Genomic DNA, 114,068 nt, shown 5'->3' with positions numbered 1-114,068 from the left:
CACCCGTTCTCGGTCTTGCGGGCGGCGGAGTTGAAGCGCTGGGTCGACGGCGGCGAGTACGCGCGGGTCCTGCGCGGCGAGTACCCGCATCGCTCGACCGACGACGACGCCAGCATCCGAGACGAGTTCCGCAACGCGGCAAAGACTTACAAGGACAATTTCGACCAGTCGGACGACCCGCTGATCCGCACGCTACGGGACGTCGGAAGCGGGCTCGGCGACGCCGTCGGCGCTGTCGGCCAGGGTGTGGGCGATGTCGCGGCCGACATCAAGGACCGTTTCACCCACTGGCGGAGAAGCTCCCGCAACTGACCCACCGCAGGCTCAGTCCGCGCCGACAGCTCCCCGAGCGATCTCGAGGTAGCGCTCCACCAACTCGTCGGGCGTCAGCGGGCCGTCGGGGCGGTACCAACTCGCCACCGCGACACACATGGTCGTGACGGCCCGGCTCGCGTCGTCGGGATACGGCGTACGGAAGGAGCCGTCGTCCACCCCGGCCTCCACGATCGTGTCGAGGATCCGCTGCTGATCGTCGCGCATGCCGACGTACTCCGTGCGGACCTCCGGTTCCATGCTGCGCATCTCGGTCGACGCGACGAACGCCTGCTCGCGCCGGAACATGTGGAACCGCAGCAACGATTCGACGACGGCGTCGAACTGCTCACTCGGCGAGGGACCGGCCTCGGCGAGCGCGCGCCGGGTGCGGTCGAGCAGGTCGGACATGACGACGCGCATGAGACCCGCCAGCAGGGCCTGCTTCGACGGGTAGTGGTGGTACAGCCCGGGTACCGACAATCCCGCGCGCGCCGCGACCTCGCGGATCGACGCCCCTTCGTACCCACGTTCGGCGAACATCTCCAGCGCCGCGACCAACGGCCCGGGCAGTGTCGTCGCCTCGTAGTGCCGCCAGGAGCCAGGTACCGAGTCCGAAGTCATACCCACACCGTATTCACGAGGCCACCCGCGCCCAACGACCGGTAGCGACGACCGGCGAGGGGGCCACGCTCACCGCTCGACGGGCTTCGCCATTTCCCGCATCAGCAGGTCGGTCATCTTGAGCGCCCGGTCGCCGCCGTCGGCGTCGGCGACGAACACCGCGAAGGCGAGGTCGCCGCGGGAACCGAAGAACCAGCGATCGGTGTCGTTGCCCGACGCGATCCCGATCAGGTCAGGGTACTGCTTGAGGAACGACGCCGGACCCTTCTGCACGTTGTCGCGCATGGCGGTTCGCAGCTGCTCGGTCACGTTGGCGGGCAGTGCGTCCTCGACGTTCTTCGCGGTGGCCTGCTGCCCCTCGACGATCATCGGCATCGGGGCGCTGCCACGCGCGACGGACGCCGCCACCATCGCGAGCCCGAACGGGCTGACCTGCGGCTCGGTTCCGTTCTTCGACTGCATGACCTGGTCGACGCCCGACTGCGACGCCGTCAGCACCGCGGTCTCGGGGTCGAGTCCCGGCATGTCGTAGTGCAGTCCGATGCCGAGCTGTCGTCCGGCGCGCTCGAGGTCGTCGTCGCTCACCTTCCCCGGTTCGACCCCGGCCTGCGCGGCCGCCGCCTGCCGCACCAGGTCCAGGGAGTTGCCGGCCGGGTACAGCCCGGTGAAGGCCACGGGGCCCTGGTCGATCGCCTGATTGTTCTGCGCAGCAACCACAACCGCTCCGGTCGACGGGCGGATCGCGACGATCGCGGCCGGGGTGCCGGCGCTCACGACCGCGTTCTCGGCGGCCAGCTGCAACCCCGAGTCGAGGGTGGCCTTGATGTCCGGCCCGGGCGGCCCCTGGTAGCCCACCTGCTGCTCCACCGCGCCGTCCGGTTCGACGACGTTGACGGCCCAGCCGGCGGTGGCATCGCGGTTCATCTGCCACACCGTGCGCAGCGGATCGAGCAGTGGCGTGACGATCCGGCGGTCGGTGGTGATGAGCTTGGGCTGCTTGTCGATCACGACACCCGGGATGCCGGCGAGATCCTTCTCCAAGTATTGGTAGTCCTGGTCGCGCAACAGGACTGCGACCACCTTCTCCCCCGGCTTCGCGGCGAGCTCCTGGCGCATCGAGTCCCCGGTCACGAGCGGGGCGACGGGCTCGAGGGCCTTCGCGACACGGTCGGTGCTGGCGACCGGGTCCGGCATCGACGCCGGATCGAGGGTGACCGCGTTGATCGTCTGCTCCGCCATCAACGGCTGACCGGCGCCGTCGAACACGCGCGGCGGCGCCGCATCGGTACGGTTGTACCGAACCGTTCTGCCGTGTCCGAGCGCCGGTGCGAGGAGCGTGGGATCCCACGACACACGCCAGCCGACCGACAGCTTCTTGACGCCGCCGTCGACGTAGTAGCTCCAGTCCTTCCCCTCGCCGAAGTTCCACGCGGCGTCGGCGGTGAAGAACCCGGAATCGCCGTTGAGTTCCATGAACTGGGCGAGGGTCCACTGGGAATCCTTGGCGTCGAGCCCGTCGAACATCTGCTGGATGGATTCCTCGGCCGCGTTGGGATACGACGTGAGCGCGGCGGCGGCCTCGGCGTCCCGGTTGTTGAGGGCCTCGACGAATCCGGAGACCACCGACTGCGCACTCGCATCGGACTTCTGACCGACACAGGACACGAGAGCGGCGGCCAGCACCGCCACCAGGCCGAGCGGCAGGGCAATCGCACAGCTGCGCCGGACGCGGGGCGACGCTCTGAAACCCATGGCCACAATCCTCCCGTTTGTCACTTGCGTAACAAGCACGGATCGCCTACGAAGAAGTCACGATTGCGCCACCGGCGCGACTTTCCGATACCTCCCCGTTACCCCGCGAGCAGCGACGTGGACCGCGCGGACCTACCGCAGGAATCGACCGGCAGCATCCAACGCAGGTCCCGAACTATCCGCTCCCGCAACGAAAACCGCGAAAGCCAGATCTCCGTCGATGCCCACGAACCATCCGTGTGAGTCTTTGCCATCACCGTACTCCGCGGTGCCCGTCTTGCCCGCGAGGTTGGGCAGATCGGCGAGAATCCTCGCGGTCCCGTCCGTTACCGTCTCGCGCATCATCGCGCGCAGTTCGTCGTCGACGTCGGCGGGTGCCGGGGCGACGGTCCGGTCGGCCGTCCCGGGCCGGCCGACGACCATCGTCGGGGCCGGCGTCGACCCGTGGGCGATGGACGCCGCGACGAGCGCCATCCCGAACGGCGACGCCGTCACCTCCCCCTGACCGATCGCCGACTCCACGCGCGCGGCGGGTGTCTCTGCGGGTGGGACGGTTCCGGTGACCGTCGTCAGCCCCGGAGTCACGTAGTCGACGCCCAGACCGAACTGCTCGGCGGCCCGCGGCAGCGCGTCGGCGGGCAGCGAGACGGCGAGCCGGGCCATCGTCGTGTTGCACGAGTGCGCGAAGGCGGTGTGCAGCGGGACCGAGCCGAGGTCGAAGTTGTCGTCGTTGGGGATCTGTCGCCCCTCCACGTTCTCTGTGCCGGGGCACGGCAGCACGGTGTCGGGCGTGACCTTCCCGGCCTGCAGCGCCGCCGACGTCGTGACCGTCTTGAAGGTGGACCCGGGCGGGTACAGGCCGGTGAGGGCGATCGGCCCCTGCGCGTCGGCGGGCGCGTTCTGCGCGACGGCGAGGACCGCGCCGGTCGACGGCCGCAGTGCCACGATCGCGGCCGGCTGCGCGATGCCCGCGAGTGCGTTCTCGGCGGCAGTCTGCAGGTTCAGGTCCAGCGTGGTGTCGATGTTGGGGGCGGGGGTGCCGTCCTGCCCGGCGAGTCGGTGCGTGCTTCCGTTCGACTGCACCATCTGCACCGCCCACCCGGCCGACGCGTCCTGCCCCTCCTGCCAGAGGTTGGCGAGGTCGGCGAACACTGGCGACGCCAGCGCCTTGTCGACGGTGAGCAGGCGAGCCTGGTCCACCAGCTCCACGCCCGGGATCGCCGCCAGCCGCGCCCGGATGGGCGCGATGTCTGATTCGCGCAACGTGACAGCCGTGACGGGCTTGCCGTCCGCCTTCGCGAGGTCGCCGCGCAGCGACTCGGCGGTGATCGTCGGGACGATCGGGGCGAGCAAAGGTGCCACCACGGCGGGATCCGCGGACGGCTGCAGGTTCACGAGCGTGACCACCTGCTGTGTCATGATCGGCCGACCGTCGCTCGCCCGCACCTGCGGCGGCTTTCCCGTCGTCGGGGTGAACTGCACCGTCGAGTCGGCGTCGAGGCCGGGCACCAGCAATGCTGGATCCCACGAAAGCCGTTGCTCACCCGAGACGGTTACCACCTTGCCTTCGGTGGAGTAGCGCCATTCCTTCCCGTCGCCGAGGTCCCAGTCCGCGTCGAGGGTGAACGAATCACCGCCCTGCGAGACCGTGAAGCTGTGCCCCTGCGCGGCGAGACCGTCGAACATCGCGGTGATCGCGGACGACGCCGCGGCCGGGTCCGTCGTGAGATCGGCGGCCGTCCGGACGTCGCCGCTCGCGAGCGCGGCGGCGAACCGCTGCTCCGGGGACGGGTCGCTGCCTCCGCATCCGGCCAGCACCAGAGCGGACGCGGTGGCCAGGACGATCAGGTTCGTGCGGGACCGAAGACACTGAGCAGCCATGCCCTCGATGATGCCCGACACGGCGGGCGCGGCGCCGCCGGCGCCGCGCCCGGTGGCTCAGCTGATGGCCGGTAGCCGGACGACCTGTCCGGCATAGGCCAATCCGGCACCGAAGCCGAGCAACAGCGCGGTGTCGCCGGGCTTCGCACCGCCTGACCTGAGGAGTTGTTCCATCGCCATCGGGATCGACGCCGCGCTGGTGTTGCCCGTCTCGACGATGTCGCGGGCCACCGCGACGGTGTCCGGCAGCCCGAGCGTCCGGATCAGGGCGTCGGTGATGCGGCTGTTGGCCTGGTGCGGCACGAAGGCGTCCAGGTCGTCGGCCGTGATTCCGGACTTCTCCAGAGCATCACGGCACGCCTTCTCCAGGAAGGTCACCGCCCAGCGGAACACGGCCTGACCGTTCATCCGGATGTACGGCCGTTCCGCGTCCGCACCCTTCTCCTGAACCTCGGCGAAGTACTGCTGGAAGTCCTTGTCCTGCTTGATCGCCGTGGTCTGGCTGCCGTCCGAGCCCCACGCGACGGGCCCGATGCCCTCTGCGTCGGCGGGGCCCACCACGACCGCACCGGCACCGTCGGCGAAGATGAACGCGCAGGTCCGGTCGGTCTGATCGAGGAGATCGGACAGGCGCTCCACGCCGATAACCAGGACGTGCCGCGCCTGCCCGGCGCGGACGAGGCTCGCGGCGTTGCCGAGCGCGTAGCAGAAGCCCGCGCAGCCGGCGGAGATGTCGTAGGCGGCGGTGTCGTGCATGCCGAGTTCGCTGGCCACCACCGCCCCTGCCGACGGCCCCAGCACCATCTGCGAGGACGTGGCCAGGACGACGGCGTCGATCTGCTCTGCCGCGAGACCCGCGGCGGCGAGCGCGTCACGCGCGGCCGCGACGCTCATAGCGACGATGGACTCGTCCGGGTCGGCCCAGCGACGGGCGGTGATTCCGGAACGCGTCCGGATCCACTCGTCGGACGAGTCGATCCGGTCGACGATCTCCGCGTTGGGCACGACGCGTCGGGGCCGATACACCCCGAGACCCAGAAGGGCTGCGTGAGCGACGGGACTGGCTGTGGCGATGGGGGCGGGCACGGCATCCTCTCCATATGAACCGATCGGTTCACATGACCTCGATCTAACCTGAACCAATCGGTTCATACAAGCCCGGAAGGAACCCACATGACCGCCCCACGCCCGCGAGCTCGACTACTCACGAGCACGATCGCCGTGGTGCAGGAGTACGGGGTGCACGCCGCCGGGCTGACCGAGTTGCTCAAACGCAGCAACGCGTCGCGCAACTCGCTGTATCAGCACTTCCCGGAAGGCAAGGGCCAACTCGTCGAAACGGCGGCCCGGATCGTGTCGCGAGTGGTGTATTCGCACGTCGCCGTGATGGCGGACAAGCTCGCGAGCACGCCATCGGTGGCGCAGTGGCTGGACGAGCTTTTCGCATTCTGGCTCGAACCACTCGAGTCCAGCGAGTATCGCCTGGGTTCGTTCATGATGGCGGCCGCGCTGGACGAACTGGACCCCGCGGTCCAGTCCGCCGCCGGCCAGGCGTTCGACGACTGGACCAACCGGCTCACGGACGGGATGGTGGCGGCCGGAATCGAAGGACCCACCGCGCGCTCCACGGCAGGGGTTCTCCTGTCCGTGATCGAAGGCGCCATCGTGCAGAGCCGCGCGCTCGAGTCGAGCCGGCCATTCGCCGACGCGCACGCCCAGCTCCGTCTCCTGCTGGAACTTCACCTCGCGAAAACAGACCTGCAGGCCGGTGGCACTCCTCCTCGAACGGAGTAATCATGTAATCAGTGCAAGCAGATCGACCCGAGGAGGACGATCATGAGAAGAGCACACGGCCATGGATACGGCCATGGATTCGGTCGACCCGGCGGATGGATGCAGGCCGACGTGCCGGATGCCTCGGACGCCGCGGACTGGTTCGCGGGCAGACTCCCCGACGACTGGTTCACCGGGCCCGTCACCGTCGAGGTGGACCGCGACGAGATCGTGGTGACCGGCGAACTGGCCCCGGTCGAAGCCGGCGAGACCGAGGATTCGGAGGCCGCCGCCGCCGGACGCGTCTCCCGGTTCCGGGAGACGACCAGGCCCCAGCGCATGCAGATCGCCGACGAGGCCGAGGCCCGCTACGGGCGGAAGGTCGCCTGGAGCGTGACGATCGGCGACCGGCGAATCCTGTTCACGCACCTCGCCGTTCCCGTGATGACACGACTGCGCCAGCCCGAGCGCAAGGTCCTCGACACCCTCGTCGACGCCGGCGTCGCGCGGTCCCGGGCCGACGCGCTGAAATGGACGGTCAAGCTCGCCGGGAAACACAGCGAGGAGTGGCTCGCCGAACTACGCGAGGCGATGAGCAAGGTCGACGACCTGCGCTCGGAGGGGCCACAGATCTAGGCCCACGAGGCGACAGCGGTCACTCGAGGGTGACCTCGGTCAGCCGGCCGGTCGCGACGTCGAACACGAAGCCGCGCAACGATTCCGTGAGCGTGACGAACGGGCTCGCGGCGACCCGGCGCAGCGACTGCCGGACGTCTTCCTCGACGTCGGGGAACGACTCGGCGGACCACGCCGGCTTGATACCGGTCTCGTCTTGGAGGTCACGCTTGAACTCGTCGTCGGTGAACGTCAGCATGCCGCAGTCGGTGTGGTGGATGAGGATGATCTCGCGCGTGCCGAGCAGGCGCTGACTGATTGCGAGGGAACGGATCTCGTCCTCAGTGACGACGCCGCCCGCGTTGCGGATCACGTGCGCCTCGCCCGCCCCGAGTCCGAGGATCCGGTAGACGTCGAGTCGCGCGTCCATGCACGCGACGACGGCGACGTGCTTGCTCGGCGGCAACGGCAGTGGACCCGAGAAGCTCTCGGCGTAGCGCTTGTTGTTCTCGAGGTATTCGTCGGTGACCGTCATCGGCGTCTCCCGGTTCGGAGGGGTCGAGTACCCGCATGCACATTCCATGATCGCCGGACGAGCAGGCACGCGGAACCGTTCCGCTCAACCGTGCGCGGAATAATCCGGTTGCGCCCGGGTTGAACCCGTCATACCGTGTTCGTCGTTGTTGTTTCCGTCAGATCGGAGAGGCCCTTGCTCCTGTAGAGGTGATTCCGCGCCAGTGCGCGACGTGTGCTGTTCGCATGCGTCTGCGCGACGCAACCTACCTCCAGGAGCTTTCACATGGCCCACCCCTCCACGTCCATCGCCCTGTCCGACCTCACCTTCTCGTGGCCCGACGGGACGCCGGTCGTCGACGGCCTCGACGCCGTGATCGGCTCGGGCCGCACCGGTCTGGTCGGCCTCAACGGCTCGGGCAAGTCCACGCTGCTGAAGCTGATCGCCCGTCGGCTGCAACCCACCCGCGGCTCGGTCACGACCCACGGCACCGTCGCGTACCTCCCGCAGGATCTGACGCTCGATCCGTGTGTGCGCGTCGACACGGTCCTCGGGATCGTCGACATCCGACAGTCGTTGGCGCGCATCGAATCCGGCTCCGGGACGGATGCGGACTTCGAGACCGTCGGTTCCGCATGGGACATCGAGGAACGCGCGGTGTCGACGCTGCACCGGCTGGGACTGCAGCACATCGTCGCCGACGTCACCGATCTCGACCGCACGGTGGGCGAACTGTCCGGCGGCGAGACGACTCTGCTCGGTCTCACCGCACAGCTGCTGCGGGAGCCGGACATCCTGCTGCTCGACGAGCCGACCAACAACCTGGACGGTGCGAGTCGCGATCTTCTCGCCGCGGCCGTCCGGCAGTTCCCCGGCACCGTGCTCGTCGTCAGCCACGACCGGGGCCTACTCGAGGCGATGGAGTCCATCGCCGAACTGCGCGACGGGCGAATTCGCACGTTCGGCGGCAACTTCACCGACTACCTGGAGGCCGTCGAGGCCGAGCAGGAGGCCGCACGGGCCGCGGTCCGCGACGCCCGCAGCGACGTCCGCAAGCAGGGCCGCGAACTCGTCGAGACGCAGATCAAGCTCGATCGCCGCGCGCGGTACGGCCGAAAGATGTTCGAGAACAAGAGGGAACCGAAGATCGTGATGGGTCTGCGCAAGCGCGCCGCCCAGGAGTCGGCCGGCAAGCTCCGCGGAAACCACATGGAGAAACTCGACGACGCCAAGCGCGCTCTGGCCGAGGCACAGGACCGAGTGCGCGACGACCGCGAGATCCGCATCGACCTGCCTGACACCGCGGTGTTCCCCGGACAGCAGGTGGTCGGGTTGGAGGAGGCGCGCCTGCGCAGCGGGCAGACTCTCGATCTCGCCGTCACCGGTCCCGAACGGATCGCCCTGATCGGACGCAACGGCGCCGGGAAGACCACCCTGCTCCACGAGATCGCCGAGCACGGCACGAAGGTCCCATTCGCCCTTCTCCCCCAGCGTCTCGACATCTTCGACGACACCGAGTCGGTGGCGGCGAACGTCGCCGCCGCCGCGCCGCACGCCACCGCCGAGCAGATCCGTGGCAGCCTGGCCCGGTTCCTGTTCCGCGGCACCGAGGCCGACGCCCCGGTGGCGACGCTGTCCGGTGGCGAACGGCTACGGGCGGCACTGGCGATGCTCCTCGCGGCCGACCCGCCGCCGCGGCTGCTGATGCTCGACGAGCCGACGAACAACCTCGACCTGCCGAGCCTCGCCCACCTGGTGCAGGCGCTCAACGAGTACCGCGGCGCACTGATCGTGGTCAGCCACGACCGCCAGTTCCTGCGCGACATCGGCATCACCCGGCGACTCGCGATCGACGAGTCGGGACTGACCGAGCCCGGAGACGAGCCCTCGGGCGACCTCCGGGCGGTATGAGATCCGTCTCTTTCGACGCGCCGATTCGCCGCTGTTGCGCACAAGATCCCCGTCCCGATCCAGGGCAGAAGGTCCCGGATCGGTCCCGGATCGGAGTCACACGAACCCCACGGGACACATCGCGACCCCGTCGTCAGCCTTTCGAGTTTCGGAAGCGAATGCGGTTGCACCGGACGGGCTTGCACGCATGGTTACGGTGATTTCCGAGAGAAACGAAGCAGAAGCTCTGACAACCCGACGATCGAAAGTCGCGCCGAATGGACACGAAGACGTACGACCGCCCCACAATCCAGGAGGATGCCCCGCCCGTACCGACCGGGGTTTCGAGCGAACGCGCCAAGCGCGCCGTCCTGATCCTGTGCGCCGTGCTCGCGACGATCAGTCCCGCGGCCCTCGCCCTTGTCATCGGAGTCTCGCTCCGTGACACCGCGCGCGTGCTGGCGCTGACCCTGGCCGCGGTGTTGTCCGCCTTCCTCCTCTTGCGCCCCAGGTAGTGCCCGGCGTGCGGGGCAGCGACCGACGAACCGGACCATTCCGGAAAGACTGTTCAGCTGTTCACATGTCCCGATAGACTTGGCCGCGACGATTCCCCAGCCCTCGGGAGGGCAGTGTGGCTATCGAACCGGCTGTCGAAACCGATGTCGTCGCAATGCACATGAGCGACGGGATCATCAACGCCCCCACCTCTGCGCTGTTCTGGGCCGTCGCGGTCGTGGGCGTCGGCGTCGCGATCTGGCGCGCCAGAACCGAACTCGACGAGCGGACCGCGCCGATGGCGGGCCTGGTGGCCGCCTTCATCTTCGCCGTCCAGATGATCAACTTCCCGATCCTCCCCGGCGTGAGCGGGCACCTCCTCGGCGGCGCGCTGGCCGCGATCCTGGTCGGGCCGTACACGGGCGCGCTGTGCATCTCGATCGTGCTCACCGTCCAGTCCCTGTTGTTCGCCGACGGCGGTCTCACCGCGCTCGGCGCCAACATCACCAACATGGCGCTGGTCGGGACCGCGGTCGGCTACGCCGTCGCCGTGGCCCTGCGCCCGCTTCTGGCCCGCCGGGGCGACGGCGGGATCGGCGCACTCGCGTTCGTGTCAGCTTGGTGCGCAACGGTTCTCGCGTCCTCGATGTTCGTGGTCGAGTATGCGATCGGCGGGTCGGCGGTCACGTCGCTGCACACGGTCGCCGCGTACATGCTCGGCACCCATGCGCTCATCGGGGTCGGCGAGGGCATCATCACGGCGTTCACGGTGGTCGCGGTCGCGCGGGCGCGACCGGACCTCGTGTATCTCCTGCGGGCGCAACCCGCACGAACCGAGGAGGTGCCGTCGACGTGAGCACCATCGCGCGAAGGAAGTCGTGGTTCCTGGTGGGGTTCGCCGTCGCCGCCCTGCTGATCGCGGGAATCCTGTCGTACTTCGCCAGCTCGAGCCCCGACGGGCTGGACTCGGCGACACTGCGAGGCTGCGAGGTGGTCGAGACCGACGGTGGCGAGCAACTGGAGGGCAGTTGCATCGCCCAGAACGCCACCGATCATCACCTGTCGTCGTCGCCCTTCGCCGGCTACTCGATCCACGGCAACGCAGCGCTCACCGGGGTCGCGGGCGCGCTCGGAGTGGTTGCGGTATTCGTCGTGGCGGGGCTGCTGTTCCGGGCGATCGCTCGCCGCCGGGGACCCTGACGTGTCCGGGTCGCACACCCACCCGCTGTACCTCGAAGGCGCGTCACCGGTGCACGCGCTGCCCACCGAGGTGAAGATCCTGGCGGCGTTCGTCGGGGTGTTCGCCGTCGTGGCGACGCCGCGGGAGGCCTTCTGGGCGTTCGGGCTGTATCTCCTCATCCTGCTCGTGGTGTGGCGGATCGCCGGCATCACGCTGCGCTGGATCGCGCCACGCATGCTCATCGAGTTGCCGTTCGTGGTGCTCGCGGTGCTGCTGCCGTTCGCGGAATCCGGCGACCGCGTGACGGTCCTGGGCCTGTCCCTGTCGGTGCCCGGCCTGCTCGCGGCGTGGAACATCCTGGTCAAGGGCACCCTGGGCGTGCTGGTCTCGTTGACGCTCGCGGCCACCACTCCGATGCGCTCCCTGCCTGCGGGACTGTCCCGGCTGCATCTGCCCGGCGTCGTCGTCACGGTGGCCACGCTCATGCTCCGCTACGTGAATCTCCTTGCGGGAGAGATCGACCGGATGCGCATCGCCCGCGTCTCACGCGGCGACGACCCCCGCACCCTGCACCAGGTCGGTGCCGCCGCGCGGGGCGTGGGCGGAACGTTCCTGCGCGCCTACGAACGTGGCGAACGCGTGCACCTCGCGATGCTCTCGCGCGGGTTCACCGGGACGGTCCCGCTGTCCGCGACGCCGGCCGGGCGCCGCGACTGGTGCACCGCGCTCGCGCCCGCCGCCTGCGCGGTGGCGATCGCGACTACGGCGTGGATGGTGTGAGATGCCCACTCCCGCAATCCAGACCGCCGGACTCGTCTTCGACTATCCGGACGGTCGACGAGCGCTCGACGGCATCGACCTCGCGGTCGCGGACGGCGAGCGGGTTGCGGTCCTCGGCCCCAACGGCGCCGGCAAGACCACCCTGATCCTCCAACTCAACGCGGTGCTCTCCGCAACCGCGGGCTCGGTGCGGATCGGCGGCCTCGCCGTGGACCGGAAGAACCTGCGCGAGATTCGCCGCCGCGTGGGGGTGGTGTTCCAGGATCCCGACGACCAACTGTTCATGCCGACGGTGGCCGAGGACGTCGCCTTCGGGCCCGCCAATTTCGGGGTCCGCGGAGTTCAACTCGAACGGCGTGTGGCCGACGCGCTCGCACAGGTCGACATGGCCGAGCACGCGCACCGCAGCGCCGGTCACCTCTCCGGCGGCCAGCGGCGACGGGTCGCGCTCGCGACGGTCCTGGCGTGCCGACCCGACGTGCTCGTGCTCGACGAGCCGTCGAGCAACCTCGATCCCGTCGCGCGCCGCGAACTCGCGGAGGTGCTCGGGCGCCTCGAGACCACCCTGGTCCTGGTCACGCACGATCTGCCGTACGCCGCGCAGCTGTGCCGGCGCGCGGTGATCCTCGACGAGGGCCGACTGGTGGCGGACGACCGCATCGACCGTGTCCTCGGGGATCCGGACCTGCTGGCCGCGCACCGCCTCGAGCTGCCGTGGGGGTTCACGCTTCCCGCGACGGAGTCACTGCGGGATCGGATGCGGGACGCGTGAACTCGGCGGCCAGGCGCGGATTGGTCTGCGTCAGTTGCCAGTCCGTCCAGTGCTCGAGGCTGCCCGCCTGATCGGCGTCGAGCCGGTCGCACACCAGGTCCCAGTGGACGGCCACGCGATCGCCCACCCGCAGATCCGGCACGAACGGACCGGCGGCCGTGCGCCGACGGGCGGGTCGGTCCTCGAGCGGCCCCAGCATCAGCCTCACGCCGTCGAACTGGAGCCCTCGTGACCGCACCACCGCGGTGTCGGGCCGCAGTTCGACGACGACGCCGTTGCGGATGCGGCACGAGTCGAGGACGTGCAGCGGCTGGGGCATACCGGTGCCGAGTAGTCGCGTCCACGGATACACACCGAACACGTGGAAGGCGTGGGTGGGTGCGACCTCGGGCAGCAGGTCGTCGGTGAGGTACTTCCAGTAGTGTCCGGCGCGCGCGCCGAGGCGGTCGAGCAGTGCCCGGCCGAACCGTTCCCGGTCCACCGCCGCGGTCAGCTCGTTGCCGGTCCAGTAGCCGCGCACCACGGCCTCGTCGAGGGCGTCGTCCACCCCGGACTGTTCGGCGAGCAGTTCCTGATACGGCCACGCGCCGCTGAACTGTCGTGCCGCCGCGTCCACGCCGCCGACGTCGGCTCCCACGCCCCCGCACGCGACCGTCTCGAGCACCGATCCGGCGGGACCGCAGTACCCGAGCGCGTTGGGCGCGTACGCGTACCGCGCGAACAGGGTCCGGCCGGCCCGGCCGCTCACTCGGGTCTCCGCCCCACCAGCAGCGCCGTCTCCCGGTGCAGCCGACCGAAGTTGTAGTACGCGGCGCACGCACCCTCGGGCGAGACCATGCAGGTCCCGATCGGGGTCTCGGGTGTGCAGGCGGTGCCGAACACCTTGCACTCCCACGGCTTGATGACGCCCTTGAGGACCTCGCCGCACTGGCACGCCTTGGGATCGGCCACCCGGACGCCCGGCATCGAGAAGCGCTCCTCGGCGTCGAACTCGACGTAGTCGGGGTGGATCCTCAGCGCGCTCTGCGAAATGAACCCGAGTCCCCGCCATTCGAAATGCGGACGCAGCGCGAAGGTTTCGCTCATCAGCTTCAGTGCCTGCGTGTTGCCCTCGGGTCGCACGACGCGGATGTACTGGTTCTCCACCTCGCAGCGCCCCTCACGGATCTGCTGCAACAGCATGTGCACCGACGCGAGGATGTCGAGCGGTTCGAACCCCGCCACCACCATCGGCTTCCCGTACACCTCGGGGACGAACCGGTACGGCCGCAGTCCCACCACCGTCGAGACGTGTCCGGGTCCGAGGAAGCCGTCGAGTCGCAGGTCCGGGGACTCGAGGATCGCCTTGATCGGCGGCACGATCGTCACGTGGTTGCAGAAGATGCTGAAGTTCGTCACGCCCATCTGCCGGGCCCGCACCAGTGTCACCGCGGTGGACGGCGCGGTGGTCTCGAAGCCCACCGCGAAGAACACCACCTGCTTGTCGGGGTTGTCGACGGCGATCTTGAGGGCGTCGAGGGGCGAGTACACGAAGCGCACGTCCGCGCCCCGGGCCTTCGCCTCGATGAGGTTGCCGCGCGATCCGGGCACCCGCATCATGTCGCCGAACGTCGTGAAGATGACGTCGGGCTGTTCGGCGAGGTACATCGCGTCGTCGACGCGGCCCATCGGGATCACGCACACCGGGCACCCCGGACCGTGCACGAGTTCCACCGACGGCGGCAGCAGGTGTTCGATGCCGTGCCGATAGATGGTGTGGGTGTGGCCGCCGCACACCTCCATGAACTTGAACTCGTCGTCGCCGGCGAGTTCGGTGATCGAGCGAACCAGGGCGCGGGCCGCCGCCGGGTCGCGGAATTCGTCCACGAATTTCATGCTGCAACCTCCTTGTGCCCCGGCGTCAGTTGATGCGCGAGGAATGGAACGCGTCGATCTCGTTCTCGTAGTCGGCGCCCATCTTCTGGACCTGGTCGAGGGTGAGTGCGGCCTCGGCCTCGTCGATCTTCGCCATCGCGAAGCCCACGTGGACCAGGACCCAGTCGCCCACCACGAGGCCGTCGTCCGCCAGCAGGCGCACGCTGATGGTCCGCTGGACCCCGTTGACGTCCACCTTCGCCAGGTGCTGCTCGGTGTCGACCATCCGCACCACCTGGCCGGGAATGCCCAGACACATGTCGTTTCCTCCTCTCGCTCAACAGATTCGCGGCAGCGGGTCCCCCACCAGCATGTCCACGATCCGGCTGCCGCCGAACGCGGTGCGCAACGCGACGATGCCTTCCGGTTCGGCCAGCACCTCCCCGACCACGGCGGCCTGCTCGCCGCCCGGGCACGCCCGCAGCGCCGCGAGCGCCGCGTCGGCCTCCTCGGCGGCGACGACCGCGACGAACTTGCCCTCGTTGGCGACGTACAGCGGATCGATACCCAGCAGGTCGCACGCCCCCGACACCTGCGGCAGCACCGGCAGTGACTCCTCGTCGAGCACCACCGCCAGCCCGGTGGACTGGGCCAGCTCGTTGCAGACCGTGCCGACACCACCGCGGGTCGCGTCGCGCATCCAGCGCGTCGACGGTGCCGCCTCGAGCAGCGCGTGGACGAGCCCGTTGACCGGCGCGGTGTCGGAGCGGATGTCGGCCTCGATCGCGAGTTCGCCGCGCGCGAGCATCACGGCCATGCCGTGTTCGCCGATCGTGCCCGACAGCAGTACCCGGTCGCCGGGTCGGACGTACTCGGGTCCCAGCCGGAGGGTGACCGGCAGGGCACCGACACCGGCGGTGCAGATGTAGACGCCGTCGGCCGCGCCCTTGCCGACGACCTTGGTGTCGCCGGTGACCACGTGCACCCCGGCCTGTGCGGCGGAATCCGCGATGTCCCGGACGATCTCGCGCAGCAACGCGATCTCGAAGCCCTCCTCGATGACGAACGCGGCCGACAGCCACAACGGCCGCGCGCCGGCCACGGCGAGGTCGTTGACGGTGCCGTGCACCGCGAGGTTCCCGATCGACCCGCCCGGGAACTGCAGGGGCTGCACCACGAACGAGTCGGTCGAGAACGCGATCCGTTCCCCCGCCGGCAGCGTCAGCACAGCCGCGTCCCCGAGCTGCTCGAGCTGCGGATTGCGCAACGCCTCGACGAACACCGAATCGACCAGCGCCGCCGACGATTTCCCGCCCGCGCCGTGGGCGAGCGTCACGACGTCCTCGAGAAGCCTGGGCCGGCGCTTGCGGAACGACGCGATGCGGTCGAGGACCCGGTCCTCGCGTTCGGCGGCCGTCGTAGGTTCCATCCGTCAATCCTCCTGGCTGTCGGTGGCGGGTCCGTCCGGTCTGTTCATGTGTTCCTGTGCGGCGCTCCAGAGCCGGTAGCCGACGAGCGCGTGACTCTCCTGGATGCGGTGGATGCTCTGCGATCGGATCGTGAAGCAGTAGTCGAGGTCGTCGCTCACCGCCATCCGGCCGCCGTCGTGTCCCGCGAATCCGATCGTGAGCAGACCGCGCCGCCGGGCCTCCGTCAGTGCGATCATCAGGTCGTCGGAGTTCCCCGACGTCGACAGGGCGATCGCGATGTCGTGCGGGCCCGCGTGCGCGATGATCTGCCGGGAGAAGATCAGGTCGAAGCCGACGTCGTTGCCGAGCGCCGTCACCACGGCCTGGTCGGCGGCGAGCGACCACGCCGCGACGGGCCGGCCCCGCGCCGGACGGCTGAACAGCGACGCGAGGGTGGCCGCGTCGGTGGAACTGCCGCCGTTGCCGAACGTGTAGAGCCGGCCGCCCTGGGCGAAGCGCTCCGCCATCCGGCGTCCGGCCTCCGCGATGCCGGCGCCCCACTCGGTGGTCGAGTCCCGCTGCAGCCGAGCACTTTCGGCGGCCTTGCTGCGCGCGGAGGCGGCGAGGTCGTCGAGCAGGGCCCCGGCGCCCTCCTCGTGGGCGTCGATGAACGGGTACAGGAAATCCGTTCCCTCGGGGACGGGGGTCGCACCGGTCATCGCGGTACCTCCTCGCTCGGGTCGAGACGGGTGATCGCGGCACCGCCGTGCACCAGCAGCAGGTCGTGGGCCCCGACGTCGCCGACGATGGTCGTGTCGATCCACTCCTCGCCGCTCGCGGTCCGAACCAGCACGCCGCCCTGCGGATTCGACGGCGCGGACACGACTTCCGCGAGCCGGCCCTCGTCACTGCACGTGACGCACACGTCGTCGACGCAGTCGGCGTCCGCGTCGGCGGGTGTCTGCAGCAGCCCGGGATGCTCGAAGCACACGTGCGTCAGCTCCCACAGCAGGTGGTACATCAGCACGAACCGTCCGGTCGCGGGCACCATGGGATCGTCGGAGTCCACCCACAGGACGTGGGTGGCGGCGCCGGGGCCGGGCCGCGGACCCGAGCCGATCCAGATCGTGTCCGCGCCCCACGCCGGCGCCCGCCGCATGATGTCCCGCACCTGGGGCTGGTCGGCGGACGCCACCGCGAGGATCACGTCGCCGGGCCGGGTCGCGACGCGGCACTGCGCCACCGGGTCGGGTTCGACGAGCGAGACGGACGGCAGGGCCCGTTTCCCCATGATCACCGGGTGGACGAACTCGACCGCCACGTGGTGTGCGTGCGGTTCCCACTGCGGCGAGACCACCCACAGCGTGGCGCCCGCCTGGAATCGACGCGCCAGGGCCAGCGCCGCGGCCGCCAGGTCAGCGGACAGCTCCCGACCGATCAGTTCGACCGTCGTGTCACTCGTCGTCATCGCCCCACCTCGTGGATCGGATCGTTCCGTGCGCGACGCGCGAGCGTCGCCAGTCCCAGCGCGGCCTGCCCCAGCGACAGTCCGCCGTCGTTCGCGGGCACCGTCCGGTGCGTGAGGACGCGCAGCCCCGCGGACTCCAGGCGGACCCGGACCAGCGCGGTCAGCAACCGGTTCTGGAACACCCCACCGGTCAGGCCCACCGTCGCCACTCCCGCCCGCCGCGCGACATCGGCGGCGAGGCTCGCGGTGGCCGCGGCCAGCGCACAGTGGAAGCCGAAGGCCAACTCCGGCACCGGGATCCCCGCACACAGTCCCGCCACGAGTCCACCCACCAGCTCCGCGAGCTTCAGCTCGCCGTCCTCGATCCGCATCTCGATCGCCGCGGGGACGCCGGCGGTACGGGCGAGGGCCTCGAGTTCCACCGCGGCCTGCGCCTCGTAGCTGACCCGGTGCCGCACTCCCAGCATCGACGCGACGCCGTCGAAGAGCCGGCCGACGCTCGTCGTCCGGACGCAACCCAATCCGGAGTCGAGTTGCGCTGCAACCAGCCCGCGTTCGTTCGACGCCATCGCGCGCAGGGACGGCAGTTCCGATGCGGCCGCGGTGTCCAGGCCCACCTCGTGCAGCAGTGCCAATGCGACGCGGGCCGGGTTGCGTACCGCGACGTCGCCGCCGGGCAGCGAGAACGGCTGCAGGTGTCCGACGCGCTCGGCGTCGAGGAGATCCTCCCCGATCAGCAGCATCTCCCCGCCCCACACGGTGCGGTCGCACCCGTAGCCGGTGCCGTCGTAGGCGACCCCCAGCAGCGGCGTCCCCGCCATCCGGTGTTCCGTGACCAGCGAAGCAACGTGCGCGTGGTGGTGCTGGACCGTGCGCAGGTCGACGCCTTCGCGTTCGCTGAACTCCTCGGCCCAGTTCCGCGTCGAGTACCCCGGATGCTCGTCGGCCACGACCAGGTCGGGGCGGACGCCGTGCAGCGCCGACAGTTGCGCGACGGAGTCGTCGAATACGTGTCGGCTCTCCAGGCTCCCCATGTCGCCGAGATGTCCGGAGCAGAAGGCGAAGTCCTGCCGGGTGAGGCAGAAGGTGTTCTTCACCTCGGCACCCACCGCGAGCACGGTCGGGCCGGGACGGTCCAGCAGCACGGGCAGCGGCGCGTACCCGCGGGAGCGCCGGATCGGGGACGCGGTGCCGTCGACGACCGTGAGCACGGAGTCCTCGCACGGCACGGCGATGTCGCGGTCGTGCATCAGGAACACGTCCGCGATCCCGGACAGTCGCTCGCGCGCGTCGGCGTTGTCGAAGCACAGCGGCTCGCCCCCGAGATTGCCCGACGTCATCACCAGCAGCCGCGGCGGCCGGACGTCGCTGCCCGGGACCGGGGTGAACAACAGGTGGTGGAGCGGCGCATAGGGCAGCAGGATCCCGATCTCGTCGAGTCCCGGCGCGACCTCGGCCACCACCTCGGAGCGGGCCTTGCTGCGCAGCAGCACGATCGGTCGGGCAGCGCTGCCCAGCACGTCGGCCTCCGCGGCACCGACGTGACACACGCGGCGCGCGGCCTCCACGTCCGCCGCCATCACCGCGAACGGCTTGGCCGGACGCTGCTTCCGCTCCCGCAGTCGCCGCACGGCGTCGGGATCGGTTGCGTCGCAAGCCAGATGGAATCCCCCGATGCCCTTGATCGCGACGATGCCGCCCGCCGCGATCTCCCGCTGTACCCGCTCGAGGACGGCGTCGTCGCCGTCGATGCGGCCGCCGTCGGTCTCGGCGTGGATCCGCGGTCCGCAGTCGGGGCAGCAGATCGGCTGCGCGTGGTACCGGCGATCGGCGGGGTCGGCGTACTCCCGCGCGCACCGCGGGCACATCGGGAACCGCGCCATCGTGGTCGCCGGCCGGTCGTACGGCAGGTCCGTGACGACCGTGAACCGGGGCCCGCAGTTGGTGCAGTTCACGAACGGGTGCCGGTACCGCCGGTCGGCGGGGTCGGCCAGTTCCCGCGCGCAGTCGGCGCAGATCCCGACGTCGGGCGGGACGAGGGTCCGGGCCCCCGGGGTGTGCAGGCTCGGCACGATCCGGAACCCGTCGTCCCCGCGAGGTACCGACGGTTCGACGGTCACGTCCACCACCACCGCGAGCGGGGGTGCATCGCGACGCAGCCCGATCGCGAACTCCGCCAGCGCATCCGGCGGACCCTCGACCTCGATGAAGACGCACACCTCGTCGTTGCCGCAGTGCCCGGCGAGGCCCAGCCGCTGGGCCAGCCGCGCGACAAATGGCCGGAAACCGACGCCCTGCACCACCCCACGGACGGTCACCCGGTGCCGCTGCTTCGTGGCCCGGTCGGTGAACGCCTCGGCCGTCACGGTGCCCCGTCTCCGTCGACCCGCGGCTCCCGCGGACGGCCCATCAGTTCCAGACCCGCCATGGCCCGTTCCGCGCCTTCCCGGTCGACGCGCTCCACCGCGAATCCCATGTGGATCACGATCCAGTCGCCGGGTGCGAGCACGATGTCCTCGAGCATCCCGATGTTGACCTTGCGCTCCTTCCCCTCGACGTCGACCAGCGCGAGCTGGCCGCCGTAGCCGTCGAGGATTCGGACCACCCGACCAGGGATTCCCAGGCACATCGCTCAGCCCTCCGCCTCGTCGACCGGACCACCGACCGCCGCCGCAGCGAACCCGGACACGACCGCCAGCACCTCGTCGGCGGCGCCGTCCACCGCCGCGGCGACCGGCGCGGACAGCCCCATCCCCTCGTCGACGCACGCCGCCTGACAGCCGACGACGACCGTGCGCGGAAGCCGTCCGCCGAGCGCGGCGAGGCTCGCGAACACCGCCCCCGGATCCATGCCGTGCGCGTCGAGGCGTGGGGCCGCGCCGGGGTCGTCCGGATCGACCTCGAACACCCGGATCTCGCCCGGCCGGCCGCGGTCGGGAACCGCGTCGACGAGGACCAGCGCGTCCCAGCCGTCGAGCAGGTCGTAGGCCAGGTGCATCCCGCGGATGCCGTAGTCGACCGCGCGGACACCGTCGGGCAGCGGGGCGGACGCCACCGCGCGCAGCACTTCCGGGCCGAAACCGTCGTCGCCGAGGAAGATGTTGCCGATTCCGGCGACCAGAATCCTCGGCGGCGACTGCGCGCGCGACGCGGGCGTCATCGCGTCACATCCGGCGCATGCGTAGGTAGCGCTGCAGATCGGGGATCGACCGCACCGTGATCCACACGCCGGCCGCGGCGGCCGCCGCGAACAGCACGGTGGACAGCTTTCCGATTGTCCTCATGACCGATTCTCCTCTCGCTCGTTCGCCGGATCGGACTGCGAATCGAGTGGTTCCACTTCGTCGGGCGCGAAGTACAGGTAGCGGCCGTACCAGTCGTGCAACTCGGCGGCGGGATCGTCGACGAGGACGACTCCCACGTGCGTGCCACCGTCGACGTCCGCGTGCACGGTCGCGACCCGTGCCACCTGCCCGCTGAAGAACAGGTCCTGCGCGTCCGCGCGCCGCGACGGCCGCAGCCGCACCAGGCTGCCCTTCGCGATCCGCACCCCGCCGACGAGGACACCGTCGGTCTCGGGCCGAACGCTGGTGTCGGCGCCCGGATCCCACCAGGGCACATCGTCCGGCACCTCGGGGACGAGCCCGCCGGGAGTGACGAACGTCGGGGGCTCCGAGAGTCCGGTGTCGATGGCGCGCGGGTCGCGCAGCGCACCGTGCAACCGTTGCATGTCCGACGGTGACATGTCGTCGCAGCGGTCGATGATCTGTGCCGCCAGCGGATCGGTCGCGCGGGCCTGCGCCTTCTCCTCGTCGGTCAGCGTCATCACGCGGAGGGTGAGGATCTCGTCGATCTCGGTGGCGTCGAACAGGTCTCCGCCGCTCTCCTCGGCGACCCGAGGGTGGTCGTACAGGATGATCGGCGACGCCAGGACGACGTCGCTCGTACCGGGGGCGCCGCGGTCCCCGGCCAGGACGGGGTAGCAGCGATGCTGCCGGCACCCGGCCGCGGCGGCCGCGAAGCGATCGGGTGGCTCGAGCAGCGACACGTACCGGGCGCCGCGTGCCGCGAGGAGCAGGTGGGCACCGACGAGCGAGTGGCGGATTGCCGTGTCCTTCGCGGGAACGTCCGGAACGGCGACGTCGTCGAGGACGGTCTCGTTGCGCACGTCGACGCTCAGCCGCACCGCGTCGCCGATGCGCGACGCTGTCAGCTCGACCCGGCCGCGCACCGGGAATCGTGTCCGCACCAGACGGCCGGACGGCCCCAGATCCTCGACGTCCGTGCCGCCGGGCACCCGGACGTCCCGGCTGATACCGCCCTGCAGGTCGGCCACCCCGACTGCCCCGAGCGCGATCTCCACCTCCACGGCCTCGTCCCAGCTCACCCACGTCCGGCCGTCGACGACGAGCTCGGGAACCGCGTCGAACCCACCCCCGCGGGCCGCCTCGACGGTCCGCACCTGCAACTGCAGGAACCGCAGCACCGGTTCGACGACGCCGTCGTCGCGGTCGAGCACGCACTCGACGCGCATCGACGCGTCCTCCCCCACCCCGCGGTCGGCGGCGTCGGCCGGCCCGAGTACACCGAACTGCCAGCGCGATTGGTTCTTCCGCGACGTCGAACGGTACGGGTACAGCAGGTAGCCCTCGTACAGGACGGCGTCGGCCACCGCTCGGAGCCGGGCCAGGTCGTCGAGTCCGGTCACGTCGCCACCTCCCCCGCCGCGTCGAGCAGCTCGGTCACGGCCTGGTCGATCCCCGGCAGCCCGCGGGCCGCCTTGAAGCGCATCAGCGCGGCGATGGTGTCGTGGTCCAGGCGCAGCCAGCCGGTCGACGGGAAGTTCTGCCGCATGGTCTCGCGCCACACGTCCACGGGCAGGTCGTACTGCGCCTCGCGGTCCCACGGGACCTGTTCGACGCCGAATCCCTTGGTCCCCTTCGTGAACACCGTGCCGCTGAACAGGAAGCTCAGCGGCACCGTGCCGCCGTCACCGCTCTCCAACGCGTGCAGGTACTTCGACGCCGTGACCTCGAAGTCGTACGTGCACGGCATCACCAGTTCGGTCACGCACTCGCCGGTGAACCCCGGCACCGTGGCCGTCGCATGCAGCCACGGGAAGGTCGAGAGGGTCGACGCCCACCGCTCGCGGGGCCCGAACAGGTCCAGCAGTCCCGGCTCCTCGGTGTCCGAGTAGCGGCGCCGGCCCGGTTCGATCCGGATCTGGCACCGCAGGGCGAGGGCGTGCACGGTGGACCCGGTCGACTCGGCTATCCGAACTCGGGCAATCAGGTTGGGAGTCACCGCGAACGGCTCGGGGCCGACGGAGAGCACGGAGAAATCGAGTGCAGTCACGACGCACCTCCGGTCTGTTCGTGCACCGGCGCGCTGCGCCGCTCGATACGTTCGAAGAAGCTGTCGAGTTCGCGGTGCGCATCCTGCCCGCCGTCGAACCCGCGCCAGCACCGCCGCAGCCGCCCCACCAGTTCGTAGCAGGCGTCGATCGGCAGGAGGTGGCACTCGGCACCGCCCGGACCGGTCTTCGGCACCCGGATCAGCAGCGCCTCGACGTCGGGGACGACGGTCCCGAGTGCCGGGTTGGCCTCCCGCACCGAATCCCACGCCTCGATGGACAGTTCCGACTCGGTCGCGCCGGCGGGTCCGGGATAGAACGCGACCGTGCGACCCTGCGCGGAGTTCCGGAACAGGAACGCGAGCCCCACCGGGATCTCGAGCCCGTCCCACTGCCCCGGTCCCAACCTGAAGTCCGGGAACGACAGGTACCGGTCGGGTACCGCGCGGTACCTCAGCTCGGCGCCGGGCTCGGTGAACAGCAGATAGCACGGGCGGCACACGCACATCAGCTGCCGCCCCGCCATATTCACCACGTGGCTGTGCTCGTCGGCGATCGGCGCCGCACACATCTCGCACCGTTCCCCGGCGATCGGCTGCGGCCGGGTCGATGCGATACGCCGAAGCACCCCCAGCGCCGGACCGGTGGGGGTGCCGTGGTTCGACGGCGCGCTCACCCCGTCACCGCCGTCGGCACGGCCACCGAGAGGACGCCGTCGCGCACCAGCACCGGGAGCGGGTCCAGGTGATCGCCCGATGGCTCGACCGCGGCCCCCGCCCGGCGGACGTCGTAGTGGGCGCGGCAGACGGGACAGCGCAGGACCGCGTCGCCCACCGGACCGCCGGCCCGGCGCTGCATCACGGCCCCGGCCATGGCGTTCCCACACGCGGGACACCGGTCGCGGTACGCGAACAGCTCGTCGCCGATACGGCAGACCAGCATCGCGATACCGCCCACGGTGAAGCCGCCCACCTCACCTGGTTCCAGCTCCCCGAATTCCGGTGTGGAAACCCAGGTTCCGGGATGCTGTCCGGTGTCGCGCACGTGCGACATCAGCGAGTCGACGCTGAACACCCCCGGCGTCGTCGCGTTGGGCTCGGAAGCGTCGGTCTCCACCTCGATCGCGGTGGTCTCGGGGGCCGCGGCCTGCACCGCACCCTCCACGGCGAGCTGCAGTGTCACCGCCGACGACGGGCACCCGTGACAGCTGCCGAGCAGCCGCAGCCGCACGACACCGTCGTCGGAGACCTCGACCAGTTCCACGTCGCCGCCGTGCGAGCCGAGATAGGGGCGGACGTTGTCGAGCGCGGTCCGCACCCGGGTCTCGACGTCGTGCGGGTGCAGCCCGCTCACGAGCAGCATGCTCGACACCAACTCGTCGCGGGTCAGTTCGTCGACCAGCCCGGGCGTGCGCGCCGCGACGGCCAGGATCCGGCCCAGCGCCTCACCGTAGAGGTCGACCACCTCGCGGACGAGTTGCTCGGCCCGCTCCCGGGCCACCGGGCCTCCGGCCGAGGCGGCGTCGAGCAGCGCCTCGATCCGATCGCCGGCTCCCCGCCAGCGATCGGATTCGTGCGTCTCGCTCAGTGCCTCGTCGCGTACCGATGCCATCCGTCACCTCACTCCCCGGTCATGGACTGTGTGGGCGAATGAAGCTTCTCGAGCGTCCGGCCGTCGCCGAGGTACATGTGGACGCCACACGGCAGGCAGGGATCGAAGCTGCGGACCGTGCGCATGATGTCGATGCCCTTGAAGTTGTCGCGATCGTTCTCCTCGTAGATGTGCAGGTCCGTCACCGCGTCCTCGTACGGACCCGGAACTCCCTCGGCGTCACGGGGACTCGCATTCCACGGCGTCGGCGGGTACGGGTGGTAGTTCGCGATCTTGCCGTCGCGGATCACCATGTGGTGCGAGAGCACCCCGCGCACGGCCTCGGTGAACCCGCACCCGATGCCCTCGTCGGGGACCTCGAACTCCTCCCACGTCTTGGTCCGGCCGGCGCGGATCTCGGTGAGCGCCTTCTGCGCGAAGTGCAGCGCCATCGCGGCCGCGTACGCCTGGAAGTAGGTCCGGGCCCGGTTGCGCTCGATCGTGTTGCTCCACTGCGGGATCTTCCATTCGAGACTGACGGGCCCCTTCAGCGCGGTCTTCGGGAAGTCGATCTTGACGCTGTGGCCGGTCGCTTTCACCTCGTCGGTCTCGACCAGGCCGGCGAGCGCGGTGGACCACAGACGGGCCAGGGGCCCGCCTCCGGTGTCCAGGGCCAGATTGTTCTTGCCGTCGAACCACCGCGGCGACATCACCCAGCTGTACTTGTCCTCGAGGTCGCGCTTCTGCGGCTTCGGGTTGGTGTGCTGGTTCCACGGGTGCCGCCGGTCCACCGGGTTGCCCAGCGGATCGGTGGTCACGAACATCTCCTGGTCGGACCAGTCGTCGTAGTACGACGAGCCGAGCATGATCCGGATGCCGAGGTTGATGTCCACCAGGTCCGTGGTCACCAGCTTGTTGTCGACGACCACGCCCGGCGTCACGAACATCTTCCGACCCCAGTCGGTCATGTCCTTGTACGCGAAGTTGCACACCGCCGGGTCCTGGAAGGCGCCCCAGCACCCCAGCATGATCCGACGTTCGCCGACGTGCTCGTACCCGGGCAGCGCCGCGTAGAAGAAGTCGAACAGGTCGTCGTGCATGGGCACGACCTTCTTCATGAACTCGATGTAGCGCATCAGCCGTGTCATGTAGTCGGTGATGAGCTGCACCGTCGCGACGGTCCCGACGCCGCCGGGATACAGCGTCGACGGGTGGACGTGCCGGCCCTCCATGAGGCAGAACATCTCTCGCGTAAGCCGGCTGACCTGCAACGCCTCGCGGTAGAAGTCGCCGGTGAACGGGTTGAGCGCGCGCATGATGTCGGCGACGGTCTTGTACCCGTGCGCGTCGGCGTGCGGCGCCGCGGTCTTCTCGGCCTGCGCGAGGACGCCCGGATTGGTCTCCGAGACCATCTTCTCGCAGTAGTCGACCGCCACCAGGTTCTCCTGGAAGATGTTGTGGTCGAACATGTATTCGGCGGCCTCGCCGAGGTTCGCGATCCACTCGCCCAGGTGCGGCGGCTGGACCCCGTACGCCATGTTCTGCGTGTAGCACGAACAGGTCGCGTGGTTGTCGCCGCAGATCCCGCAGATGCGACTGGTGATGAAGTGCGCGTCTCGCGGATCCTTGCCCTTCATGAAGAGGGAGTAGCCGCGGAAGATCGACGACGTGCTGTGGCATTCCGCGACGGTCTTGTTCTTGAAGTCGACCTTGGTGTAGATCCCCAGGCTGCCGACGATGCGGGTGATCGGATCCCAGGACATCTCGACGAGACCCTTCTCGTCGGGCGCTCCCCGGGTCGGCTCGGGCACTGTGGAAGTCATCGAGAAGCCTCTCTACTATCGGCGATCGCCTGTCGTCGTTCTCGCACTACCAGGTGCGCACCGCGCCTGTCCTCAGTAGGCGCCCGGGTACACGCCAGCTGGGTTCCTTGTCCAGCGTCCGGCCGGTGACACCCCGCAGCGTCCGGATCACCGATCCGTAGACCTCCGACACCGAACTGGAGAGGATGCCGCCCGGGGGCTCGTCCATGAAAGGCATGAACTTGTCCGGGAATCCGGGCATGGTGCATCCGATGCAGATGCCGCCGACATTCGGACAACCGCCGAGGCCGTTCATCCAACCGCGTTTGGGCACATTGCATTTCACGACCGGACCCCAACACCCCAGCTTCACGATGCACTTCGGTGAACCGTACTCGGTCGCGAAGTCGCCCTGCTCGTAGTAGCCCGCGCGGTCGCATCCCTCGTGCACGGTCTGTCCGAATAGCCACTGCGGCCGGAGCATTTCGTCGAGCGGGATCATCGGCGCCTGGTCCGTCACCTGATACAGCAGATAGGTCAGGGTCTCGGAGAGGTTGTCCGGTTGGATCGGACAACCGGGCACGCACACGATCGGCAGGCCGGCCTTGGACTTCCAGTCCCACCCGAGATAGTCGGGCACACCCATCGCACCGGTCGGGTTGCCCGCCATCGCGTGGATCCCACCGTATGTCGCACACGTACCGGCGGCTACGACCGCTGTTGCCTTGGGCGCCAAGCGATCCAGCCACTCGCTGGTCGTGACGGGCTGCCCGGTCTCCGGATTGCTGCCGAACCCGCACCAGTAGCCCTCGTCGTGCAGCTTCTCGTTCGGGATCGATCCCTCGACCACCAGGACGAACGGTTCGAGCTCGCCGCGATCAGCTTTCCAGAACCATTCGAGGAAGTCGTCGGCGCCGCCTGCGGGACCACACTCGAAGTCGATCAGCGGCCAGTGCACGGCAACCTTCGGCAGTCCCGGGAGAGCGCCGAGCGCGATCTCCTCCACACTCGGCTGAGTTGCCGCGGTCAACGAAACCGAGTCGCCGTCGCAGCTGAGTCCCGCGTTGATCCACAGGACGTGAATGACACCTTCGTCCGTGTCGTCAGATTTGGCGTGTTCCGGCTTCTTCGCAGCTTTCGTCGGTGTCGACATAACAGCCACTCCCCGGGGCTCCACCGCCCCTGCGTCACCGGAGTCGACCCTCGGCCCACTTGCGTGACGCCCACCACAATTAAGGCGCGGCAGCGGTGGATCTGTCAACGCCGGATGATCATCCCGCGCGACGTTCGGCGACCCACCGATACCACTCCTCGATCCCCTCCCCGCTGGTCGCGGACAGATTGATCACTCGCACATCAGGATTCACCGACCGCGCGTTGCGCTCACACGCTTCGGTATCGAATTCGACATAAGGGAGGAGGTCGGTCTTGTTGACGATCACCAGATCGGCCACCGCGAAGATGTGCGGGTACTTGAGCGGCTTGTCGTCCCCCTCGGTCACGGAGATGAGGACAACCTTGCCTTGCTCGCCGAGGTCGAACAGCGCAGGGCACACGAGGTTTCCGACATTCTCCACGAACACCAGCGAGTCGTTCGCGGGAGTCAACGCATCGAGCGCACCCCGCATCATCTCGGCGTCGAGATGACACCCGGACCCCGTATTGACCTGCACCACATCGCATCCCGTCGATCGGATCCGATCGGCGTCGAGCAGCGTCTCCTGGTCCCCCTCGATCACCGATATCGGACTCGATGCCTGCAGATCCCGCACGGTGCGCTCGAGCAGCGTCGTCTTGCCCGATCCGGGCGAGCTCATCAGGTTGATCGCCCGCACCCCCCGTTCGGTGAGCCACGAGCGGTTCGCCGCCGCCAACCGATCGTTCTTGTCCAAGATCTTCTGCTCGAGTGTGACGGTCTCCGTCGCGGCGGGCACGTGACTGTGCGGGCCCCCGTGTTCATGGCCGTGCCCGTGGCCGTGACCATGGCCGTGTGTGTGTTCGTGCTGGTGTTCGTGCTGAGAGGCGCCGTCCGCCGGAATCGTGATCCGAGTCCCGGCCGGCTCGTCGACCTTGCCGCATCCACACGTCGCGCACATCGCTCAACCCACTTCCATCGACATGATCCGTAGTTCACGACCCGAGAGGATCTCGACGTCGGCGCTGCCGCACGGACACAGCAACACCAGGTCGTGCAGGGGAAAGTCCGCACCGCAGTCGCGGCAGTGCGCGCGGCCGGGCGGCTCCTCGATGTCGAGCCGGGCGCCCTCCGCGACGGTGCCCTCCGTGACGAGTTCGAAGCAGAACTGCATCGCATCGGGGACCACCGCGCACAGCCGACCCACCTGCAGTCGGATGCTGTGGACGCTGCGCCCGGCGGCGCGTTCACACACCGCGTCGACAACACTCTGAGTGATCGCCATTTCGTGCATCACGTGAGTCCGTTCGGACGGAAGGCTGTCGGATCACACGATAGGACGCCCCGGCAACGGGGAACAGGGGATTCGGCGAAGTGCCGTCAGCTCGCGTCGTGCTCGTGGAAGTGGGTCGCGCCGATCGTGTGCAACAGGTCGTGCACGGTGTCGTCGACCAGGCGGTAGCGCACGGTACGGCCCGACCGCTCGGCCTCCACCCATCCCTGCTGCCGCAGCAGCCGCAGCGCGTGCGACACCGCGGTCCCGGTCATCCCGAGCGCCGCCGCCAGGTCGGTGACGCAGATGCCGGGCGCGTGATGCAGGCACAGCAGCAACCGCAGGCGATTGGGGTCCGACAGCAACTCGAAGCGGCCCGCCCACGCCCTGATGTCGGGCGCCACGAGCGCCTGCGCGGCTCGGCGCACGTGGTCCGGGTCGATCGCCGGATTCGGGGGCACGGCACCAGTTTAGGTCCAGGTCCGGTTCCGAACCCGCCGAATCGGGCCCCGCCGCCGTGCGTCCTACCGTGTAGGGGTGGTCATGCAGCAGGCAATCAATCCCGTCGACGGCGTCGGCATCGCGTATCGGGTGATCGGCGACGGCCCGCCGCTGGTCCTCGCGCACGGGACCGCGCTGTCGAGTGCGATCTGGCGGGCGTTCGGCTACGTCAAGGCGCTGCGCGACGAGTTCCAGCTGATCCTGCCCGACATGCGCGGTCACGGCCGCAGCGACACCCCGCACGACCCGGCGTCCTACGCGATGGACCTCGTCGTCGGCGACATCCTCGCGATGCTCGACGACCTGGGTCACGAGCGCGCCCACTACCTGGGCTACTCGTTCGGGGGCCGCGTCGGGCTCTCGCTCGCGGTCGCGGCCCCGGAGCGCCTGCGCACCCTCACCGTCGGTGGCGGCAGCAGCCGCCCGCAGGCCGGTTCCTTCGACAAGCTGTTCTTCCCGGGCTGCATCGACGTCCTCGACCACGAGGGCATGACGGCGTTCCTCGACCAGTGGAACGCGCACCGCTCGTGGCCACTGGACCCGGCGACGCGGGCGGCGTTCGACGCCAACGACACGCGCGCTCTCGTCGCCTACCTGCGCCGGTCCGAAGAGGAGCCCGGCGTGCCCGACGCAGCCCTCACCGCCCTGGACGTCCCGGCGATGCTGTTCGTCGGGTCCGAGGACCGGCCCAGGTTCTCGGACACTCAGAAACTGGCATCCCTGATTCCGGGTTCGCGACTCGCCGTCATCCCCGGTTTCGACCACGCCACGACCGTCGCGGCATCACCCGAAGTGCTCGCGGTGGTGAGGCCGTTCCTCGAGGAGCACTGAGCGGACTCAGCGATTGAACGCACCCTCGAGGCGGTTGCGGGATCCCGGGTGGATCAGGCGCGCCGCACTCACCAACCCGTGCTCGGACCAGGTCCGGCGTCGGATCAGAAGGCACGGTTCGCCGCGGTCGATCCGGAGCAGGCGGCATTCCTCCGCGCTGGCGAGGACGGCCTCGACGACGTGCTCACCGCGCACGAGGGGCGCGACGCGACTGAGGTAGTCGTTCGGTGTGATCTTGGTGAAGTCCTGGTCGAGGTAGTCGGGCGCCTCGGACGGATTCACCAGACGATCCTCCACCTGAATCGGCGTGTCGTCCTCGTAGTGCACGAGCACCGAGTGAAACACCCTGGCACCGAGCGCATCCCGGAGGAACACCTGCGAGTGGTCGGTCTCCTCCTCCCGGACGAAGACGACCTCGGTGCGGTGCCGGTGACCACGCTCCTGGATCTCGTCGGCGATGTTCTTGACCTCGAACAGCGGAGACGGGGTCTTGGTGCTGGCGACGAACGTGCCGATACCCATCATCCGCACGATCAGGCCGTCACTCGTCAGCTCACGCAGCGCGCGGTTGATCGTCATCCGGGACAGGCCCAGCGCGTTTACGAACTGGTTCTCGGACGGCAACTGATCACCCTCGGACCAACGGCCCGAACGGATCTGCTCCGCGACCAGCTTCTTGACCCGTTCGTACGCGGGCACGGACTCGCCGCCGGCCTCGCCGAACAGCGCGGCGAGTTCCGCGTCGACGTCAACCACTGCCATCCGCTGCCCCTGTTCCTCGAAATCCTGCCGCTCCGATGGTCGACTCGGCCCACGAAGTCTACCGACCGGTGACCTCGGCCCCGACGGCGAGCGGTCGCTGATCAGGATCGAGGAGGACGTGTCGGTGAACGAACGCCCCGACAAGCCGAATGTACTTGCTGCACAACATTCCGTCATCGAGGACGTGGCCGCTCATGTCACCGATGCCGACCGGCCGCACCACCTGACGACCTGCCCCCGCGAATCAGCCGGTGCGTCGAGGCATTCCAGGCCATAAGCACAAATGATGACCTCCATTACCAATGCGAGCTTGCTGCGGGTGACGCGCACCACTCAGCATGGATTGCGCATGATCCGTACGAAAGGCAGATGAATGACTTCAGAGCTGGCGGCGGTCGCCGTCGATGCGACCGCAATTGCAGAGATTATCGACCTGGATCGGTATCCGATCCATCGCCTGGATTCCGAGGAAGGTCGCCGACTGGTCGAGCGCTGTCGAAAAGATTTGCGGACTCGTGGCGCATGCCAGCTTCACGGATTCATTCGACCGAAGGCTGTCGAAATCCTGGTCGCCGAGTCGCTGGAAAAGGCCGTGCACGCCTACCGGACCGACGACACACACAATGTGTACTTCGAGGAGATCCCCGAGGACGCAGCGGCGGACGACCCGCGAGGAATGCTCCAGCACTCCGCGAAACTCACGATCGCGTGGGACGAGATCGCCGAGGAATCCGCCCTGCGAACGGTCTACAACTGGGATCCGCTGACCGATTTCATCGGACAGGCGTTGGAAATGCCCAGCTTCTACCGCTACGACGATGCGCTGGGTGCGTGCTCTGTGGCCCTGTTCGAGCAGGGCGACGAACTGGGCTGGCATTTCGACCGATCCCACTTCGCGGTGACCCTGATGCTCCAGCCCACCGACGAGGGCGGGGAGTACGAGTACTTCCACATGCTCCGATCCCCCGGGTCGGAGAACCACGAGGAGGTGGCGGCGCGGCTGAACGGGTCTCGATCCGGCGTGATCACCTTGCAGAACGAACCGGGCACCCTCAGCTTCTTCCGCGGTCGGTACTCCATGCACCGCGTCACCCCGGTGGCCGGCGAGAAGACCCGCGTCAATGCCGTCCTCGCCTACTCCGAAAAGCCCGACGACAAGATGAACAGCATCACCCAGAAGCTCTTCTACGGACGCACGACGTAGCTGCACGACGGCGCCGGGGCCGGAGGCATTCCGGCGCCGTCGACCCGAACATATTGCGGGTCAACGACATTCCCCCAGTCACTTCGCGCAGGAGGCGCCCCAAACCCGGCACCACACCGACGAGGGAGGACTCCGACTCCGCGCCGTCGAGGAACATGTTCTCGAGCAAGATCGTGGGCTAACTCGATCGGCTGCCGACGCACTCTGCTCCGCCGTCGCCAGACGGGCTGCAGGCGATGAGCAGGCGGTCGGCTGTATCGTTCACAGCGACCGCGGATCGCAATCGTTCCCGCAGGTTCGTCCAAGCGTCGGGTAGACAGGCACGGTCGGATCGCCGGGGCGGGTAGGCGCCCGCGGTGACAACGCCGCCATGGAATCGTTCTTCGCACTCGTGCCGGAAGAACGTTCTCGACCGCCGCCCCTGGACCACCCGCGACCCGCTTCGGATCGCGATCGTCACCTGGGCCGAACGGGCCTACCAGCGACGCCCCACCAGGCCCGGCACGTTGACCCCGTCGAATACGAGACCAGCATGACCACACCAGCCACTCGGGCTGCGCGACCGAACCGGCCACCCCATCGTGCAGCCGTCCCGGTCGACTCCGTGCCGCCACCGGATACCGACCGGTACCCCGCTCGAAGCCGGGTCCACCCGGGAAGCGGGCCTAGCTGCGCCGAAGGCCGGTCGGGAGCCGCGCTCCTTGACGCCAGCTTGTATAGACCGGAATATACAAGCCGCACTCATGGAACGTGAGCCAACGCGCAACAGCTACGGACACCGGAAGCGGACGACAACGAAGTCGCTCGACAGCCGCGTACCGCAGCAGCGCCCTCACCGCCCGATCACTAGGAGCACCCGATGGACATCACCTCACCCGGCAGCGAGGCCCGCCCGATCAGCGCCCCCGCGTCGCCGAGCGTGCTCCGATCCCGGAATCGGGGAGCCACGAGGTGGTGGCGGAGCGATTGAACGGGTCTCGAACCGGCGCGATCACCCCGCAGAACGAACCGGCCCCCTCGGCTTCTTCCATGATCGGGACCCCGAGCATCACGTCACTCCGGTGGCAGGCGAGAAGGCGCAAGCCAATACAGTTCTCGCCTGTTCCGAAAAGCCGGACGACAAGCTGAACGACATCAACCAAAAGCTTTTCTACGGACGCACAACGTAATTGCGCGACAGCGCAATGGCCCGGAGCATGCCGGCGAGTCGGGCAACCATGGCTCCGGCCCCTTCATTTCTCGTCGACATGATCGCGCCGAAGTCTGCAGTACTTCTGAATTGATCAAGTCGGCATGACGAACACAGACGACAAAGGGAATTTCCAGTGCACGACACCAATGCAGGCCAAAACTTGACCGGAAAAGATCTGACAGCTCTCGCGGCGAATTCCATGAGCCCGTTCGAGTTGGATGCGGCCTCCCTGGATCTCATGGAACGGTCGTGGAAGACGGCGACGAGTGCAGCCGGACGTCGGCAGGTCTACGGCCGGACGACCGGAGTCGGAGCCAACCGAGAGGTGCAGATCGATCAAGCCCTCGAACAGGATCTCCGGCTGCTGCGCAGTCACGCGACCGGTGCCGGGCCTTATCTCTCCCATGACACCGTCCGCGCTGCGATGATCGTGCGGCTGAACCAGTTGCTGGCCGGCGGCTCGGGCATGCACCCGGACATCGTCGAGGCGATCTCGAAGTCGCTCAGCCACGACGACCTGCCGCGGGTACACGCTTCAAGCGCCATCGGAACCGCGGATCTCAGTCAGTTCGCCGAGATCGCGCTGGGCCTCATGGGCGAGGCCGACCTCGAGAGCGGTCGACGGGACCCGCTCTGGCGCCCCCACCCCGGCGATGCGCTGGCGCTCATCTCGACAAATGCCATGGGCGTCGCCCGCGGTATCGCCGCCTGCCAGGCGATGGAGCGCTACATCGCGCACTACGAGGCTGTCGCCGCGTTGTCGCTGATCGCGACTCGCGGCTCGACCGAGGCGTTCGACGAGTTCGTCCATGCGTCGCGCCCGCAACCACACCAGGCGTCGACGGCGGCAAGGATCCGGTCTCTCGTCAGGGACCACCAGTGGACCCCACGGCGGGTGCAGGATTCGTACGGGTTCCGGGCTCTACCGCAGGTTCTCGGCCCCGCACAACACGCCCTCGAATCCTATTCGGCTGCACTGGATATCGAGTTGAACTCGGCAGCCGAGAACCCGGTGGTCAGTGTCGATCGAGACGATGTCTTCCACAACGCGAACTTCCATGCGCAGGCCCTCGCCCTCGCATGCGACCACACCAAACTCGCCCTCTTCGGCGTCGCGAATCTGTCGATTCGGCGACTGGCGAACCTCACCGAGCCCTCGTTCACGGGCCTGGATCCGTTCCTGGCGGTCGGGCCGGCCGGTAGCAGCGGGGTCATGTTGCTCGAGTACATCGCGGCGGCATCCCTGGCGAGGTCTCGGAACTCGGCGGCCCCGGCGACCCTCGGGACCGTCACCATCTCACGCGGAACCGAGGATCACGCGAGCTTCCACTCGCAAGCTGTCGAGCAAATGCAGGACTGCATTCAGTCTGCAAACGAGATGCTCGGGTGCGAACTCGTCGCCGCGGTGCGGGCACTTCGAATCCTCGATGTTTCGCTCGACCCGGAAACTCCGCTCGGTGCTTACCTCCAGAGAGTTTCGAGCGTTCTCGATCCGAACAGCCTCGACCGTCCACTCACCCAGGACCTCGAGAGCGCGGTCGACTTCCTGACCCAGTCTCATGGACTGAAAGGCATTTGATATGTCCGAAAACTCAGTGATCACCGAGCCCAGCGACACGCCCGCCCAACCAACCGCGCTCGACCAAATTCCGTTCAGCCGATTTCACGCCAAGATCACCGCGATGACACTCGGCGCCAATTTCTCCGACGGCTACACGCTCGGAATCATCGGCGCGATCCTGCCCACCATCAGCACGCAAATGGGACTCTCCTCCTTCTGGGAAGGGATGATCGCCAGCTCCGCCCTGATCGGCCTGTTCCTCGGAAGCATGATCCTGGGAAGAGTCGGAGACATCATCGGGCGGCAACGCCTCTACGTGCTCAACTTCGTGCTGATCGCAGCGGTGTCGCTGATGCAGCTGTGGACTCCCAACGTGCTGGTGCTGTTCGTCCTGCGCGTTCTCATCGGCTTCGGACTGGGCGCCGACTATGCAGTCGGGCCCACCCTGATGTCGGAGTTCGCGCCGCGCAAGCAGCGCGGGGCCATGCTCGCGTCGCTCACCGTCGCTTGGACCGTCGGCTACGTCGCCGCCAATGTGATCGCCACCTACCTCAACACCGGCGACGACTCGTGGCGCTGGCTCCTGGCCAGCGGCGCGATCCCCGCAGTGATCGTGCTGGTCGTCCGCATCGGCACACCCGAATCGCCCGGATGGCTGATCAGCAAGGGACGGGTCGACGAAGCACGCGCGATCGTCCGCCGCTGCTTCGGAGTGGAACTGGATACCACCACAGTCGCGCAGCAAGAGGAATTCACCGCGTACAAGGAACTCTTCAGCCCGACCTACCGGAAGCGCACCTGGTTCGCCGTTCTCTTCTACAGCGCACTGGTGCTCCCCTACTTCGCGATCTACACGTTCGTTCCCACGATCCTGTCGGGGCTCAATGTCGCGGACGCCGATCTCCAGTACCTGATCCTCAACATCTTCCTCCTCATCGGAGGCATCGCCGGAATCTGGTTCGTCGCCAAGATGCCGCGGCGCTCGTTCACCATTTGGTCCTTCGGTGTCCTCGCCGTCTCGCTCGTGGCACTGGGTGCGCTGAGCGAGATGTCGGTCATCGCGATGATGATTCCGTTCGTCATCTACACATTCGTGATGTCGGCCGCGTCGAACATCACGCAGGTGTATCCCGCCGAGCTGTTCCCCACGAGCCTCAGGGCCTCCGGCGTCGGATTGGCCAACGGGCTCAGCCGAATCGCCTCGGCCGCCGGCACCTTCCTCCTCCCTGTCAGCCTGACGAGCTGGGGAATCTCCGCCACGATGTACTGGCTCGCCGGGGTACTGCTGCTCGGCATGCTGATCTCCATCCGATGGGCACCCGAGACCAAATCACAGCACCTGGTTTGACCGCTGGGAAATGAGATTACTGTTGCCGCACTCCGCGATCCGCGCGGAGTGCGGCAACTGTCATTGACGGAAAGTCAGTCCAGTGCAGAAATTCGCGTCGAAGGGAATCGATTCATGAACAGGCCGCCGTGGACGTCGATCGAATTTCGACACTTCCTCGCGTTGGCCGAAGTGAATCGGACGGGTTCGTTCACGGCCGCCGCCAACGCCCTCGGGTACACCCAATCCGCGATCAGTCAGCAGATAAAGAAGCTCGAGTCCGTGGTGGGGCGGCGTCTGGTCGATCGTCCCACGACCACCCTCCATTCGGTCACGTTGACCGACGAGGGAAAGATCCTGTTGGAACACGCGAAAGCGATCCAGGCGCGGCTCGACACGGCGTGGGCCGATCTCAACGCGTCGGCCGAGGGCGCCGTCGGAACGCTGCGAGTCGGTAGTTACGAGAGCGTCGGCACCAAAATCCTTCCGCACACTCTGAAGCTGTTCAAGAAGGACTGGCCCCGGATAGACGTCGTGCTCGAGGAGCACGACGACGACGAGATCCTCCTCCAGCGGGTCGAGGGCGGCGAGTTGGATCTGACCTTCATGGTCTTTCCCCTGACGCCGGGTCCATTCGAATCCGCTGAGCTGCTTGTCGATCCGTACGTTCTCGTGATGCCCGAGGACTCGTCGGTCGTGACCGGGGACGTCCCGATGCAACTCGACCGGGTATCCGACCTTCCCCTGATCGCGTATGGAAAGCTGCGCGGGATCCATGACATCGCCGCGCGGCTCGGACGCCCCAGTCTGGACGATCAAGTCGTCTTCCGCAGCAACGACAACGGCACGATCATGGGCATGGTCGCGGAGGGCTTGGGCGCGGCAGTCATGCCGCGACTGTCAGTGGACGCCAACCACTCCGGATTCCGGATGGTCGACTTGGACCGGGTGAGTCCCAGGATCATCGGGATCGCCTGGCATCGAGGTCGGCGGATCACCGCCGCCATGCAGTCGTTCATCTCGGCGGCACAGAGCAGCGCGGGTCTGCTCGCAACGTAGGGTTCCCGGCCCGATTTCATGCACTCCGCTCGGCGAATCGATCTGCCGGTGAATGCAATGCGTGGCCGAGCGCGAAACGGTCACCGTGCCCGGGGTGGACACGCGTGTCGTACGGAAGGCTCCGGAGGGCTTCGTGAACCAGGGTGGGGACTCGACGCTGCCCTCGCCCGTCGGCCGGCCGGCGCCTCTCCAGAGCATCACCGGAGAGCAGGGCGCCCAGACGGGCAACGTACAGGGACACCGCCCCGGCCGTAGGGGAAGGGGTGTGCACCACCTGGATCTCTTCGCCGGCCACCGCAATACGCTGTCCGTCGTCGAGTCGCCAGTAGCGGTGGTCGCCGTGGAACCCCTGCCACAGAACGTCGTCGGCCGGATGCAACAGAACCGGGGCGTACAAGCCGCACGCCACATCGACCGCCGCGGCGAAGTGGGAACTGCTCCCGTGCGTGCAGATCACCGCGACCACCGATCGGTCACCCACGGCAGCAGCGATCTCCTCGGGACCACCGGCCGCATCGACGACGACGACGTCCGTATCATCGCCCACCAGCCAACAATTCGTTGCGGCCGACTTCGCGGGAGTGATTCGGCACCGCTCCGACAACCCGGTGACGACAACCTGCTCGACCCGAAATGTACCGCTCATCGAACCTCATGCGTAGTGTCCGCCAACTCGTCTCGAGGACGAACGTTCACGTGCGCCTCTCACTACGAGGCTAGTCAGGCGCGGACAATGCGGGGACTGGTCGAGCGGAGAGGCGGACCTGGCCGAACGGGCAGGCGGGCAGGAGAGGACGCGGATACGCGTTCGTCCCCGTTCCGGGTCTGGAACGGGGACGAACACGGTTGTGCGCCTTGTTATCGGCTCACTACACCCCGGCCCCTTCGAGGATGTCGATGCGGTACTTCCGGGCGCGGTCGAGGATCGCCTCGGCCGCGCGCAGACGGGGAAGATAGCTTCCGTCGATGCTGTCGGTGCGGTTGGCGAGGAGTTCCCTGGCGCGCTGCACTTCTTCCGTGCTGGGCGCAAACTCGGTGTTGATCATCCGAATGTGGTCCGGCTTCACACAGAGCATGCCGCCCATCCCATTTGCCACGGACCGGCGGCAGTAGCTACGAAGCCCGTCCGTGTCCGATGCGAGGGACGGCCCGTCGATCGGCGCGGGGAGTCCGGCCGATCGACTGGCCAGAACGAGGTGCGACCGCGCCCCCATGACCGTGGCGGAGTCGTCCGTCGCCGCCGTGTCGTGGCGGAAGTCGCCGCTGCCGAACGCCAAGCGGGTCAACGCGTTCGCACGCGCGATCGATACCGCGTTCAGAACCCCTGTCGCGGACTCGATCAGGGCGATCACACCTCCGGCGAAGTCGCCGAGCCCGGCCGCGGTCGCGTCGATCTCGGCCGGGTCCTCGGCCTTCGCCAGTACGACCCCGAGAATCCCCGGGCAGTGGGCCGCGAAGTCGAGGTCGAGTTGCCAATCCGCGGTGGCAGCCGGATTCACCCGGATCCAGGCCTTCCCACCATTTGATGCCCAGTTGTGGATCTCGTCGCGAGCACGTGGCCTGTCCTCGGGAACGACACCGTCCTCGAGATCGAAGACGAGAGCATCAGGGCCATCCCCTGGAACCCTCGCTTCGAGTTCGTGCGTGCGCGTTCCTGGCACCAGCAGCCACGAACGCGCGTCGCGTGGAGCAACCACTCCGGCGGACCCGATGGTATTGCGGGAATTCACAGTAGTGATGACCTTTCCATTGTGGATAAGGGGCATGTCAGCCCGACCTGGGTGTCGATTTCATCGGTGGACGAACCGACGGGGAGATGTGGCAGCAGTCGATCAGCTCAACCGACCATCCGCCGCAGTTGGCGGGACGCGACAGACAGCGCCGCCAGGTCCCGTCGGCCGGACGCGGCGATCTCCGCGAGCGCCTCGCGAGCCCTGCGGAGACGGGACTCGTTGCGCTCCTGCCAATCCGTGATCATCCGTTCGGCGTCGTCACCGGGCAGCGCCTGCGCGAGGACGTCCAGGGTGAGGGCGCGCACGCTGTCGTACAGCTCGTCGCGCAGAGCCAGGCGCGCGAGCGCATCCCAGCGACCCTCCTTGGGCAGCTCGGAGACCCCGTTGAGCAGCGGGACGAGTCCCACCCGCTCGCACAGGTGGAAGTAGAGCTCACCGGCGACGGCCGTGTCGCACTCGGCCAACTCCGCGATCTCGACGACGTCGAGCAGACCGAACCGATCGAGCGCCAGTTCGACGTCCTGAACCAGGTCCTCGGGTGCGCCCCGCTCCGCGACCGCGCGCGTGCGGTCCCGGAGGTTGGTGCGGTCGGCGCCCACCAGCCACTCCTCGAGGTGCGCGGACGCGTCCTCGATCCGGTCCCGGAACCGCGCGATCTCCGCTCCCACCGCGAGCGGCTGCGGCCGACGGTGCAGCATCCAACGCGACGCCCGGTCGAGCAACCGCCGCGTCACCGAGACCAGTTCGTCGGCGACCGCGCTCGGAACATCGGCTGCCGCGATCTTCGACCACAGGTCGGGGAGCCCGAACACCTCGCTGACCACACTGAACGCCCGGACGGCGTCATCAGGAGTGGCGCCCGCCTCCTCTGCAAGGCGGAAGACGTAGCTGATGCTGCCACGGTCGACGACTCCGTTGGTCAACGCCGTCGCGACGATCTCGCGACGCAACGGATGCCGGTCGATGGCGTCGACGTGATCGCGCCGCAGGGGCTGCGGGAAGTACTCGCGCAGGATCGGCAGGAACACGTCGTGGTCGACGAGCTCGCCGGCCAGCAGAGCGCCCTTGAGCTCGAGCTTCACGTGCGCCATCAGCGTCGCCAGTTCCGGCGCCGACAGCCCCGCCCCGGACCGGCCCAGCGCCGCGATCGCCTTGCGATCGGGCAGCACCTCGAGCCGTCGGTCCAACGCTCCGGCCGCCTCGAGCGCTGCGATCTGGCGTCCGTGTACCTCCAGCATCGAGGGTGCGGCGGCGATCGCCGTGCCGATCAACTCGTTCTGGGAGACGTTGTTCGCCAACACCAGTGCGGAGACCTCGTCGGTCATCTCGGCCAGCAGGTGCGACCGCACCTCGGCATCGACGCTGCCGGCGCCGACCAGATCGTCGAGCAGGATCTTGATGTTGACCTCGTGGTCGGAGCAGTCCACACCGGCCGAGTTGTCGAGCGCGTCGGTGCCCACTCGGCCTCCCGTGCGGGCGAACTCGATCCGTGCCGCCTGCGTGAAGCCGAGGTTGCCGCCCTCGCCGACGACCCGCGCGCGCAGGTCGCATCCGTCCACGCGCACACCGTCGTTCGCCTTGTCCCCGGCGTCGGCGTGCGACTCGGTCGAGGACTTGACGTAGGTGCCGATGCCGCCGTTCCACAGCAGATCCACCGGTGCGCCGAGGATCGCCCGGATCAGTTCGGGCGGTGTCATTTCCGTGACGTCCGCGTCGAGACCGAGGACGCGGCGGACCGCATCGCTGATCGGGACGGACTTCGCGCCGCGTTCCCACACGCCGCCGCCGGGTCCGATGAGCGACCGGTCGTAGTCGGCCCACGAGGATCGCGGCAGCGCGAACAGCCGCTCCCGCTCCGCGTAGGACCGTTCGGGATCGGGCTCCGGATCGAGGAAGACGTGCCGGTGGTCGAAGGCCGCGACCAGTCGAATGTGCTTGCTGCACAGCATTCCGTTGCCGAAGACGTCGCCGCTCATGTCGCCGATGCCGACCGCCGTGAAGTCCTCTCGCTGGCAGTCGACCCCCAGCTCGCGGAAGCGCCGCTTCACGCTCTCCCACGCGCCGCGCGCAGTGATGCCCATCGCCTTGTGGTCGTACCCCACCGAACCGCCGGACGCGAAGGCGTCGCCCAGCCAGAAGTCGTACTCGGCCGCGACCGCGTTCGCGATGTCGGAGAACGAGGCGGTGCCCTTGTCGGCGGCCACCACGAGGTAGGTGTCGTCGCCGTCGTGGCGGACGATGCCCGGCGCCGGGACGACCGCGCCGGTGCGCCGGTCGATGTTGTCCGTGAGGTCGAGCAGTCCGCTGATGAACGTGCGGTAGCCGGCGACACCCGCGTCCCGCAGGGCCGCGCGGTCGGACTCGGCATTTCCGGTCGGCGCGGGCGGACGGCGCAGCACGAAGCCGCCCTTGGCACCGACCGGCACGATCACCGCGTTCTTGACCGCCTGGGCCTTGACCAGGCCCAGCACCTCGGTGCGGAAGTCCTCCCGGCGATCCGACCAGCGCAGCCCGCCACGGGCCACCGAGCCGAACCGCATGTGCACACCCGCGACGGTCGGCGAGTACACGAAGATCTCGTGCCGCGGGCGGGGCTCGGGCAGCTCGCCGATGCTGCGCGAATCGAGTTTCAGCGCAAGGGAATCGCGTGCGGGGGTGACGAAGTGGTTCGTGCGCACGGTGTTGCGGACGGCGCTGAGGAGGGCACGGAAGATCCGGTCCTCGTCGAGTCCGGACACCTGCTCGATCGACGCCGACACCCTCGTGGCCGCCGTCTCGCCGCCGTCGCCCGGCGCCACGGACGGATCGAATCGCGCCGTGAAGCACTCGACGAGGCCGGCCGCGATCAGCGGGTAGCGGCACATCACATCGGCGACATACGCACTGCTGTAGGGCAATCCACCCTGCCGCAGGAACTCGGCGTACGCGCGCAACACTGTGACGTCGCGCCACTGCAGCCCCGCCCGGGCCACCAGCTCGCCCAGTCGGTCCGCCTCGGCGGCACCCACCCACAGCGCCTCGACCGCCGCGCCGAAGCGGCGCGCGAAGTCGTCGAACCCGTCCTCCGGGGCGATCGGGTACCGGACGGTGAACTCGTACACCCAGCACGGCAGGTCCGCCGGGGAGACCAACGCGTAGGGACGTTCGTCGAGGACCTCGACTCCCAGGCTCTGCAGCAGCGGCATGAGATCCCCGAGCGACGCGGGTCGCCCGCCCACGTACAGGGACAGACGGTGGGTGCCGCGGGCCGTCACGTCGGGGACGATCCGGACGCCGACGCCCCCGTCGACGAGCCCCGTCAGGATGTCGAGGTCGATGCGGGCACGCTCGGGGGTGATGTCCTGCTTGTACCCGGCGGGGAGGCCGGAGACGAATCGTGCGAGACGCTCACGCGTCGCGGGGTCCGCATCGGCGAGCACGCGCTCGTCCCAACTGCGGAAGACTCGGGCGAGAGCGTCGTCGATCTCGCTGGGGTTCGGCATCGGATCGGTCTGGGTGGAGACGGTGTTCATCTGGGAACCTTCCGCCGGGTGCCACGCTGCACCCGACTGGTCGTCGTGTCCGTATCAACTGGTCGGTTTTCTCGTGACGAGGGGCCGTACCGCGGCACGTCCCTTGACACGAACTTGTATAGACAGGAATATACAAGTCATAGTTGCAGAACGTGAGCCAGCGCACAACACCTACGACAGACCGGATGCGGACGACAACGGAGTCGCTCGACAGCCGCAAATCGCAGCAGTGCCCTCACCGCCCGATCGCTAGGAGTTACCCGATGGACATCACCTCACCCGGCCACGAGGCCCGCCCGGTCAGCGCCCCGCGCGGCTCCGAGCTGAACACCCTCGGGTGGCAGCAGGAGGGCGCGCTGCGCATGCTCATGAACAACCTCGATCCCGAGGTTGCCGAGCACCCGGACAACCTGGTGGTCTACGGCGGCACCGGCCGCGCCGCCCGCAGCTGGGCCGCGTTCGACGCCATGGTCGCCACCCTCAAGACGCTGAAGAACGACGAGACCATGCTGGTGCAGTCCGGCAAGCCGGTCGGCGTCTTCCGCACCAACGAGTGGGCGCCGCGCGTGCTCCTCGCCAACTCCAACCTCGTCGGCGACTGGGCCAACTGGGAGCAGTTCCGCAAGCTCGAGGCCGAGGGCCTGATGATGTACGGCCAGATGACCGCCGGGTCCTGGATCTACATCGGCACCCAGGGCATCCTCCAGGGCACCTACGAGACCTTCGGCGCGATCGCCCGCAAGCGCTTCGACGGCACCCTGGCCGGCACCATCACCCTCACCGCCGGCATGGGCGGCATGGGCGGCGCGCAGCCCCTCGCGGTCACCATGAACGACGGCGTCGCGATCTGCGTCGACTGCGACGTCACCCGCATCGACCGCCGCATCGCCCACAAGTACCTCGACACCAAGGCCGACAGCATCGAGCACGCGCTGCAGCTGGCGACCGAGGCCCGCGACGCCCGCAAGCCGCTGTCGATCGGCCTGGTCGGCAACGCCGCCGAGATCTTCCCGGCCCTGCTGGAGATGGACGCCCCGATCGACATCGTCACCGACCAGACGTCGGCGCACGACCCGCTGTCCTACCTGCCGCTCGGCGTCGACTTCGCCGACATGAAGGCGATGGCCGAGAAGGACCCGGCCCAGTTCACCGAGGACTCCCGCAAGTCGATGGCCGCGCACGTCGAGGCGATGGTCGGCTTCATGGACAAGGGCGCCGAGGTCTTCGACTACGGCAACTCCATCCGCGACGAGGCCCGCAAGGCCGGCTACGACCGCGCGTTCGCGTTCCCCGGCTTCGTCCCGGCCTACATCCGTCCGCTGTTCGAGGAGGGCCTCGGCCCGTTCCGCTGGGCCGCGCTCTCGGGCGACCCGAAGGACATCGCCGCGACCGACAAGGCGATCCTCGAGCTGTTCCCGGAGAACGAGCACCTCAAGCGCTGGATCGAGATGGCCGGCGAGAAGGTCGCCTTCGAGGGCCTGCCCGCCCGCATCTGCTGGCTCGGCTACGGCGAGCGCCACAAGGCCGGCCTGAAGTTCAACGAGATGGTCGCCAACGGCGAGCTGTCCGCCCCGATCGCGATCGGCCGTGACCACCTCGACTCCGGCTCCGTCGCCTCGCCGTACCGCGAGACCGAGTCCATGAAGGACGGCTCGGACGCGATCGCCGACTGGCCGCTGCTCAACGCCCTCGTCAACACCGCGTCCGGCGCCTCCTGGGTGTCGATCCACCACGGCGGCGGCGTCGGCATGGGCCGCTCGATCCACGCCGGTCAGGTGTGCATCGCCGACGGCACCGAGCTGGCCGCGAAGAAGATCGAAGCCGTGCTCACCAACGACCCGGGCATGGGCGTCATCCGCCACGCGGACGCCGGCTACGAGCACGCCATCGACACCGCCCGCGAGCGCGGCGTGCGCATCCCGATGTCCGAGAACAACTGACGCGCGAGCGGCCAAGCTGCTTCCCCCTCTGCCGGGCCGACCGTGACCGGTCGGCCCGGTGCCCGGTTCACGGCAAGCCACGAGCCGCGCTGCTTCTTCAGCCCGCCTGGGTAGCGAATCAAAGTCTGGGCAACGAGCGCGTTCACCCGATCAGAACCCGTCGTCGAGCATGACCGCCATCCCGGCGGGCTGAAGGTCCGGCTGTCACAGACGATTCCGCAGCCTGCCATCGAGAGCCCACCCTCGTCCGAGCACCTGCTCTGACACCAGGCCATCCCCTCTAAGTCGATCGCCGCCACTCATCCACCGCATCGGCACTACTCAGGCTCCCCCGGGAACTTCCCGGCTCGGCGTGTGGTCACCGCCGAGCCGGGAATCCACCAGTCGCCCCGAAAACTCTTATCCGGGTACGTTCTCCGCCCGATGCTCGCGATCACGCCAAAAACCTCATCCATGCAGTCGAAAGCGAGACCATGACAGCACCTGGGATCTGACCATGAAATTCTCCATTCTCGTCCACGGCCACATCGATCACTTCCCGGCAGGACACACAGCATCCGTCGACGCCGCCGGAAACCTCAGTGTGTATGACGTCGACCGAAACGTCGTACATGCCTGCACCGCAGGAAGCTGGATCATCCTGCCCGACAGAACTGTTATGGCGAGAGCCTCCGTTACCACCAGATACCGATGACCTGGCTACCTCACACCGGAGCTAGAACGGTTTACACAGAATGCCCCGCCAACCTCCAATCACCCACCGCCACTTCCTCGATGCCTCCTACGCTCGATCATGGCTGCTCGTACCTGCTGATAAACCTGAGCGCTTCACCGAAGCCTTCGAGTCCGCTGCCGACGCCGTGATCCTGGATCTCGAAGACGCCGTCATCGCCTCCAAGAAGGACATAGCTCGTGCAGAACTGACACGGTGGACACGGTCCGGCGGCCGAGCATGGGTCCGCATCAACGACGCGACCACAGAGCACTGGCACAACGACCTCACAGCTATAGCAGCACTCGACAACATCGAAGGTGTGATGCTGGCGAAGACCGAAACAGCGGAACAAGTCGACGCAACCGCGCAGCGACTCAATCCCGGAACACGAATCATCGCACTGGTAGAGACCGCGGCCGGCATGGTCGCGGCCACCTCGATTGCTCAGTCCACAGCGATTTTCCGACTAGCATTCGGAAGTGGGGACTACCGCCGCGACACAGGCATGGGTGAATCACCGCTCGCCATGGCGTACCCGCGATCGCATCTGACGGCTGCCAGCCGCGCAGCAGGACTTCCCGGACCGATCGACGGGCCAACCGTTTCATTCATGCAGTCCGTTCTTGAAGACGAGACCCTGACTGCTGCTTCACTCGGAGCGACAGGCCGGATATGTATGCGGCCCGAGCAGGCTTCGGCGGTGAACAAGATCCTCTCGCCCACCGACCACGATGCGTGCTGGGCTCGCAAGGTCATCGACACGCTCGGCGAGGACGGTGCACGCGTCAGCGACGGCAGTGACCTGCCGCGTCTAGCTCGCACCCGGCGTATTACTCATCTGGACAAGCTTTTCTCCGCGCATGGTCTTCCCTCGATCCCGAAATCGACACCTTGAATCATGACGGCCGACACGAACGCGCGCCCTCGAATCTCCCGTGGCAGTGGTGACTTCAACATGCACGATCACAACTACAACTACATGGTTACGTTCGCCAAGAAGCGGCGCCATTGGGGCGGCGGCTCCGGCAAAGACATTCTGACGGAATTCGGTCTCTCACAGTCCGAGTACTTTCGCCAACTGCAGAGCCTGCTCGATCAGCGTATCGGCGCCGCCGCCGATCTTCCCGAGGGCCTCCGTGAAGAACTCACAGCTATCTGTCAACAGCGGCTGGGTCGTCTGTCAGTTCCGACAGCAAACCGGCCATCTCCCACGCAAGCAACGTAGCACCGAATCTGATTGCGGAAGGACAACAATGCCGACCTCCACCGAAAGTGATTACCCCCCAATTGGGTTCACCAAATGTGAGGGCGAGCAGAAGGCGATGTCAGATCAGCGCCCCGCATCCTTGTCGATGACCGTCCTCATGACCCCCGACATGAGCAATTTCGCCGGCAACGTCCACGGTGGCAGCATTCTCAAGCTGCTCGACCAAGTCGCCTATGCGTGCGCCAGCCGGTACGCGGGTACCTACGTGGTCACCATCTCCGTCGACCGGGTCTTGTTCCACCAACCCATTCATGTCGGAGAACTGGTGACTTTCTTTGCCTCGGTGAACTACACCGGACACACCTCGATGGAGATTGGCATCCGAGTCGAAACCGAGAACGTCCGCGATGGAGAACGCCGCCACACCAACAGTTCCTACATCACCATGGTCGCCGTCGACGACACTGGAAAGTCCTGCGCTGTACCACCTCTCGAACCATCGGACGCGGTCGCACGCGCAAGATTCGACGCTGCACGCCGCCGACGGCGCGCGTTCCGGGAAGCGGCGGAAGCCACGACACACTGATCGGTCCCACGATCAGTTCCGGAACACCAACCGCGATGCGGCGTGCGAATGTTGTCACCTGTCCGCGAGTTCTGCTGTCTGTACATCCGGTACGGCGACTCGCTAACCTGCCGCCATGAATGTGGAGGCAGGACTGCGCCAGCGGGTCCGGCAACTGGTCGACCGCTCACCGGGAACGCAGGCGGACTTCGCTGCTGCCGTCGGGCTGGACCAAGTCAAGCTGTCCAAGTCACTCAACGGAAGTCGCCAGTTCCGTCCCGTGGAGGTGATGCGCATCGCCACCTGGTGCGACGTCTCGGTGGCTTGGCTTGTCTACGGAACCGACGACCCGGTACCCGGTACCGCCGAGGACGAAGCACGGGTCACCGGGACGGTGCGTGATCGGATCATGGACGCGGCATGGGATGTGCTCATCCGGCACGGCTACGTCAACGCCCGGGTCGTCGACGTGGCCGAACGCGCACGCGTCAGCATAGGCACCGTCGAATCTCACTTCCTGACTCGCGACGAGCTGCTCCATCTGGCCATGCACCGCAAGTTCAGCGAGAACTTCGCCGAACAACGGGCGACACTGCTCCGGATCAGCTCGCCGCGCGACCGGCTGCTGCGACTGGTGGACCTACAGCTGCCCGACACCGCTTCCCCGACCGATGACTGGGGCGGCTGGTTGCAGATGTGGAGCTGGGGCCACAGCCATCGACGGTTCAACAAGCTCCACTGCGACCTGGTCGCCCGGTGGAATGCCTTCATCGAGGAGCTACTGCGCGAGGGGCAGGCGCGCGGTGACTTCCGGAAGCTCGACGCCGGTGACGTCACCGCCCAGTTGACCGCAATGATCGACGGGCTGGGGCTGCAGGTCCTGATCGGAGTGCCTGGCGCGACGAACGAGTCCATGCGCCGCCAACTGCACCTCTTCGCCGAACAGACGGTCTTCTCGCCGCGGCGTCCCGCCGGGGAGTTGCCGTAATCGCAACCAGATTCCGGGAGCTGGGAGCAGGCAACGAAGGTGAACACGGTCGGCGGGAGGACGGCCGTTTCCGAAATCGCCACAGCCATGGGCATGTGATCGACGTCGCCGTACGTTTCGAGGCGCTTCGTCGTACCTGACGGATCCCGTGCGCCGGAGCCCCGGCCACTACGTGTGACTTCCTGGAGTGACCATGACTTCCGAACCCCCCGGCGCGGGCTCGTCCGCCGCCTCGACCCGCAGTCTGGTCGAGCAACGGACCATCGAGTACATCCCTGCGGACGAACGCCACGGCAAGCCCTGGCACGTGGCGCCGGTCTGGTTTACCTCGACCTCGAACCTGGCGTCGCTGTCGATCGGCACCATCGGAGTGCTGAGCGGACTCGGCCTGGGCTGGTCGCTGCTCGCGATCGTGCTGGGCTCCGCGTTCGGCACCACCTTCTCAGCTTTCCACGCCTCACAGGGCCCACAGTTGGGCATGCCGCAGCTGATCCAGTCCCGACCCCAGTACGGCTATCGCGGCGCGGTGCTCATCTATGTGCTGTCGGTCTTCACCTACGTCGGGTTCAGTGTCTTCGGTCTGGTCCTGATGGGACAGGCCCTCCACATCCTGGTCGGCACACCGGTGACCGTCGGCATGATCATCTCGTTCGCGGTGGCCGTCACGGTGGCCGCGATCGGGTACGACTTCGTACACGCGATGGCCCGCTGGGTCGCCTGGGCCTTCCTGGTCTGTTTCCTGGTGATCACGGTCTTCGGGCCGACCTCGCTGCCCGGTGTGAGCGTCGGTGGCCACTTCGAGTGGGTGCTCTTCCTGGCCCAGGCCGCTGCCTGTGCGTCGGCGAACCTGGCCTGGGCGCCGTACGTCTCGGACTACACCCGCTACCTGCCGCACATGAGCCTGAAGTCCTCGTTCTTCTCGACCTATGTCGGGATGGCCGTCGCCGCGATTTGGATCGAGTCCGTCGCCGCCGTCATCGTCTCGGCGTTCCCTGGCCTCGACATCGTCGATTCGATGGTCGAGGGCGGGGACGCGATCTTCCCCGGGTTCGGCACGGTCATGCTGGTTCTCGGCCTGATCGGCACGCTCTACCTGGTCGCGATGAACTCCTACGGCGGGTCCCTGGCCGTGCTCACCATCGTGGACAGCTTCCGGCCGACCCGGAGCAGTGGCGCGGTCAGGGCCGGGCTGGGAGTGCTGATCGGAGCGGTGGCACTGCTGATCGCCGTCGCGGCCTCCAACCGGGTGGTCGACGCCTACAGCACCTTCCTCACCGTGTTGCTGTACCTTCTGGCGCCGTGGACGGCCACCAACCTGGTGGACTTCTTCTGGGTCCGCCGCGGCCACTATTCGATCCGCGAGATCTTCAACCCGCGTGGCATGTACGGCTCCTGGAACTGGCGTGGGTACGCCGCCTACGGAGTCTCCCTACTGTGCATGCTGCCCTTCGTGGACACCCAGTGGTTCACCGGTCCGGTGGCGGAGGCCTGGGGCTTCGACGTCGCTCCGTACGTGGGCATCGTGGCTGCCGGGGCGGCCTACCTGATCTTCTCTCGCAGCATGGACCTGGCCGAGGAACGCCGACGCATCGACGTCGTCGATTCCGGCCTGTCGAAGGTGGTGCAGTGATGCAGACCCACTCGGGTGTCGAGATCGGCACGCTGACCACGACCGTCTCCGAGGCCGGCCAGGGTCCGGACCTGCTCTGGATCGCCGGCGGTGGGTACTTCGGTTCGGCCTGGCACGAACACTTCGTTCCGCATTTCGCCGACCGCTTTCACAATCTCACTTTCGATACCCGCGGCACCGAGGGCACAGCGTGCACCGACACCCTGCCGTGGTCGATCGCGGACATGGCCCGTGACGCCGCCGCGCTATTGGAGACGTTCGCAACAGGCCCGGCGACAGTGGTCGGGCATTCGATGGGTGGCGCGATCGGCCTGCAGCTGGCTCTAGACCGGCCGGACCTGATCTCCCGCGTCGTGGTGCTCGCCAGCGGCGCCGACACCGCGACGGGTTGGGCGGGTGACTTCATGCGCGCGGAGATCGCGCTGCGCCGCGCCGGCGTGCGGCTCTCGACAGAGTTCTCGACCGTGCACTACGCCCCGCTGCTCTACCCCGCCGAAGCGCTCGGCGACCCGACCCTCTGGGCGCGGATCAAAGCGTCGCTGTCGGACCCGTCGTTTCACGAGAACAACGAGGACACCATCGAGTCGCAATGGCAGGCCTGCGCCGAGTTCGACGTGAGCGCACGGATGGCGCAGTTGGCGGTCCACGTCGACTTCGTCGCCTTCGGAGAGGATGTCAGCGCACCCCCGGAGTTGGGCAGGAGTTCGGCCGACCTCTCACCGCTAGCTCGCTACCACGAGATCCCCGGGCTGGGGCACTGTTCCCTTTTCGGGCACCGCCCCGAGGCTGTGAGCACCGCGCTGGACCGCATCCTCTCCACGGAGCCCGAGCAGCAGAAGGACGAGCGATGAGCGCACCCGAGAAGGTCGGCGCTTGCTGTCCGACCGAGGGACGATGCGACGCTCTCAGCCTGACCGGAGGGCGGCTGTGTGTCGACGACGTCGTCGCCGTCGCTGCCGGGACCCACGGCGTCGTCGTTCCCGACACCGCATGGGAACGAGTGGCCGAAGGGCACCTGAGTATGACGGCCGCCCGGGAGAGGGGTGCCGTCTACGGAGCCAACACCGGGGTGGGTGCCAACAAGCGTGACGTCGTCGAGGACTCCGGCGCGCTGGCCCTACGTTTGTGGCGCAGCCACTGCGCCGGGGTGGGCAAAGTGTTGGACCCCGAGGTGACCCGGGCTGCGATGACGATCCGGCTCAACCAACTCCTGATGGGCCGCTCCGGCGTCGGGATTCCGCTGGTCCGTGGCCTGGCCGACGCCGTGGCCCGCGGATCCCTACCTGCGCTTCACGAGCTGGGCGGGTTGGGCACCGGCGACATCGCACAACTCGCCGAACTGGCGCTCACCCTCGTCGGTGAGCGGCCTTGGCTCGACAGCGGAGACCATTGGGGCACACCGGTCCAGGCGGCCGAGACCGACGGTCTGCCGTTCATGAGTTCGAACGCCGTCACGCTGGCCGGTGCAGCATTGGCCGTGCACGAGGCCGAGGCGCTGCTGCGGGCGGTCGAGCAGGTCGCCGGCGTCTCCTGCCTGGGACTGGCAGGTTTCACCGACGCCTGGGACGAGCGGGTCCACGCGAGCCGTCCCGAATCGGCCCAGTCCCGGGTGGCGATGCGGCTGCACGACGCGGTGATCGATCGGCCGCGGCCGGGCGGCCGAGTGCAGGACGGATTCGGGCTGCGGGTCCTCTCGGCGGTGTTGGGCTCGGCGTGGGAGGCGGTGACCCGGCTGCGGGAGGCGGTGGAGTCGGAGTGCTCCACGCCCTCGGAGAACCCGCTGGTCCTCGACGACGGGGTTCGCCACCACGGGCTCTTCCACTTGGCGTCCGTCTCGGGCCTCCTCGACCACGTCCGGCTCGAGTTGACCCAAGTGATGGCGCTTGCCGCGGCGCGGGTCACGATGCTCGCCGACCCGAACACCAACGGGCAGTACGCATTCTGCTCGGACGGTGTGCCCGGCAGTTCGGGTCTGATGATCGGTGAGTACGTCGTCACCGACGCGCTGGCCTCGATGCGCGCCCTCTCGGCTTCGGCCGCCGCCCCGGTGTCGATCTCGATGGGGGTGGAGAACCATGCCAGCTTCGCCACCCAAGGCGTACGGAAGTTACGTCAACTATTGGAGATGGCGTGGTGGGTCGTCGCGGTAGAAGCGCTGTCTGCTGTGCGGTGCCTGCGCCCCGACGCGGTGCACGTGGCCCAATGTCCGGCGCTGGAAGTGTTCGCCGAACTCGACGCGGTCGTCGACCGCGATCACTCCGACCACCCGCTCGACCTCGACCTCAATGCGGTGCTGGGGGTATTGCGCCGCCAGCAGTGAAAGACCGGAGCGCCTGCGCGAGCACGTCCAGGGTGAGGGCGCGCACGCTGTCGCAGCTCGTCGCGCAGAGCCAGGCGCGCGAGCGCATCCCAGCGCCCCTCCTTGGGCAGCTCGGAGACCCCGTTGAGCAGCGGGACGAGTCCCACCCGCTCGCACAGGTGGAAGTAGAGCTCACCGGCGACGGCCGTGTCGCACTCGGCCAACTCCGCGATCTCGACGACGTCGAGCAGGCCGAACCGGTCGAGCGCCAGTTCGACGTCCTGGACCAGGTCCTCGGGTGCGCCCCGCTCCGCGACCGCGCGCGTGTGGTCCCGGAGGTTGGTGCGGTCGGCGCCCACCAGCCACTCTTCGAGGTGCGCGGGCGCGTCCTCGATCCGGTCCTCGTCGAGTCCGGACACCTGCTCGATCGACGCCGACACCGCCGTGGCCGCCGTCTCGCCGCCGTCGCCCGGCGCCACGGACGGATCGAATCGCGCCGTGAAGCACTCGACGAGGCCGGCTGCGATCACCGGGTAGCGGAACCTTCCGCCGGGTGCCACGCTGCACCCGACTGGTCGTCGTGTCCGTTCGTTGGTCGAACATCACTCGAAGTCAGGGGCACAACTGCTGAGCGCCCCTTGACATCAGCTTGTATAGACAGGAATATACAAGTCATAGTTGCAGAACGTGAGCCAGCGCACAACACCTACGACAGACCGGATGCGGACGACAACGGAGTCGCTCGACAGCCGCAAATCGCAGCAGTGCCCTCACCGCCCGATCGCTAGGAGTTACCCGATGGACATCACCTCACCCGGCCACGAGGCCCGCCCGGTCAGCGCCCCGCGCGGCTCCGAGCTGAACACCCTCGGGTGGCAGCAGGAGGGCGCGCTGCGCATGCTCATGAACAACCTCGATCCCGAGGTTGCCGAGCACCCGGACAACCTGGTGGTCTACGGCGGCACCGGCCGCGCCGCCCGCAGCTGGGCCGCGTTCGACGCCATGGTCGCCACCCTCAAGACGCTGAAGAACGACGAGACCATGCTGGTGCAGTCCGGCAAGCCGGTCGGCGTCTTCCGCACCAACGAGTGGGCGCCGCGCGTGCTCCTCGCCAACTCCAACCTCGTCGGCGACTGGGCCAACTGGGAGCAGTTCCGCAAGCTCGAGGCCGAGGGCCTGATGATGTACGGCCAGATGACCGCCGGGTCCTGGATCTACATCGGCACCCAGGGCATCCTCCAGGGCACCTACGAGACCTTCGGCGCGATCGCCCGCAAGCGCTTCGACGGCACCCTGGCCGGCACCATCACCCTCACCGCCGGCATGGGCGGCATGGGCGGCGCGCAGCCCCTCGCGGTCACCATGAACGACGGCGTCGCGATCTGCGTCGACTGCGACGTCACCCGCATCGACCGCCGCATCGCCCACAAGTACCTCGACACCAAGGCCGACAGCATCGAGCACGCGCTGCAGCTGGCGACCGAGGCCCGCGACGCCCGCAAGCCGCTGTCGATCGGCCTGGTCGGCAACGCCGCCGAGATCTTCCCGGCCCTGCTGGAGATGGACGCCCCGATCGACATCGTCACCGACCAGACGTCGGCGCACGACCCGCTGTCCTACCTGCCGCTCGGCGTCGACTTCGCCGACATGAAGGCGATGGCCGAGAAGGACCCGGCCCAGTTCACCGAGGACTCCCGCAAGTCGATGGCCGCGCACGTCGAGGCGATGGTCGGCTTCATGGACAAGGGCGCCGAGGTCTTCGACTACGGCAACTCCATCCGCGACGAGGCCCGCAAGGCCGGCTACGACCGCGCGTTCGCGTTCCCCGGCTTCGTCCCGGCCTACATCCGTCCGCTGTTCGAGGAGGGCCTCGGCCCGTTCCGCTGGGCCGCGCTCTCGGGCGACCCGAAGGACATCGCCGCGACCGACAAGGCGATCCTCGAGCTGTTCCCGGAGAACGAGCACCTCAAGCGCTGGATCGAGATGGCCGGCGAGAAGGTCGCCTTCGAGGGCCTGCCCGCCCGCATCTGCTGGCTCGGCTACGGCGAGCGCCACAAGGCCGGCCTGAAGTTCAACGAGATGGTCGCCAACGGCGAGCTGTCCGCCCCGATCGCGATCGGCCGTGACCACCTCGACTCCGGCTCCGTCGCCTCGCCGTACCGCGAGACCGAGTCCATGAAGGACGGCTCGGACGCGATCGCCGACTGGCCGCTGCTCAACGCCCTCGTCAACACCGCGTCCGGCGCCTCCTGGGTGTCGATCCACCACGGCGGCGGCGTCGGCATGGGCCGCTCGATCCACGCCGGTCAGGTGTGCATCGCCGACGGCACCGAGCTGGCCGCGAAGAAGATCGAAGCCGTGCTCACCAACGACCCGGGCATGGGCGTCATCCGCCACGCGGACGCCGGCTACGAGCACGCCATCGACACCGCCCGCGAGCGCGGCGTGCGCATCCCGATGTCCGAGAACAACTGATCCTCACACCTGAACAAGGGCTCACGACGACCAGCGTGAGCCCGAACCGGCGGCACTGACGTCGGCTCCGCGGCGAGCGGCAACGCGCAGGACGATCCCCCCTGCGCGTTGCCGCTCGTCGTCGTTTCCGGGGTCGAGGAACGACAGTCGACTCCCCCTGGACAAATGACGCGACCGGATGCGATAGTCATCGCATGCCACTAGGTGGCAATTGACTTCCACTAGATGAAATCTAGCGATTCCCCCTCTCGTTCCCCCAGGAGTTCCCGTGACCGCTCAGACACTCGACGACGCCCTCGACCTGACCGAATTCCGCAGCACCGTGCGCGCTTTCGCGAACGCGGAGATCCTTCCCGGCGCCGCCGAGCGCGACGAGTCCAAGGAGTTCCCCGCCCAGCTGATGCGGCGCCTCGCCGAGCAGGACCTGATGGGCATCTCCGTCCCGGAGGAGTTCGGCGGACTCGGCCTGTCCACGCGCGCCCAGCTCGTCGCCATCGAGGAGGTCGCCCGCGCCGACGCCGCGCTCGCGTCGATCTACACCGCCCACTACCTGGGCCTCGAGCCGATCCTCGTCGGCGGCACCGAGGAGCAGAAGAAGCGCTGGCTGCCCGGACTGGCCTCCGGCGAGGTCCTCGCCGGCTTCGCGCTCACCGAGCCCGACGCGGGCTCGGACATCGCCTCGATGCGCACCGTCGCGCGCCGCGAGGACGACGGCTGGCACCTGTCCGGTTCCAAGACCTTCATCTCCAACGCCCGCGAGGCCGACCTGGTCGTGCTGTTCGCCAAGACCGACCCCTCCGCCGGGTTCCGGGGCATCACCGCCTTCGCGGTCCCGAAGGGCACGCCCGGCATCAGCTACTCCGAGCCGCAGGACAAGATGGGCATCCGCTCGGCGCCCACCTACACCGTGTACCTCGACGACGTGGTGCTCCCGCACGACGCCGTGATCGGCACCGAGGGACGCGGCGGCAACATCGCGCTCACCGCACTCAATCGCGCCCGCATCGACGTCGCCGCGATGGCCAACGGAATCGCGCTCCGCGCTTGGGAACTCGGACGCGAGTACGCCTCCGAGCGCAAGCAGTTCGGCCACCCGATCGCCGAGTTCCAGGCCATCCAGCTGCTGCTGGGCGAATGCGACGCCAAGCTGGTGTCGTCGCGCGTGACCGCCGACTGGGCCTCCGACGTCAAGGACGCCGGACAGGACCTGCGTCGCGCCGCATCGATCTCGAAGTACGTCGCGACCGAGGCCTGCTTCTCGATCGTCGACAACGTCGTCCAGATCCACGGCGGCGCCGGCTTCATGCGCGAGTCGGAGATCGAGCGGCTGTACCGCGACTGCCGGATCCTGCGGATCTTCGAGGGCACCTCGCAGATCCAGCTCCTCACCATCGCGGGCAACGCCCCGTCGATCCGTTCCACCGAGTACTGAGAGACGAGGCGGCCATGACCACCCCCGCACTCCCCCCGCTCGACGGCATCCGCGTCGTCGACCTCTCCCGTGTTCTCGCGGGACCGTTCTGCACCGCCCTGCTCGCCGACGCCGGCGCCGACGTCGTGAAGATCGAGTCGAAGGCCGGCGAGGATTCTCGGCACCTCGGCCCGTTCCGGGACGGCGAGAGCATCTACTTCAACGTCCTCAACCGCGGCAAGCGCTCGATCGCGCTCGACCTCAAGGACCCCGAGGACCGAGAGTCGTTGCTGCAGTTGATCGCCGACGCCGACGTCGTCGTCGAGAACTTCCGCCCCGGTGTCACCACCCGGCTGGGCATCGACTACGAGGCCGCGCGGGCCCGCAACCCGCGGATCGTCTACGCGTCGATCTCCGGCTTCGGCCAGAAGGGTCCGATGGCGGGCGCCGCGGCCTACGACCTGGTGGTCCAGGCCCTGTCCGGCGTCATGAGCATCACCGGCACCGAGGAGTCCGGTCCCACGCGTCTGGGCGAATCGTTCGGCGACACCATCACCGGCGTCTTCGCCGCGTGGGGCATCAGCACCGCGCTGCTGGCCGCCCGCACCACCGGTGAGGGTCAGCACCTCGACGTCGCGATGTTCGACAGCATGCTCGCGATGCTGCCCACCGCGCACAGCCAGCTGCAGGCGTCCGGCGTCACGCCCAAGCGCGTCGGGAACCGGCACCCGGTCTCGACCCCGTTCGACACCTACCGCGCCGACGACGGCCTCTTCGTGCTCGCGATCGCGAGCGAGAAGGGCTTCCAGACGCTGGCCCGAACCATGGGCCGCGAGGAACTGATCACCGATCCCCGGTTCATGGAGGACGCGCTGCGCACCGAGAACGAGCCCGCTCTGCGCAAGGAGATCGAGGCGTGGGCCGCGGGCCGGACGGTCGCCCAGGTCCTCGAGCTGCTGGATGCGGCCGGGCTGGCCGGTTCGGAGGTGTGGAACGTCGAGCAGGCACTCGGGTCGGAGCAGGCCCGGTACCGCGGCGTCGTCGAGTCGTTCGAGCACCCGGCAGCAGGTACGGTGTCCTACGTCCGGCAGCCGGTCGTGTTCGGCGAGAGCACGCGTCCGGCAGTGCGGCGCAGCCCGCTGCTCGACGAGCACCACGACGAGATTCTCGGCGAGGCGCGGGCGCGATAGATTCACGCACGGTCGACCGTGCGGTCGACGCCCTCGGCATGGGAGACAACATGGCCCCCGGTGACGTGACACGCAGTGTCAGTCGCACCTTCGAACTGCTCGGCGCGATCATCGAGCACGGCGGGCTGACCCTCGCCGACGCGGCGAAGACGACCGATCTGGCGACCAGCACGGCGCTGCGCCTGATCCGCAGCCTCGAGCAGACCGAGTTCGTCCTCCGCGGCGAGGACAACGTCTACCGAGTCGGTCCGCGGCTGCTGCAGATCGGCGCGAAGGCCATCGCGGACAACCAGCTACTCGTCCGCGCGCAGCCGGCCATGGCCGAGATCGCCGAGATCACCCGGGAGTCGACATACCTGTCGGCTCCCGGGCCTCGGGGCACGGCGTTGTACATGGGACAGATCGAGGGCACCCACGCCATCCGGCACATGGGATGGGTGGGGCAGACGGTGCCGCTGCGGGGAACCGCGGTCGGCGCGGCGCTGCTCGGCGAGGTGGGTGCGCACGGCTACGCCATCGCCCACGACACGATCGAGGACCACTCGACCGGTGTTGCCGCCCCGATCTACGACGCCATCGGCCGGATCGTGGGGGCGCTGAGCGTCGTCGGGCCCACGTTCCGCCTCGACGACGACCTCTGCGCCCAGCACGGACAGGTGCTCGTCGAGCGCTGCGCGCGACTGTCCGCCGAACTGGGCCGCACCACCCCGTCACCCACCGGAGACAGCCCGAACTGAGAAGTTTGGTGCCGCGGTCTCGTATCCGAGACAATGACGCGGCACGCCGGCCGATCGGGCCGGGATCAGAAGGGGACGTTCGATGTCGACGAGCCGGGTCAAGTCCGCGGAGCGAGTGCTCGACGTGCTCGACCTGCTCGCCCGCCGCGGCGTGCCGATGGCCGCGACCGAGATCTCGAGCGCACTGGATCTCCCCAAGAGCACCACGCACCACCTGCTCAACGTGATGCGGGACCGGCGCTTCGTCGCGTACTGGCCCGATCAGCGGGCGTGGACGCTCGGCGTCTCCGCGTTCGAGGTGGGGGCGTCGTACATGCGCTCCGGTCCGCTGCATCGTGAGGGGCAACGCCACATGGTCGCCCTCACGCAGGCCGCGGACGAGACCTCGCACCTGGCGGTTCTGCAGGGCACCGACGTGATCTACCTGGACAAGCGCGAGCCGCTCAAGCCCGGCGTGCGCCTCGTGACGGAGGTGGGCACGCGACTGCCGGCGCATCTGACGGCCGTCGGACGGTCGATCCTCGCCCGTCTCGACCCCGAGCAGCTCAGCGCGCTGTACGCGGGCTACAGCTGGCCCACGCGCACCGGTGAGGGCCCCACGTCGCTCGACGACCTGCGGGCGCTGCTGCGCACGGATCGTGAGCTGGGCTACGCGGTGGAGCGCGACTCCACCACCAACGGCGTGACCTGTATCGCGAGTCCCGTCGTCACGCGGGACGGGCGGCCGGTCGCCGCGCTGGGCCTCGCCTATCTGACCGGCTCGCGCACCGAGGAATCGACCACCGACCTGGCCCGACTGGTCACCGACGCCGCCGCCCACTTCTCGGACAGCCTCAGCGATCGAATGCTCGAAGAGTCGATGGAGGCCTGAGCCCGCTCGGCCACCACGCCCCTTCCGGCAGTTGGCGCCCCCGCTTGTCTTACATACGAGACTATGGTCTCGTATACGAGACACACTCATTCGCGGCCCGCTCATACCCGACCGCCGGGCCGTTCCCGCCTCCCGGAGCCTCCATGACCCTCACCGCCCAGTCCACCGTCGCCGTCGGCCTCGGACCCGTCTCCATCCAGGACGTCGTCGACGTCGCACGCCGCGGCCACGGCGTGCGCATCACCGACGACGCCCTCGCCGAGATCGCACGTTCCCGCCGCCGCATCGAGGACCTCGCGGCCGACCCCCGCCCGGTGTACGGCGTCTCGACGGGCTTCGGCGCCCTGGCCACCCGCCACATTCCGCAGGAGCTGCGGACCCAGCTGCAGCGCAGCCTGGTTCGCTCGCACGCGGCAGGCTCCGGCCCCGAGGTGGAACGCGAGGTCGTCCGCGCGCTGATGCTGCTGCGGCTGTCCACGCTCGCCACCGGCCGCACCGGCGTGCGCCCCGAGGTGGCGCAGGCCTACGCCGACCTGCTCACCGCGGGGATCACCCCGGTGGTCCACGAGTTCGGCAGCCTCGGCTGCTCGGGCGACCTCGCGCCGCTCGCGCACGTCGCCCTCGCGGTGACCGGGGAGGGCACGGTCCGCACCGCGGACGGTCGGCTCGTGGACGCGGCCGCCGCGCTCGCCGAGCACGGCCTCACCCCCGTCGTCCTCGCCGAGAAGGAGGGCCTCGCGCTCATCAACGGCACCGACGGGATGCTGGGCCAGCTCGCGCTCGCCGTCACCGATCTCGACCACCTGCTCAAGCTGGCCGACATCGCGGCCGCGATGAGCGTCGAGGGGTTGCTGGGCACCGACCGGGTGTTCGCCGCCGACCTGCAGGCGCTGCGCCCGCATCCCGGTCAGGCCGCGGCGGCCGCCAACATGTCCCGGCTCCTCGCCGACTCCCCGATCGTCGCGAGCCACGCCGGACCCGAGGACACCCGCGTGCAGGACGCCTACTCGCTGCGCTGCGCGCCGCAGGTGGCCGGCGGCGCGCGTGACACCGTCGAGCACGCCCGCACGGTGGCGAACCGCGAACTCGCGTCCGCGGTCGACAACCCCGTCGTCACGCTCGACGGCCGGGTGGAGTCGAACGGCAACTTCCACGGCGCCCCCGTGGCCTACGTCCTCGACTTCCTCGCGATCGTGGCGGCGGACGTCGCGAGCATCAGCGAGCGCCGCACCGACCGGTTCCTCGACGTCTCCCGCAACCACGGTCTGCCGCCCTTCCTCGCCGACGACCCCGGCGTGGACAGCGGACTCATGATCGCCCAGTACACCCAGGCCGCGGTGGTCTCCGAGCTCAAGCGCGCGGCCGCACCGGCCAGTGTCGACTCGATCCCGTCCTCCGCGATGCAGGAGGACCACGTCTCGATGGGCTGGTCCGGCGCCCGGAAGCTGCGCCGCGCCCTGGACGGTCTCACCCGCGTGCTTGCCATCGAAATCCTCACCGCAGCACGGGGAATCGATCTGCGATCCCCGCTGCTGCCGGCACCCGGAACGGGTGCGGTGGTCCGTACGCTCCGCGAGCGCGTCCCCGGTCCGGGCACCGACCGGTTCCTCGCGCCGGAGATCGAACACGCGGTCGCGCTCGCGGCGTCGGGCGCGCTGGTCGCCGCCGTCGAGCGCGAGATCGGAACCCTGCAGTGACCCGCCCGATCGCCCTGCCCCGCGCGCGTCCCGAGATCGAGGCGCTGCCCGCGTATTCGAGGGCCTCGGGTGCGGCGACGGTCCGCTGGCGCGCGTCGAGCAACGAGTCCACCGTCGCCCCCTCCCCGGCCGTCGTCGAGGCGATCGCCCGCACGGGCGCGCACGGACACCTGTACCCGACGCTGTTCGCCGACGACCTGGTGGCGGCCCTGGCCGAGCGGCTGTCCGTGCCCGCCGACGCGGTGCTGACGGGCGCCGGTTCGCTGTCGCTGCTGCAGCAGGTCCTCACGGCGTTCACGGGACCCGGCACCGAGGTGGTCCACGCGTGGCGCAGCTACGAGGCGTACCCCATCCTCATCGGGATCGCCGGTGCCACAGCGGTTCCGGTGCCTCTCGACGCGCAGCACCGCCACGACGTCGATGCGATGGTAGCGGCGGTGACACCCCGCACCCGCGCCGTCCTGGTGTGCAACCCGAACAATCCGACGGGCACCGAACTCACCGAGACCGAGCTGCGACGACTCCTGGACAGCGTGCCGTCCGATGTCCTGGTGATCCTCGACGAGGCCTACCGGGAGTTCGCCGTCGAGCAGGTCGACGGCGTGGCACTGCTCCGGGAGTACCCGAACGTGGTGGTGCTGCGGACCTTCTCGAAGGCCTACGGGCTCGCGGGCCTGCGCGTGGGATACGCGATCGCCGACTCCGCCGTGGCCGCCCCGCTGCACGCCGCCGCGCCGCCGTTCGGGCTGAGCTCGGTCGCCGAGGCCGCGGCGTGCGCCGCGCTCGCCGACTCCGGGCACACCGCGCGGATCGTGGAGTCGGTACACTCGGGACGCCGACACCTCCGATCGGAGCTCGCCGCCCTGGGAATCGAAACTCCTTCCAGCGGAGGCAACTTCGTCTGGATTCCGGTGGGCGACGGGGCCACGGCACTCGACGAGGCCTGCGTGGCGCACGGGGTCTCCGTCCGCACCTTCGCCGGCGAGGGCGTGCGGGTGACCGTCGGCGAACGCGACGCCGAGGACGCGGTGCTCGCCGCCGTCGACGAACTGCGCGGACGCGCAACCGATCACTGACCGCCGAGACAAGGAACACCGATGTCCCTCACCGCGCTCGCCGATGCCCTCGGCTCGAGTCGACTCGTCACCGATCCCGACGTCATGGACGCCTACACACGGGACGAGGCGCACCTCGCGATACCGGGCCGACCCCTCGCCGTGCTGATCGCGGACTCCACCGACGATGTCGCCGTGGCGATGAAATGGGCTACTGCCCATCGTGTTCCGGTGGTCCCCCGCGGTGCGGGAAGCGGTCTGGCCGGCGGCGCCACCGCGATCGACGACTGTCTCGTGGTGTCGACCGCCGCCATGCGGACCATCGTCGAGCTGAACGCCGCGGATCAGCTCGCGGTGGTGCAGGCCGGCGTGGTGAACGCCGACCTCGATCGCGCGGCGGCCGAGCACGGGCTGATGTACGCCCCCGATCCCAGCAGCTACCAGATCTCCACGATCGGCGGAAACATCGCCACGAACGCCGGCGGGCTGCGCTGCGTCAAGTACGGCGTCACCCGGGACTCGGTGCTCGGACTCGAGGTGGTGCTGGCCGACGGCCGGATCCTGCGGACCGGACACCGCACCGTCAAGGGCGTCGCCGGCTACGACCTCACGGGCCTGATGGTCGGCTCCGAGGGCACCCTGGGGATCGTCACCAGCGCGACCGTTCGCCTGCGTCCGCGCCCGCCCCGGGAACCGGCGACGATCGTCGGCAGCTTCGGGTCGCTGCGCGCGGCCGCGGACGCCGTCGCCGCCGTGGTGCGGGCGGGGATCGGGCCGAGCCTGCTCGAGCTGATCGACCGGGCCACGCTGGTGGCCATCGACGAATGGAAACGCATCGGGCTCGAGTCCGGCACCGAGGCGATGCTCATCGCGCAGGCGGACGGGCCCGACGCCGACGAGGCGGCCGCGGCGATCGAGCGGCACTTCTCCGACGCCGGGGCCGACTTCGTCGCGCTGTCCCGGGACCCTGCGGAGTCGGCCCAGTTGCTCGAGATTCGCCGGCTGGCCTATCCGGCGGCCGAGCGACTCGGGCAGTGCCTGGTCGAGGACGTCGGCGTGCCGCGCTCGCGGCTGCCCGAGATGGTGGAGTCGATCGAGGAGATCTCGCGGCGTCACGGGGTGACGGTCATGACGGTCGCGCACGCCGGCGACGGCAATCTGCACCCGACGTTCGTGTTCGATCGACTCGCGGACGGCTCGGTCCCGGACGCCGTGTGGGCGGCCGCCGACGAGGTGTTTCGACGCGCCCTCGACCTGGGTGGCACGCTGACAGGTGAGCACGGTGTCGGGGTGCTGAAGCGCCGCTGGATGGCGCTGGAAGTGGGAGAGGCGGGTTTGGACATCCATCGCGCGGTGAAGTCCGCGTTCGATCCGCTCGGTCTGATGAATCCGGGGAAGGGCTTCTGACCGGCGACCAGGCGAAACAATCCGAATACAAACCGAATGTTGACAGACCTGTATATACAGGCCTATACATTTTGCACTGACATTGGCGTGATCCAGCGCACAAGCACGAAGAAGGTGGGCATCACCCCCGGATGTCGACCCCGCCGCACGGTGGGATCAACGCAGAAAGAACAGGCCTCATGACACACGACGGCAGCACGTCCGAGGTGCTCCTCACCCCCGAGCGACGCACCATCGACGTCGTCCCCGACAACGAGCGCCACGGCACTCCGCGCAGCCAGTTCACGCTGTGGTTCGGCGCGAACATGCAGATCACGGCCGTCGTCGACGGCGCCCTGGCCGTCGTGTTCGGCGCCGACGCGCTGTGGGCCATCCTGGGCCTGCTGATCGGCAACGTCTTCGGCGGCGCCGTGATGGCGCTCCACTCGGCGCAGGGCCCCCGGATGGGCCTGCCGCAGATGATCTCGAGCCGCGCCCAGTTCGGCGTCAAGGGCGCGGTCATCCCGCTCCTGCTCGTGATCCTGATGTACCTCGGGTTCGCCGCCACCGGCACCGTCCTGGCCGGTCAGGCCGTGAACAAGGTGCTCGGCATCGACAACGCCAAGGTCGGCATCGTGATCTTCGGGTTGCTCACCGCGTTCGTCGCGGTCACCGGATACAAGCTGATCCACATCGTCGGCCGCATCGCCACCGTCGTCGGCGTCATCGGCTTCACCTACCTGGCCGTCCGCCTGTTCCTCGAGTACGACGTCGCGAACTACGTCGGGACCGTCGACTTCGACATCGTGACCTTCCTGCTGGCGATCTCCCTCGGCGCCGGATGGCAGCTCACGTTCGGCCCCTACGTGGCCGACTACTCCCGCTACCTGCCCCGCGAGACCAGCGAGCGCACCACGTTCTGGTCGACGTTCCTCGGCAGCGTCATCGGATCGCAGTGGTCGATGACCTTCGGTGCGCTCGTCGCCGCCGTCGCTGGAAAGGCGTTCCTCGGCAACCAGGTCGGCTTCATGGGCGACCTCGCCGGCCCGGCGATCATCGCCTTCCTGATCTACCTGGTGATCGTGGTCGGCAAGCTGACCGTCAACGTCCTCAACGCGTACGGCGGATTCATGTCGATCCTCACCACCGTCACCGCGTTCGACGGCCGGTCGCAGATCTCCACCAAGGCCCGCACGCTCTACATCCTCGGTTTCACCGTCGCCTCGATGTTCATCGCGATCGCGGCGAGCGCGGACTTCCTGGACAACTTCAAGAACTTCGTCCTGGTGCTGCTCATGGTGTTCACGCCGTGGAGCGCGATCAACCTGATCGACTACTACCTGATCTCGAAGGAGCGCATCGACATCCCGGCGCTCTACGACCCGAAGGGGCGCTACGGAGCCTGGAACGTCCCGGCCCTGCTCTGCTACGGCGTCGGCGTGATCGCCCAGATCCCGTTCCTCGCGCAGAAGATGTACACCGGCCCGATCACCGACATGCTCGGGGGCGCGGACATCTCGTGGATCGTCGGCATCGTGTTCACCGCCGCGATCTACTACCCGGTCGCCAAGCGGACGAACAACCCGCCCAGCGAAATGATCTACCCCGCCCACACCGCGATGGTCGACAGCCGGGTCTGAGCCCGGCCACCGTCCACCGCATTCCCTCCCGACCTAGGAGCCTCACGTGACCACGACCGGTCCCCGGACCACCGCACTGACGAACATCGGAACCCTCGTCACCAACGACCCCGCACTGGGTGAGGGGGCGCTGGGTGTCCGACATGACGCAGCGGTCGTCTTCGAGGACGGCGTGGTCGCGTGGGTCGGTGACTCCGCGGACGCCCCGGCGGCCGACGCCGGCCACGACCTCGGCGGCCGGGCCGTGCTGCCCGGCTTCGTCGAGAGTCACTCGCACCTGGTGTTCGCGGGCGAGCGGGCCGAGGAGTTCGCCGCACGCATGTCGGGCGAGAAGTACGCGGCGGGCGGCATCCGCACCACGATCGAGGCGACGCGGGCCGCGAGCGACGAGCAGCTCGCCGCGAACGTGCAGCGACTGCTCGACGAGTCGCTGCGCTCGGGCAGCACCACCGTCGAGATCAAGACCGGCTACGGCCAGAGCGCCCGGGACGAGCTGCGCAGCGCGCAGGTCGCGAGCCGGTTCACCGACGAGGTCACCCTGCTGGCCGCGCACGTGCCGCCGCCCGAGTACGCGGGCCGCGCCGACGAGTACGTGACGATGGCCATCGACGAAATGATCCCGGCGTGCGCTCCGTACGCGAAGTGGATCGACGTGTTCTGCGAGCGCGGCGCGTTCAACCTCGAGCAGTCGCGCGCCGTCCTCACCGCCGGCGTCGCGCACGGCCTGATCCCCCGTGTGCACGGCAACCAGCTCGGCGAGGGCCCGGGCGTGCAGCTGGCCGTCGAGATGGGCGCGGCCTCGGTCGACCACGTCACCTACGTCACCGACGCCGACATCGACGCGCTCGCCGGCAGCAACACCGTCGCGACCTTGCTCCCCGGCGCGGACTTCTCCACCCGCAACCAGTACCCCGGCGCCCGCGCGCTGCTCGACGCCGGTGTCACCGTGGCGCTGGGTGCGGACTGCAACCCCGGCACCTGCTACACCACCAGCCTGCCGTTCTGCATCGCCATCGCCGTCCGCGACATGCACATGACGCCCGCCGAGGCCGTGTGGGCCGCGACCGCCGGTGGTGCCCGCGCGCTGCAGCGCGAGGACATCGGCAGCCTGTGCATCGGCGCCCGGGCCGACGCGATCGCGCTCGACGCGCCGTCGTACCTGCACCTCGCCTACCGCCCCGGTGTGCCGCTGATCCGCGAGGTGTTCAAGGGCGGCGTCCTCGCGACGTCCACGAACTGATCGACCGAACAGGGATCTGAGATGACCAACCACATCACCGTCGACATCGCTCCCCGCCCGTGGTCCGGCCGAACGGACGGCACGGGTCCGGAGCACCTGCGCTGGCACCAGGCCGTCACCCCGTACCGACCGGGCGCCGGTTCGGGCACGGTCCTGATCGGATTCGCGAGCGACGAGGGCGTGCGCCGCAACAAGGGACGTCAGGGCGCCGCCGCCGGTCCCGACGCGCTCCGCAGCGCGCTGTCCTCGATGGCACTGGAGAACGAGACGGCGCTGTCCGACGCGGGAACCGTCGCCGTGACAGGCGACCAGCTCGAAGCGGGCCAGGAGTCGCTCGGCCGGGCCGTGCAGGTCGCCCTCGACTCCGGGCGTCTGCCGATCGTGCTCGGCGGCGGTCACGAGGTGGCCTACGGCACCTACCTGGGCGTGGCGGACGCGCAACTGCGCACGCAGCACCCGCGGCTCGGGATCCTGAACCTCGATGCCCACTTCGATCTGCGCTCCGACGTGGTGCCGAGCTCGGGTACGCCGTTCCGGCAGATCGCCGAGGCCGAGGCGGCCGCGGGGACGAGCCACCGCTACGACGTGATCGGCATCAGCCAGCCGAGCAACACCAACACGTTGTTCGAGACCGCGCACCGCCTCGGCGTGCGGTACCTCCTCGACGAGCACTGCGGCGTCGCCGATCGGGCGCGGGTCGACGAGTTCCTCACCGACTTCCTCGACGACGTCGACATCGTCTACCTGACGATCGACCTCGACGTCCTGCCCGCCGCCGTCGCGCCCGGTGTCAGCGCACCTGCGGCCTACGGTGTGCCGCTCGAGATCATCCAGCGCGTGTGCGATCGGGTGACCACCAGCGGGAAGCTCGCGGTGGTCGACGTGGCCGAACTCAACCCGACCATCGACGTGGACAACCGGACCGCGCGCACCGCGGCGCGGCTCATCCACCGCATCGTCACGGGGCACGTTCCGCCGACGGCCTGACCCAGGCCGTCACCACTCGAGCCGATATTCCCCCTCCCCTGTAGCCGGCACCCCTTCCGGGGTGTCGGCTACAGCGGTTTCGGGAGTCGTGCGGTTGTCGGCTGTGCCGATGTCGGCCGTGCCGTGGTCGCGGGCGAGGCCGTCCACTCGAAACTCACCTGCGCACCCGCGTCACCGCGTGCTAACCTCCGCCCCTGGAATCGTGGCCCGTAGACAGGAGGTGAGACCCGTGAACGCAGTATCCGCGTTGGGCGCTCCCCCGCAGTCCACGATCGCGCGACTGACCTAGTCGCCACTGGGAGCGCCGAACAAGGCCATTCGCGAAAGGCGACTCCCATGAATACAACTCCTTCCTCAATCCCTCAACGTGCCGCGGGCGAGCGAGCGCTGGTCCTCGGTGGCGGCGGATCGACGGGCAACGCGTGGCTGATCGGCGTCGTCGCCGGCCTGTACGAGGCGGGGCTGGACGTCACCACCGCCGACCTGACCGTCGGGACCTCGGCCGGCTCGACAGCCGCCGCCCAGCTGGCCGGCGCAACGCCGACCGAACTACACGCCGCCATCCTGACCTCTGCTCCGCCGCACCGCACCGGTCCGGCTGGACCCGATCGAGGACGCGTTCCGGCCAGGCCGGCGTCGGACCACATGGAGAGAACGAGCAGGATCATCGCTTCCGCCACGGATCCGGCTGACATGCGCCGCAGAATCGGCGCGGCCGCACTCGACATGCCTGCGGCGTCGGATGGTTCACTGCAAGCGCAGTGGCGCGCGACCGTTGCCGCGCGACTGCCCGATGAGCGCTGGCCTCGGCGGCCGTTGCTCATCACGGCGGTCGATGCCGAGACCGGCGAACCGGCGGTGTTCGACCGCCTCAGCGGGGTGGATCTGGTGGATGCCGTCGCCGCCAGCTGTTCCAGTGGCTTCGCCTACAGGATCGGGGACCGTCGATACATCGACGGCGGCTACCGTTCCAACGCCGAGAACGCTGATCTGGCAGGCGGATACAAGCGGGTGCTGGTGCTCTCGCCCTTCGGCGGCCGGACACGGACGCCGTCGGAGTGGGGCCTGGACCTGGCGATACAGGTCGACGAACTACGTGCACACGGCAGCAGAGTCGAAACGATCTTCCCGGGCAGCGACTCCGAGTGCATGTTCGGCGCCAACGCCATGGATCTGTCGCTGCGTCCGCCCGCCGCGCGAGCTGGTTACGACCAAGGCAGAGCCTTGGCCGAGCAGCTCACCGCGTTCTGGAGCTGAACGCTCGCAGAACCGGCCCCGCCGATCGCGCAATCATCCTCCCGCGCGATCGGCGGCCCGTTCGTCGGGCGTCCTAGAGCCAGCGCGGCGGCAGTCGATCGGCTCCGGCCGTGAGCCCGACCGCCCCGCGACCCGACGCCCAGCGGACGACGGACGCGAGCGGTCCGGTGACCGTGGCGGTCACCGGCGCGTCCTCCTGCACGACGACCAACCGTCGTCCGCCGACCTCGAGGACCAGCCCCACACCCTCGCCCTTGCGCCGCCACGTCCCGACGATGTCGTCAAGCAGCGAGTCGAGCACCACGTCGGGGATGTCCTCGAAACGCCCGCCGTTGCCGAGGTCGACGGTGTGGATCCACACCTCACGGCTGCGCATCCACGCGGTCTCCGACGCCGGCACCATCCGACCCTGAGCGGTTCGCACCTCCGCGTTCCACGCATCCCCGGGAAGGTTCCGCCACTTCGCGTCGAGCTGGGCTGCCGTCTGGGCGAACAGGTTTCGCAACGACCCGCTGCTGAGAGTGGCGCCCTCGTCGATCTCCCGGGCCCGCACCTCCCTCGACTCGTACATCGGTGTCTCGACGCCGGTCGCCGCCCAGTCCAGCAGTCGGCACAGCGCGGCGGCGTTGTAGCCGACGTGCGCCACCACGTGCCGCCGGGACCACCCGTCGAGCAGGCTCGCACCGTCGAACTCCGCGTCCGCCAGCGCGGCGAGCCGCTGCGCGAAGTACGCGGTTCCCTCCCGCGCGATGTCCAGCCGCTCGGCCAGGTCCAGATCGTTGAAGGCCACTGACGCTCCTACTCGACGACGGTCTCGTTGTGCACCGAGCCGAGTCCCTCGATGCTCACCTCGACCGTATCCCCGTCGGCGACGTGGCGTGCGGGCTTGCAACCCCGGGCCGTCAATCGTTCCAGGCGAGTGCTCGACGAGATCCCTGCGGCTTTCGTGTTCCTCAGCGTCTGCCCGACCGACTGTCAGGGCCGGCGCATCACGGTCTCGATGAGGTCGTAGCCCAGTTCGGGGTGGATCGCGCCGGTGCTGTCGAGTCCACCTTCGAACCACGACTGATCCGCTTCGGGGTGCGGGCCGACGACGCCCACCCGCCCCGACCCGTACGGCGCGACGAGTGCGGCCGGCTGCCCGCCCCCGTAGGTGGCGAGAAGGTCCACGGAAGCTCCGGGCTGGAGCCAGAAGGCCGGGCCGTCCTGGAAGTACACCGTCTTCGTTTCACCCCGCCATCGCACGTCGACGCGAGCGGGCGCGGTCGTCTTGACGGTCGCGTTGGAGGCGGTGATGTACTGCCATGTGTCGCCGGGCAACAGGCCGAACCCCGGTGTTGCTCCGGCCAGATAGCCACCAAGGCAGAATCCGAGGTAGTTCCCGCCGCCGGCAACCCACTGTCGAATGATGTCGGCGTACGGGCTCATCGCCGTCCACCCCTTCGAGAGGCTCGGTCCTCCCGGCTGCGCGTAGACCGCGGCCTCGGCGAGTGTGGCCGCCGTGATCTTCTTCTTCTCCTTGGGGCCGACGAACGCGGTCCGGAAGCCGCGCGGCGAATTCCGCAGCAGCGTCGCGACCGCCTCCGGACAGCCCGGAAGGGACGCCGGCCCGCGGTAGACGAGCGCCAAGGGAGCCGGCTCCGACGCCGATGCCGTGGTCGGGACCGCCGCCAGTGCGATGGCTGCGCCCGCACTCATCAGGAATCCTCGTCGATTCAGCATCCTCAGCACCCTCTCGCCCTCGCCCATCACGGACGCGTCCTAGTCGTTGGCAGCCGACGATCGGTGACTGCCATCACGATTTGACCAGATAAGGGGATGAATCGTCGGGTGAATCGAACGTCACCTCGTGGACATATCAGATACCCGCAGCGGCCACGCAGTATTGCCGTCGGCACACGCACAAATCGCATATCGGCGCCGTCGCAGGGGCGTCGATATGCGCCTGACCGGGCCGAACAATCGTTTGCTTCCCCAAACAAGCTGTCGTGCAGTGATTCTCGACACACGCCAACCGTGGGCGAAATGCGTGTTCTTCGTGCCGAATTCCGCCGCAATTGGCGCGGGTAACGTTCGGATCTCGGGTCCTGATCGAGTTGGTAACGACCGAACGCCCTGGTGGTTGCGCTCGCAGCCCGGGATATCCGATGAGGAGTGGGGATCGATGTACCGCATGGCCACCACGGAACCGGCTGGCACGCAGGCGCTGTCAGGAGTGGGGGCTCCCCGACGTCGCCTAAACAACGTCTTCGAGGACGCGTGCGACCGAACACCGTCCGCGATCGCGCTCGAGTGCGGCGCGGACCTGTTCACCTATGCAGAGCTCGACGCGCGCGCAAATCGACTGGCCCACATGCTGATCGACCACGGAATCGGTTTCGGCGCCCGCGTGGCCATCCTCTTGCAGCGCTCGCCGGAGACGTACATCGCACTGTTGGCGACGCTGAAGGCCGGCGCCGCATTCGTTCCCATCGACCCGGGTGCGCCGCGCGAACGCATCGACTACATCACCTCCAACGCCGATGTCGATCTCGTCCTGACCGGCGAGGAATTCGCCGAGACCCTCGCGCCACTCGAGCTCCCTCGAATCGAAATCGACTCCGCTGCAGCCCTTCTGCAGGGCTACCCCACCGAGCGTCCGCGCATCGACGTCGACGCCGCCGCGGACCCGACCGCCTACGTGATCTACACCTCGGGCTCGACGGGGAAGCCGAAGGGCGTCGAGATCATGCAGTCGAGCATCTGCAACTTCCTCGACGTCGTCCCCGACGTGTACGACGTGCGTCCGACGGATCGCGTCTACCAGGGCATGACGATCTCGTTCGACTTCTCGATCGAGGAGATCTGGCCCACCTGGGCGCGCGGCGCGGCCCTGGTCGCCGGACCGACCGACTCCGGCCGACTGGGCGCCGAACTCGCGGACTTCCTCGACGAGCACCGGATCACGGTGCTGTACTGCGTTCCCACGCTCCTGGCCACCCTCCCTCGTGACCTCCCCGCGCTGCGCAGCATTCTCGTGGGCGGGGAGGCCTGCCCCGGCGAACTGGTCGAACGTTGGAGTCGACCTGAGCGCCGCATCCTCAACACGTACGGCCCCACCGAGGCCACCGTCACCGCCACGTGGACCGAACTGCTGCCCGGCCGCCCCGTAACGATCGGCAGGCCACTGCCGACGTACTCGGTGATCATCCTGGACGAGCAGCGAACACCCGTCCCCGACGGAGAGGTCGGGGAGATCTGCATCGGCGGCCCCGGTCTCGCCCGCGGCTATGTCGGGCGACCGGAACAGACGGCGGATCGCTTCATCGATCACGCCGACGCCCCGGACGGCGGAAAGCTCTATCGCACCGGCGATCTCGGTCGCATCACCCCGGACGGCGAGATCGAGTACCTCGGCCGTGCGGACAGCGAGATCAAGATCCGCGGCCATCGCGTGGATCTCGGCGAGATCGAGAGCATCCTCCTCGAGGACGCCGAGATCGCGAGTGCCGTAGTGGCCCTGGCCGACGTGTCCGGCAGCCAGGAGTTGGCCGCGTACGTCGTCCTGCGTTCCGGTGCCGCACGCGCCGCACACATCGCCGAGGACGGCGGCGACGCCCTGATCCTACGACTCCTCGAGGCGCTCCATCTGCGCCTGCCCGAGTACATGGTCCCGGCGTTCGTCGACATCGTCGGCGAGCTGCCGACCATGCCCAGCGGCAAGGTCGACCGGTCGCGGCTGCCCGCGCCCGGACCGCGCCGAACCCTGCATGCGGCGGGACCCGTCGTCGCGCCGCAGACCGAGCGCGAGCACCGCATCCGCGCCGTGTGGGCGGCGACACTCGGGGTCGACGTCGACGCGCTGTCCGTAGAGGCCGACTTCTTCACCGATCTCGGCGGCCACTCGCTGGCGGCCGCGAAACTCGTTTCCGCGCTGCGGGAGTCGGAGGCAGACACCGTCAGCCTGCGTGACATCTACACGAATCCGACCGTGCGCAGCCTGGCCGCGGCGCTCGACGCGGAGCCGCAGTCCGACACCACCGCGGTCGTGCAAGCCCGGCCGACGCCCCTGTCGCACAGCGCTCTTCGCATCGCTCTCGCCGGCGCCGTCCAGGGGCTCTTCCTGCTCGGCATGCTGTTGGTCGTCACGCTGCCGGTCTCGATCGTCTACAGCATCCACGGCGGCCATCCGAACTTCACGATGCTCCGCGACCTGCTGATCGCGACCGTCCCGACGTATCTGGGTGTGCGATGGGTCCTGCCCGTGCTGTTGGTGCCCCCACTCTCGTGGCGCATCCGCCCGGGACGGTATCCGCTTTGGGGGGCAACGTATCTGCGGCTGTGGATGGTCGATCGGATGCTGGCGCTCTCCCCGGCGCCGGTGCTCGCGGGCTCGCCGTTGATGGTGCCGTTCCTGCGCGCGCTCGGCGCCCGCGTCGGGGGGGACGCGCAGATCGGCACCAGTTCGATCCCCTTCCCTGCGATGGTCCGGATCGGTGAGGGGGTGTCGGTCGGTTACAACACGGATCTGCAGTCCTGGCGCGTCGAGTCCGGTTGGATCGTCGTCGAGAGCATCGTCGTCGAGGATCATGCCTTCGTCGGCGCGAACTGTGTCCTCGAACCCGGCGCCCACATGGAATCCGGTGCGATGCTCGCGGACCAGTCGGTCCTCGACCAAGGGCGTCGGATTCCCGCCGGCGAACGCTGGGCCGGTTCTCCGCCGCTGCCCGTCACCGACCTCGAGCCTGCGGTCGAGGCGATGGCCGCGGCACCGGCGCCGCGCCGCTGGTCCTTCGGACTGCGTGCACTCGCGGTGCTGGGTCTCGTGACGCTCGAATTCATCGCTATCGCAACGCTGGTCCCCAGCCTCGTCCTCGTCTGGTACGTGCTGCTCGAGTGGGGAATGATCTGGGCCTTCTTCGCGACTCTCCTGTCGGGCTCGGTCTACGTCCTCAGCGTGTGCGCCGCGGTGGTGCTCGGCAAGAAGCTGATGCTGGACGCTCCTCCGGTAGGGATCCACAATGCGCGTTCGAACCTCGGTATCCGAAAGTGGATGACGGACAAGCTCTTCCTCATGAGCCTGACCTACACGGGCTCCCTGTACGCGACCCTGTACACGGGACCGTGGCTGCGCCTGCTCGGCGCCAAGGTCGGCCGCGGCGCCGAGGTGTCGACCGCCGCGCACATCGATCCCGACCTGCTCACGATCGGCGCCGAGAGCTTCGTCGCCGACATGGCGAGCGTCGGCGGTTCGTCGTTCTGCAACGGGTGGATCGCCTTCGATCGCACCACCGTCGGTGATCGCGCGTTCGTCGGCAACGCGGCTTTCGTCCCGGCCGGCACCCACACCGGCGATCGGTCCCTCGTCGGGGTCCTGACCGTGCCTGACCGGAACGGGGTCCCCGCCGACTCGTCGTGGCTGGGTTCGCCCGCCATCAACCTTCCCGCACGGCAGGACAGCGGAAGCTACGCCGAGTCGGATACTTTCCGGCCGAGTCGGTCGGTCGTCGCGCATCGCCTGTTCATCGAGTACTTTCGGATCACGCTGCCGGCCACGCTGATCGGTGTCAGCCTCTTCTTCTATCTGCTCGCACTGTCGCTCACGGCGCGGTCCGCAGGGATCTGGGTGACCATCCTCGTCGCGCCGCTGGTCGCGCTGGCCACCGCGATCGGCGTGGTGCTCTACGCCTCCGCCGTGAAGCGGAACATGGTGGGCACCTACCGACCGCGGGTGGAGCCGTTGTGGGCCAAGTTCGTTCGTCGGTCGGAGTTCGCCACCGGAATCTACGAGGCCGCTGCCGTGCCCGTGCTGCTCGATCAGCTCAAGGGCACTCCGTTCCTGCCGATCGCGCTGCGCGGTTTCGGGGCGGACATCGGTCGCCGCACGTGGATCGGAACCACGTACCTCACCGAGTTCGACCTCGTCCGGATCGGCGACGACGCCGCGATCGGTTCGAACTCGTCGATGCAGACGCACCTGTTCGAGGACCGTGTGATGAAGATGTCCGTCGTCACCGTCGACGGCGCGGCGACGGTGGGCACTCGCGCGATCGTCCTCTACGACGCGACGGTCGGCCCGGGCGCCGAACTGGGTCCGCTGTCCCTGCTCATGAAGGGCGAGGAACTGCCGGCGAACACACGGTGGCGCGGGATCCCGGCCGAGGCGGTCCGATGAGGAACGGCAGCCGCCCCCTGGCCCTCGTCTACCGGGGCGGAGCGACCCGGCCCGGGTGTGCCGAGTCCGTTGCGGACCTGTTGCGGGCGAGTCGCTGGGACTTCGACGTGCGCTACGTCGGCCCACGCGAGGCGCTTCCACTCACCGACGAGGTCCTCGCGCAGGCCACGTTGTACGCCCAGCCCGGCGGGGCGACCCTGAGTCCCGCGTGGCGGCGAATGCGTAAGCACAGCAAGCATGTCCGTCGGTTCGTGGCCGGCGGCGGACGCTACCTCGGGTTCTGCCTCGGCGGATACCTCGCGGGGGCCACCCCGGGTTTCGACCTGCTGCCGGGCGACACCGACCAGTACATCGTCACCGACCGCGCGACGGTCGATTCGACCCGGCCGACGCTCGTCGAGGTGGACTGGCGCGACGACCGCCGCAGCCTCTACTTCCAGGACGGCGCCACCTTCCACGTGCGACGCCAAACCCCGGACCTGGACGTGATCGCCACCTACCCGAACGGCGAAATCGCTGCCTTGGCAGTGCCTTTCGGCACCGGCAGGGTTGCGGTCGTCGGACCGCACCCCGAGGCCGACCGAGACTGGTTCGCCGACTCCGGCATCCGACCACCTGCCGACGACTCGCGGATCGCGGGACTCGAACTTATCGATGCGGTGATGAGCTGACATGAGAACCACACCTGATACGACGATCGACCGAAGTACACCCACCAGCGCGGCCACGAGCGCCCGCCGGCTGGTCGCGATCGACGCGGCGCGCGGCCTGGCCGTGCTCGGCATGATCGCCGTCCACTCCCTCATGGCCTACGACGCCGACGGCGACCCGACCTGGACGTTCAGCCTTGCCGCCGGGCGCGCGTCGGCGATCTTCGCGGTGCTCGCCGGCGTCGGCATCGCCTTCGTCTCCCGCCGCAAGCAGCAGAAGCCCGGCATCGACGCGACCGCCATCTCCTGGTCGCTCGCCGCCCGAGCGTTGATGATCGCGCTCATCGGACTCTCCCTCGGTTTCACCGACAGCGACTACGGCGTGGTGATCCTCGGCTACTACGCCGCGATGTTCCTCCTTGCGATCCCGCTGATCCGGCTGAGCACGCGTGCGCTCGTCTTCACCGCGGTCGCGCTCGCGATCTGCGCGCCGCTGCTCAGTCAGGCGCTGCGCCCGCACCTTCCCGAGGGGATCGACGCCCAGCTCTCGTTCGACGCGGCCCTGCACCAACCACTGAGCTTCGTGTCCGACGTCCTGTTCACCGGTGAGTTCCCCGCCGTCGTGTGGATGACATACGTGTGTGTCGGACTCGTCGTCGGCCGACTGGTACTCACCGCGTGGCAGACCGCGCTGGGGCTGGTCGCCACCGGCGTGGCACTCATGCTGACCTCCAAGATGGTGTCGTGGCTGATTCTGTACCCCTTCGGCGGCCTCGACCGGATCCGGTCCGCCGAAGCGCCCGACACCGACGGAATCGTCGACGAGTTCCTCGCGTTCGGCGGGGACGGGACGACCCCGACGAGCACGTGGTGGTGGCTCGGCGTCGACGGGCCGCACACGGGCACACCATTCGATCTGATGGCGACAGTCGGCAGCTCGCTGCTCGTCCTTGGCGCGATACTGCTCCTCGGCCACGTCACGGCACCCGTCTGGTCCACGATCATCCACGTCGTCCTCGCGCCACTCGCCGCGATCGGCAGCCTGTCACTGACCGTGTACGTCAGCCACATCCTGTTCGTGAACTCAGACTTCGACGTGTACGGCCCGGTCTCCGGATACGTCCGACAAGTCGTCTGCATCACGGCCCTGGCGCTCGTGTGGCGCGCGACCGCGGGCCGCGGACCGCTCGAGGGACTCGTCCGGTTCGTCACCATCCGTGTCGACCGGTTCGTGCGGCAGCACCACGACAAGCCGGCGGGGCGGCACGCCGCCTAGGACGCGTGTTCCGTGGGCTCCGAGTTCGTGGGCATGTCCGGCGCACGGGTCGCACCGGCCATCCTGAGTGCGATCTCGACGTACTTCCGGGCGACGACTTCCGGGCTGTGGACGCCCTCCGCGTGATACCAACGGGGAATCACTTGGCACATACCGAGAATCGCCCGGGTGGTCTCGGCGGGATCGTCCGCGTCGAAGTCTCCGGACGTATTTCCGTCGTGCACGATGTCGAGCACCAGGCCCTCGACGCCCTTGCGCACCGCGCGGTACCGCTCCCAGTTCTCGGGGCCCAGGTATCTCGCCTCGCCCTCGAGCGCCGCCAGCCGCGCACGGTTGGTCATCTGCAGCACGATCGTGAAGATCACGTTCGTCAACCGCTGAACCGGATCGCCGTCGCCCGCGTCGTTCGCAGCCAGTGCCCGCGAGCGCAGGTCACTGATGGAGAGTTCGAGGAGCGCGATGAGCAGCCCCTCCTTGCTCTGATGGTGGTAGTACAGCGAGGGGACGGTGACGCCGACTCGGCGGGCGATCTCCCGGACGGACGCGCCGTGGAAGCCCGACTCGTAGAACGCGTCGAGCGATGCCGACAGGATGGGGGTCAGGTCCAACGGCTCGACACTGCGCCAGTCGGTCGGATCGTCCGCCCCTTCGGTCACGTCTGTCGACAACTTGGTCACCTAACCCCCACACTTTTCACGCTTGCTGACGGTCCGAGACTACTCGGACTGGACACGACGTCCGGTCGACTCGGATACCACGGGACTGCGCTCCTCCGCACGCCGTCGTGGAGCGTCACTGCCCCAACCATTCCCGGAGCACCACGGCGCCGTCCGCGCCCACCGGTCGCGGCGGGGTCGGTGTCCCCGGCACGGTCCGCGAGAACCTCGGCGCCGGCGCGGCCTGCATGACGCCGCCCACCTCGAGGAGGCTGCCCCGGTCCCGGAGGTAGGAGCCCTCCTTCGCGACCTCGTCGAAGGACAGCACCGGCGTCACACACGCATCCGTACCGTCGAACACCGCCACCCAGTGATCGCGGCCCTCCGAGCCGAACACCTCGGCGAACCGCTCCCGCAGCGTCGGCCACCCCGACCGGTCGTGCTGATCCGGCAGGTCCGCATCCGCGAGGCCCAGGCCGTCGAGCAACGCCGCATAGAACTGCGGCTCGATCGCGCCGACCGCGACGGCCCGCCCGTCCGCACAGGCGTAGGTGTCGTAGAACGGCGCACCACCGTCGAGCAGATTCGTCCCCGCACTCGACGACCACTGCCCGAAACCACGCATCGCCCACATCATCTGGGACAGCACGCTCACCCCGTCGAGCATGTTCGCGTCGATCACCTGCCCGAGACCCGACCGCTGCCGCTCGAACAGGGCCGACAGGATGCCCACCAACAGGAACATCGAGCCGCCACCGAAATCACCCACCAGGTTCAACGGCGGCACCGGCCGCTCCCCCGGCCGCCCGATCGCGTTCAGCACGCCGGTCAGCGAAATGTAGTTGATGTCGTGGCCCGCCCGCGGGGCCATGGCCCCACTCTGCCCCCACCCCGTCATCCGGGCATAGACCAGCCCCGGATTGACCGCGGCACACTCATCGGGCCCGAGCCCGAGGCGCTCGGCAACCCCGGGCCGGTAACCCTCGATCAGCACATCGGCCTTCGCGACCAGGCGCAGCACCATCTCACGGTCGACACTGTTCTTCAGGTCCGCCGCCAACGAACGCCGGTTACGCAGCATGTGGTCCGGCTCGCCGTCCAATACGTCGACGGCACTCGAACTCGGCCGCTCGATACGAACGACATCGGCACCCAGGTCACCGAGGATCATCGCGGCATGCGGTCCCGGCCCGATACCGGCGAGCTCGATCACCCGCAGCCCGTCCAGAGGCCCGCTCACGCGACGCTCCCGAACCGCGCGGGACGCTTGTTCTGGAACGCGTCCACCCCCTCCGCGAAATCGGGTGCGGCCAACAACTCGAGCTGCCCGGCCCGCTCCCGCTCGAACGCCGCATCGAGCTGGCCGAGCGTCGCGTCGTTGATCGCCTCCTTCGTCCGACGGAAGGCATCGGCGGGGCCGGCGGCCAGCCGCCACGCAAGCGCCTCGACCTCGGCGTCGAATTCGTTGTCGGCGTACACCTTCGCGATGAGGCCGGCCCGCAGCGCCTCGGCGGCCCCGAGGCGCTCGGCCAACAGCGCCAACGCCATCGCACGCGCCCGCCCCACCGACGCCGCGACCAGCGCCGTGGCACCACCGTCCGGCATCAGACCGATCCTGGTGAAAGCCAACAAGAAATAACTGGATTCGGAGGCCACCGTCAGATCGCACGCCAACGCCAGCGACACACCCACTCCCGCGGCGGGACCCCGAACCGCCCCGATCACCGGCCGCGGAAACGAACGAATCTTGTCGGCCACCCGGTTGGCCGCATCGATCGTCGCGGCCGACGGCGCAGCGTAGAGATCCAGGCCAGCGAGGTCTGCCCCCGTACAGAACGCGCGCCCGGCACCCGACAGAACGGCGACCCGCACCTCGGGATCGACGGAGTGATCCTCGAACGCATCCGCAACAGCGTCCAGCGTCTCGACCCGGACCGCGTTCATGCTCGTAGGGCGGTCGATGGTGACGCGCAGGACACCGTCCTCGACGATGCTGACGACACCCGGTTCGAGGGTTGTCACAGTGAGCTCCTTCGGTTGCTCTAACGGATTCGCAGGTCCACTTCAGTAGTGCCGGAACAAGGCTCGGCCGGTCGCAGCGCAGCGCCGCCGACGCAGTCGACGGAGAGTCGCAATCCATACCAGGCGGGTTCCCCGTTCGACAGACAGGTCCGCCCGTTGACCACGCCTGCCAGCCATGGTAGCAATTTAGCGATCGTTAAGTAAGTAGGTACACCTCCAAAGGAGCCCCATGGCCGACGAGCCGATCGTCACCGAGCCCGCCGCCCTCTACGAGCGTCGAGGTGCCGTCGCGATCATCACCCTCAACCGTCCACGGGCGCTGAACGCCGTGAATGCGGCGCTGTCCACCGCGGTCGGCAATCTGCTCGAGCAGGCCGACGCCGACGACGCGGTGCGGGTCATCGTCCTCACCGGCGCGGGACGCGCCTTCTGCGCCGGCGCGGACCTCAAGGCGCTCGGCAGCGGCGCCTCCCTCGACGCCGAGGGCCACCCGGAGTGGGGCTTCGCCGGCTTCGTCCAGCACTGGGTGGGCAAGCCGACGATCGCCGCCGTCAACGGATTCGCCCTAGGCGGTGGCACCGAACTGGTCCTCGCCGCAGATCTGGCCGTGGTCGACGAACAGGCACAGCTGGGCCTGCCCGAGGTCAAGCGCGGACTGTTCGCCGCGGCCGGCGGTGTGATCCGCCTGCAGCAGCAGATCCCCCGCAAGGTCGCCCTCGAACTCGCACTCACCGGCGAACCCATCACCGCCGTCGACGGCCTCAAGCTCGGCCTCGTCAACCGCGTCGCACCCGCCGGGACCGCCCTCGAGGTCGCGCTCGAGCTCGCCGAGAGCATCGCCGCGAACGCACCCCTCTCCGTGCGTGAATCGAAGGCGATGATCCACCGCACCGCGGCCCTCTCGGACTGGGAACAGGACGTGTGGGAGCAGAACGCCAAGGCCATGGCGGTCGTCTTCACCAGCGAGGACGCCCAGGAAGGCCCGAAGGCGTTCGCCGAGAAGCGCCCGCCGGTCTGGGCCGGCCGCTGACCGTACGACATCGCCGCGGACGGCGGCACGAACCGTCCACCGCCACTCATCCGAAAGGAACACCCATGACGAAGGCTGTCATCGTCGATGCCGTCCGCCTCGCGTCCGGCAAGGGCAAGCCGGGCGGCGCCCTCTCCGGCACTCACCCCGTCGAGATGCTCGCGCAGGTGCTGCGCGCGCTCGTCGAGCGCAACGATCTCGATCCCGCGATGGTCGACGACGTCATCGGCGGCTGCGTCCAGCAGGTCGGCGAACAGGCCCTCAACATCTCCCGCACCGCCCTGCTCTCGGCCGGCTTCCCGGATTCGGTGCCCGCCACCACGATCGACCGCCAGTGTGGATCGAGCCAGCAGGCCGCGCACTTCGCCGCGCAGGGTGTCATGGCCGGCGCCTACGACATCGTCATCGCGTGCGGCGTCGAGTCGATGAGCCGGATCCCCATGGGCACGTCCCCCATCGGGCAGGACACGGCCGGCCCGGGCATCGCCGCCCGGTACCCGGAAGGGCTTATCCATCAGGGCATCTCGGCCGAGCTGATCGCCGCCAAGTGGAACCTCGACCGCGCAACCCTCGACGCATACTCGGCCGAGTCGCACCGCCGCGCGGCCGCCGCAGCCGAGTCCGGATTCTTCGACGCCGAGATCGTGCCGGTCACCGTCACCACCGGAGCGGGCGAGACGGTCGAGCACACCACGGACGAGACGGTCCGAGCCGCCACCACTGCCGACGGTCTGGCCACCCTGCGGTCCGCATTCCGCACCGACGCGTTCGCGCAGCGATTCCCCGAAGCCCAGTGGCACATCACCCCCGGCAACTCCTCGCCCTTCACCGACGGCGCCTCCGCAGTGCTGATCATGAGCGAGGACATGGCGAACAAGCTGGGGCTGACCCCCCGTGCCCGGTTCCACTCGTTCGCCGTCACCGGCGACGACCCGATGTTCATGCTCACGGCCCCCATCCCGGCCACCCACAAGGTCCTCGCCAAGGCGGGACTCGGCATCGACGACATCGACGCCTACGAGGTCAACGAGGCCTTCGCCCCCGTTCCGCTGATGTGGGCGCACGAGTTCGGTGCCGACCCCGCCAAGCTCAACCCCCGCGGCGGCGCGATCGCCCTCGGCCACGCCCTCGGTTCCTCCGGTACCCGCCTGCTCACCACGCTCGTCAACCATCTCGAGGCCACCGGCGGCCGCTACGGTCTGCAGACCATGTGCGAGGGTGCTGGCATGGCGAATGCCACCATCATCGAGCGAATCTGAATCACAAGCACATCCGGAAGGAACATCGCATGATCGTCAACGACAGCGTCGCACTCGTCACCGGCGGCGCGTCCGGCCTCGGCCTCGCCACCGTCAAGGCTCTCCACGAGCAGGGCGCCAGCGTCGTCATCCTCGACCTGCCCTCCTCGAACGGTGAGGCCGTCGCCAAGGAACTCGGCGACCGCGTCCGCTTCGCCGCCGGCGACGTCACCGACGAGGCCTCGGTCATCGCGGCCCTGGATCTCGCCGAGTCGCTCGGCCCGCTGCGGGTCACCGTCAACTGCGCCGGCATCGGCAACGCCATCAAGACCGTCGGCAAGCAGGGTGCCTTCCCGCTCGCCGACTTCAACCGCGTCATCAACATCAACCTCGTCGGCACGTTCAACGTGCTCCGTCTTGCGGCCGAACGCATCTCGAAGACCGAGCCGGTCGACGGCGAGCGCGGCGTGATCATCAACACCGCGTCCGTCGCGGCGTTCGACGGCCAGATCGGCCAGGCCGCCTACTCCGCGTCTAAGGGCGGCGTCGTCGGCATGACCCTGCCGATCGCCCGCGACCTCGCATCGCTGCTGATCCGCGTCGTCACGATCGCTCCGGGCCTGTTCAAGACCCCGCTGCTGGCCGGGCTGCCCGAGGCCGCGCAGGCGTCCCTCGGCCAGCAGGTCCCCCACCCGTCGCGTCTCGGCGACCCCGCCGAGTACGGCTCGCTCGCAGCGCACATCGTCTCCAACCCGATGCTCAACGGCGAGGTCATCCGCCTCGACGGCGCCATCCGCATGGCACCGCGCTGATCATCTCGGAGTGAGGGCGGGGTACGACCCGCTGTACCGCCATCACCCTGCGCGGGTCGGGTGCCATCCAGCACCCGACCCGCGCGACCATCGAGCCTGAAGTAGAGAAACCGATGCAACGTAAGCACTTCGAAGCCGACCACGAGGACTACCGCGCGACCGTCCGCGAGTTCCTCGCGCGCGAGATCGAACCCCACTACCCGAAGTGGGAGGAGGATCGACTCATCGATCGCTCCGCGTGGATTGCTGCCGGCCGGTCCGGCATCGTCGGACTCGGCATTCCCGAGGAGTGCGGCGGCGCCGGCGTGACCGACTATCGCTTCCGGCAGGTTGTGTTCGACGAGATCGCCCGGACTGGAACCACCTCATTCGGCGCCAGTCTGAGCGTGCACGACGACATCGTCGTCCCGTACATCGTGCACCTCGGCACCGACGAGCAGAAGGCGCGCTGGCTGCCTCGGATGGCGAGCGGTGAGCTGATCGGCGCGATCGCGATGACCGAACCCGGGGCCGGATCGGACCTGCAGGGTGTTCGGACCACCGCGGTCCGGGACGGCGACGAGTGGGTGATCAACGGCCAGAAGACGTTCATCACCAATGGAATCCACTCCGACCTCGTGATCGTCGTGTGCCGTACCGACCCCGACGCGGGGTCGAAGGGCTTCTCCCTCGTCGTCGTCGAGCGTGATACGCCCGGATTCAGCCGGGGGCGGAAGCTTCACAAGGTGGGACTCGCGGCGCAGGACACCGCCGAGCTGGTCTTCGAGGATGTGCGCGTGCCGGCCGAGAACCTACTCGGAACGGAGGGAAGAGGATTCATCCACCTGATGGAGAACCTTCCCCTCGAACGGATCTCTATCGCCGTGTCCGCCATCACCTCCGCCCGCGCGGCGTACGAGTGGACGAAGAACTACGCGTTCGAGCGAAAGGCGTTCGGAAAGCCGATCGGTGATCTGCAAAACACCCGATTCGCTCTCGCCGAGATGCGCACGGAGATCGAGGTCACCGAATCACACATCGACCGCGCCGTTCTCGCGCTGAATGCGGGCGAGCTCACTGCCGTGGACGCATCGATGAGCAAGTGGTGGGCGACCGAACTGCAGAAGCGTGTCGTGGACCGCTGCGTGCAGTTGCACGGCGGCTACGGCTACATGATGGAGTACCCGATCGGCCGCGCCTACGTCGACAGCCGGATCCAGACCATCTACGGCGGCACCACCGAGATCATGAAGGAGATCATCGGTCGGGACATCGCCTCCGAATTCCGCTGACGAACGCCGACAACATGTTTCCTACCACCGAGGAGCACAGATGGAATTGATCGCAGTCCTGGAATTGACCTTCAAGCCGGAATCCCTGGACTCCGCGCGTGAGGTGATGACGCGAGTGCTCGAGGAGACTCGGGCGTTCCCCGGCTGCCTCGGCGTGAAGTCGGTTGTCGACACCAAGAGCCCCCACGTCTGGCGCTTCGTCGAGACCTGGCAATCGGCCGAGCACGACGCCGCATATCGCAAGTTCCGAGCCGGCGAGGGCGCGATCACCGATCTCGGGCCGCTGCTCGCCGGCCCGCCCTCGCTGGTGACGGGAACCGTCGACCCGCACATCTGACGAGCGCAACAGATTCTCGAACGAACCGAGGTCTCCTGCCGTGTAGTGGATCCAACCGGATGTCACATCACGACAGGAGACCTTCGTCGTCGAGGCCGAGGGCGCCGATACACATCCGATCCAGCGTATCGAGGAGATTTTCCTCGTTCGCCTCGTCGCCCTGGACCAGCCACAGATACAAGGTGTGGTCGACCATCGCGGCCATGGCACGCGCAGCCATCACAGGATCGAGGGACTCTCGAACCTGGCCCTGTTCCTGCCAGCGGGCGATAGCCCGGGACGTCCGCTCGATCAGCTTTCGTCGGTGCTCGTGGCGGAGCGCGCGGAATTCGTTGTTGAACGTCGCCACCTGCTCCACGATCGCCATCAACTTCGCATTGCGCTGGTAGGCCTGATAGTACGAGCGGTTCGATGCAACCAGTCTCGCGGCCGGCGACAGGTCCGGGTCGAGGGGTTCACGCCGATGCACATCCTCGAACAGACGCGTGCTCAACTCCTCGAACACGTCTTCCTTGGACTCGAAGTACCGGTAGAACGTCCCGTACGAGACCCCCGCTTCCTGCGCGATCTGCTCGACCCGGGTATCGAGAAAGCCGACGTCCTCGAAGACCTTCCGGGCTGCGTCGAGCAGTCCATCGCGGGTCTTTCTGCCGCGCGCGGTCAATGCGGCGACGGGCGGCGTCGAGGATCCCGTGTTGGCCGATGACTTACTCACTCGGACGAGTCTCGCAACAACCTGACATGACTGTCAAGTCATGTCGGGTTGTTGCGCCGAACATGAGTGATCACACCAGCGTAGACCCGTCCCGCAAAGGTCCGATCCGATCCGGCTCAGCTCCGTGACGGGTCGAGCAGATGCCGGGGGTTCGCGACGCTCAGTCGGGCGAGCACCGCGGTCGACACAGCCCGACGGACACCGGCGTCGGCGTACGAAAGCGTCCCCACCCGAATTCGCTCGGCGAGATCGACTTCGGACGCGCAGCCCAGACCTGCGAGCAGATCCCGCAGATGGCCGGAACGGTCGTCGGCACCGAGTTCCCGCCCCGCGATGCCCAGCAGGTTGATGCAGATGCGCAGCAGGTATCGCTCCCGTTCGTGCGCATCGGTCAACGCGGGGGCCACCTCGTCACGCAGGGTGCCGGAGACCAGTTCCAGGATCTCCGGGAGGCTCGGTCGGTCGTGCAGCGACGGCGCCGCCGGCGCGGCATCCTGTGCCCGATCGATGTCGCCGAGCAGGCCGAGGATCAGGAGCAGGTCGTACTCCGACTCACACACCCGCCGTCCGATCGCGGCCAGCTCGATCGACCTCTCGGCGCCGCCGAGGTGCCGCTCGGCCTGGAACCGGCTCAGCACCAACCACCTCAGCGTTCCGAAGGTCTCCCACCAGTGCAGTTCGCTCTCCGACGGCCGAATACCCGTGGCGCGTGCATAGCCGTCGAGCAACTGGCCGCGGGTGCCGATCCCGGCGACCGGCGGCTCCGCACCGAACCGCCACGCACGCACGCAGAGCCAGCCGAGGTCCTCGATCGGATCACCCAGGTGAGCAAGTTCCCAGTCCAGCACCCCGCGGATACCGGTGCCGTCGACAAGCACGTTGCCGAGACGGAAGTCACCGTGCACCAACGCATCTGGACGCTTAGAGGGTCGGTGTTCACGGAGCCATCGAAGCCCGACCTCGACCGCGGGACGCGGTTCCTCCAAGCCCTGGTACACCGCCTCGATCGCATCCAACGGGTCGCCGGCGTCGAGCATCCCCAGAGTGTCGACGTCCGCCTGGTGGATCAGTCCGAGAACGTGACCCATGTCCTCGGCGAGATGCGCCCGCACCTCGTCGAGTTCGGGGTCCCGCTGCAGTTTCCGTGGGATCGACTCGCCGTCGACCTTGTCCATCAACAGAAACGGGGCGTCGATGCCCGGCGCCGTGTCGCCGGACGCGAGCAGGCCGGGCACCGGCACCCCGGCCGCGGAGGCGGCCCGCAGGCATGCCGCCTCCGCGCGCATCCGGTCGGCGTCGCCGTGCCCGGGCGGATCCCGGCGCAGCACGACCGCCAGCGACCGGCCGTCCGCGCTGTGAGCGTCGACCGCCCACACCTGACGGCTGGCCCCGCCGGTCAGCTGGCGGGGCTCGCCGACGGTCATCTCCGTGCCGGAGGCGTCGCTCAGAACGACGCGGATTCCGTCACCGAGGCTGCCGGGAACGTGTGTCACCGCCATGGTGCGGCACCCGGGTCGCGCAGCAGTCGGCGTGCGGTCGACATGCGATGCACCTCGTCCGGCCCGTCGTAGATGCGGGCGTAGCGGGCCTGCCGGTACATCCGTTCGAGCGGCGTGTCGGCGGTCAGCCCGAGCGCACCATGCACCTGGATCGCGCGGTCGACGACATCGTGCAGCATCCGGGCACCCCAGAACTTCACCAGACCGATCTGCACCCGCGCGTCCTCGCCCGAGTCCATCACACGCGCGGCATCGAGGGTCATCAGGCGGGCTGCGTGGATCTGCGCCGCGGACTCGGCGATGTACCGGTGGACCTCGCCCTTCTCGGCGAGCAGCGATCCGTGCACGTAGCGGGTGTTCGCGCGCTCGCACATCAACTCGTACGCGCGCTGCGCCTGACCGAGCCAGCGCATGCAGTGGAAGATCCGGCCGGGCCCGAGCCGGTCCTGGGCGACGACGAAGCCCTTGCCTCGTTCGCCGAGCAGGTTGGCGGACGGCACCCGGACGTCGGTGAGGCGAACCTCGTAGTGGTCGCTGGGGTCGTGTCCCATGGTCGGGATCGACCGGACGATGTCGAACCCGGGGGTGTCGGTCGGCACGATGATCGCACTGATCCGGGAGTGCCGCGGCGTCGACTCGGGCTCGGTGCGGGCGAAGACGGAGCAATACCCGGCATCCGCGACGCCCGTGGTGAACCACTTGCGCCCGTTGATGACCCAGGTGTCGCCGTCCAGTTCCGCGCGTGTCTCGATCAGAGTGGGATCGGAGCCCGCCGTGTCGGGTTCGGTCAGACCGACCGACGGCAGGAACTCCCCCGCGACGATCGGCGGAATCCACCGCCGCTTCTGTTCCTCGGTGCCGTGCCGGTGGAGCATCAGAGTGTCCTGCATGGACACCGAACCGACGGCCAGCTGCCCGAACTCGGACCGGCCGATGACCTCGTTGAGATGGACGAAGTCGAGGAACGGGACTCCGCCGCCACCCACATCCGCGGGATGGCCCAGTGCCCACAGACCCAGTTCCTTTGCCCGCGAGCACAGCTGGTCGAGCGCCTTGTGGGCGACCTCGTCCTCCTTCGCGAGGACGGGTTCCGCCGGGATCACCTCGTCGTCGATGAACGCGCGCATTCGCGCACACAGATCGGCGACGTGTCCTTCGGGATGGTTCACGGTCATGAATGCCTCCTGGTGGCTGCGGCGGCTTCGTGCAGGGCTCGGGTGGCGGCGGAGTCGACGTACTCGTCGATGCGGCAGATGCGCCCGTCCACGACGTGGACGAACAGGGCAGCCGGCACCTCCAGCGGGCCGTGTCCGGCGAGGGTGCCGCGGACGACGTGCTGCTGAACGAATCCGTCGGGCAGCAGGTGGCGGCGGATGTCCTCGTACCGGAAGTCCTCGAGAGTCCGGGAGAGCCAGCGCAGGGTGCGGAGGTTCTCCGTAACCGTCTGCTCCTGCCCGTCGTCGTTGTGCCAGATGCGCGCGTCCGGCGAATACAGTTCGGTGAGTGCCCCCTCGTCGCCGCCGCAGACGGCAGCAAAGAAGCGATCGGCGAGGTCATTCATGCGAAAAGGCTTCTCCTCAAGGCAGTTACACGTGGCCGACCATCCCCCAGCCGGAGCGGCCGCACTGTTGACAGACGACGTGGCCACGGATGAAACTATCCAAGAAGGTGACATGACTGTCAAGTCATGATTTGCCCCAGTCTCGGCACGCCGCTCCCCCGAAAGGACCGCAATGAAGGCCACCAATCCGAAGTTCGAGTTCGGCGGAATCAATCACCTCGCGCTCGTGTGCTCGGACATGCAGCGCACCATCGACTTCTACTCGGGAACCCTGGGTATGCCGCTCGTCAAGACACTCGATCTTCCCGGCAACCTCGGACAGCACTTCTTCTTCGACTGCGGAGGCGGGGACACACTGGCGTTCTTCTGGCTGGCGGACGCGCCGGACCCGGTTCCCGGAATCTCCGCCCCGGCGGGACTACCCGACCGGAGCGAGCTCGTCAGCGCGGTCGGCTCGATGAATCACGTCGCGTTCGCCGTCCCGCCGGAGAAGTTCGACGAGTACCGCAAGCGACTCAAGGCGGACGGGGTGCCGCTGAGCATCGTTCTCAACCACGACGACAGCCCGGAGGGCGCGTCGCGAGAGATCCATGCCGGCACCTTCGTCCGGTCCTTCTACTTCCAGGACCCGGACGGCATCCTCCTCGAATTTGCCTGCTGGACCCGCGAGTTCACCGAGGCCGACGTCTCACACGAACCGAAGGCCGCCGCCGACCGCCGCGTCCCCAGCGCCTCCTGACATCCCGAAAGGAACACCCATGCCCCGACTTCGTGAGGTCCCCCGCGCAGAAGTGACCGACGAGAAGATCCTCTTCTTCTACGACCGACTGTTCGGCCCCGACAAGGACCCCGCCGTCGACCACGGCACCATCCACGCCACCCCCGGCGACTGGTGGACGGTATTCGCCCAGTCCCCCGACGTGTTCCGCCACGCCGTGCGCGGATTCGCTCTCTACCGCAACGCCACCCTCGACCCCCTGCTGCGCGAACTCGGCCAGGCCCGCGCCGGGTATGCACGCGGCAGCCAGTTCGTCTTCTCTCAGCACTGCAAGCAGATGCGCTCCCTCGGCATGAGCGAGGAGAAGATCGCCGCCCTCCCCCACTGGCAGATCAGCGACCAGTTCACAGAACTCGAACGCGCCGTCCTGGCGTACACCGACGCCCTCGTCCATGACGGCGGCCGCGTGCCCGACGGGGTGTTCACCGTCCTCCAGACGAACCTGTCGGACAAGCAGATCATGGAACTGACGTACATCACCTGCATGTACGACATGCATGCCACGATCTGCCGCGCACTGCGACTCGAATTCGACGACCGGCCCGAGCCCGTCGAAGAAGTCCGCGTCCCTGAAGGCATCGTGGTCGCCGACCTCTCCGCCGACCTGTCAGGAGAATGACCACCCGTCTGCCGAACGCAGGTAACTCGTTCGCCGACTTGTCACTCGACCCGGGACCGCTTGGACGGGCCCCACGAAGGCAACCGCGCGCAGTAGCCGGTCGCTGAACGACCAAAGGTCTCCTGCCGTGACATCACCGACAGGAGACCTTTCGTCGTCTGTGCCCACGCGACTCGTGAAACAAACAGAGCCAGCGCAAGCAACGACGCAGACCGGGATCGAACGTCAGCTGGTCGCCTGGTTGGCGATGCCGGCCGACCGCAACGCGGCCCATTGGTTCTCGTCCACACCGGCCAGCGTGGCGAGGACCTCACGGGTGTGCTCACCGAGACCCGGCCCCGGCACGGGAGCCGCCGGCTGGGACCTGGAGAACTTGGGGACGACGCCGGCTGCGGGGACTGCCACACCGAACTGGTTGACCAGGCGCACCACCATGTCCCGCGCGGCGTAGTGCGGGTCGGCCAGCATGTCCGGGGCAGTGTAGATTCGCCCGGCCGGAACGCCGTTGTCCTCCATGGTCTTCAACAGCACATCGGAATTCAGCGTCGACGTCCAGGCGCCGATGATGGTGTCGATGTCGATCATGTTGTCGCCTCGCGGGCCGTGTTCGGCGAACCTCGGGTCGTCGGCGAGCTCGGGCCGGCCCATCGCGGTGCAGAGCCTACGGAAGACGTTGTCGGCGTTGGCCGCGATGATCACCTCGGCTCCATCGGACGTGGGATACACGTTCGACGGCGCAACTCGGGGTAGCACCGATCCGGTGCGTCCGCGGGTCACGCCCGCGATCTCGTGATCGGCCATCGTCGATTCCATCAGGGCCGCCACTGCCTCGTAGATCGCGACGTCCACCTCCTGGCCCCGGCCGCTCACCGACCGCTCGTGAACCGCGGCGAGCGTCCCGATCACGGCGAACAGGGCCGCCAGGGAATCTCCGAGGCTGATGCCTACGCGGGTGGGGGGAAGTTCGGGATTTCCCGTCGTATGCCGGATGCCGCCCATCGCCTCCCCGACGCTGCCGAAACCGGCATCCGTCGCGCGTGGCCCGTTCTGGCCGAACCCCGAGACGTGCACCAGGATGATGCGCGGGTTGATTGCCGAGAGGGCCGGGTAGTCGAGTTCCCACTTCGCAAGCGTGCCGGGCCTGAAGTTCTCGAGAACGATGTCGGCCTCGGCGACCAGCTTGCGAATCAGCTCCCGGCCGTCGGGCTGACGCAGGTCGATCGCGACCGACTTCTTGTTCCGCGCGATCGAGGGCCACCACAGGCTTTCGCCGTCGACCGTGACACCCCACCGCCGCATCGAGTCGCCGGAGCCGGGCGCCTCGATCTTCAGAACCTCAGCCCCGTAATCGCCCAGAAGCTGCCCCGCGAAGGGGCCGGCGATGAAACTCCCCAGTTCGAGCACGCGCAGGCCGCTGAGCGGACCATTAGATGTAGCCATGGAGAAATTGTACACAATCTTGCCCATATGAACGGCTAAAGGCGCGAAACACCCGATTCCTGCATACAAAGGAGGCCATCCTGTCGGGATAGGCTTGCCGTGAATCGACCCACATACGACGAAGAGGCACCGTGGCAACCACTCCGCAGGCACCGGGTCAGGTCGCCTACTCCCAGATCCGCCAGGCGATCGTCGAAGGACGCTACAAGCCCGGCCAGCGCCTGATCGAGCAACGGATCGCCGAGGAGTTCTCACTGTCCCGCACCCCCGTGCGAGAGGCCCTCCGACGACTCGAGGCCGAGGGCCTCGTGCTCAGCGAACCGAACCGGGGGGCCATCGTGCGCACCCTGTCGACGGCCGACGTGTCGGATCTGTACGGACTGCGCGCCCGGCTCGAGGCCTACGCCGCCGAACTGGCGGCCGAGCGCATCGACCCCGCCACCCGGGAGCTGCTCGACGCGGGGATCGACGCTTTCGCTCTCGCGCTGGCAGACACGACAGTGGACGCGGTCGATCGTGTTCGGGCCGTCGACACCGCGAACAGCCAGATCCACGGGGCGATCATGGCCGGCGCCAAGCACGAGCGGCTGAGCCGCTTGCTCGAACGCACCACCGACGTCCCGTTGGTCTTCCAAGCATTCCGCCAATACGATCGCGCCCAAACCGAGCGCTCACACCTGTTCCACCAGCTCATCCGCGATGCAATCGTCGCCGGGGACGGTCACCGAGCATCCGCGCTGATGCACGAGCACGTCCTCCAGGGTCGCGACGTGCTCCTCGCCCACCTCGCAGCAACCAGCAGCGGCGAGGTGGACGAACTGTTCGGCGTATCAGCCTGGGAAGCCGCCGGCACGGGCGAGCTGGCCGGGAACCGGAGCGCCGAGCACCCCACCGAGCCAGTCTGACGCCTCGATCAACTCGGGCAGCCGTGCACCCGAGGCGATACCACTGCGGTCGAGGAGATAGACCAGATCCTCGGTCGCGATGTTGCCGGTGGCGTCCGGCGCGAAGGGGCACCCGCCGATCCCACCGATCGAGGAGTCCAGCACCGTCACCCCCGCGTCGATGGCCGCGATCGCGTTCGCATAGCCGGTGTTGCGGGTGTTGTGGAAGTGGCAGCGCAACCGAGTTCCGGGTGCGGCCGCCGCGGTCCCCGCGACCAGCCGGGCGACCTGGGCGGGCACCCCGACCCCGATCGTGTCGGCCAGCGCGATCTCGCCCACCCCTAGCTCGGCCACCTGGCTGGCCAGGGCGAGGACCGCGGACTCGGGAACCTCCCCCTCGAACGGACAACCGAATGCGGTGGCGATGGTGACCGACACCCCGACGCCGGCGGCGCGCGCGTCATCGACGAGGTCTCGCACGGTCTGCACCGAGTCCGCGACCGACATGCGCTGGTTGCGCAGGCTGAAGGTCTCGGACGCCACGACGACGCAGTTGACCTCGTCCACGCCGGCAGCCACCGCACGATCGAAGCCACGACGATTGAGGACGAGTCCGCTGTAGGAGACGTCTGCGCGGCGCGGCACCCCCGCCATGACGGCCTCCGCGTCGGCCATCTGCGGAACCGCAGCAGGGTGAACGAAGCTGGTGGCCTCGATACGACGCAACCCTGACGCGATCGCGCGCTCGATCAGTGCGATCTTGTCTGCCGTCGAGACGTGCACCGCCTCGTTCTGCAGCCCGTCACGGGGGCTCACCTCGACGATCTCCACAGTCTCTCCTCCACTACTCGGCTACGGCGAACCGCGCGCCCATCCAGCAATATTGTATACAAACTAGACGATCATCGGTCGGCGCCGCGGGCGCATCCCCAGAGGAGAGCCACCACTTACCACGGAATCATTGCGGTCGGCGGCGAATGCCACCTCCACCGTGCGGCAACCGCTCCCCACGGCAGCCGGCGACCCCGGCAACAGCAAAAGCAACACAGGCAAGGATTCCCCGCCGCCGAACCGCGAGCACCTCTCCGTCGAACCGATGGTCAATATGCGCAGTGCTACAACACTATTGGTGGCCACCTTACGAAGGTGCGGGAACTTGCATCCACGGCTCAGCCAACGCCTTCGCGGTAGCGCGCCCGCAACCCTCCTCGTCAACGCCCGGGCAGCCCCGCGACACACCTCGACCGCCAGCCACGGACCGCGCCAAGGTTCGCCATTTCATACAATCGTTCAACCCTTGGCCCGGTTCATGCGGCTCACCCAGGACAGGCACTTGTGACCTGGGGCACTTTCAAGCTAGATTGTGTGCAATCCACGCCGTTCGGTCTCGTACTCATTGGAGCCCCACATGCTTTTCAGTGACCTTCTCCGGCGCAACGCCACTCGTTTCCCCCGCCGGACCGCGCTCGCAATGGACGATGGATCCGACGCACGGACGTACGCCGAGCTCTACCAACGTGCCCTGCGCCTGGCCAACGGCTTGAGCGGCCTTGCGGCCCCCGGTGACCGAGTAGCACTGCTGTCCGAGAACAACCTCGAGTACGTGGAGGCCTACTACGGCGTCCCGACCGCCGGAATGGTTCTGACCCTGCTCAACTTCCGGCTGCACCCCAAGGAGTGGGTCTGGATCCTGAACGACTCGGGGGCCCGCGTGCTGATGGTGGAGTCGAAGTACCTCGAGGCCATCGTCGACCATCGCTCCGAGCTCACGAGCGTCGAGCACATCATCGTGATCGGTGGGGAGGCCACGGGCTTCACGCCCTACGAGAACGTGCTGCGGTCCGCGTCGACGATCGCCCCGCAGCTGAGTATCAGCGACGACGACGACGCGTGGCTCCTGTACACCAGCGGAACGACGGGCAAGCCCAAGGGGGCTCGGCTGACCCATCGCAACCTCAACACCGCACTGATCCAGTCCGCAATCGAATACGAACCGAAGCCCGATACCTGCTTCCTCAACGCAATGCCCCTGTGCCACATCGCCGGCTACCTGACCCCGCTGCACCAGTTCCACGGCGGCTCGGTGCTGATGATGTCGGGCTGGGATCCCGAGCGGTGGATGCAGTTGGTGCAGGAGAACCGCGTGACCAGCGGTGGCTTCGCTCCGACCATGATGCAGATGCTGCTCGCGCACCCGAAGATCAACGACTACGACCTCACCAGCCTGGAGTGGATGGGCTACGGGGCATCGAAGATCCCTGCAGATGTGTTGCGCCACACCATCGATCGGTTCGGACCGGTCGTCTACGCCGGCATGGGAATGACCGAGCTCGGTGGCAACATGCTCACCCTCGACAAAGCGGCGCACGTTCGAGCGGCACACGGCGAGGAGCACCTGCTCGACGCCGTCGGCAAACCGATGTCGCTGGTCGATGTCCGCGTCGTCGATCCGCTCGGTGAGGACTGCGCGATCGGTGAGGTCGGTGAGATCGTCGTCCGGGGCGACCAGGTGACGAAGGGTTACCTCGGCAATCCCGAGGCGAACGCCCAAGCTTTCGAGGGCGGCTGGTTCCACACCGGGGACCTGGCACATCAGGACGAGGAGGGCTTCCTCTACATCGTCGATCGCGCCAAGGACATGATCATTTCCGGCGGGGAGAACGTGTACTCCAGCGAGGTCGAGAACGCCATCTACACCCACCCCGACGTCCTGGGCGCGGCCGTGATCGGAACGCCTGACGAGAAGTGGGGCGAGCTCGTCACCGCCGTCGTCGTCCGCAAGCCCGGTACCCAGCTGACCGCCGACGACGTTGTCAGCAGCTGCAGGTCGCAACTCGCCGCCTTCAAGCAGCCCCGCAAGGTCATCTTCATCGACGAGATGCCGCAGACCGTGAGCGGCAAGATCCGCAAGAACGTCCTGCGCGAGCAGTTCACAACCAACTGACACCACATCCGCTGGCGCACGAACCGAGGAGAAACCCGATGTCTTTCAACGTAGTCACCACGGGACTGAAGTTTCCCGAGGGGCCCGTAGCACTACCGAACGGCGACGTGCTGGTCGTCGAGATTCACCGCGGCACGCTCACACGGGTGACCGCCGACGGCACCACCACCGTGGTCGCGGAACTCGGCGGGGGCCCCAACGGCACCGCGATCGGTCCCGACGGTCGCGCATACATCGCCAACTGCGGAGGGATGAACGCGACGGAGGCATACGGCTACGTCTTCGCAGGCGGCACCCCCGAGGACTACACCGGCGGCAGCATTCAGGCCGTCGACCTCGAAACCGGCGAGGTCGAGACGCTCTACACCGAATGCGACGGCGTCGAGCTCCGCGGCCCCAACGACATCGTCTTCGACACGCACGGCGGCTTCTACTTCACCGACCACGGCAAGAGCAACGGCCTGACGAGCGATCAGGGCCGCGTCTACTACGGCGCCGGTGATGGCTCGTCCATCCGCCTGGTCGCCTCGGAAATGAATGGCCCCAACGGGATCGGCCTGTCCCCGGACGGCACACGCCTCTACGTCAGTGAAACCTACACGGCGCGCGTGTGGTGGTGGGAGGTCACCGGGCCGGGTGAGATCGCCGGCGGCCGTACTCTCGCCGGCTCCGGCGGTGGCAACTTCCTCTACGCATCTCCCGACTTCCGCTACTTCGACTCACTGGGCGTCGAGGCGAACGGCAACGTCTGCGTCGCATCACTGGCCACGCCCGGCATCTGCGTGATCAGCCCTGACGGCGAGTTGGTCGAATTCGTCAGCATCGACACCGACGGCGATCCCGGCATCACGAACATCTGCTGGGGCGGGCAGGACATGCGAACCGCGTACATCACCGCATCGAGCACCGGCAAACTGCTCCGATTCGACTGGCCCCGAGCCGGTCTGGTTCTCAACAACCAAGCGGCCCTGGTCTGATCGAGCCCCCCGAGCCGGAGAACTCGGCAAGCTGCGCGGTTCCGCTGGGCGTGCACACGGCGACCTGCCATGTGCACGCCCAATGCTCGCTGTCGGCTTGTCCGGCCGGGGCTTGTCAGTAGTGCTCGATGTGGGCCCGGATCGTTCCATCGACTCGCACCCAACCCTTCCCTCGCGCGTACGCCCGCATTGCCTGGAAGCCGGCCCGCCAATCGTCACCGGCACCATCCGCGTCGGCCAGTCGCGCGACCGCCGCAACAGTTATCCAGGCATGCTCATCGATCGTCTCCCCCACCCGTACAGCCTCGAGAGCCTTTCCAACTCCGACGATCTCGTAGTCGGCCGGTGCACACACCGCAAACTCGGTGAAGGTGTCCCGATCCTCCAACCGAACGGCACCGAACTCGTCTACCACGAATTGCATGACTGATCCTCGATCTCGAGTGCGCAGGGAAGGCAGAGACTCCCCGCTGAAGCTTGCCCGCGCCCGGAGGCTCTTGACCGCTGAGGCTGTGAGAGACGCGGCTCCAGAAGGGCCGGCCGGGGTCGCTACCTGCGGGACCCCAGAGCGAACCTGTTTCCAAACCCGACTCGAGAGCCTCAGCGCCATACCGTCTTTCGGATTCGCGACCTTCGCTCCGGGTCTTGACGCGACTCAAAACTGAAACTAACGTCACTTTTAGATATTTTGTGACTCGCGCCACCGGAGGGAACATCACATGGAACTGGGCGTCATGAGCCTCGGCGACCACCTGCCCAACCCGCACACAGGGATTCGCACTTCACAAGGCGAGCGACTGCGCTCCATCGTCGACAGCTCGGTGGAAGCCGAGAGCATGGGATTCGCCATGGTCGCGCTGGGAGAGCACCACTTCAACGACTACATCATCTCTTCACCGCAGCTCATGCTCGCCGCGATCGCCGAGCGGACGGAGAAGATCCGACTGGCTACCGCCGTAACCCTGCTGGCAACCTCGGATCCCGTTCGTGTGGCCGAAGATTTCGCGACGCTCGACCAGTTGTCCGGGGGTCGGGCCGAACTCGTCGTCGGACGCGGCATCAACCCTGAAACCTACGCGGCATTCGGCGGTCTGGACCCCAAGCAGGGCCACGCCATCATGGGCGAGAAGATCCAACTGCTGGCTCAGCTCTGGAACTCGAAGGAGCCCTTCAGCTGGTCCGGCGAGTTCCGCGGACCGCTCGAGAACGTGCAGCTCAAGCCCTCGCCGCTCGCGGGTGCGCCCCGCTTGTGGATGGGCACCGGCACTACCGAGGAGTCAGTCCGACGCACAGCCGCGCAGGGGCTACCCCTGATGCTGCCCAGCATCTTTGCCCGCATCGATACATGGGGCCCGCTCGTGGAGATCTACCGCGAGCTCATGGCGGAGCAGGGCAAGCAGCCGGTGGTCGGCTCCTGCAGCTACATTCACGTGGCACCTGCCAGCCAGACCGCACGCGAACAGTGGCGCCCCTACTTGACCGGGTACGTCACGTGGGCACGCCAACTGCTCGGCAACAAGTCCCCCGTGAACTACGAGGAACTGATCGAGGGAACGGCTATGTGCGGCAGCCCCGAAGAGGTTGTCGAGCGCATGAACACGTTCAAGGAGGTCATCGATCCCGACATGCACCTGGCGGTCTTCGACGTGGGCGGTCTCCCGCACGAGCTCCTCGTCGACAACATGCGGCTGTTCTCGGCCGAAGTGATGCCCAAGCTGTGAAATCGTCCTCGTCGGCGGTGTCGATACGATTGCCTGCAACACCGGGACCGGAGGAGAGCCGCGTGGCGCAGACGAAACGAACCGACCACCAACGGGTCGGGGCCAAGGGTCGTCAGACAGAACAGACGATCAAGGACGCGGCCCGCAAGGTCTTTGCACGCGACGGCTATCTCAATGCCAGGATCACCGACATCGCCGACGAGGCCGGGAAATCTCCGGCCACGCTGTACAACTACTTCGACAACAAGAAGGAGATCCTCGGCGCATTGCTGGAGGACTTCCTGGAATACGTACTCGACGAGGGGGACGATGCCGAACCCCTCGACGAGTACACGTCGGAATCACTGCGATCGGCTGTGGCGACTTTCTGGCGGGCATACACCGAATTCATTCCCGAGCTGGTCGGGGTCACCCACGCGGCTACTACGGACCCGGATTTCGTGCAGGTGTGGATGCAGATCCGAGAGGTCGGTGTCCGCAAGATCGGAGCCCGGATCAAGATTCTGCAAGCCGAGGGAGCAACCGATCCAAACCTGAACCCGTATGTTGCCGCGTCAGCGCTCTCCTCGATGCTCGAGCACAGCTGCTACCTGTGGCTGGGCACGAACGCGCAGGGTACGGGGCGGCCGGCATCGGACGACCAGGCGATCGACACGATCAGCTACCTGTGGTCGCATGCGCTCGGGATCACCGAACCACGGTCGGACGGACCGCGCCGAGCACGTACGTAGCGACCTCCGGCCGGCACAACGACGACGACCGCCGATCGACCCCGAAGCCCTCCAGGAGAGCGGGTCGACCGGGGGTCGTTCCGTCCGTTGGATGTACGACCATGTCCGAACTCGCCCCGCGCCTATCGGCGAGTTCCTGGGCTGCGCCATGAGAGCATCTCTGGCTGAACGGAATTCAACTATAGAGCCGATACAACGTCAGCTTTGGGCGTGGTTCAAATCCGATCGTCCGCTGAATCGTCATCGGAACTCTTTGCGCAGGAATGAGTTCGGGAATCCGGTCAGGCATCCGAGGGCCCCACCCTTCACGAGGAGGCTGGTTCGGTCAGCAGGTGCGCCACCACGGGCAGCGACGCGTCCGCGTCGCCGCGCTGGCCGCGCGAGGCGACCGGCGCCTGGGCCAGCGCACCCTCCGAGACCTCGAAGTCGTGCCGCCACTCGACGAACGTGCGGTGCTCCACCATCAACCAGCGTCCGTCGCGGCGCTCGAATCGGTCGAGGTAGCGGCCGCCTGCAATGCCCTCGTAGTCCTGCTCGCGGCCATCCCAGAAGGCGTCGGCGGGAGCCGTCGGCGGAACCCGGTGGTAGGCGGTGACATAGGTCTCGACCACAGCAGTGTCGCCGGCGAAGGAGAAGAGCATGTTGCCGATCTGGTGCTGGGTCCGCACCAGCGCGCCCATCGAGACGCGCGCACCGGCCACCATCTCCTGCCAGGTCTTCTCGGTGTCGATGAAGACGGTTCGCCCATCCTCGTGGAACACGCTGGGCATGAGGTCCCATCTGTTCCGGTCGACCGCGTGGCAGAACCGGGTAACCACGTCGGCGATCTCTGCCCTGTCGACCAGCCGTGCCGGGTCCACCCGGCCGGGTTCGCCGGTGCGCCAGGCCTCGATGACCGGCGCCGAGATGTCGGTGTCGCCCTGCCCGCGCGACTGCGACGGCGCGTTGGACAAGGCACCCTCGCGTACCGGTCGATGGTTGCGCCACTCCGTCAGCAGACGCCGGTCGGCGATCCGCCAGAGCCCGTCGCGGCGCTCGAAGCGGTCGATGTACCGCGCGCCGAGCATGACCTCGTACGCCTCCCCGGTGCCGCCGAACGACCCGCCCGGAGGTGCGTCCCGCGGGACCTGATGGAAGGCGGTCACATAGGTTTCGACGTGTGCGACGTCGCCGTCGAAGGCGATCTGGATGTTGCCGACCTGGTGGTGTGTCGGCCCGATCGGCTCGAGCAGGGCCGATCCCTGGGCCACGAACTCGCGCCAGTGACCGCCGAGCGCCGACGACAGCCGGCAGGTCGCATCCTCGTGGAACACCGAGTCCATGAGCCACCAGCGTCGACGGTCGGTTGCGTGGCAGTACCTGTGGATCACATCGGCGATCTCGGCTCGGGCCGCTATCGATTCGAGTGTGTACTCAGCGTGCATGTGCCGCTCACTCCTGCGTTTCGGCGGCCGCACTCGCCGGCAGTTCGCACGAAGCGGTGCCGTCGTCATTCAGCACACAGACGGGGCAATCTTCCTGATCCTCGCCGAACGCGAGGTCAGCAGCCTTCATCATCTCCACCAGGACGTGATGGCGATCCGACTTGGGCACGCGAGGATCACGCGCAGGCTGCAAGCCGAGCGCGACCATCGACTCGAGCTGCCGGTATCCGGCGGTGGTCGGGTCCACGATCGGGACGCTCGCGCGCGACGCGAGCACATCGGCGACAGGACTCATGCAGTTGCAGCCGAGAATGACCGACTCGGCGCCGTCCTGCACCGCAAGCTCGATCTCGGCGAGGATGCGCTCGATCATGTGTTCGCGCCCGGACCTCATCTGAGTGAGGAAGTTGTCCTCGTCTGCCAGTGTGCTCTGCTCGTCCGGAGTCGAGACGTAGCGCACCGAAATACATTGCTGTCCAACAGGGTTCTCACGGATGAGCCGCTCGTAGACGAAACGCATTGTCTCCGGCCAGATCGTGACGATGCTGAACCGGCCTCCGAGCGCCGCCGCCGCCAGCAGGCTCGCCTGCCCGCTACCGACGACCGGAATGTCGACGGCGGCACGCGCGGCCGCGAGACCGTAGTCCGGGACCCCACCGATCAGGACCCCGGCATATCCGTCGCGGCCGGCTCGAATGGCCGCTTCCGCGTAGGCCATATCGGAGAGAAGCAGGTCGGTCGCATCGGCGGGGGTGATTCGAATCTCGGTATCCACCACGTCGACGGCGAAGCCGGGCGTGATCAGGTGCTCGGGAACCCGAGTCCCCTCCCGCTGCGCGCCGCCCTTCAGTTCCAAATATGCGATCCGCTTGGTCAATTGATTCTCCTCGATTGCGAGAGTGAGCGCCGTCACTTCGTCGGAGGCTATCAGAAACCAGTTCTTTCGAGAAGAGAAATTCGGAGGTGCGCCTAGGGTGGGATCCGGGCGCGATGGCCGAAAACATCTACGCCATAGGTAGTCCGGAAGATTCAGCCGCGGCGAAGGCGTGCACCCCCATGTACGACGCGGAAGGCGGTCGGCCATACACTCTCGGCCGATCGCCTTCCGATGTGGGAATGAATTCTTCAGTGAGTAAGCAACTTTGGCGTGGACATCACGTCGAACTGCTCACGCAGCACTCAGTCTGCCGATCATCACTGCGCGGCTCGATAGACATCACCGTGCTCAACGCGCATAACCTTCTTGTCGAGCTTTCCAACGCTCGTGCGCGGAAGCTTGTCGACATACAGGACCGTGTCAGGGAGCTGCCACTTGGCGAAGGCACCTTCGAGCAGCGCGTGGATCTCGGCGAGCGCAACTTCCTCCCCGTCCGTGGTCACCATGATCACGACCGGACGTTCCTGCCATTTCGGATGCTCGACACCGATCACGGCCGCCTCCGCCACCCGAGGATGGGCAATGATCGCGTTTTCCATGTCGATCGACGAAATCCATTCGCCACCACTCTTGATGACATCCTTGAGCCGGTCCGCGAGCTTGAGGTAGCCGTTCTCATCGATGGTCCCGATGTCGCCGCTTCGCCAGTAGCCGTCGAGGAACCTGTCGGCGTCGTCATCGAGCTTGTGGTACCGCGCGGTGATCCAGGGTCCCCGCAGCAGGACCTCACCCTTACTGGTGCCGTCGTGCGGCAGGTCGTTGCCCTCCGGATCCACGATCCGCACATCGACACCGCCCGCGGGAAGACCCTGGTAACGCTTGATGTTCCACCACTCGTCCTCCGTCACCTTGCCCTGCAAGGTCACCTTGCGGCCGTAGTTGACGAACGCCATCGGCGCGGTCTCGGTGGCCCCGTACGCATGGATGAAGTCGGCACCGGTCGAGTAGTGGAACCCACGCATGAGCGAGAGCGCGGGCTCGGTGGCGCCGGACAACAGCCGGGTACGGCTGAAGTCCGGTTTGACGTCGAGCGTCTCGATGTAGTCGAGCATCGGCTGGAAGATCGCGGGGGCGCCGTTCGCGACCGTCACGTTCTCGGCGATCATCACGTCCGCCAGCATGTCGGTGTCGCCTGCCGAATAGCGCCCGGGCAGAACGATCTTGGCCGCGACGAAGACGGCCGACTGCGGCAGACCCCAGGACTGGCTGTGGAACATCGGCGTGATCAGCATGACCGCGTCGGCGGCGCTCATCGCATAGGACGAGGCCTGCGTCAGGGTGTGCAGGTAGATCGCTCGATGCGAGTAGTACACGCCCTTCGGCCGGCCGGTGGTGCCGGTCGTGTAGCACGCGCTGTAGGCGGAGCTCTCGTCGATCATCGGCCAGTCGATCTCCGGGGACGCCTTCGCCACCAGGTCCTCGAAATGGCGGACATTCGGCAACGTCGTGGTGATCTCCGAGAGAGGCTTGTCGGACATCACCACCCAGGTGACCTCCGGTGCAAACGGTGCCACCGATTCGGCGACGCTCAGCAGGCTTTCGTCGACCAGGACGACAGACGCACCGCCGTGCGTGGCGACGTAACCCACGTCCTCGGGCGCCAGGCGCAGATTCATCTGCAGCATCACCGCCCCGGTGCCCGGGATTGCCCAGTAGAGCTCGAAATGCCGCTTGCTGTTCCAGTCCAGGATCCCCACCACGTCGCCGGGTTTCACGCCCAGGTCGGCCAGGGCGTTGGCGATGCGCTTGATGCGCGCGTACGCGTCGGCGTAGGTGTAACGGTCCCATCCCCCGTCGCCGGTGCGATAGACGATCTCACGCTCCGGGTAGTTGCGAGCCGAGTGACGAATCAGCGTGGTCGTGTTGAGCTGGTACGAGTCGTCATTCGTCGACGGGTGTCCCTTGACAATCGCGGTCATTGCGCGCTCCTCGGATCCGGTTGTTCTACTGGTGCTGCTCGCCCCACCGGTAACGCCGGGGCCCTGACCACGATGCAGAAACGAATCGTTCTGCATTGCAGAACGTCTCTCTGACTCAGAGTTGCACGGGTCCACAACGCAAGTCAAGACGTGAAGGCCGAAAACTGAAGCCGCCCGGAGACTCTCAGTCACCCGACGCGAAGTGGAGAACCGCAGCGTCGCGCCGACGAATCGCCCGGCGGTGCATCGTCAGTCCCGCGAAGCCGAATCATCCACCGAGAGCGCGTGCACCATCGCAAGCGCAAGGCCCGTGTACTCCCGTGCGATCTCTTGCGGCGACGGGCTCATGCCCTGCCTGTACCAATCGGCCACGGCAACGCACATCGTGACGATCGCCGTGGCGGTCGACGACGCCGACACGGTTCCGGCCTGCCCCGCATCACGGCATGCCTCCACCGCCGCCTGAACAATCTCCCGAACCTTCTGTCTGGCCTGGATGTGCAGCGATCGGCCGGACTCGTCCAGCGACCGCAGTTCAGTGGACGCGAGAACCGCCGAGGACTGACGGTACGTATGGAAGAGGATCACGCACTCGACGAGATTCGCCAACCGTTCGGCTGGTGAATCTGCTTCGGCGTCTGCGGCCACGCATCGACTGATCAGCTCGGCCATCGCGCCTTGCAGCAATTCAGTGAGCAGAGCCTCCTTGCTCTCCACGTGGTAGTAGACGCCAGCCATCGACATGCCGCACCGGTCGGCGATCATCCTGACCGTGGCGGCGTGGTAGCCGACCTCCACGAAGACATCCAGCGCCGTTCGAAAGACCGGGTTGAGCTCCAGCGGCTCGAAGTCTCGCCAGTCATGGAACCGTGGGCCGGCAGGCACAGGCGGATGCAGATCCAGCGGCACCTCGAGCGCGGCCGAGAGAGCCCGCAAACGTTCCTGACCCGGCACGCTCTTGCCGTTCTCGAACTCGCTCAGCGACGACGGGCTCATGCCCACGAGTTGAGCCAGCTGACGGAGCCCGACCTCACGCTCGATACGCGCTGCGCGAATCCTGGCGCCCAGCCCCTCCGCACCGACCAGTTCCGCCCGCTCCACGAGCACCACGGTATCCCGCCCGACACACGATCACCCAGCTAGACGGCCACCATCCACAACGATGGCCTGTCCGGTCACGTAGGCCGCATCGTCGCTCGCGACGAAAAGAAGCCGTCTCGCGGCCGATCCCCGAGCCTGCACCCTTGACGATTACTGATCTGTCCTCAAACCGGTTACGAGCAGTCACTCCGACACCCTCTTCGACGTACCGACTCTGCAAAGCAGAAGCGATCTCTGATCGAGAGAATGCCATGGCGAGGGGATCGCCGTCAATAGCATGATCACCACTCGTTCGAAACTTAGCGATCGATAGGTCTTGACGAGCCGAACAGGCGGCAATACGGTCTTCATGACACATCCGAGCGATGCGTGTCACCGCACAAGGCGAATGCGGGCCGGCAGCCACGGAACCCGGAAGTGGGCCCGCCGGCGCGCCGGCGACCAACTTCTTCAGCTCGGACGACAACCTGCCCGAGCATGCAGCCCGGACCCGCAAGTTGCGTAGCGCCAACATCTCTCACCCCCTACACGAGCTCAGCGACGCCTACGGCGCCGAGTTAGGAGCACTCCGATGAGCGACATCCTCGAGTACGCAGACCAGTTCTTCAACGCCGTCTCGAGCGGTGACATCGACGCGGTGGCAGGCTTCTACCGCGACGACGTGACCGTCTGGCACAACTTCGACAACCTCGACCAGTCCCGAGAGGACAACCTCGCGACCCTCGCGGGGATCTCCGGCCGTTACGACGCCTTCAGCTACGAGGACATCCGACACACCGCCCTCGAGGACGGATTCCTCCGCCAGCACGTCATCAAGGCCACCATCGGGGAGAAGACCGTGAACGTCCCGGCGGTCCTGCGCGTGTACGTCGAGGGCGGCAAGATCCACCGTATCGAGGAGTACTTCGACCGCGGCCAGCTCAACGTCGTCTTCAGCTGATCCGACCCGCGCCAACACCCACCGAGTCCGATCGCTACCGGGGATCACCTCGGCGTTCGAACTTAGCGATCGATAGCTCTTGACTATCCGAACACCCGGACCTACCGTCGAGCCGAGCAGTCGGCGAGACGGGCACCACACAGCAAGGGGAATGTGACATGACGAACACGAATACGGAATTCGAGCTGGGTGGCGTGTGCCACCTGGCGCTGGTGTGCCAGGACATGGAGCGCACCGTCGACTTCTACACCAATGTCCTGGGCATGAAGCTGTCCATGACGCTCTCTCTGCCCGGTGGCGGCCAGCACTTCTTCTTCGACATGGGAGGCGGACAGTTCATCGCGTTCTTCTGGTTCGCCGACGCCGCCCCGCACGCCCCCGGCATCGCGGCTCCCGCGGCAATCCCCGGTATCGGCAAGGAAATTGCGTCGGCCCACGGCTCGATGAACCACGTCTCGTTCAAGATCCCGCTCGACAAGTTCGATGAGTACAAGGCCAAGCTCGAGGCCAAGGGCGTGCAGACGGGACCGATGCTCAACCACGACATGTCCGAGCGTGGAATCAGCCTCCAGGAGAGCGACTCCACGTTCGTGCGCTCGATCTACTTCTTCGACCCGGACGGCATCCTGCTCGAGTTCGCAGCGTGGACCCGCGAGCTGCGAGAGGACGACGTCAAGCACGCGCCCCGGACCGCGGACGGCGGCCTCGGCGCCCCCGTCGGAGCAGCCAAGTGAGCGAGATGCTCGAGCTCGCAGACAAGATGTTCACCGCTCTCGAGCGGGGCGAGATCGCCGTCCTCGACGAGATCTATCACTCGGACGTGACGATCTGGCACAACTGGGACAACGCCGAGCAGTCCCGTGAGGACAACCTTCGCATCCTGTCGGGCATCCCCACCCGGTACGACGACTTCGGGTACGAGGAGCCGCGCTGCACCGTCCTCGAGGGCGGCTTCCTGCGCCAGCACGTCATCCGGGCGACTATCGGGGACAAGACCGTGAACGTCCCCACGATCTTCCGGGTGTTCGTCGACGGCGGCAAGGTCCGCCGCATCGAGGAATACCTGGACGCCGGCGAACTCCGCAAGGTCTTCGCCTGAGAGGACGCGTGATCAAGAGAAACAGCCCCGCCGATCGATTCGATCGACGGGGCTGTTTCCGTGTCCCACCTTGCTGCACAGGACGATTCGTTCCGTCACGAGCTCACAGGAAGAACGCGGCAACCTCGTCCACCGCCTGGGTCAGCGCGGCGGCGATCTCCTCGCGGGTCTCGCTGGACATCCGACTCTTCGGCATGGAGACGTTCAACGTATAGAGCGCCCCGCCGTACTCGCCGAGGGAGACCGCCACCGACGCGACCTCGTCCTCGGACTCCTCGTCGCTGGTGGCGAACCCGACCCGGCGTACCTCCGCGAGCTGGCTCAGCAGCACCGACCGCTTGGTGATCGAGTGCGAGGTCAGGCCCGTCAACTTCTCCTTGGGGTAGAGCTCACGCACCCCACGATCGTCCAACGTGGCGAGCAGAGCCTTGCCCGACGACGTGCAGTGCGCGGGCATGGTCATGCCCATGCGGGACCCCACACGCACTGCCCGAGCACTCTCGACCGAGTCCACGAAGGTCACCGTGTTCCCGTCGAGACGGGCCAGGTGAACCGTCTCGCCGAGGCTGGCCGAGAGCCGCTCGAGCACCGGATGCACTCGCGCGCGAACGTCGGTCTGGCGCAGGACCGCGAATGCTATCGTCGTCAGCGCCGGGCCCGGCTCGTAAGCCCGCGAGCCCTCGACCTGACGGACGAAGCCGCGGTACTGGAGCATCGCCAGCAGTCGGTGCGCAGTCGACGAGGCCACCGAGAGATACTCGCTCACCTCGGTCAGCCGGATGCTCCGACGATCGCCCAGGAGCAGCAGGATCCGAAGCGCGTTGTCGACAGACTCGATCGGGTACTGCGGACGATTCGGCGGTGCATCTTCCTTTGCAGTCACGCACGTAGGGTAGCGGCAGGGGTGCGCAGCACGTTCTTGGTGACCTTGCCCGAGGCGTTTCGCGGCAGCGCATCGACCACCACGAGGTCGGTCGGCAGCTTGTAGCGGGCCAGCCTCTCCCCGGCCCAGGTGCGCAACTCCCCGATGGTCAGATCCGCCGCGCCCGGCTTCAGCGCGACCACCGCGACCGGCGTCTCGCCCCACGTCTCGTGGGCCCTGCCGATCACGGCAACCTCGGCGATGTCGGGGTGGCCGGCCAGGGCATTCTCGACCTCGGCGCAGTAGATGTTCTCCCCGCCGGAGATGATCATGTCCTTCGCGCGGTCCACCACATAGATGAATCCCTCGTCGTCCATCCGCACCAGGTCACCGGAGTGGAACCAACCACCGGCGAACGCCTGTGCCGTCGCCTCCGGGTTGTTCCAGTACCCGGTCATGAGCCCCTGGCCGCGGTAGACGATCTCCCCGACCTCGCCGGGCTTCACATCCACCATGTCCGCATCGACGATGCGGGCCCAGACCCCGGGCACCGGGCGCCCGACGGAGCCGAGCTTGCGGCGCGAGTCCTTGGCCTCGAGCACGCACGTCACCGGGGACATCTCGGTCTGCCCGAAGAGCGCGAGGCTCGACGCGCCCGGCAGCACCTCGCCCATCCTGCGGAGGAGCGTGTCGCTGGCCGGCGCGGCGCCCCAGGAGCTGACACGGAGCCGGGAGAGGTCGCGCGGCGCCCGCTCCTGCTCGTCGCAGACCGCCTGCCACTGGGTGGGCACGAGAAACGTCGACGTGACCCCCTCGCGCTCCACGACGTCGAGGAGCGCACCCGCGTCGAAGGAGGCGCTGGGCATGACGACCATCGTGGCGCCCATCAGGATCGCCGGCGCCACCAGGCCGAGGGTGCCGATGTGGAACAGCGGCGCCGCGCAGAGGCTGACCTCGTCGTACATCTCGAAGCGGAACGCCATCACGTTCGTCGCCGCCTGCGCGGCCAGATTGCGATGCGTCAGCACGGCACCCTTGGGTCGACCGGTGGTGCCGGAGGTGTACATGATCAGCGCAGGCTCCGACTCCTCGGTCGCGGCGATCGAGGCGCCCGAACCGGAGTGGGCGGTCAGGACGTCGTACGGCGTTGCGCCGTCGGCACTCTCGTCGGCCCCCACACCGACCTGCACGACCAGGACCTGGCCCTCGGCCGCCGCGGACGCCGCGATTCCAGTGGCGCTCGTCTGCTCGTCCACGAAGAGAACGACGGAACCGCTGTTGTCGAGCGTGAACGCCACCTCGCCGACGCTCAGCCGGAAGTTGATCGGCACGGCAATCGCGCCGAGGCGGTTCGCGGCAATCATGATCTCGAAGTACTCGGCCTGGTTGCCCATCAGCAACGCAATCCGGTCCCCGCGACCGACGCCACGCTCGGCGAGTGCGGCGGAGACGGCCACCACCCGATGCTGGAGCTCGCCCCAGGTGATCCGACGGTCGCCGAAGACGATCGCAGTCAGGTCACCGCGCTCGAACGCATGCCGGGCAACCTGGTTGACCCAGTGTTGCTGTCGAGCGAGTTCCAGCTCTTCCAGCTCGCTACTCATCGTCACCACGACTCTTTGGGGAATCGCGCCGCGATCCAATCGCACATCACCTCGGCGACTCTCTCGCGGGCGCCTGCAGGTTCCTCGAAATAGTGATCGCCGGGCAGGTCCTTGCGCGACTTGTCCTCGCTCGCGATGGCGTTGAACAGCGCATCCGCGTCGCTCGGGAACACTCCCGAGTCACCGTCGGGGTTGATGACGAACGCCGGCACGGTGATCTTCTCCATGTGCATTTCCGCGCGGCATTGAGATTCTTCGAGGCTCCACATGTGCAGCCAGTTCCGCAGCGTGCTCCCGGCGCCGATGCCACGGTCACCGCGGTTCGCCACGGCGGTCGGGCCGCGGTAGCACTCGCCCGCAGGCCGACTGCTCGGCTCCAGCGTCGGGTCGACCATGCGCGGGTCCGCCCAGGTACGCGGAACACCGAAGTGCCGGTCGTAGTAGCCGGCAGCGGTGACCCGGGCGAGCTCCTCCCGGGCCCAGGCGGTGATCCGATGGTTGCGGGCAACCTGCGCGGCGCGGTACCGCTCGATGAACTCCTCGGAGTACGGCGGACCGTTCATGGGGTTGAACAGGTCGAGTTCGGGGTCGGTCAGAGTCGGATCGTTCTCGTCGACGACGGCTGCGTCCAGCCACGCGGTCAGCACATCGGGCCGGCCACCGTGCGCGGCGAGCGAGATGTAGGCGTCACCGGCGATGAGTTCATCGATGCCCACTGCGGGTTCCATGTCGCGGGCGGGGCGGATGCACGGCTCGACGGCTTGCGCCTGGTAGGCCGCCATCAGCGAGCCGCCCCCCGAATTACCCAGCAGGATAACCTTGTCTACGCCCGCATGCTCCTTCAGCCAGCGCACGCCCACGCCGATGTCGACCAGGGCCTGGTCGAGGTTGAAGAGCTCCTCGTAACCGCGGTATCGGGTGTTCCAGCCCAGGAATCCAACGCCGCGCTCCGCCATGAACTCGGCAATGTAGTGCTCGGAGAAGTCGATCTGGTAGTGCGTGGCGATCAGCGCGATGCGCGGCTTCTTGCCGGCCGGCGTGTAGTAGATGCCCTGGCACGGGTAGCCCCCGGCCCCCGCGCGCTTCGCACCGGGGGACTCGCTGCTGACAAATTCCTTGTGGACGCTGGGGCTCGTTGCGCCGGTCATGGTTAGACAACCTCGTATTCATTGAGACTTGCGAACTTCTTCAGGTGGGTGAACATCAAATCGACCCGCTCGAGGACGATGGGGTCGATAAGTTGGCCTTGCTCGTCAAAGTGATTGGGGGCAAAGCTGAGAAGAATCTCGGGCCCCGGCAACACCGGGGACCGCGAGAAGACGAAGGTGTGGCGCAGCTCGAACTGGCTCCGAGCCGTACCGAGCCGACCTGGTGTCGCCCCCATCAGCGCGACGGGCTTGCGCTCGAGGACAGAGCTTCCCAAAGGCAGTGAGAGCCAGTCGAGTGCGTTCTTCAGCACGCCGGGCACGCCACCGTTGTATTCCGGCGTAGCGATGATCACGGCATCGGCGGCCGCGACTTCCGCACGCAGCGCGTGGACGCTCTCAGCCTCGTTACCGATGTGATCCTCGTTGAACAGCGGGATGTCGCCCAGCCGCTCCGTGATCCGCAGATCGACGTCGGCCGGTGCCAGCTTCGCCGCCGCTTCCAGGAGCTTGCGATTCCACGAGTCGCGGCGGAGGCTGCCGGCGATTCCACAGACGACAAAACGATCATTACTCATCATGCAGCTCCCAGATATGCCGCGACGACTGCCTCGTCGCGGATGACCTCGGCAGGCTTGCCGAGGGCGATTCGTTGACCGAAGTTGAGGACACAGACGCGATTCGAGATGCCCATGACCATCTTCATGTCGTGCTCGACGAGCAGGATGGCCACGCCCAGGTCCCGGTTCACCTGCACGATGGTCTCCGTCATCTCGGCCGTCTCGTCGTGGTTCATGCCCGCGACGGGCGTGTCGGCCAGCTGCTCGATCTGCATCAGAGCCGCGACCTCGCGCGCCTTCTCTTTCGCGGCCTTCTCCTCGCGCGCAGAGCGGCCCAGCCAGAGCCTGTTCTCCAAGGCCCCCGCGCCCATCGCGTTGTGTCGCGAGAGCAACAGGTTGTCCAGTACCGTCATGGCCGGGAAGACCTCCAAGTTCTGGAACGTATCGAGAAGCTCACGCCATCAATTGCTTTCACCCCGGCGAAGCTCAGGGAGAGGTCCCCGACCTCCAACGGTTCGGCGCGCGTCTCAGACATGCTGGATCGCCCCTTCGGTCTCGATTCCCGTGGCCTGCGCTGCAGGCGCAGGCTCGGCTGCGTCCAGCGCCAACGCACCGAGGTGGACTCCCGCGATTTCCGCGTCACCGCGCAGCTCGGCTCGTCGAGCAGGAGCACCTTGGGCTGGGACAGCATCGCCCGCCCGATCGCCAGCATCCGCTGCTCGCCGCCCGAGAGACGCGCCCTGCCCTCCTTGTTGCTGTCGACGATCACGTCACGGACATCCTCGACGATTTTCGGCGCCAAACCGAGGCAATCGCGAGGACCGGAACCGCTTTCCTCAACATCTCCAGCACGCCCCCTTCGAGTTGTGACCTGCCCCACAACGAAAACGTCGTCTCGAGCATTGAACCCGTATGCACGCCCCACGTCAAGAGCTTCACTAGCGATCGCTAAGTGAAAACTGCACTCGCTTGACCTGGGCCGATGAACACACGTTTCTCTACACAGAGAATCCTTCTGCCGAATGCCCAGGTCCGGGACGCGCGGGCAGACCGACCGCGTCAGCGGCGACACCGAACTGGATCCGGCGATCGGGCCGAGAAGAAATGACGGCAACGAAATCGGACGAATCGACCGCGCGCCGCCCGAGGCGTCTAATCGAGCCGGGACACCTCGTGGCGCCATGCGGCACCCACATTGAGACCGGCACCCAGGTTCGGCAAGTCCGCCAGATCCTCGGCCCCGATCGGCTTCAGCGTGCCGCCCGCCGAGACGATCGACAACGACAGCGACGCGATCACGTCGACAGAGATGGCGCGAAGCACGGCCTCCTGCACCGACGTACCGGTGGACGTGAGACCGTGGCCGCGCATGAGCACCACCGGCCGATCGCCGAGGGAATCGGCTACGTCGTCGCCCAGGGCAGGGTTGTGAATCAAAGCGGCCCTGGGGAATACGGGAACTCCTCCGTGCGCAAGCACGGCTCCCGGGATGTCGTAGGCCCCGACGATGGGCAAGATGGGCAACCCTGCAAGATCGGCGGCCACGACATTGTGGGGGTGCGCGTGCACCACGGACGTGACGTCCGGGCGGCGCATGAGAATCCTGCTGTGCAAAGGCAACTCGTACGGCACGGTGTAGCCGCCGTCGAGCTCACCCACTGCGCCCGGCCCGCCGGTCATGTCTACCAGGCGAATGTCCTCGGCAGTGGTGTGCAGCAGCCCGCGCTCCTGCGGCCCACGGCAGCGGATCAGCATCCGCGACTCGTCGATCTGGAAGCTGATGTGCCCGAGGATGCCCGGCGCTAGTTGACGCGCGGCCAGCACCCGGCAGCCCTGCGCCACCAGCTCCCTCAACTCGTCGAGCTCGCCCGGCCTCATGCCTTCACCGCCGCCGCGGAGAGCTGCGAGTGCACCTCGGCTGCCGGACCGCCCGCCGCAATGGTGCGCCTGAGCTGAACCGACGCCTTGGGCCAATTCACCGTCAACCCGCCGCTGGCTCGACCGTCGGCGTCCTGCCAGACCGCGGCCAACCGGAAGGGATCCGACTGCTCCACGACGGCCGGACTGCCCTCGAGATTCCGCGTGCCGAAAAGCTGGATCTTCCAATCGTACTGGTCACTCCAGACGTAGGCGACCGGGTCGTGCGAGAGTGTCGAGTCCGGATGAGCAATGTTGTGGGCCACACAATTTGCCTGCTCCACGGCGTTGGTCCAGTGCTCCACGCGAGCTGCCTTCTCCTGCCGCGGCTGGTACCACCGGGCGATGTCGCCGACGGCGAAGATGCGCTCGGCGCCGGCCACACGGCCGTACTCGTCGCACTCCACGCCGTCCTCCAACGCCAGGCCCGAGGACTCCAGCCAGCGCGTGTTCAGCACCGCGCCGATACCTACGACGACAGCATCCACGAGGATCTTCGTGCCGTCGGAGAGTTCGGCCCACAAGCCACCGTCCACCTGCTCGAGGCTGGACACCGTCGCACCGAAGCGCGTGTCCACGCCGTTCGCGCGGTGCAGTTGCGAGAAGCGCTGTCCCAGATCGTCTCCGACCACCCGCGCCATAGGCGTGGGAGCAGGGTCGACGATCGTGACCTCGATGCCCTGCTTGCGGGCGAGCGAGGCCACCTCCGCACCGATGAACCCGGCGCCGACGACCAGCAGTCTGTTCGCGCCCCGCAGGCTCGCGCGCAGCGCGCGGGCGTCCGCGATGGTGCGGAGCACGTGCACGTCGGGACCGGTCCACGGCGACGGCCGCGCGGCCGCGCCGGTGGCGATGACCAGCTCCTCGTAGTCGAGAACAACCCCGCCGTCCAGCACCACTTGCTTGGCCTGCGGCCGTAATTCGACTGCGGCCTTGCCCAATACAAGCTCGATGCCGAGCTCGCTCGCCTCGTCCGCGGTCAGCAGCGGCACATGCGAGTCGACGTCGAGCGAGGTCTTGGAAAGCGGGGGCTTGTCGTACGGCAGCTCGGACTCGGCCTCGACCACCGTCACCTTGCCGGCATAGCCCTCATTGCGCAGCGCGCGGGCCGTGCGGATGCCACCCACCGAGCCGCCGACGATGAGGACTCCGCCGCTCACTCGTCCTCCAACCACAGGGCGGCGGCCGGGCAGCTCTTCGCCGCGGTCTCGACCCGCTGGCGGTCCGACTCGTCGACCCGGGTCTTGAGCAGCACCACCAGACCATCGTCGTCCATGTCGTAGACGTCGTCCGCCGCGACCACGCAATTCGCGTAGCCCTGGCACAATTCGAGGTTCGCCTTGAGAATTGCCATGTGAGATTCTTCCTTCAGTAGGTCGCGCGTAACACGCGCCTTTAGACTTTGATTCCCATCCCGCCATCGGAGTGGACGACGCGGCCGGAGATGCCGCGCGACCGATCAGAGGCGAGGAATACGTAGCTCCACGCGTGGTCGAGGCCGTCGAGCGCGACGCCCAGCGGGTTGCGGCCCGCGAGCTCCTTCGCCCGGTCCGGGCCGTCGAGCCGGTTCTCCGTCAGGCCCAGCGTCGCGAGCCCGCTCAGGTCGGTGCCCAGGGTGCCGCCGGGGGCGACGCCGTTGACACGAATATCCGGCGCCAGCTCGTACCCGAGGGTGGTGACGAGCCCGCGCACCGCGAATTTCGATGCGACATACAGTGTTCCACCGCGGCCCGGGTAGTACGCCGACGTCGACTCGGTGAGCACGATGGAGCCACCGGACTCACGCAGCGCAGGCGTCGCGGCCTTGACGCTGTGCAAGTGCGACTTGACGTTGACGGCAAACATCTCGTCGAACGCCTGGTCCAGCATGTCGGCGTCGATGCTCTCGAGCTTGCGGTAGAAGTCGAAGACCCCGACGCAGTTCACCAGAATGTCCAGGCCGCCAAAGCGATCCACGACCGCAGCGACCGCAGCCTGGTTCGCGGCCGCCTTGGTGGCGTCACCCTGCACAACCTCGACCTCGGGGTGCTCTGCGGCGAGGGCATCACACTTGGCCGCGTCGAGCTCGAGCACACCGACGCTGGCACCCTCGGCGAGGAAGGCGTCCACCACGCCGCGCCCGATGCCGGAGCCGGCCCCGACGATGAGCGCACGCTTACCGTCGAGCCAGCCGGTCACGAGGCGTCCTCGGCGTCGATGAGCGACTGGAACGGCTTCCCGACCATCGCGGACAGCGTCGTCTCGTTCTGCCATGTCAGCGCTTCGAGCTCGAGAGCGTCGAGGGTGATCCACTGGCCGGTCTTCGGCGACTCGATGAGCAGCCGCACACCGTTGCGCGTGTGGACCTTCGAGATCCGCATGTCGGCGAACTCGTTCGCGATGACGATGGTCTCGCCGTCGCGCTGGTCCTGCAGGACCCCGAGCCGCGAGTTGGCCCGGGCCGCCGCGGCGGCGTCCTCGGCCTCACCCTCCCAGGCGAGCTTCACAGGAACACCGCCAGGTTCTGCATACGCAGCACGGACTCGTCGGCGGCGATGTGCCGACGGGCGAGCCGCCAGACGCCGTCCTCGAGCCGGAGCAGGTCGACGCGACCGACCGAGAGCAGCGAGGGCTCCAGCACGTCGCCGCGGCTGCGGAACAGCAGGACGGCCGACTCCACCACGAGCTCGTCGTCGTTCTCCGTCGCGAAGGTGCGGACGTTGGACAGGTGGTGGCGCAGGCGCGAGGGGGGATCCTCGGCCCAGGCGTGGCCGGTGTCGAAGCGCGCGACGCGGCGGCTCAGTGAGTACTTGTCCTCGTCGAAGTGGGCCATGTCCTTGGCCGTGTCGTAGCCGGTGCCCAGCGCCGTGGTGACGCGGATCGGCATGAAGTAGTGGATGTCCTCGGCGAGGGTGTCCAACCAGGCGTCGTAGTCCTGCTGGTCCAGGAGGTAGGACTCCTCGACCAGCCAGCGATGCGCCGTCAGGTGCCGCGGATCGTCGAACGCCAGCGAGGCGCCCACGGCCGTCGTCTTCGACGCGGCCTGGCCCAGCGGGGAGCTGGCGGAGTCGATGGGGATGTAGGTGCTCATGGTTACGCCTCCGACTTCTCGCTGCTGCACTGCGCCGCGGTCTCGCTGCTGCACTCGCCGTCGACCTGCGGGGCGCCGACGTGGATGTTGGCCGGCACGGGCGCCGGCTTCTCGAGGTAGTCGGCCCACTCGTTGAGCAGGTGACGCTGGTTGTACTCGCCGTAGCCGACATGCGCGACGCCGGGACCACAGAACTCGTCCTCGGTCAGGGGCGCGACGACGGGGCTGTCGTCGTGCAGCATGCCCATGCGGCCGTTGAGCAGCAGGCGGCGGGCCATGGAGCCGCCGGCAGTGTTGGTCAGCGAGACCCAGTTCTCGACGTCGTCCTGCTCGAACATGCCGCTGGAGCCGAAGCACATCAGGTACGCCTTGTAGGAGAGCTTCTTGAACTCCTCAGGAGCTTCCTTGTCGACGACGAACCAGGACAGAACCTCGGTCTCGTCGGCGCTGATCGGCTGCCACTGGCGGATCGAGATGAAGGGCAGGACATCGTCGCCCTCGGCGACCTTCGGCCAGTTGTGGACCAGGCTGATGTTCGGGAAGACCGAGGCAGCCGAGATCATGAAGCCGTCGCGTCCGATGACGTCGATCTGCTCCTGGGACCACTGCTCCTTCATCCGCTCGACCATCTCGTCGGGATAGCCGACGTAGTTCATCTTCTCTTCGAAGGTGCCCGGGGGGAGCTTGTACGTGGTGCCGCCGCCCTTGCCGGCCCAGTACGTGTTGCCGTC

General features: G+C 67.9%; 110 protein-coding genes and 1 pseudogene (2 of these 111 running past the window's edge). 52 read left to right on the top strand and 59 right to left on the bottom strand.

Annotated elements, in window-relative coordinates; genetic code table 11:
• Positions 1 to 312, top strand: partial view of a M48 family metallopeptidase gene (locus tag ABI214_RS17035; protein WP_348603697.1) — the 3' end only. It extends 747 nt beyond the left edge of the window; the window shows 312 of its 1,059 coding nt (coding positions 748–1,059); the start codon falls outside the window, past its left edge; its stop codon occupies positions 310 to 312.
• A 12-nt stretch (positions 313 to 324) separates the two neighbouring features.
• Here the strand turns inward: ABI214_RS17035 and ABI214_RS17030 are convergent, their stop codons facing one another.
• From ABI214_RS17030 to ABI214_RS17015, 4 genes are all read right to left on the bottom strand, one after another.
• Positions 325 to 936, bottom strand: coding sequence for a TetR/AcrR family transcriptional regulator (locus ABI214_RS17030; protein ID WP_348603696.1), 612 nt, complete (start codon positions 934 to 936; stop codon positions 325 to 327).
• A 69-nt stretch (positions 937 to 1,005) separates the two neighbouring features.
• Positions 1,006 to 2,688, bottom strand: a complete 1,683-nt coding sequence (locus ABI214_RS17025; protein WP_348603695.1) for an NTF2-like N-terminal transpeptidase domain-containing protein — start codon at positions 2,686 to 2,688, stop codon at positions 1,006 to 1,008.
• A 132-nt stretch (positions 2,689 to 2,820) separates the two neighbouring features.
• A complete protein-coding gene (locus ABI214_RS17020) occupies positions 2,821 to 4,569 on the bottom strand; it encodes a penicillin-binding transpeptidase domain-containing protein (protein WP_348603694.1) in 1,749 nt (582 codons plus the stop codon).
• 57 nt (positions 4,570 to 4,626) lie between these two features.
• Positions 4,627 to 5,655 carry a beta-ketoacyl-ACP synthase III gene (locus tag ABI214_RS17015; protein ID WP_348603693.1) on the bottom strand — a complete coding sequence of 343 codons (1,029 nt, stop codon included), beginning with the start codon at positions 5,653 to 5,655 and terminating at the stop codon, positions 4,627 to 4,629.
• Positions 5,656 to 5,742: 87 nt separating this feature from the next.
• On the opposite strand from ABI214_RS17015, the gene ABI214_RS17010 reads away from it, so the two are divergent.
• Together ABI214_RS17010 and ABI214_RS17005 are read left to right on the top strand one after the other, a co-directional pair.
• Positions 5,743 to 6,363 carry a TetR/AcrR family transcriptional regulator gene (locus ABI214_RS17010; protein ID WP_348603692.1) on the top strand — a complete coding sequence of 207 codons (621 nt, stop codon included), beginning with the start codon at positions 5,743 to 5,745 and terminating at the stop codon, positions 6,361 to 6,363.
• A 42-nt stretch (positions 6,364 to 6,405) separates the two neighbouring features.
• Positions 6,406 to 6,978, top strand: a complete 573-nt coding sequence (locus ABI214_RS17005) for a hypothetical protein (protein ID WP_348603691.1) — start codon at positions 6,406 to 6,408, stop codon at positions 6,976 to 6,978.
• A gap of 19 nt (positions 6,979 to 6,997) precedes the next feature.
• Here ABI214_RS17005 and ABI214_RS17000 read toward each other — a convergent pair whose 3' ends face one another.
• Positions 6,998 to 7,492 carry a beta-class carbonic anhydrase gene (locus ABI214_RS17000; RefSeq protein ID WP_348603690.1) on the bottom strand — a complete coding sequence of 165 codons (495 nt, stop codon included), beginning with the start codon at positions 7,490 to 7,492 and terminating at the stop codon, positions 6,998 to 7,000.
• Positions 7,493 to 7,756: 264 nt separating this feature from the next.
• On the opposite strand from ABI214_RS17000, the gene ABI214_RS16995 reads away from it, so the two are divergent.
• From ABI214_RS16995 to ABI214_RS16970, 6 genes are all read left to right on the top strand, one after another.
• Complete coding sequence (locus tag ABI214_RS16995) at positions 7,757 to 9,382, top strand: ABC-F family ATP-binding cassette domain-containing protein (RefSeq protein ID WP_348603689.1); 1,626 nt, start codon at positions 7,757 to 7,759, stop codon at positions 9,380 to 9,382.
• 257 nt (positions 9,383 to 9,639) lie between these two features.
• Positions 9,640 to 9,876, top strand: coding sequence for a hypothetical protein (locus ABI214_RS16990; RefSeq protein WP_348603688.1), 237 nt, complete (start codon positions 9,640 to 9,642; stop codon positions 9,874 to 9,876).
• Positions 9,877 to 10,031: 155 nt separating this feature from the next.
• Positions 10,032 to 10,712: an energy-coupling factor ABC transporter permease gene (locus ABI214_RS16985; RefSeq protein WP_348611699.1), complete on the top strand. Its 681-nt coding sequence runs from the start codon at positions 10,032 to 10,034 to the stop codon at positions 10,710 to 10,712.
• Positions 10,709 to 11,056: a PDGLE domain-containing protein gene (locus tag ABI214_RS16980; protein WP_348603687.1), complete on the top strand. Its 348-nt coding sequence runs from the start codon at positions 10,709 to 10,711 to the stop codon at positions 11,054 to 11,056. The genes ABI214_RS16985 and ABI214_RS16980 overlap by 4 nt, the downstream gene beginning before the upstream one ends.
• Position 11,057: 1 nt before the next feature.
• A complete protein-coding gene (cbiQ, locus tag ABI214_RS16975; RefSeq protein ID WP_348603686.1) occupies positions 11,058 to 11,816 on the top strand; it encodes a cobalt ECF transporter T component CbiQ in 759 nt (252 codons plus the stop codon).
• A gap of 1 nt (position 11,817) precedes the next feature.
• Complete coding sequence (locus tag ABI214_RS16970; RefSeq protein WP_348603685.1) at positions 11,818 to 12,588, top strand: energy-coupling factor ABC transporter ATP-binding protein; 771 nt, start codon at positions 11,818 to 11,820, stop codon at positions 12,586 to 12,588.
• Here the strand turns inward: ABI214_RS16970 and ABI214_RS16965 are convergent.
• The 19 genes from ABI214_RS16965 to ABI214_RS16880 all read right to left on the bottom strand — a co-directional run bounded on the left by ABI214_RS16965 (position 12,539) and on the right by ABI214_RS16880 (position 28,933).
• Positions 12,539 to 13,336, bottom strand: a complete 798-nt coding sequence (locus ABI214_RS16965; RefSeq protein WP_348603684.1) for a DUF6390 family protein — start codon at positions 13,334 to 13,336, stop codon at positions 12,539 to 12,541. The two genes, ABI214_RS16970 and ABI214_RS16965, sit on opposite strands and share 50 nt — an antisense overlap.
• Positions 13,333 to 14,463 (bottom strand): hydrogenase formation protein HypD, encoded by a 1,131-nt coding sequence (gene hypD, locus ABI214_RS16960; protein ID WP_348603683.1) that lies wholly within the window; start codon positions 14,461 to 14,463, stop codon positions 13,333 to 13,335. The genes ABI214_RS16965 and hypD overlap by 4 nt, the downstream gene beginning before the upstream one ends.
• Before the next feature lie 25 nt (positions 14,464 to 14,488).
• Positions 14,489 to 14,761: a HypC/HybG/HupF family hydrogenase formation chaperone gene (locus ABI214_RS16955; protein ID WP_348603682.1), complete on the bottom strand. Its 273-nt coding sequence runs from the start codon at positions 14,759 to 14,761 to the stop codon at positions 14,489 to 14,491.
• A gap of 18 nt (positions 14,762 to 14,779) precedes the next feature.
• Positions 14,780 to 15,871, bottom strand: coding sequence for a hydrogenase expression/formation protein HypE (gene hypE / locus ABI214_RS16950; protein WP_348603681.1), 1,092 nt, complete (start codon positions 15,869 to 15,871; stop codon positions 14,780 to 14,782).
• Between the two features lie 3 nt (positions 15,872 to 15,874).
• A complete protein-coding gene (locus tag ABI214_RS16945) occupies positions 15,875 to 16,570 on the bottom strand; it encodes a D-sedoheptulose-7-phosphate isomerase (RefSeq protein WP_348603680.1) in 696 nt (231 codons plus the stop codon).
• The gene (locus ABI214_RS16940; protein WP_348603679.1) at positions 16,567 to 17,319 is read right to left on the bottom strand and encodes a hydrogenase assembly protein HupF; all 753 of its coding nucleotides are present in this window, start codon (positions 17,317 to 17,319) and stop codon (positions 16,567 to 16,569) included. Before ABI214_RS16940 ends, ABI214_RS16945 begins: the two co-directional genes overlap by 4 nt.
• The gene (gene hypF, locus ABI214_RS16935) at positions 17,316 to 19,685 is read right to left on the bottom strand and encodes a carbamoyltransferase HypF (protein ID WP_348603678.1); all 2,370 of its coding nucleotides are present in this window, start codon (positions 19,683 to 19,685) and stop codon (positions 17,316 to 17,318) included. The genes ABI214_RS16940 and hypF overlap by 4 nt, the downstream gene beginning before the upstream one ends.
• Entirely contained in the window at positions 19,682 to 19,948 is a 267-nt protein-coding gene (locus ABI214_RS16930) for a HypC/HybG/HupF family hydrogenase formation chaperone (RefSeq protein ID WP_348603677.1), read from the bottom strand. The genes hypF and ABI214_RS16930 overlap by 4 nt, the downstream gene beginning before the upstream one ends.
• A gap of 3 nt (positions 19,949 to 19,951) precedes the next feature.
• Positions 19,952 to 20,479, bottom strand: coding sequence for a hydrogenase maturation protease (locus ABI214_RS16925; protein WP_348603676.1), 528 nt, complete (start codon positions 20,477 to 20,479; stop codon positions 19,952 to 19,954).
• Between the two features lie 4 nt (positions 20,480 to 20,483).
• Positions 20,484 to 20,603, bottom strand: coding sequence for a DUF6893 family small protein (locus ABI214_RS25515; RefSeq protein ID WP_408587524.1), 120 nt, complete (start codon positions 20,601 to 20,603; stop codon positions 20,484 to 20,486).
• A complete protein-coding gene (locus tag ABI214_RS16920) occupies positions 20,600 to 22,027 on the bottom strand; it encodes a hypothetical protein (RefSeq protein ID WP_348603675.1) in 1,428 nt (475 codons plus the stop codon). Before ABI214_RS16920 ends, ABI214_RS25515 begins: the two co-directional genes overlap by 4 nt.
• Positions 22,024 to 22,674, bottom strand: a complete 651-nt coding sequence (locus ABI214_RS16915) for a DUF6084 family protein (RefSeq protein WP_348603674.1) — start codon at positions 22,672 to 22,674, stop codon at positions 22,024 to 22,026. Before ABI214_RS16915 ends, ABI214_RS16920 begins: the two co-directional genes overlap by 4 nt.
• Positions 22,671 to 23,348: a DUF5947 family protein gene (locus tag ABI214_RS16910; protein ID WP_348603673.1), complete on the bottom strand. Its 678-nt coding sequence runs from the start codon at positions 23,346 to 23,348 to the stop codon at positions 22,671 to 22,673. The genes ABI214_RS16915 and ABI214_RS16910 overlap by 4 nt, the downstream gene beginning before the upstream one ends.
• Entirely contained in the window at positions 23,345 to 24,283 is a 939-nt protein-coding gene (locus ABI214_RS16905; RefSeq protein WP_348603672.1) for a NifU family protein, read from the bottom strand. Before ABI214_RS16905 ends, ABI214_RS16910 begins: the two co-directional genes overlap by 4 nt.
• Positions 24,284 to 24,291: 8 nt before the next feature.
• The gene (locus ABI214_RS16900; protein WP_348603671.1) at positions 24,292 to 26,085 is read right to left on the bottom strand and encodes a nickel-dependent hydrogenase large subunit; all 1,794 of its coding nucleotides are present in this window, start codon (positions 26,083 to 26,085) and stop codon (positions 24,292 to 24,294) included.
• Between the two features lie 46 nt (positions 26,086 to 26,131).
• On the bottom strand, positions 26,132 to 27,217 hold the full coding sequence (locus ABI214_RS16895; RefSeq protein ID WP_348611697.1) for a hydrogenase expression protein HypE: 1,086 nt from the start codon (positions 27,215 to 27,217) through the stop codon (positions 26,132 to 26,134).
• A 118-nt stretch (positions 27,218 to 27,335) separates the two neighbouring features.
• Positions 27,336 to 28,160 (bottom strand): hydrogenase nickel incorporation protein HypB, encoded by an 825-nt coding sequence (gene hypB / locus ABI214_RS16890; protein WP_348603670.1) that lies wholly within the window; start codon positions 28,158 to 28,160, stop codon positions 27,336 to 27,338.
• A gap of 3 nt (positions 28,161 to 28,163) precedes the next feature.
• Positions 28,164 to 28,493 carry a hydrogenase maturation nickel metallochaperone HypA gene (locus ABI214_RS16885; protein ID WP_348603669.1) on the bottom strand — a complete coding sequence of 110 codons (330 nt, stop codon included), beginning with the start codon at positions 28,491 to 28,493 and terminating at the stop codon, positions 28,164 to 28,166.
• A gap of 86 nt (positions 28,494 to 28,579) precedes the next feature.
• Complete coding sequence (locus ABI214_RS16880; protein WP_348603668.1) at positions 28,580 to 28,933, bottom strand: ArsR/SmtB family transcription factor; 354 nt, start codon at positions 28,931 to 28,933, stop codon at positions 28,580 to 28,582.
• Between the two features lie 82 nt (positions 28,934 to 29,015).
• Here ABI214_RS16880 and ABI214_RS16875 point away from each other — a divergent pair, with 82 nt between their 5' ends.
• The gene (locus ABI214_RS16875) at positions 29,016 to 29,804 is read left to right on the top strand and encodes an alpha/beta fold hydrolase (protein WP_348603667.1); all 789 of its coding nucleotides are present in this window, start codon (positions 29,016 to 29,018) and stop codon (positions 29,802 to 29,804) included.
• A gap of 6 nt (positions 29,805 to 29,810) precedes the next feature.
• On the opposite strand, the gene hutC is transcribed toward ABI214_RS16875, so the two are convergent.
• On the bottom strand, positions 29,811 to 30,566 hold the full coding sequence (gene hutC / locus ABI214_RS16870) for a histidine utilization repressor (RefSeq protein WP_348603666.1): 756 nt from the start codon (positions 30,564 to 30,566) through the stop codon (positions 29,811 to 29,813).
• Between the two features lie 58 nt (positions 30,567 to 30,624).
• Positions 30,625 to 30,786: an NAD-glutamate dehydrogenase domain-containing protein gene (locus tag ABI214_RS25510; protein ID WP_431357163.1), complete on the bottom strand. Its 162-nt coding sequence runs from the start codon at positions 30,784 to 30,786 to the stop codon at positions 30,625 to 30,627.
• Between the two features lie 372 nt (positions 30,787 to 31,158).
• Between ABI214_RS25510 and ABI214_RS16865 the strand changes: the two genes are divergently transcribed.
• The 4 genes from ABI214_RS16865 to ABI214_RS16850 all read left to right on the top strand — a co-directional run bounded on the left by ABI214_RS16865 (position 31,159) and on the right by ABI214_RS16850 (position 36,909).
• Complete coding sequence (locus tag ABI214_RS16865) at positions 31,159 to 31,770, top strand: HalD/BesD family halogenase (RefSeq protein ID WP_348603665.1); 612 nt, start codon at positions 31,159 to 31,161, stop codon at positions 31,768 to 31,770.
• A gap of 1,325 nt (positions 31,771 to 33,095) precedes the next feature.
• A complete protein-coding gene (locus ABI214_RS16860) occupies positions 33,096 to 34,541 on the top strand; it encodes an aromatic amino acid ammonia-lyase (protein WP_348603664.1) in 1,446 nt (481 codons plus the stop codon).
• Position 34,542: 1 nt separating this feature from the next.
• Positions 34,543 to 35,871, top strand: coding sequence for an MFS transporter (locus ABI214_RS16855; RefSeq protein WP_348603663.1), 1,329 nt, complete (start codon positions 34,543 to 34,545; stop codon positions 35,869 to 35,871).
• 114 nt (positions 35,872 to 35,985) lie between these two features.
• Positions 35,986 to 36,909: a LysR family transcriptional regulator gene (locus ABI214_RS16850; RefSeq protein ID WP_348603662.1), complete on the top strand. Its 924-nt coding sequence runs from the start codon at positions 35,986 to 35,988 to the stop codon at positions 36,907 to 36,909.
• Between the two features lie 16 nt (positions 36,910 to 36,925).
• On the opposite strand, the gene ABI214_RS16845 is transcribed toward ABI214_RS16850, so the two are convergent.
• The 3 genes from ABI214_RS16845 to ABI214_RS16835 all read right to left on the bottom strand — a co-directional run bounded on the left by ABI214_RS16845 (position 36,926) and on the right by ABI214_RS16835 (position 42,154).
• Positions 36,926 to 37,555, bottom strand: coding sequence for an MBL fold metallo-hydrolase (locus tag ABI214_RS16845; protein ID WP_348603661.1), 630 nt, complete (start codon positions 37,553 to 37,555; stop codon positions 36,926 to 36,928).
• A gap of 223 nt (positions 37,556 to 37,778) precedes the next feature.
• Positions 37,779 to 38,606 carry an HpcH/HpaI aldolase/citrate lyase family protein gene (locus ABI214_RS16840; RefSeq protein ID WP_348603660.1) on the bottom strand — a complete coding sequence of 276 codons (828 nt, stop codon included), beginning with the start codon at positions 38,604 to 38,606 and terminating at the stop codon, positions 37,779 to 37,781.
• A 140-nt stretch (positions 38,607 to 38,746) separates the two neighbouring features.
• A complete protein-coding gene (locus tag ABI214_RS16835) occupies positions 38,747 to 42,154 on the bottom strand; it encodes an NAD-glutamate dehydrogenase domain-containing protein (RefSeq protein WP_348603659.1) in 3,408 nt (1,135 codons plus the stop codon).
• 263 nt (positions 42,155 to 42,417) lie between these two features.
• Here ABI214_RS16835 and hutU (ABI214_RS16830) point away from each other — a divergent pair, with 263 nt between their 5' ends.
• The 8 genes from hutU (ABI214_RS16830) to ABI214_RS16795 all read left to right on the top strand — a co-directional run bounded on the left by hutU (ABI214_RS16830) (position 42,418) and on the right by ABI214_RS16795 (position 51,519).
• Positions 42,418 to 44,094, top strand: coding sequence for a urocanate hydratase (hutU, locus tag ABI214_RS16830; protein ID WP_348603652.1), 1,677 nt, complete (start codon positions 42,418 to 42,420; stop codon positions 44,092 to 44,094).
• Positions 44,095 to 44,828: 734 nt separating this feature from the next.
• Positions 44,829 to 45,704 carry an HpcH/HpaI aldolase/citrate lyase family protein gene (locus tag ABI214_RS16825; protein WP_348603658.1) on the top strand — a complete coding sequence of 292 codons (876 nt, stop codon included), beginning with the start codon at positions 44,829 to 44,831 and terminating at the stop codon, positions 45,702 to 45,704.
• A 3-nt stretch (positions 45,705 to 45,707) separates the two neighbouring features.
• Positions 45,708 to 46,034 (top strand): hypothetical protein, encoded by a 327-nt coding sequence (locus ABI214_RS16820; RefSeq protein WP_348603657.1) that lies wholly within the window; start codon positions 45,708 to 45,710, stop codon positions 46,032 to 46,034.
• 97 nt (positions 46,035 to 46,131) lie between these two features.
• Entirely contained in the window at positions 46,132 to 46,602 is a 471-nt protein-coding gene (locus ABI214_RS16815; protein WP_348611695.1) for an acyl-CoA thioesterase, read from the top strand.
• Between the two features lie 115 nt (positions 46,603 to 46,717).
• Positions 46,718 to 47,569 (top strand): TetR/AcrR family transcriptional regulator, encoded by an 852-nt coding sequence (locus ABI214_RS16810; protein ID WP_348603656.1) that lies wholly within the window; start codon positions 46,718 to 46,720, stop codon positions 47,567 to 47,569.
• A 193-nt stretch (positions 47,570 to 47,762) separates the two neighbouring features.
• Positions 47,763 to 49,199, top strand: a complete 1,437-nt coding sequence (locus ABI214_RS16805; RefSeq protein ID WP_348603655.1) for a purine-cytosine permease family protein — start codon at positions 47,763 to 47,765, stop codon at positions 49,197 to 49,199.
• On the top strand, positions 49,199 to 50,050 hold the full coding sequence (locus ABI214_RS16800) for an alpha/beta fold hydrolase (RefSeq protein ID WP_348611693.1): 852 nt from the start codon (positions 49,199 to 49,201) through the stop codon (positions 50,048 to 50,050). The genes ABI214_RS16805 and ABI214_RS16800 overlap by 1 nt, the downstream gene beginning before the upstream one ends.
• A complete protein-coding gene (locus ABI214_RS16795; protein ID WP_348603654.1) occupies positions 50,047 to 51,519 on the top strand; it encodes an aromatic amino acid lyase in 1,473 nt (490 codons plus the stop codon). Before ABI214_RS16800 ends, ABI214_RS16795 begins: the two co-directional genes overlap by 4 nt.
• Here ABI214_RS16795 and ABI214_RS16790 read toward each other — a convergent pair.
• A complete protein-coding gene (locus tag ABI214_RS16790; RefSeq protein WP_348603653.1) occupies positions 51,453 to 52,028 on the bottom strand; it encodes a hypothetical protein in 576 nt (191 codons plus the stop codon). The two genes, ABI214_RS16795 and ABI214_RS16790, sit on opposite strands and share 67 nt — an antisense overlap.
• Positions 52,029 to 52,296: 268 nt before the next feature.
• On the opposite strand from ABI214_RS16790, the gene hutU (ABI214_RS16785) reads away from it, so the two are divergent.
• From hutU (ABI214_RS16785) to ABI214_RS16730, 12 genes are all read left to right on the top strand, one after another.
• Entirely contained in the window at positions 52,297 to 53,973 is a 1,677-nt protein-coding gene (gene hutU, locus ABI214_RS16785) for a urocanate hydratase (RefSeq protein WP_348603652.1), read from the top strand.
• A 268-nt stretch (positions 53,974 to 54,241) separates the two neighbouring features.
• Complete coding sequence (locus ABI214_RS16780; protein ID WP_348603651.1) at positions 54,242 to 55,405, top strand: acyl-CoA dehydrogenase family protein; 1,164 nt, start codon at positions 54,242 to 54,244, stop codon at positions 55,403 to 55,405.
• 14 nt (positions 55,406 to 55,419) lie between these two features.
• Positions 55,420 to 56,574, top strand: coding sequence for a CaiB/BaiF CoA transferase family protein (locus ABI214_RS16775; RefSeq protein WP_348603650.1), 1,155 nt, complete (start codon positions 55,420 to 55,422; stop codon positions 56,572 to 56,574).
• Between the two features lie 50 nt (positions 56,575 to 56,624).
• Positions 56,625 to 57,311, top strand: coding sequence for an IclR family transcriptional regulator (locus tag ABI214_RS16770; protein ID WP_348611690.1), 687 nt, complete (start codon positions 56,625 to 56,627; stop codon positions 57,309 to 57,311).
• Between the two features lie 82 nt (positions 57,312 to 57,393).
• Positions 57,394 to 58,182 (top strand): IclR family transcriptional regulator, encoded by a 789-nt coding sequence (locus ABI214_RS16765; protein ID WP_348603649.1) that lies wholly within the window; start codon positions 57,394 to 57,396, stop codon positions 58,180 to 58,182.
• A gap of 143 nt (positions 58,183 to 58,325) precedes the next feature.
• Positions 58,326 to 59,879 (top strand): histidine ammonia-lyase, encoded by a 1,554-nt coding sequence (gene hutH, locus ABI214_RS16760; RefSeq protein ID WP_348603648.1) that lies wholly within the window; start codon positions 58,326 to 58,328, stop codon positions 59,877 to 59,879.
• Positions 59,876 to 60,955 (top strand): histidinol-phosphate transaminase, encoded by a 1,080-nt coding sequence (locus ABI214_RS16755; protein ID WP_348603647.1) that lies wholly within the window; start codon positions 59,876 to 59,878, stop codon positions 60,953 to 60,955. The genes hutH and ABI214_RS16755 overlap by 4 nt, the downstream gene beginning before the upstream one ends.
• 21 nt (positions 60,956 to 60,976) lie before the next feature.
• Entirely contained in the window at positions 60,977 to 62,341 is a 1,365-nt protein-coding gene (locus ABI214_RS16750; protein WP_348603646.1) for an FAD-binding oxidoreductase, read from the top strand.
• 179 nt (positions 62,342 to 62,520) lie between these two features.
• Positions 62,521 to 63,960 (top strand): purine-cytosine permease family protein, encoded by a 1,440-nt coding sequence (locus ABI214_RS16745; protein WP_348603645.1) that lies wholly within the window; start codon positions 62,521 to 62,523, stop codon positions 63,958 to 63,960.
• Positions 63,961 to 64,006: 46 nt separating this feature from the next.
• The gene (gene hutI / locus ABI214_RS16740; RefSeq protein ID WP_348603644.1) at positions 64,007 to 65,200 is read left to right on the top strand and encodes an imidazolonepropionase; all 1,194 of its coding nucleotides are present in this window, start codon (positions 64,007 to 64,009) and stop codon (positions 65,198 to 65,200) included.
• 21 nt (positions 65,201 to 65,221) lie between these two features.
• Positions 65,222 to 66,187 (top strand): formimidoylglutamase, encoded by a 966-nt coding sequence (gene hutG / locus ABI214_RS16735; protein WP_348603643.1) that lies wholly within the window; start codon positions 65,222 to 65,224, stop codon positions 66,185 to 66,187.
• A gap of 336 nt (positions 66,188 to 66,523) precedes the next feature.
• Positions 66,524 to 67,444, top strand: coding sequence for a patatin-like phospholipase family protein (locus ABI214_RS16730; RefSeq protein WP_348603642.1), 921 nt, complete (start codon positions 66,524 to 66,526; stop codon positions 67,442 to 67,444).
• A gap of 73 nt (positions 67,445 to 67,517) precedes the next feature.
• Here ABI214_RS16730 and ABI214_RS16725 read toward each other — a convergent pair whose 3' ends face one another.
• Together ABI214_RS16725 and ABI214_RS16720 are read right to left on the bottom strand one after the other, a co-directional pair.
• Positions 67,518 to 68,234, bottom strand: coding sequence for a maleylpyruvate isomerase family mycothiol-dependent enzyme (locus ABI214_RS16725; RefSeq protein WP_348603641.1), 717 nt, complete (start codon positions 68,232 to 68,234; stop codon positions 67,518 to 67,520).
• Between the two features lie 185 nt (positions 68,235 to 68,419).
• Positions 68,420 to 69,142: a BPL-N domain-containing protein gene (locus ABI214_RS16720; protein WP_348603640.1), complete on the bottom strand. Its 723-nt coding sequence runs from the start codon at positions 69,140 to 69,142 to the stop codon at positions 68,420 to 68,422.
• A gap of 475 nt (positions 69,143 to 69,617) precedes the next feature.
• On the opposite strand from ABI214_RS16720, the gene ABI214_RS16715 reads away from it, so the two are divergent.
• The 3 genes from ABI214_RS16715 to ABI214_RS16705 are packed head-to-tail and all read left to right on the top strand — an operon-like array spanning position 69,618 to position 75,524.
• Positions 69,618 to 73,598 carry a Pls/PosA family non-ribosomal peptide synthetase gene (locus ABI214_RS16715; protein ID WP_348603639.1) on the top strand — a complete coding sequence of 1,327 codons (3,981 nt, stop codon included), beginning with the start codon at positions 69,618 to 69,620 and terminating at the stop codon, positions 73,596 to 73,598.
• Positions 73,595 to 74,269, top strand: a complete 675-nt coding sequence (locus ABI214_RS16710) for a BPL-N domain-containing protein (RefSeq protein ID WP_348603638.1) — start codon at positions 73,595 to 73,597, stop codon at positions 74,267 to 74,269. The genes ABI214_RS16715 and ABI214_RS16710 overlap by 4 nt, the downstream gene beginning before the upstream one ends.
• A 1-nt stretch (position 74,270) precedes the next feature.
• Complete coding sequence (locus ABI214_RS16705; protein ID WP_348603637.1) at positions 74,271 to 75,524, top strand: heparan-alpha-glucosaminide N-acetyltransferase domain-containing protein; 1,254 nt, start codon at positions 74,271 to 74,273, stop codon at positions 75,522 to 75,524.
• Here ABI214_RS16705 and ABI214_RS16700 read toward each other — a convergent pair.
• The 3 genes from ABI214_RS16700 to ABI214_RS16690 all read right to left on the bottom strand — a co-directional run bounded on the left by ABI214_RS16700 (position 75,521) and on the right by ABI214_RS16690 (position 78,202).
• Complete coding sequence (locus tag ABI214_RS16700) at positions 75,521 to 76,192, bottom strand: TetR/AcrR family transcriptional regulator (RefSeq protein ID WP_408586828.1); 672 nt, start codon at positions 76,190 to 76,192, stop codon at positions 75,521 to 75,523. The two genes, ABI214_RS16705 and ABI214_RS16700, sit on opposite strands and share 4 nt — an antisense overlap.
• Positions 76,193 to 76,316: 124 nt before the next feature.
• Positions 76,317 to 77,420 (bottom strand): CaiB/BaiF CoA transferase family protein, encoded by a 1,104-nt coding sequence (locus ABI214_RS16695; protein WP_348603635.1) that lies wholly within the window; start codon positions 77,418 to 77,420, stop codon positions 76,317 to 76,319.
• On the bottom strand, positions 77,417 to 78,202 hold the full coding sequence (locus ABI214_RS16690) for an enoyl-CoA hydratase (RefSeq protein WP_348603634.1): 786 nt from the start codon (positions 78,200 to 78,202) through the stop codon (positions 77,417 to 77,419). Before ABI214_RS16690 ends, ABI214_RS16695 begins: the two co-directional genes overlap by 4 nt.
• A gap of 229 nt (positions 78,203 to 78,431) precedes the next feature.
• Between ABI214_RS16690 and ABI214_RS16685 the strand changes: the two genes are divergently transcribed.
• The 5 genes from ABI214_RS16685 (at position 78,432) to ABI214_RS16665 (ending at position 82,890) form a co-directional block, all read left to right on the top strand.
• The gene (locus ABI214_RS16685; RefSeq protein WP_348603633.1) at positions 78,432 to 79,232 is read left to right on the top strand and encodes a crotonase/enoyl-CoA hydratase family protein; all 801 of its coding nucleotides are present in this window, start codon (positions 78,432 to 78,434) and stop codon (positions 79,230 to 79,232) included.
• 65 nt (positions 79,233 to 79,297) lie between these two features.
• Positions 79,298 to 80,491 (top strand): thiolase family protein, encoded by a 1,194-nt coding sequence (locus ABI214_RS16680; RefSeq protein ID WP_348603632.1) that lies wholly within the window; start codon positions 79,298 to 79,300, stop codon positions 80,489 to 80,491.
• A gap of 29 nt (positions 80,492 to 80,520) precedes the next feature.
• Positions 80,521 to 81,282, top strand: a complete 762-nt coding sequence (locus ABI214_RS16675) for a 3-hydroxyacyl-CoA dehydrogenase (protein WP_348603631.1) — start codon at positions 80,521 to 80,523, stop codon at positions 81,280 to 81,282.
• 113 nt (positions 81,283 to 81,395) lie between these two features.
• Positions 81,396 to 82,553 carry an acyl-CoA dehydrogenase family protein gene (locus tag ABI214_RS16670; RefSeq protein ID WP_348603630.1) on the top strand — a complete coding sequence of 386 codons (1,158 nt, stop codon included), beginning with the start codon at positions 81,396 to 81,398 and terminating at the stop codon, positions 82,551 to 82,553.
• Between the two features lie 40 nt (positions 82,554 to 82,593).
• Positions 82,594 to 82,890, top strand: a complete 297-nt coding sequence (locus tag ABI214_RS16665) for a putative quinol monooxygenase (RefSeq protein ID WP_348603629.1) — start codon at positions 82,594 to 82,596, stop codon at positions 82,888 to 82,890.
• Positions 82,891 to 82,957: 67 nt separating this feature from the next.
• Here ABI214_RS16665 and ABI214_RS16660 read toward each other — a convergent pair whose 3' ends face one another.
• The 4 genes from ABI214_RS16660 to ABI214_RS16645 form a co-directional block, all read right to left on the bottom strand.
• The gene (locus ABI214_RS16660; RefSeq protein WP_348603628.1) at positions 82,958 to 83,605 is read right to left on the bottom strand and encodes a TetR/AcrR family transcriptional regulator; all 648 of its coding nucleotides are present in this window, start codon (positions 83,603 to 83,605) and stop codon (positions 82,958 to 82,960) included.
• 116 nt (positions 83,606 to 83,721) lie between these two features.
• Positions 83,722 to 85,104 carry a phosphotransferase family protein gene (locus tag ABI214_RS16655; protein WP_348603627.1) on the bottom strand — a complete coding sequence of 461 codons (1,383 nt, stop codon included), beginning with the start codon at positions 85,102 to 85,104 and terminating at the stop codon, positions 83,722 to 83,724.
• A complete protein-coding gene (locus ABI214_RS16650) occupies positions 85,095 to 86,279 on the bottom strand; it encodes an acyl-CoA dehydrogenase family protein (protein WP_348603626.1) in 1,185 nt (394 codons plus the stop codon). The genes ABI214_RS16655 and ABI214_RS16650 overlap by 10 nt, the downstream gene beginning before the upstream one ends.
• The gene (locus ABI214_RS16645) at positions 86,276 to 86,665 is read right to left on the bottom strand and encodes a nuclear transport factor 2 family protein (protein WP_348603625.1); all 390 of its coding nucleotides are present in this window, start codon (positions 86,663 to 86,665) and stop codon (positions 86,276 to 86,278) included. The genes ABI214_RS16650 and ABI214_RS16645 overlap by 4 nt, the downstream gene beginning before the upstream one ends.
• Positions 86,666 to 86,837: 172 nt before the next feature.
• Here ABI214_RS16645 and ABI214_RS16640 point away from each other — a divergent pair, with 172 nt between their 5' ends.
• Both ABI214_RS16640 and ABI214_RS16635 read left to right on the top strand, forming a co-directional pair.
• The gene (locus tag ABI214_RS16640; RefSeq protein ID WP_348603624.1) at positions 86,838 to 87,404 is read left to right on the top strand and encodes a VOC family protein; all 567 of its coding nucleotides are present in this window, start codon (positions 86,838 to 86,840) and stop codon (positions 87,402 to 87,404) included.
• 19 nt (positions 87,405 to 87,423) lie between these two features.
• Positions 87,424 to 88,062, top strand: a complete 639-nt coding sequence (locus ABI214_RS16635; RefSeq protein WP_348603623.1) for a carboxymuconolactone decarboxylase family protein — start codon at positions 87,424 to 87,426, stop codon at positions 88,060 to 88,062.
• Between the two features lie 225 nt (positions 88,063 to 88,287).
• Here ABI214_RS16635 and ABI214_RS16630 read toward each other — a convergent pair whose 3' ends face one another.
• Positions 88,288 to 89,529 (bottom strand): CaiB/BaiF CoA transferase family protein, encoded by a 1,242-nt coding sequence (locus tag ABI214_RS16630; protein ID WP_348603622.1) that lies wholly within the window; start codon positions 89,527 to 89,529, stop codon positions 88,288 to 88,290.
• Between the two features lie 104 nt (positions 89,530 to 89,633).
• Here ABI214_RS16630 and ABI214_RS16625 point away from each other — a divergent pair, with 104 nt between their 5' ends.
• Positions 89,634 to 90,407, top strand: coding sequence for a GntR family transcriptional regulator (locus ABI214_RS16625; protein ID WP_348603621.1), 774 nt, complete (start codon positions 89,634 to 89,636; stop codon positions 90,405 to 90,407).
• Here the strand turns inward: ABI214_RS16625 and ABI214_RS16620 are convergent.
• On the bottom strand, positions 90,333 to 91,217 hold the full coding sequence (locus ABI214_RS16620; RefSeq protein ID WP_348603620.1) for a hydroxymethylglutaryl-CoA lyase: 885 nt from the start codon (positions 91,215 to 91,217) through the stop codon (positions 90,333 to 90,335). The two genes, ABI214_RS16625 and ABI214_RS16620, sit on opposite strands and share 75 nt — an antisense overlap.
• Positions 91,218 to 91,794: 577 nt before the next feature.
• On the opposite strand from ABI214_RS16620, the gene ABI214_RS16615 reads away from it, so the two are divergent.
• Both ABI214_RS16615 and ABI214_RS16610 read left to right on the top strand, forming a co-directional pair.
• Positions 91,795 to 93,330 (top strand): class I adenylate-forming enzyme family protein, encoded by a 1,536-nt coding sequence (locus tag ABI214_RS16615; protein ID WP_348603619.1) that lies wholly within the window; start codon positions 91,795 to 91,797, stop codon positions 93,328 to 93,330.
• A 38-nt stretch (positions 93,331 to 93,368) separates the two neighbouring features.
• Positions 93,369 to 94,307 carry an SMP-30/gluconolactonase/LRE family protein gene (locus ABI214_RS16610; protein WP_348603618.1) on the top strand — a complete coding sequence of 313 codons (939 nt, stop codon included), beginning with the start codon at positions 93,369 to 93,371 and terminating at the stop codon, positions 94,305 to 94,307.
• Positions 94,308 to 94,422: 115 nt separating this feature from the next.
• Here the strand turns inward: ABI214_RS16610 and ABI214_RS16605 are convergent, their stop codons facing one another.
• On the bottom strand, positions 94,423 to 94,731 hold the full coding sequence (locus ABI214_RS16605) for a hypothetical protein (protein ID WP_348603617.1): 309 nt from the start codon (positions 94,729 to 94,731) through the stop codon (positions 94,423 to 94,425).
• Positions 94,732 to 95,026: 295 nt separating this feature from the next.
• On the opposite strand from ABI214_RS16605, the gene ABI214_RS16600 reads away from it, so the two are divergent.
• Together ABI214_RS16600 and ABI214_RS16595 are read left to right on the top strand one after the other, a co-directional pair.
• Positions 95,027 to 96,028, top strand: coding sequence for an LLM class flavin-dependent oxidoreductase (locus ABI214_RS16600; RefSeq protein WP_348603616.1), 1,002 nt, complete (start codon positions 95,027 to 95,029; stop codon positions 96,026 to 96,028).
• Positions 96,029 to 96,090: 62 nt separating this feature from the next.
• Positions 96,091 to 96,759, top strand: a complete 669-nt coding sequence (locus ABI214_RS16595; protein ID WP_348603615.1) for a TetR/AcrR family transcriptional regulator — start codon at positions 96,091 to 96,093, stop codon at positions 96,757 to 96,759.
• A gap of 305 nt (positions 96,760 to 97,064) precedes the next feature.
• On the opposite strand, the gene ABI214_RS16590 is transcribed toward ABI214_RS16595, so the two are convergent.
• The 4 genes from ABI214_RS16590 to ABI214_RS16575 form a co-directional block, all read right to left on the bottom strand.
• Positions 97,065 to 98,183, bottom strand: a complete 1,119-nt coding sequence (locus tag ABI214_RS16590) for a nuclear transport factor 2 family protein (RefSeq protein ID WP_348603614.1) — start codon at positions 98,181 to 98,183, stop codon at positions 97,065 to 97,067.
• Positions 98,184 to 98,190: 7 nt separating this feature from the next.
• Positions 98,191 to 99,267, bottom strand: a complete 1,077-nt coding sequence (locus tag ABI214_RS16585; protein ID WP_348603613.1) for an aspartate/glutamate racemase family protein — start codon at positions 99,265 to 99,267, stop codon at positions 98,191 to 98,193.
• A gap of 110 nt (positions 99,268 to 99,377) precedes the next feature.
• Complete coding sequence (locus ABI214_RS16580) at positions 99,378 to 101,039, bottom strand: long-chain-fatty-acid--CoA ligase (RefSeq protein WP_348611687.1); 1,662 nt, start codon at positions 101,037 to 101,039, stop codon at positions 99,378 to 99,380.
• A gap of 249 nt (positions 101,040 to 101,288) precedes the next feature.
• Positions 101,289 to 102,140, bottom strand: a complete 852-nt coding sequence (locus ABI214_RS16575; RefSeq protein WP_348603612.1) for a TetR family transcriptional regulator — start codon at positions 102,138 to 102,140, stop codon at positions 101,289 to 101,291.
• 571 nt (positions 102,141 to 102,711) lie between these two features.
• On the opposite strand from ABI214_RS16575, the gene ABI214_RS16570 reads away from it, so the two are divergent.
• The 3 genes from ABI214_RS16570 (at position 102,712) to ABI214_RS16560 (ending at position 104,179) form a co-directional block, all read left to right on the top strand.
• Complete coding sequence (locus ABI214_RS16570) at positions 102,712 to 103,080, top strand: nuclear transport factor 2 family protein (protein WP_348603611.1); 369 nt, start codon at positions 102,712 to 102,714, stop codon at positions 103,078 to 103,080.
• Positions 103,081 to 103,238: 158 nt separating this feature from the next.
• Entirely contained in the window at positions 103,239 to 103,814 is a 576-nt protein-coding gene (locus ABI214_RS16565) for a VOC family protein (protein WP_348603610.1), read from the top strand.
• Complete coding sequence (locus ABI214_RS16560) at positions 103,811 to 104,179, top strand: nuclear transport factor 2 family protein (protein WP_348603609.1); 369 nt, start codon at positions 103,811 to 103,813, stop codon at positions 104,177 to 104,179. The genes ABI214_RS16565 and ABI214_RS16560 overlap by 4 nt, the downstream gene beginning before the upstream one ends.
• 103 nt (positions 104,180 to 104,282) lie before the next feature.
• On the opposite strand, the gene ABI214_RS16555 is transcribed toward ABI214_RS16560, so the two are convergent.
• The 13 genes and pseudogenes from ABI214_RS16555 to ABI214_RS16495 form a co-directional block, all read right to left on the bottom strand.
• Positions 104,283 to 105,062 (bottom strand): IclR family transcriptional regulator, encoded by a 780-nt coding sequence (locus ABI214_RS16555; RefSeq protein ID WP_348603608.1) that lies wholly within the window; start codon positions 105,060 to 105,062, stop codon positions 104,283 to 104,285.
• Positions 105,059 to 106,645: a long-chain-fatty-acid--CoA ligase gene (locus ABI214_RS16550; RefSeq protein ID WP_348603607.1), complete on the bottom strand. Its 1,587-nt coding sequence runs from the start codon at positions 106,643 to 106,645 to the stop codon at positions 105,059 to 105,061. The genes ABI214_RS16555 and ABI214_RS16550 overlap by 4 nt, the downstream gene beginning before the upstream one ends.
• A 2-nt stretch (positions 106,646 to 106,647) precedes the next feature.
• The gene (locus ABI214_RS16545; RefSeq protein ID WP_348603606.1) at positions 106,648 to 107,793 is read right to left on the bottom strand and encodes an alpha/beta hydrolase; all 1,146 of its coding nucleotides are present in this window, start codon (positions 107,791 to 107,793) and stop codon (positions 106,648 to 106,650) included.
• Positions 107,794 to 107,795: 2 nt separating this feature from the next.
• Positions 107,796 to 108,371, bottom strand: coding sequence for an NADPH-dependent FMN reductase (locus ABI214_RS16540; RefSeq protein WP_348603605.1), 576 nt, complete (start codon positions 108,369 to 108,371; stop codon positions 107,796 to 107,798).
• Entirely contained in the window at positions 108,368 to 108,763 is a 396-nt protein-coding gene (locus ABI214_RS16535; RefSeq protein ID WP_348603604.1) for a hypothetical protein, read from the bottom strand. Before ABI214_RS16535 ends, ABI214_RS16540 begins: the two co-directional genes overlap by 4 nt.
• A 236-nt stretch (positions 108,764 to 108,999) precedes the next feature.
• Positions 109,000 to 109,086, bottom strand: a pseudogene (locus tag ABI214_RS16530) (ATP-binding cassette domain-containing protein); the annotation flags it as partial.
• A gap of 416 nt (positions 109,087 to 109,502) precedes the next feature.
• A complete protein-coding gene (locus ABI214_RS16525; protein WP_348603603.1) occupies positions 109,503 to 110,228 on the bottom strand; it encodes a class II aldolase/adducin family protein in 726 nt (241 codons plus the stop codon).
• On the bottom strand, positions 110,225 to 111,427 hold the full coding sequence (locus ABI214_RS16520) for an NAD(P)/FAD-dependent oxidoreductase (protein ID WP_348603602.1): 1,203 nt from the start codon (positions 111,425 to 111,427) through the stop codon (positions 110,225 to 110,227). The genes ABI214_RS16525 and ABI214_RS16520 overlap by 4 nt, the downstream gene beginning before the upstream one ends.
• Complete coding sequence (locus tag ABI214_RS16515) at positions 111,424 to 111,621, bottom strand: ferredoxin (RefSeq protein ID WP_348603601.1); 198 nt, start codon at positions 111,619 to 111,621, stop codon at positions 111,424 to 111,426. Before ABI214_RS16515 ends, ABI214_RS16520 begins: the two co-directional genes overlap by 4 nt.
• Before the next feature lie 41 nt (positions 111,622 to 111,662).
• Positions 111,663 to 112,445 (bottom strand): 3-(cis-5,6-dihydroxycyclohexa-1,3-dien-1-yl)propanoate dehydrogenase, encoded by a 783-nt coding sequence (gene hcaB / locus ABI214_RS16510; RefSeq protein ID WP_348603600.1) that lies wholly within the window; start codon positions 112,443 to 112,445, stop codon positions 111,663 to 111,665.
• Positions 112,442 to 112,753 carry a hypothetical protein gene (locus ABI214_RS16505; RefSeq protein WP_348603599.1) on the bottom strand — a complete coding sequence of 104 codons (312 nt, stop codon included), beginning with the start codon at positions 112,751 to 112,753 and terminating at the stop codon, positions 112,442 to 112,444. The genes hcaB and ABI214_RS16505 overlap by 4 nt, the downstream gene beginning before the upstream one ends.
• Complete coding sequence (locus ABI214_RS16500) at positions 112,750 to 113,337, bottom strand: 3-phenylpropionate/cinnamic acid dioxygenase subunit beta (protein ID WP_348603598.1); 588 nt, start codon at positions 113,335 to 113,337, stop codon at positions 112,750 to 112,752. Before ABI214_RS16500 ends, ABI214_RS16505 begins: the two co-directional genes overlap by 4 nt.
• A 2-nt stretch (positions 113,338 to 113,339) precedes the next feature.
• Positions 113,340 to 114,068 carry the 3' portion of an aromatic ring-hydroxylating oxygenase subunit alpha gene (locus tag ABI214_RS16495; protein WP_348603597.1) on the bottom strand. It continues 699 nt past the right edge of the window, so 729 of the gene's 1,428 nt are visible here — the last part of the coding sequence; its start codon lies beyond the right edge, outside the window — the gene reads right to left on this strand; the stop codon is at positions 113,340 to 113,342.

It is taken from the genome of Prescottella soli, from assembly GCF_040024445.1.
Classification (GTDB): domain Bacteria; phylum Actinomycetota; class Actinomycetes; order Mycobacteriales; family Mycobacteriaceae; genus Prescottella; species Prescottella soli.
Note: the sequence above shows the minus strand (reverse complement) of the source record. Positions and strands in the feature narration are given on the sequence as shown.

Excerpts from the sequence above, each read along its gene's own strand:
- ABI214_RS16600 (WP_348603616.1), top strand. The coding sequence starts at position 95,027 with ATGGAACTGGGCGTCATGAGCCTCGGCGACCACCTGCCCAACCCGCAC.
- ABI214_RS16615 (WP_348603619.1), top strand. The coding sequence starts at position 91,795 with ATGCTTTTCAGTGACCTTCTCCGGCGCAACGCCACTCGTTTCCCCCGC.
- ABI214_RS16720 (WP_348603640.1), bottom strand. The coding sequence starts at position 69,142 with ATGAGTGCGGGCGCAGCCATCGCACTGGCGGCGGTCCCGACCACGGCA.
- ABI214_RS16730 (WP_348603642.1), top strand. The coding sequence starts at position 66,524 with ATGAATACAACTCCTTCCTCAATCCCTCAACGTGCCGCGGGCGAGCGA.
- ABI214_RS16895 (WP_348611697.1), bottom strand. The coding sequence starts at position 27,217 with ATGTCGACACCGACGAAAGCTGCGAAGAAGCCGGAACACGCCAAATCT.
- ABI214_RS16680 (WP_348603632.1), top strand. The coding sequence starts at position 79,298 with ATGACGAAGGCTGTCATCGTCGATGCCGTCCGCCTCGCGTCCGGCAAG.
- hutU (WP_348603652.1), top strand. The coding sequence starts at position 42,418 with ATGGACATCACCTCACCCGGCCACGAGGCCCGCCCGGTCAGCGCCCCG.
- ABI214_RS17020 (WP_348603694.1), bottom strand. The coding sequence starts at position 4,569 with ATGGCTGCTCAGTGTCTTCGGTCCCGCACGAACCTGATCGTCCTGGCC.
- ABI214_RS16655 (WP_348603627.1), bottom strand. The coding sequence starts at position 85,104 with ATGGCGGTGACACACGTTCCCGGCAGCCTCGGTGACGGAATCCGCGTC.
- ABI214_RS16635 (WP_348603623.1), top strand. The coding sequence starts at position 87,424 with ATGCCCCGACTTCGTGAGGTCCCCCGCGCAGAAGTGACCGACGAGAAG.
- hutG (WP_348603643.1), top strand. The coding sequence starts at position 65,222 with ATGACCAACCACATCACCGTCGACATCGCTCCCCGCCCGTGGTCCGGC.
- ABI214_RS16585 (WP_348603613.1), bottom strand. The coding sequence starts at position 99,267 with ATGGCCGACCGCCTTCCGCGTCGTACATGGGGGTGCACGCCTTCGCCG.
- ABI214_RS16985 (WP_348611699.1), top strand. The coding sequence starts at position 10,032 with ATGCACATGAGCGACGGGATCATCAACGCCCCCACCTCTGCGCTGTTC.
- ABI214_RS16795 (WP_348603654.1), top strand. The coding sequence starts at position 50,047 with ATGAGCGCACCCGAGAAGGTCGGCGCTTGCTGTCCGACCGAGGGACGA.
- ABI214_RS16805 (WP_348603655.1), top strand. The coding sequence starts at position 47,763 with ATGACTTCCGAACCCCCCGGCGCGGGCTCGTCCGCCGCCTCGACCCGC.
- ABI214_RS16850 (WP_348603662.1), top strand. The coding sequence starts at position 35,986 with ATGAACAGGCCGCCGTGGACGTCGATCGAATTTCGACACTTCCTCGCG.
- ABI214_RS16815 (WP_348611695.1), top strand. The coding sequence starts at position 46,132 with ATGTCAGATCAGCGCCCCGCATCCTTGTCGATGACCGTCCTCATGACC.
- ABI214_RS16545 (WP_348603606.1), bottom strand. The coding sequence starts at position 107,793 with ATGACCGGCGCAACGAGCCCCAGCGTCCACAAGGAATTTGTCAGCAGC.
- ABI214_RS16995 (WP_348603689.1), top strand. The coding sequence starts at position 7,757 with ATGGCCCACCCCTCCACGTCCATCGCCCTGTCCGACCTCACCTTCTCG.
- ABI214_RS16770 (WP_348611690.1), top strand. The coding sequence starts at position 56,625 with ATGGCCCCCGGTGACGTGACACGCAGTGTCAGTCGCACCTTCGAACTG.
- ABI214_RS16570 (WP_348603611.1), top strand. The coding sequence starts at position 102,712 with ATGAGCGACATCCTCGAGTACGCAGACCAGTTCTTCAACGCCGTCTCG.
- ABI214_RS16845 (WP_348603661.1), bottom strand. The coding sequence starts at position 37,555 with ATGAGCGGTACATTTCGGGTCGAGCAGGTTGTCGTCACCGGGTTGTCG.
- ABI214_RS16500 (WP_348603598.1), bottom strand. The coding sequence starts at position 113,337 with ATGAGCACCTACATCCCCATCGACTCCGCCAGCTCCCCGCTGGGCCAG.
- ABI214_RS16775 (WP_348603650.1), top strand. The coding sequence starts at position 55,420 with ATGACCACCCCCGCACTCCCCCCGCTCGACGGCATCCGCGTCGTCGAC.
- ABI214_RS16825 (WP_348603658.1), top strand. The coding sequence starts at position 44,829 with ATGCCCCGCCAACCTCCAATCACCCACCGCCACTTCCTCGATGCCTCC.
- hutH (WP_348603648.1), top strand. The coding sequence starts at position 58,326 with ATGACCCTCACCGCCCAGTCCACCGTCGCCGTCGGCCTCGGACCCGTC.
- ABI214_RS16765 (WP_348603649.1), top strand. The coding sequence starts at position 57,394 with ATGTCGACGAGCCGGGTCAAGTCCGCGGAGCGAGTGCTCGACGTGCTC.
- ABI214_RS16810 (WP_348603656.1), top strand. The coding sequence starts at position 46,718 with ATGAATGTGGAGGCAGGACTGCGCCAGCGGGTCCGGCAACTGGTCGAC.
- ABI214_RS16800 (WP_348611693.1), top strand. The coding sequence starts at position 49,199 with ATGCAGACCCACTCGGGTGTCGAGATCGGCACGCTGACCACGACCGTC.
- ABI214_RS16905 (WP_348603672.1), bottom strand. The coding sequence starts at position 24,283 with ATGGCATCGGTACGCGACGAGGCACTGAGCGAGACGCACGAATCCGAT.
- hypD (WP_348603683.1), bottom strand. The coding sequence starts at position 14,463 with ATGAAATTCGTGGACGAATTCCGCGACCCGGCGGCGGCCCGCGCCCTG.
- ABI214_RS16715 (WP_348603639.1), top strand. The coding sequence starts at position 69,618 with ATGGCCACCACGGAACCGGCTGGCACGCAGGCGCTGTCAGGAGTGGGG.
- ABI214_RS16745 (WP_348603645.1), top strand. The coding sequence starts at position 62,521 with ATGACACACGACGGCAGCACGTCCGAGGTGCTCCTCACCCCCGAGCGA.
- ABI214_RS16630 (WP_348603622.1), bottom strand. The coding sequence starts at position 89,529 with ATGGGCAAGATTGTGTACAATTTCTCCATGGCTACATCTAATGGTCCG.
- ABI214_RS16990 (WP_348603688.1), top strand. The coding sequence starts at position 9,640 with ATGGACACGAAGACGTACGACCGCCCCACAATCCAGGAGGATGCCCCG.
- ABI214_RS16925 (WP_348603676.1), bottom strand. The coding sequence starts at position 20,479 with ATGACGCCCGCGTCGCGCGCGCAGTCGCCGCCGAGGATTCTGGTCGCC.
- hutU (WP_348603652.1), top strand. The coding sequence starts at position 52,297 with ATGGACATCACCTCACCCGGCCACGAGGCCCGCCCGGTCAGCGCCCCG.
- ABI214_RS17025 (WP_348603695.1), bottom strand. The coding sequence starts at position 2,688 with ATGGGTTTCAGAGCGTCGCCCCGCGTCCGGCGCAGCTGTGCGATTGCC.
- ABI214_RS16705 (WP_348603637.1), top strand. The coding sequence starts at position 74,271 with ATGAGAACCACACCTGATACGACGATCGACCGAAGTACACCCACCAGC.
- ABI214_RS16515 (WP_348603601.1), bottom strand. The coding sequence starts at position 111,621 with ATGGCAATTCTCAAGGCGAACCTCGAATTGTGCCAGGGCTACGCGAAT.
- ABI214_RS16955 (WP_348603682.1), bottom strand. The coding sequence starts at position 14,761 with ATGTGTCTGGGCATTCCCGGCCAGGTGGTGCGGATGGTCGACACCGAG.
- ABI214_RS16565 (WP_348603610.1), top strand. The coding sequence starts at position 103,239 with ATGACGAACACGAATACGGAATTCGAGCTGGGTGGCGTGTGCCACCTG.
- ABI214_RS16855 (WP_348603663.1), top strand. The coding sequence starts at position 34,543 with ATGTCCGAAAACTCAGTGATCACCGAGCCCAGCGACACGCCCGCCCAA.
- ABI214_RS16900 (WP_348603671.1), bottom strand. The coding sequence starts at position 26,085 with ATGACTTCCACAGTGCCCGAGCCGACCCGGGGAGCGCCCGACGAGAAG.
- ABI214_RS16640 (WP_348603624.1), top strand. The coding sequence starts at position 86,838 with ATGAAGGCCACCAATCCGAAGTTCGAGTTCGGCGGAATCAATCACCTC.
- ABI214_RS16525 (WP_348603603.1), bottom strand. The coding sequence starts at position 110,228 with ATGAGGCCGGGCGAGCTCGACGAGTTGAGGGAGCTGGTGGCGCAGGGC.
- ABI214_RS16550 (WP_348603607.1), bottom strand. The coding sequence starts at position 106,645 with ATGAGTAGCGAGCTGGAAGAGCTGGAACTCGCTCGACAGCAACACTGG.
- ABI214_RS16710 (WP_348603638.1), top strand. The coding sequence starts at position 73,595 with ATGAGGAACGGCAGCCGCCCCCTGGCCCTCGTCTACCGGGGCGGAGCG.
- ABI214_RS16940 (WP_348603679.1), bottom strand. The coding sequence starts at position 17,319 with ATGACGACGAGTGACACGACGGTCGAACTGATCGGTCGGGAGCTGTCC.
- ABI214_RS16665 (WP_348603629.1), top strand. The coding sequence starts at position 82,594 with ATGGAATTGATCGCAGTCCTGGAATTGACCTTCAAGCCGGAATCCCTG.
- hutC (WP_348603666.1), bottom strand. The coding sequence starts at position 30,566 with ATGGCAGTGGTTGACGTCGACGCGGAACTCGCCGCGCTGTTCGGCGAG.
- ABI214_RS17010 (WP_348603692.1), top strand. The coding sequence starts at position 5,743 with ATGACCGCCCCACGCCCGCGAGCTCGACTACTCACGAGCACGATCGCC.
- ABI214_RS25515 (WP_408587524.1), bottom strand. The coding sequence starts at position 20,603 with ATGAGGACAATCGGAAAGCTGTCCACCGTGCTGTTCGCGGCGGCCGCC.
- ABI214_RS16835 (WP_348603659.1), bottom strand. The coding sequence starts at position 42,154 with ATGAACACCGTCTCCACCCAGACCGATCCGATGCCGAACCCCAGCGAG.
- ABI214_RS17000 (WP_348603690.1), bottom strand. The coding sequence starts at position 7,492 with ATGACGGTCACCGACGAATACCTCGAGAACAACAAGCGCTACGCCGAG.
- ABI214_RS16670 (WP_348603630.1), top strand. The coding sequence starts at position 81,396 with ATGCAACGTAAGCACTTCGAAGCCGACCACGAGGACTACCGCGCGACC.
- ABI214_RS16945 (WP_348603680.1), bottom strand. The coding sequence starts at position 16,570 with ATGACCGGTGCGACCCCCGTCCCCGAGGGAACGGATTTCCTGTACCCG.
- ABI214_RS16675 (WP_348603631.1), top strand. The coding sequence starts at position 80,521 with ATGATCGTCAACGACAGCGTCGCACTCGTCACCGGCGGCGCGTCCGGC.
- ABI214_RS16970 (WP_348603685.1), top strand. The coding sequence starts at position 11,818 with ATGCCCACTCCCGCAATCCAGACCGCCGGACTCGTCTTCGACTATCCG.
- ABI214_RS16580 (WP_348611687.1), bottom strand. The coding sequence starts at position 101,039 with ATGACCGCGATTGTCAAGGGACACCCGTCGACGAATGACGACTCGTAC.
- ABI214_RS16750 (WP_348603646.1), top strand. The coding sequence starts at position 60,977 with ATGTCCCTCACCGCGCTCGCCGATGCCCTCGGCTCGAGTCGACTCGTC.
- ABI214_RS16820 (WP_348603657.1), top strand. The coding sequence starts at position 45,708 with ATGACGGCCGACACGAACGCGCGCCCTCGAATCTCCCGTGGCAGTGGT.
- ABI214_RS16590 (WP_348603614.1), bottom strand. The coding sequence starts at position 98,183 with ATGCACGCTGAGTACACACTCGAATCGATAGCGGCCCGAGCCGAGATC.
- ABI214_RS17030 (WP_348603696.1), bottom strand. The coding sequence starts at position 936 with ATGACTTCGGACTCGGTACCTGGCTCCTGGCGGCACTACGAGGCGACG.
- ABI214_RS16685 (WP_348603633.1), top strand. The coding sequence starts at position 78,432 with ATGGCCGACGAGCCGATCGTCACCGAGCCCGCCGCCCTCTACGAGCGT.
- ABI214_RS17005 (WP_348603691.1), top strand. The coding sequence starts at position 6,406 with ATGAGAAGAGCACACGGCCATGGATACGGCCATGGATTCGGTCGACCC.
- ABI214_RS16650 (WP_348603626.1), bottom strand. The coding sequence starts at position 86,279 with ATGACCGTGAACCATCCCGAAGGACACGTCGCCGATCTGTGTGCGCGA.
- ABI214_RS16540 (WP_348603605.1), bottom strand. The coding sequence starts at position 108,371 with ATGATGAGTAATGATCGTTTTGTCGTCTGTGGAATCGCCGGCAGCCTC.
- ABI214_RS16885 (WP_348603669.1), bottom strand. The coding sequence starts at position 28,493 with ATGCACGAAATGGCGATCACTCAGAGTGTTGTCGACGCGGTGTGTGAA.
- ABI214_RS16605 (WP_348603617.1), bottom strand. The coding sequence starts at position 94,731 with ATGCAATTCGTGGTAGACGAGTTCGGTGCCGTTCGGTTGGAGGATCGG.
- ABI214_RS16875 (WP_348603667.1), top strand. The coding sequence starts at position 29,016 with ATGCAGCAGGCAATCAATCCCGTCGACGGCGTCGGCATCGCGTATCGG.
- ABI214_RS16610 (WP_348603618.1), top strand. The coding sequence starts at position 93,369 with ATGTCTTTCAACGTAGTCACCACGGGACTGAAGTTTCCCGAGGGGCCC.
- ABI214_RS16930 (WP_348603677.1), bottom strand. The coding sequence starts at position 19,948 with ATGTGCCTGGGAATCCCTGGTCGGGTGGTCCGAATCCTCGACGGCTAC.
- hypE (WP_348603681.1), bottom strand. The coding sequence starts at position 15,871 with ATGGAACCTACGACGGCCGCCGAACGCGAGGACCGGGTCCTCGACCGC.
- hypB (WP_348603670.1), bottom strand. The coding sequence starts at position 28,160 with ATGTGCGCGACGTGTGGATGCGGCAAGGTCGACGAGCCGGCCGGGACT.
- ABI214_RS16535 (WP_348603604.1), bottom strand. The coding sequence starts at position 108,763 with ATGACGGTACTGGACAACCTGTTGCTCTCGCGACACAACGCGATGGGC.
- ABI214_RS16645 (WP_348603625.1), bottom strand. The coding sequence starts at position 86,665 with ATGAATGACCTCGCCGATCGCTTCTTTGCTGCCGTCTGCGGCGGCGAC.